The sequence below is a fragment of the Streptomyces violaceoruber genome (assembly GCF_033406955.1).
GTDB lineage: Bacteria > Actinomycetota > Actinomycetes > Streptomycetales > Streptomycetaceae > Streptomyces > Streptomyces violaceoruber.
In genome coordinates this window covers 6,541,896-6,655,125 of the sequence record NZ_CP137734.1, presented here as the reverse complement: position 1 = coordinate 6,655,125, position 113,230 = coordinate 6,541,896, and the positions used below count along the sequence as shown (strand labels likewise).

At 72.0% G+C, this 113,230-nt stretch carries 103 protein-coding genes, 3 rRNA genes and 1 pseudogene (1 of these 107 running past the window's edge); 42 read left to right on the top strand and 65 right to left on the bottom strand.

Translation table 11 applies throughout. The features are described 5' to 3' along the window. Positions 1-553: the end of a serine/threonine-protein kinase gene (locus R2E43_RS29780; RefSeq protein WP_332056716.1), read on the top strand. Its footprint begins 1,100 nt before the window's first position; the window shows 553 of its 1,653 coding nt (coding positions 1,101-1,653); its start codon lies off the left edge, out of view; its stop codon occupies positions 551-553. A gap of 2 nt (positions 554-555) precedes the next feature. On the opposite strand, the gene R2E43_RS29775 is transcribed toward R2E43_RS29780, so the two are convergent. Then, entirely contained in the window at positions 556-1,362 is an 807-nt protein-coding gene (locus tag R2E43_RS29775; protein ID WP_003977101.1) for an SGNH family lipase, read from the bottom strand. A 185-nt stretch (positions 1,363-1,547) separates the two neighbouring features. Here R2E43_RS29775 and R2E43_RS29770 point away from each other — a divergent pair, with 185 nt between their 5' ends. Beyond that, entirely contained in the window at positions 1,548-2,642 is a 1,095-nt protein-coding gene (locus R2E43_RS29770) for a DUF5925 domain-containing protein (RefSeq protein ID WP_003977100.1), read from the top strand. Positions 2,643-2,676: 34 nt separating this feature from the next. Continuing rightward, complete coding sequence (locus R2E43_RS29765; RefSeq protein ID WP_003977099.1) at positions 2,677-3,444, top strand: DUF72 domain-containing protein; 768 nt, start codon at positions 2,677-2,679, stop codon at positions 3,442-3,444. Between the two features lie 80 nt (positions 3,445-3,524). Here R2E43_RS29765 and R2E43_RS29760 read toward each other — a convergent pair whose 3' ends face one another. After that, entirely contained in the window at positions 3,525-3,890 is a 366-nt protein-coding gene (locus tag R2E43_RS29760) for a GntR family transcriptional regulator (protein ID WP_003977098.1), read from the bottom strand. Positions 3,891-3,961: 71 nt separating this feature from the next. Between R2E43_RS29760 and R2E43_RS29755 the strand changes: the two genes are divergently transcribed. After that, positions 3,962-4,888: a GNAT family N-acetyltransferase gene (locus R2E43_RS29755; protein WP_003977097.1), complete on the top strand. Its 927-nt coding sequence runs from the start codon at positions 3,962-3,964 to the stop codon at positions 4,886-4,888. Beyond that, positions 4,869-5,369 (top strand): DUF402 domain-containing protein, encoded by a 501-nt coding sequence (locus R2E43_RS29750; RefSeq protein WP_003977096.1) that lies wholly within the window; start codon positions 4,869-4,871, stop codon positions 5,367-5,369. The genes R2E43_RS29755 and R2E43_RS29750 overlap by 20 nt, the downstream gene beginning before the upstream one ends. A 13-nt stretch (positions 5,370-5,382) precedes the next feature. Here the strand turns inward: R2E43_RS29750 and R2E43_RS29745 are convergent, their stop codons facing one another. Beyond that, the gene (locus R2E43_RS29745) at positions 5,383-6,000 is read right to left on the bottom strand and encodes a class I SAM-dependent methyltransferase (RefSeq protein ID WP_003977095.1); all 618 of its coding nucleotides are present in this window, start codon (positions 5,998-6,000) and stop codon (positions 5,383-5,385) included. A 151-nt stretch (positions 6,001-6,151) separates the two neighbouring features. Here R2E43_RS29745 and R2E43_RS29740 point away from each other — a divergent pair, with 151 nt between their 5' ends. Next, entirely contained in the window at positions 6,152-6,286 is a 135-nt protein-coding gene (locus R2E43_RS29740; protein WP_003977094.1) for a hypothetical protein, read from the top strand. Between the two features lie 24 nt (positions 6,287-6,310). Here the strand turns inward: R2E43_RS29740 and R2E43_RS29735 are convergent, their stop codons facing one another. Next, positions 6,311-6,781, bottom strand: a complete 471-nt coding sequence (locus R2E43_RS29735) for a GNAT family N-acetyltransferase (protein WP_003977093.1) — start codon at positions 6,779-6,781, stop codon at positions 6,311-6,313. 178 nt (positions 6,782-6,959) lie between these two features. On the opposite strand from R2E43_RS29735, the gene cbcC reads away from it, so the two are divergent. Beyond that, positions 6,960-8,012 (top strand): carbohydrate-binding protein CbpC, encoded by a 1,053-nt coding sequence (cbcC, locus tag R2E43_RS29730; RefSeq protein WP_332056715.1) that lies wholly within the window; start codon positions 6,960-6,962, stop codon positions 8,010-8,012. Between the two features lie 106 nt (positions 8,013-8,118). Here cbcC and R2E43_RS29725 read toward each other — a convergent pair whose 3' ends face one another. Together R2E43_RS29725 and R2E43_RS29720 are read right to left on the bottom strand one after the other, a co-directional pair. Continuing rightward, positions 8,119-8,991 (bottom strand): esterase/lipase family protein, encoded by an 873-nt coding sequence (locus tag R2E43_RS29725; protein ID WP_332056714.1) that lies wholly within the window; start codon positions 8,989-8,991, stop codon positions 8,119-8,121. A gap of 179 nt (positions 8,992-9,170) precedes the next feature. Next, positions 9,171-9,617, bottom strand: coding sequence for a MarR family winged helix-turn-helix transcriptional regulator (locus R2E43_RS29720; protein ID WP_003977090.1), 447 nt, complete (start codon positions 9,615-9,617; stop codon positions 9,171-9,173). Between the two features lie 110 nt (positions 9,618-9,727). Here R2E43_RS29720 and R2E43_RS29715 point away from each other — a divergent pair, with 110 nt between their 5' ends. Continuing rightward, positions 9,728-10,102, top strand: coding sequence for a cupin domain-containing protein (locus R2E43_RS29715; RefSeq protein WP_003977089.1), 375 nt, complete (start codon positions 9,728-9,730; stop codon positions 10,100-10,102). A gap of 12 nt (positions 10,103-10,114) precedes the next feature. Here the strand turns inward: R2E43_RS29715 and R2E43_RS29710 are convergent, their stop codons facing one another. Both R2E43_RS29710 and R2E43_RS29705 read right to left on the bottom strand, forming a co-directional pair. Next, positions 10,115-11,083: a DNA polymerase Y family protein gene (locus R2E43_RS29710; RefSeq protein ID WP_003977088.1), complete on the bottom strand. Its 969-nt coding sequence runs from the start codon at positions 11,081-11,083 to the stop codon at positions 10,115-10,117. After that, entirely contained in the window at positions 11,080-14,637 is a 3,558-nt protein-coding gene (locus R2E43_RS29705; RefSeq protein ID WP_332056713.1) for a DNA polymerase III subunit alpha, read from the bottom strand. Before R2E43_RS29705 ends, R2E43_RS29710 begins: the two co-directional genes overlap by 4 nt. A 173-nt stretch (positions 14,638-14,810) precedes the next feature. Between R2E43_RS29705 and R2E43_RS29700 the strand changes: the two genes are divergently transcribed. Next, positions 14,811-15,875 carry a DUF3533 domain-containing protein gene (locus R2E43_RS29700; protein ID WP_003977086.1) on the top strand — a complete coding sequence of 355 codons (1,065 nt, stop codon included), beginning with the start codon at positions 14,811-14,813 and terminating at the stop codon, positions 15,873-15,875. 114 nt (positions 15,876-15,989) lie between these two features. Here R2E43_RS29700 and R2E43_RS29695 read toward each other — a convergent pair whose 3' ends face one another. After that, on the bottom strand, positions 15,990-17,072 hold the full coding sequence (locus R2E43_RS29695) for a S1 family peptidase (protein ID WP_011027949.1): 1,083 nt from the start codon (positions 17,070-17,072) through the stop codon (positions 15,990-15,992). Positions 17,073-17,341: 269 nt separating this feature from the next. On the opposite strand from R2E43_RS29695, the gene R2E43_RS29690 reads away from it, so the two are divergent. Genes R2E43_RS29690 through R2E43_RS29675 form a run of 4 tightly spaced genes read left to right on the top strand, consistent with a single transcriptional unit; the run spans position 17,342 to position 20,803 of the window. Continuing rightward, positions 17,342-18,262 carry an ATP-binding cassette domain-containing protein gene (locus R2E43_RS29690; protein WP_193485863.1) on the top strand — a complete coding sequence of 307 codons (921 nt, stop codon included), beginning with the start codon at positions 17,342-17,344 and terminating at the stop codon, positions 18,260-18,262. Further along, the gene (locus R2E43_RS29685) at positions 18,259-18,978 is read left to right on the top strand and encodes an ABC transporter permease (RefSeq protein ID WP_003977083.1); all 720 of its coding nucleotides are present in this window, start codon (positions 18,259-18,261) and stop codon (positions 18,976-18,978) included. Before R2E43_RS29690 ends, R2E43_RS29685 begins: the two co-directional genes overlap by 4 nt. Further along, positions 18,975-20,141 (top strand): sensor histidine kinase, encoded by a 1,167-nt coding sequence (locus R2E43_RS29680; protein ID WP_030868126.1) that lies wholly within the window; start codon positions 18,975-18,977, stop codon positions 20,139-20,141. The genes R2E43_RS29685 and R2E43_RS29680 overlap by 4 nt, the downstream gene beginning before the upstream one ends. Continuing rightward, positions 20,138-20,803, top strand: a complete 666-nt coding sequence (locus R2E43_RS29675; protein ID WP_003977081.1) for a response regulator — start codon at positions 20,138-20,140, stop codon at positions 20,801-20,803. Before R2E43_RS29680 ends, R2E43_RS29675 begins: the two co-directional genes overlap by 4 nt. A gap of 66 nt (positions 20,804-20,869) precedes the next feature. On the opposite strand, the gene R2E43_RS29670 is transcribed toward R2E43_RS29675, so the two are convergent. From R2E43_RS29670 to R2E43_RS29660, 3 genes are all read right to left on the bottom strand, one after another. Further along, positions 20,870-21,772, bottom strand: a complete 903-nt coding sequence (locus tag R2E43_RS29670) for a S1 family peptidase (protein WP_003977080.1) — start codon at positions 21,770-21,772, stop codon at positions 20,870-20,872. Positions 21,773-21,979: 207 nt separating this feature from the next. Continuing rightward, the gene (locus tag R2E43_RS29665; protein WP_136209092.1) at positions 21,980-22,822 is read right to left on the bottom strand and encodes a DUF1684 domain-containing protein; all 843 of its coding nucleotides are present in this window, start codon (positions 22,820-22,822) and stop codon (positions 21,980-21,982) included. Positions 22,823-22,876: 54 nt separating this feature from the next. Then, the gene (locus R2E43_RS29660; RefSeq protein WP_011027954.1) at positions 22,877-24,073 is read right to left on the bottom strand and encodes a DUF5685 family protein; all 1,197 of its coding nucleotides are present in this window, start codon (positions 24,071-24,073) and stop codon (positions 22,877-22,879) included. A 289-nt stretch (positions 24,074-24,362) separates the two neighbouring features. Here R2E43_RS29660 and R2E43_RS29655 point away from each other — a divergent pair, with 289 nt between their 5' ends. After that, positions 24,363-24,803, top strand: a complete 441-nt coding sequence (locus R2E43_RS29655) for a cell division protein SepF (RefSeq protein ID WP_003977077.1) — start codon at positions 24,363-24,365, stop codon at positions 24,801-24,803. 48 nt (positions 24,804-24,851) lie between these two features. Here R2E43_RS29655 and R2E43_RS29650 read toward each other — a convergent pair whose 3' ends face one another. Together R2E43_RS29650 and R2E43_RS29645 are read right to left on the bottom strand one after the other, a co-directional pair. Next, positions 24,852-26,045 (bottom strand): acyl-CoA dehydrogenase family protein, encoded by a 1,194-nt coding sequence (locus tag R2E43_RS29650; protein ID WP_003977076.1) that lies wholly within the window; start codon positions 26,043-26,045, stop codon positions 24,852-24,854. A gap of 357 nt (positions 26,046-26,402) precedes the next feature. Next, positions 26,403-28,007: an MFS transporter gene (locus R2E43_RS29645; RefSeq protein ID WP_003977074.1), complete on the bottom strand. Its 1,605-nt coding sequence runs from the start codon at positions 28,005-28,007 to the stop codon at positions 26,403-26,405. A gap of 261 nt (positions 28,008-28,268) precedes the next feature. On the opposite strand from R2E43_RS29645, the gene R2E43_RS29640 reads away from it, so the two are divergent. After that, the gene (locus R2E43_RS29640; protein ID WP_003977073.1) at positions 28,269-29,459 is read left to right on the top strand and encodes a mannosyltransferase family protein; all 1,191 of its coding nucleotides are present in this window, start codon (positions 28,269-28,271) and stop codon (positions 29,457-29,459) included. Between the two features lie 251 nt (positions 29,460-29,710). Then, a complete protein-coding gene (locus R2E43_RS29635; protein ID WP_011027956.1) occupies positions 29,711-30,733 on the top strand; it encodes a phosphatase PAP2 family protein in 1,023 nt (340 codons plus the stop codon). 112 nt (positions 30,734-30,845) lie between these two features. On the opposite strand, the gene R2E43_RS29630 is transcribed toward R2E43_RS29635, so the two are convergent. Both R2E43_RS29630 and R2E43_RS29625 read right to left on the bottom strand, forming a co-directional pair. Continuing rightward, a complete protein-coding gene (locus R2E43_RS29630; protein ID WP_003977071.1) occupies positions 30,846-31,061 on the bottom strand; it encodes an I78 family peptidase inhibitor in 216 nt (71 codons plus the stop codon). 343 nt (positions 31,062-31,404) lie between these two features. After that, positions 31,405-32,253, bottom strand: coding sequence for a hypothetical protein (locus tag R2E43_RS29625; RefSeq protein WP_011027957.1), 849 nt, complete (start codon positions 32,251-32,253; stop codon positions 31,405-31,407). A gap of 409 nt (positions 32,254-32,662) precedes the next feature. Between R2E43_RS29625 and R2E43_RS29620 the strand changes: the two genes are divergently transcribed. Together R2E43_RS29620 and R2E43_RS29615 are read left to right on the top strand one after the other, a co-directional pair. After that, positions 32,663-33,460: a hypothetical protein gene (locus R2E43_RS29620; RefSeq protein WP_003977068.1), complete on the top strand. Its 798-nt coding sequence runs from the start codon at positions 32,663-32,665 to the stop codon at positions 33,458-33,460. Between the two features lie 73 nt (positions 33,461-33,533). After that, a complete protein-coding gene (locus R2E43_RS29615) occupies positions 33,534-33,827 on the top strand; it encodes a hypothetical protein (protein WP_003977067.1) in 294 nt (97 codons plus the stop codon). 76 nt (positions 33,828-33,903) lie between these two features. Here the strand turns inward: R2E43_RS29615 and der are convergent, their stop codons facing one another. The 5 genes from der to aroH all read right to left on the bottom strand — a co-directional run bounded on the left by der (position 33,904) and on the right by aroH (position 38,543). Beyond that, entirely contained in the window at positions 33,904-35,382 is a 1,479-nt protein-coding gene (gene der, locus R2E43_RS29610) for a ribosome biogenesis GTPase Der (RefSeq protein WP_003977066.1), read from the bottom strand. Positions 35,383-35,456: 74 nt separating this feature from the next. Further along, positions 35,457-36,119 (bottom strand): lysophospholipid acyltransferase family protein, encoded by a 663-nt coding sequence (locus R2E43_RS29605; protein WP_003977065.1) that lies wholly within the window; start codon positions 36,117-36,119, stop codon positions 35,457-35,459. Then, on the bottom strand, positions 36,116-36,811 hold the full coding sequence (cmk, locus tag R2E43_RS29600) for a (d)CMP kinase (RefSeq protein WP_011027958.1): 696 nt from the start codon (positions 36,809-36,811) through the stop codon (positions 36,116-36,118). The genes R2E43_RS29605 and cmk overlap by 4 nt, the downstream gene beginning before the upstream one ends. A 287-nt stretch (positions 36,812-37,098) precedes the next feature. Then, positions 37,099-38,184 carry a prephenate dehydrogenase gene (locus R2E43_RS29595; RefSeq protein WP_003977063.1) on the bottom strand — a complete coding sequence of 362 codons (1,086 nt, stop codon included), beginning with the start codon at positions 38,182-38,184 and terminating at the stop codon, positions 37,099-37,101. After that, complete coding sequence (aroH, locus tag R2E43_RS29590; RefSeq protein ID WP_003977062.1) at positions 38,181-38,543, bottom strand: chorismate mutase; 363 nt, start codon at positions 38,541-38,543, stop codon at positions 38,181-38,183. The genes R2E43_RS29595 and aroH overlap by 4 nt, the downstream gene beginning before the upstream one ends. 161 nt (positions 38,544-38,704) lie before the next feature. On the opposite strand from aroH, the gene R2E43_RS29585 reads away from it, so the two are divergent. Then, complete coding sequence (locus tag R2E43_RS29585) at positions 38,705-39,100, top strand: Rieske (2Fe-2S) protein (RefSeq protein ID WP_011027960.1); 396 nt, start codon at positions 38,705-38,707, stop codon at positions 39,098-39,100. Between the two features lie 22 nt (positions 39,101-39,122). Then, positions 39,123-39,884, top strand: a complete 762-nt coding sequence (locus tag R2E43_RS29580) for a nucleotidyltransferase domain-containing protein (RefSeq protein WP_003977060.1) — start codon at positions 39,123-39,125, stop codon at positions 39,882-39,884. On the opposite strand, the gene R2E43_RS29575 is transcribed toward R2E43_RS29580, so the two are convergent. The 12 genes from R2E43_RS29575 to R2E43_RS29520 all read right to left on the bottom strand — a co-directional run bounded on the left by R2E43_RS29575 (position 39,810) and on the right by R2E43_RS29520 (position 53,423). Next, positions 39,810-40,562 carry a nucleotidyltransferase domain-containing protein gene (locus R2E43_RS29575; RefSeq protein ID WP_003977059.1) on the bottom strand — a complete coding sequence of 251 codons (753 nt, stop codon included), beginning with the start codon at positions 40,560-40,562 and terminating at the stop codon, positions 39,810-39,812. The genes R2E43_RS29580 and R2E43_RS29575 overlap by 75 nt on opposite strands. A gap of 4 nt (positions 40,563-40,566) precedes the next feature. Continuing rightward, the gene (locus R2E43_RS29570; protein WP_093455838.1) at positions 40,567-41,586 is read right to left on the bottom strand and encodes an ADP-ribosylglycohydrolase family protein; all 1,020 of its coding nucleotides are present in this window, start codon (positions 41,584-41,586) and stop codon (positions 40,567-40,569) included. Continuing rightward, positions 41,583-42,302, bottom strand: coding sequence for an NUDIX hydrolase (locus R2E43_RS29565; protein ID WP_011027962.1), 720 nt, complete (start codon positions 42,300-42,302; stop codon positions 41,583-41,585). Before R2E43_RS29565 ends, R2E43_RS29570 begins: the two co-directional genes overlap by 4 nt. Positions 42,303-42,396: 94 nt before the next feature. After that, the gene (locus R2E43_RS29560; RefSeq protein ID WP_011027963.1) at positions 42,397-43,512 is read right to left on the bottom strand and encodes a pseudouridine synthase; all 1,116 of its coding nucleotides are present in this window, start codon (positions 43,510-43,512) and stop codon (positions 42,397-42,399) included. Then, positions 43,512-44,201 (bottom strand): SMC-Scp complex subunit ScpB, encoded by a 690-nt coding sequence (gene scpB / locus R2E43_RS29555; protein ID WP_136208919.1) that lies wholly within the window; start codon positions 44,199-44,201, stop codon positions 43,512-43,514. The genes R2E43_RS29560 and scpB overlap by 1 nt, the downstream gene beginning before the upstream one ends. Further along, positions 44,198-45,505, bottom strand: coding sequence for a segregation and condensation protein A (locus tag R2E43_RS29550; RefSeq protein ID WP_168715433.1), 1,308 nt, complete (start codon positions 45,503-45,505; stop codon positions 44,198-44,200). The genes scpB and R2E43_RS29550 overlap by 4 nt, the downstream gene beginning before the upstream one ends. 18 nt (positions 45,506-45,523) lie before the next feature. Then, positions 45,524-46,093 carry a hypothetical protein gene (locus R2E43_RS29545; protein ID WP_162495132.1) on the bottom strand — a complete coding sequence of 190 codons (570 nt, stop codon included), beginning with the start codon at positions 46,091-46,093 and terminating at the stop codon, positions 45,524-45,526. Continuing rightward, complete coding sequence (locus R2E43_RS29540; RefSeq protein WP_161270009.1) at positions 46,078-47,208, bottom strand: ParA family protein; 1,131 nt, start codon at positions 47,206-47,208, stop codon at positions 46,078-46,080. Before R2E43_RS29540 ends, R2E43_RS29545 begins: the two co-directional genes overlap by 16 nt. 387 nt (positions 47,209-47,595) lie before the next feature. After that, the gene (ald, locus tag R2E43_RS29535; protein ID WP_030868159.1) at positions 47,596-48,720 is read right to left on the bottom strand and encodes an alanine dehydrogenase; all 1,125 of its coding nucleotides are present in this window, start codon (positions 48,718-48,720) and stop codon (positions 47,596-47,598) included. Positions 48,721-48,853: 133 nt separating this feature from the next. Further along, positions 48,854-50,881: a tetratricopeptide repeat protein gene (locus R2E43_RS29530; protein ID WP_030868162.1), complete on the bottom strand. Its 2,028-nt coding sequence runs from the start codon at positions 50,879-50,881 to the stop codon at positions 48,854-48,856. A 169-nt stretch (positions 50,882-51,050) separates the two neighbouring features. Then, positions 51,051-51,686 carry an NUDIX domain-containing protein gene (locus R2E43_RS29525; protein ID WP_003977050.1) on the bottom strand — a complete coding sequence of 212 codons (636 nt, stop codon included), beginning with the start codon at positions 51,684-51,686 and terminating at the stop codon, positions 51,051-51,053. Positions 51,687-51,773: 87 nt separating this feature from the next. Then, positions 51,774-53,423, bottom strand: coding sequence for a CTP synthase (locus R2E43_RS29520; protein WP_030868164.1), 1,650 nt, complete (start codon positions 53,421-53,423; stop codon positions 51,774-51,776). 585 nt (positions 53,424-54,008) lie between these two features. On the opposite strand from R2E43_RS29520, the gene R2E43_RS29515 reads away from it, so the two are divergent. Together R2E43_RS29515 and R2E43_RS29510 are read left to right on the top strand one after the other, a co-directional pair. Next, positions 54,009-55,811, top strand: coding sequence for a glycoside hydrolase family 15 protein (locus R2E43_RS29515; RefSeq protein ID WP_016325899.1), 1,803 nt, complete (start codon positions 54,009-54,011; stop codon positions 55,809-55,811). Positions 55,812-56,382: 571 nt separating this feature from the next. Then, complete coding sequence (locus R2E43_RS29510) at positions 56,383-58,029, top strand: PucR family transcriptional regulator (RefSeq protein WP_210984739.1); 1,647 nt, start codon at positions 56,383-56,385, stop codon at positions 58,027-58,029. A 22-nt stretch (positions 58,030-58,051) separates the two neighbouring features. Here R2E43_RS29510 and R2E43_RS29505 read toward each other — a convergent pair whose 3' ends face one another. From R2E43_RS29505 to R2E43_RS29485, 5 genes are all read right to left on the bottom strand, one after another. Next, positions 58,052-59,200: a glycosyltransferase family 4 protein gene (locus R2E43_RS29505; protein WP_037666770.1), complete on the bottom strand. Its 1,149-nt coding sequence runs from the start codon at positions 59,198-59,200 to the stop codon at positions 58,052-58,054. A 355-nt stretch (positions 59,201-59,555) separates the two neighbouring features. Then, the gene (gene recN / locus R2E43_RS29500; protein WP_016325905.1) at positions 59,556-61,298 is read right to left on the bottom strand and encodes a DNA repair protein RecN; all 1,743 of its coding nucleotides are present in this window, start codon (positions 61,296-61,298) and stop codon (positions 59,556-59,558) included. 140 nt (positions 61,299-61,438) lie between these two features. Further along, positions 61,439-62,344 carry an NAD kinase gene (locus R2E43_RS29495; protein ID WP_011027973.1) on the bottom strand — a complete coding sequence of 302 codons (906 nt, stop codon included), beginning with the start codon at positions 62,342-62,344 and terminating at the stop codon, positions 61,439-61,441. Further along, the gene (locus R2E43_RS29490; RefSeq protein WP_003977040.1) at positions 62,341-63,156 is read right to left on the bottom strand and encodes a hemolysin; all 816 of its coding nucleotides are present in this window, start codon (positions 63,154-63,156) and stop codon (positions 62,341-62,343) included. Before R2E43_RS29490 ends, R2E43_RS29495 begins: the two co-directional genes overlap by 4 nt. A gap of 7 nt (positions 63,157-63,163) precedes the next feature. Then, the gene (locus R2E43_RS29485) at positions 63,164-63,511 is read right to left on the bottom strand and encodes a hypothetical protein (RefSeq protein ID WP_003977039.1); all 348 of its coding nucleotides are present in this window, start codon (positions 63,509-63,511) and stop codon (positions 63,164-63,166) included. Between the two features lie 42 nt (positions 63,512-63,553). Between R2E43_RS29485 and R2E43_RS29480 the strand changes: the two genes are divergently transcribed. After that, a complete protein-coding gene (locus tag R2E43_RS29480; protein ID WP_003977038.1) occupies positions 63,554-63,901 on the top strand; it encodes a hypothetical protein in 348 nt (115 codons plus the stop codon). Here R2E43_RS29480 and R2E43_RS29475 read toward each other — a convergent pair. The 4 genes from R2E43_RS29475 to R2E43_RS29460 form a co-directional block, all read right to left on the bottom strand. Then, the gene (locus R2E43_RS29475) at positions 63,885-64,778 is read right to left on the bottom strand and encodes an ABC transporter ATP-binding protein (protein ID WP_332056712.1); all 894 of its coding nucleotides are present in this window, start codon (positions 64,776-64,778) and stop codon (positions 63,885-63,887) included. The two genes, R2E43_RS29480 and R2E43_RS29475, sit on opposite strands and share 17 nt — an antisense overlap. Next, positions 64,775-65,812, bottom strand: a complete 1,038-nt coding sequence (locus R2E43_RS29470) for a FecCD family ABC transporter permease (protein WP_030868181.1) — start codon at positions 65,810-65,812, stop codon at positions 64,775-64,777. The genes R2E43_RS29475 and R2E43_RS29470 overlap by 4 nt, the downstream gene beginning before the upstream one ends. An 86-nt stretch (positions 65,813-65,898) precedes the next feature. After that, positions 65,899-66,945: a FecCD family ABC transporter permease gene (locus tag R2E43_RS29465; RefSeq protein ID WP_332056711.1), complete on the bottom strand. Its 1,047-nt coding sequence runs from the start codon at positions 66,943-66,945 to the stop codon at positions 65,899-65,901. 144 nt (positions 66,946-67,089) lie between these two features. Then, a complete protein-coding gene (locus tag R2E43_RS29460) occupies positions 67,090-68,121 on the bottom strand; it encodes an HAD hydrolase-like protein (RefSeq protein ID WP_136208922.1) in 1,032 nt (343 codons plus the stop codon). A 72-nt stretch (positions 68,122-68,193) separates the two neighbouring features. On the opposite strand from R2E43_RS29460, the gene R2E43_RS29455 reads away from it, so the two are divergent. Continuing rightward, a complete protein-coding gene (locus R2E43_RS29455; RefSeq protein ID WP_193485876.1) occupies positions 68,194-69,486 on the top strand; it encodes a DUF1015 domain-containing protein in 1,293 nt (430 codons plus the stop codon). Between the two features lie 91 nt (positions 69,487-69,577). Here R2E43_RS29455 and R2E43_RS29450 read toward each other — a convergent pair whose 3' ends face one another. From R2E43_RS29450 to R2E43_RS29425, 6 genes are all read right to left on the bottom strand, one after another. Next, positions 69,578-70,315, bottom strand: a complete 738-nt coding sequence (locus R2E43_RS29450; RefSeq protein WP_003977032.1) for a tetratricopeptide repeat protein — start codon at positions 70,313-70,315, stop codon at positions 69,578-69,580. Continuing rightward, a complete protein-coding gene (locus tag R2E43_RS29445) occupies positions 70,207-71,514 on the bottom strand; it encodes a hypothetical protein (protein ID WP_106518681.1) in 1,308 nt (435 codons plus the stop codon). The genes R2E43_RS29450 and R2E43_RS29445 overlap by 109 nt, the downstream gene beginning before the upstream one ends. A gap of 95 nt (positions 71,515-71,609) precedes the next feature. After that, positions 71,610-71,726: ribosomal RNA gene (rrf, locus tag R2E43_RS29440) — 5S ribosomal RNA — on the bottom strand. A gap of 104 nt (positions 71,727-71,830) precedes the next feature. Next, positions 71,831-74,952, bottom strand: a 23S ribosomal RNA gene (locus R2E43_RS29435). A 280-nt stretch (positions 74,953-75,232) separates the two neighbouring features. After that, positions 75,233-76,759: ribosomal RNA gene (locus R2E43_RS29430) — 16S ribosomal RNA — on the bottom strand. The 16S, 23S and 5S rRNA genes sit together here, the layout of an rRNA operon. 527 nt (positions 76,760-77,286) lie before the next feature. Further along, positions 77,287-77,928 (bottom strand): DNA-3-methyladenine glycosylase, encoded by a 642-nt coding sequence (locus tag R2E43_RS29425; protein WP_003977030.1) that lies wholly within the window; start codon positions 77,926-77,928, stop codon positions 77,287-77,289. A 146-nt stretch (positions 77,929-78,074) separates the two neighbouring features. On the opposite strand from R2E43_RS29425, the gene R2E43_RS29420 reads away from it, so the two are divergent. The 3 genes from R2E43_RS29420 (at position 78,075) to R2E43_RS29410 (ending at position 80,111) form a co-directional block, all read left to right on the top strand. Next, on the top strand, positions 78,075-78,857 hold the full coding sequence (locus R2E43_RS29420) for a sporulation protein (protein WP_003977029.1): 783 nt from the start codon (positions 78,075-78,077) through the stop codon (positions 78,855-78,857). A gap of 51 nt (positions 78,858-78,908) precedes the next feature. Continuing rightward, positions 78,909-79,448 (top strand): YbhB/YbcL family Raf kinase inhibitor-like protein, encoded by a 540-nt coding sequence (locus tag R2E43_RS29415; protein WP_030872990.1) that lies wholly within the window; start codon positions 78,909-78,911, stop codon positions 79,446-79,448. 156 nt (positions 79,449-79,604) lie between these two features. Further along, entirely contained in the window at positions 79,605-80,111 is a 507-nt protein-coding gene (locus R2E43_RS29410) for an HNH endonuclease (protein ID WP_003977027.1), read from the top strand. 141 nt (positions 80,112-80,252) lie between these two features. Here R2E43_RS29410 and R2E43_RS29405 read toward each other — a convergent pair whose 3' ends face one another. From R2E43_RS29405 to R2E43_RS29395, 3 genes and pseudogenes are all read right to left on the bottom strand, one after another. After that, entirely contained in the window at positions 80,253-81,212 is a 960-nt protein-coding gene (locus tag R2E43_RS29405; RefSeq protein ID WP_011027982.1) for an SPFH domain-containing protein, read from the bottom strand. Between the two features lie 177 nt (positions 81,213-81,389). After that, entirely contained in the window at positions 81,390-81,821 is a 432-nt protein-coding gene (locus tag R2E43_RS29400) for an NfeD family protein (RefSeq protein ID WP_003977025.1), read from the bottom strand. Positions 81,822-82,142: 321 nt separating this feature from the next. After that, positions 82,143-82,673, bottom strand: a pseudogene (locus R2E43_RS29395) (ABC transporter ATP-binding protein); the annotation flags it as partial. A gap of 153 nt (positions 82,674-82,826) precedes the next feature. Here R2E43_RS29395 and R2E43_RS29390 point away from each other — a divergent pair. Then, positions 82,827-83,606, top strand: coding sequence for a hypothetical protein (locus tag R2E43_RS29390; protein ID WP_011027983.1), 780 nt, complete (start codon positions 82,827-82,829; stop codon positions 83,604-83,606). 145 nt (positions 83,607-83,751) lie between these two features. On the opposite strand, the gene chpE is transcribed toward R2E43_RS29390, so the two are convergent. The 3 genes from chpE to R2E43_RS29375 form a co-directional block, all read right to left on the bottom strand. Further along, positions 83,752-84,000, bottom strand: coding sequence for a chaplin ChpE (chpE, locus tag R2E43_RS29385; protein ID WP_003977022.1), 249 nt, complete (start codon positions 83,998-84,000; stop codon positions 83,752-83,754). Positions 84,001-84,169: 169 nt separating this feature from the next. Beyond that, positions 84,170-84,811 carry a response regulator gene (locus R2E43_RS29380; protein WP_003977021.1) on the bottom strand — a complete coding sequence of 214 codons (642 nt, stop codon included), beginning with the start codon at positions 84,809-84,811 and terminating at the stop codon, positions 84,170-84,172. After that, the gene (locus R2E43_RS29375) at positions 84,804-85,982 is read right to left on the bottom strand and encodes a GAF domain-containing sensor histidine kinase (RefSeq protein WP_011027985.1); all 1,179 of its coding nucleotides are present in this window, start codon (positions 85,980-85,982) and stop codon (positions 84,804-84,806) included. Before R2E43_RS29375 ends, R2E43_RS29380 begins: the two co-directional genes overlap by 8 nt. Positions 85,983-86,199: 217 nt before the next feature. Here R2E43_RS29375 and R2E43_RS29370 point away from each other — a divergent pair, with 217 nt between their 5' ends. From R2E43_RS29370 to R2E43_RS29360, 3 genes are all read left to right on the top strand, one after another. Further along, positions 86,200-86,895, top strand: coding sequence for an SDR family NAD(P)-dependent oxidoreductase (locus R2E43_RS29370; RefSeq protein ID WP_003977019.1), 696 nt, complete (start codon positions 86,200-86,202; stop codon positions 86,893-86,895). Next, on the top strand, positions 86,895-87,971 hold the full coding sequence (locus tag R2E43_RS29365; protein ID WP_011027987.1) for an S-adenosylmethionine:tRNA ribosyltransferase-isomerase: 1,077 nt from the start codon (positions 86,895-86,897) through the stop codon (positions 87,969-87,971). The genes R2E43_RS29370 and R2E43_RS29365 overlap by 1 nt, the downstream gene beginning before the upstream one ends. Before the next feature lie 353 nt (positions 87,972-88,324). Beyond that, positions 88,325-89,059 (top strand): transglycosylase SLT domain-containing protein, encoded by a 735-nt coding sequence (locus tag R2E43_RS29360; protein ID WP_003977017.1) that lies wholly within the window; start codon positions 88,325-88,327, stop codon positions 89,057-89,059. A 126-nt stretch (positions 89,060-89,185) separates the two neighbouring features. Here R2E43_RS29360 and R2E43_RS29355 read toward each other — a convergent pair whose 3' ends face one another. Then, positions 89,186-91,792, bottom strand: a complete 2,607-nt coding sequence (locus R2E43_RS29355) for an ABC transporter ATP-binding protein/permease (protein WP_332056710.1) — start codon at positions 91,790-91,792, stop codon at positions 89,186-89,188. Positions 91,793-92,032: 240 nt separating this feature from the next. Here R2E43_RS29355 and R2E43_RS29350 point away from each other — a divergent pair, with 240 nt between their 5' ends. Further along, positions 92,033-94,027: a streptophobe family protein gene (locus R2E43_RS29350; RefSeq protein ID WP_332056709.1), complete on the top strand. Its 1,995-nt coding sequence runs from the start codon at positions 92,033-92,035 to the stop codon at positions 94,025-94,027. A 111-nt stretch (positions 94,028-94,138) separates the two neighbouring features. Beyond that, the gene (gene serB / locus R2E43_RS29345; protein WP_003977014.1) at positions 94,139-95,371 is read left to right on the top strand and encodes a phosphoserine phosphatase SerB; all 1,233 of its coding nucleotides are present in this window, start codon (positions 94,139-94,141) and stop codon (positions 95,369-95,371) included. Between the two features lie 71 nt (positions 95,372-95,442). On the opposite strand, the gene R2E43_RS29340 is transcribed toward serB, so the two are convergent. The 4 genes from R2E43_RS29340 to R2E43_RS29325 form a co-directional block, all read right to left on the bottom strand. Beyond that, entirely contained in the window at positions 95,443-95,961 is a 519-nt protein-coding gene (locus R2E43_RS29340) for a SixA phosphatase family protein (protein ID WP_003977013.1), read from the bottom strand. A gap of 92 nt (positions 95,962-96,053) precedes the next feature. Then, positions 96,054-96,260 (bottom strand): hypothetical protein, encoded by a 207-nt coding sequence (locus R2E43_RS29335; protein ID WP_003977012.1) that lies wholly within the window; start codon positions 96,258-96,260, stop codon positions 96,054-96,056. 182 nt (positions 96,261-96,442) lie between these two features. Continuing rightward, complete coding sequence (locus tag R2E43_RS29330; protein WP_011027990.1) at positions 96,443-96,559, bottom strand: SGM_5486 family transporter-associated protein; 117 nt, start codon at positions 96,557-96,559, stop codon at positions 96,443-96,445. 84 nt (positions 96,560-96,643) lie between these two features. Further along, on the bottom strand, positions 96,644-97,909 hold the full coding sequence (locus R2E43_RS29325) for a CynX/NimT family MFS transporter (protein WP_003977011.1): 1,266 nt from the start codon (positions 97,907-97,909) through the stop codon (positions 96,644-96,646). A gap of 175 nt (positions 97,910-98,084) precedes the next feature. Here R2E43_RS29325 and R2E43_RS29320 point away from each other — a divergent pair, with 175 nt between their 5' ends. After that, positions 98,085-98,777 carry a FadR/GntR family transcriptional regulator gene (locus tag R2E43_RS29320; RefSeq protein WP_003977010.1) on the top strand — a complete coding sequence of 231 codons (693 nt, stop codon included), beginning with the start codon at positions 98,085-98,087 and terminating at the stop codon, positions 98,775-98,777. 88 nt (positions 98,778-98,865) lie between these two features. Here R2E43_RS29320 and fabI read toward each other — a convergent pair whose 3' ends face one another. Beyond that, complete coding sequence (gene fabI / locus R2E43_RS29315; protein ID WP_003977009.1) at positions 98,866-99,633, bottom strand: enoyl-ACP reductase FabI; 768 nt, start codon at positions 99,631-99,633, stop codon at positions 98,866-98,868. Between the two features lie 5 nt (positions 99,634-99,638). Further along, the gene (gene fabG / locus R2E43_RS29310; RefSeq protein WP_003977008.1) at positions 99,639-100,343 is read right to left on the bottom strand and encodes a 3-oxoacyl-[acyl-carrier-protein] reductase; all 705 of its coding nucleotides are present in this window, start codon (positions 100,341-100,343) and stop codon (positions 99,639-99,641) included. A gap of 277 nt (positions 100,344-100,620) precedes the next feature. On the opposite strand from fabG, the gene R2E43_RS29305 reads away from it, so the two are divergent. From R2E43_RS29305 to tyrS, 3 genes are read left to right on the top strand one after another with little or no spacing between them, the layout of a single operon-like run. After that, on the top strand, positions 100,621-102,177 hold the full coding sequence (locus R2E43_RS29305; protein ID WP_030872983.1) for a TldD/PmbA family protein: 1,557 nt from the start codon (positions 100,621-100,623) through the stop codon (positions 102,175-102,177). Next, positions 102,174-103,568 (top strand): metallopeptidase TldD-related protein, encoded by a 1,395-nt coding sequence (locus R2E43_RS29300; RefSeq protein ID WP_332056708.1) that lies wholly within the window; start codon positions 102,174-102,176, stop codon positions 103,566-103,568. The genes R2E43_RS29305 and R2E43_RS29300 overlap by 4 nt, the downstream gene beginning before the upstream one ends. Before the next feature lie 45 nt (positions 103,569-103,613). Further along, positions 103,614-104,882 (top strand): tyrosine--tRNA ligase, encoded by a 1,269-nt coding sequence (gene tyrS / locus R2E43_RS29295; RefSeq protein WP_011027993.1) that lies wholly within the window; start codon positions 103,614-103,616, stop codon positions 104,880-104,882. Positions 104,883-104,972: 90 nt separating this feature from the next. On the opposite strand, the gene R2E43_RS29290 is transcribed toward tyrS, so the two are convergent. Beyond that, a complete protein-coding gene (locus R2E43_RS29290) occupies positions 104,973-105,254 on the bottom strand; it encodes a GlsB/YeaQ/YmgE family stress response membrane protein (RefSeq protein ID WP_003977004.1) in 282 nt (93 codons plus the stop codon). A gap of 262 nt (positions 105,255-105,516) precedes the next feature. On the opposite strand from R2E43_RS29290, the gene R2E43_RS29285 reads away from it, so the two are divergent. Together R2E43_RS29285 and R2E43_RS29280 are read left to right on the top strand one after the other, a co-directional pair. Further along, entirely contained in the window at positions 105,517-105,915 is a 399-nt protein-coding gene (locus R2E43_RS29285) for a DUF3099 domain-containing protein (RefSeq protein WP_016325914.1), read from the top strand. 223 nt (positions 105,916-106,138) lie between these two features. Then, positions 106,139-106,369: a hypothetical protein gene (locus tag R2E43_RS29280; RefSeq protein WP_003977002.1), complete on the top strand. Its 231-nt coding sequence runs from the start codon at positions 106,139-106,141 to the stop codon at positions 106,367-106,369. A gap of 11 nt (positions 106,370-106,380) precedes the next feature. Here the strand turns inward: R2E43_RS29280 and moaA are convergent, their stop codons facing one another. From moaA to R2E43_RS29265, 3 genes are all read right to left on the bottom strand, one after another. Continuing rightward, the gene (gene moaA / locus R2E43_RS29275; protein ID WP_217284073.1) at positions 106,381-107,370 is read right to left on the bottom strand and encodes a GTP 3',8-cyclase MoaA; all 990 of its coding nucleotides are present in this window, start codon (positions 107,368-107,370) and stop codon (positions 106,381-106,383) included. 167 nt (positions 107,371-107,537) lie between these two features. Further along, a complete protein-coding gene (locus R2E43_RS29270) occupies positions 107,538-109,172 on the bottom strand; it encodes a solute symporter family protein (RefSeq protein ID WP_093455853.1) in 1,635 nt (544 codons plus the stop codon). Next, positions 109,169-109,543: a DUF485 domain-containing protein gene (locus R2E43_RS29265; RefSeq protein WP_003976999.1), complete on the bottom strand. Its 375-nt coding sequence runs from the start codon at positions 109,541-109,543 to the stop codon at positions 109,169-109,171. Before R2E43_RS29265 ends, R2E43_RS29270 begins: the two co-directional genes overlap by 4 nt. Positions 109,544-109,897: 354 nt before the next feature. Here R2E43_RS29265 and R2E43_RS29260 point away from each other — a divergent pair, with 354 nt between their 5' ends. From R2E43_RS29260 to R2E43_RS29250, 3 genes are all read left to right on the top strand, one after another. After that, the gene (locus tag R2E43_RS29260; protein ID WP_030872977.1) at positions 109,898-111,436 is read left to right on the top strand and encodes a S8 family serine peptidase; all 1,539 of its coding nucleotides are present in this window, start codon (positions 109,898-109,900) and stop codon (positions 111,434-111,436) included. Positions 111,437-111,526: 90 nt separating this feature from the next. Continuing rightward, positions 111,527-112,090, top strand: coding sequence for a hypothetical protein (locus R2E43_RS29255; protein ID WP_332056707.1), 564 nt, complete (start codon positions 111,527-111,529; stop codon positions 112,088-112,090). A gap of 50 nt (positions 112,091-112,140) precedes the next feature. Beyond that, positions 112,141-113,148: a CopD family protein gene (locus R2E43_RS29250; RefSeq protein WP_030872972.1), complete on the top strand. Its 1,008-nt coding sequence runs from the start codon at positions 112,141-112,143 to the stop codon at positions 113,146-113,148. The last annotated feature ends 82 nt before the right edge of the window (positions 113,149-113,230 follow it).

The following is a 113,230-nucleotide window of genomic DNA, read 5'->3' as shown; positions in this document are numbered from 1 at the left end:
GACGGAGGGTTCGGGCGGGAGTCCGGGCCCGGGGGCCACGTCCGCGGCGGCGAGCGGCGGCGCCGGGGAGCCGAGTCCCCCGGCGTCCTCCGGGACCGACGGCGGGCAGAGCGGCCCCGCAGCGCAGTCGGTGGAGGTGACCGTGGTGGGCTCGCGCACCCACTACTCGGGGGCCTGTCCGCCGCCGCACGACCGGGCACCCGCGTTCACGGCGACGTTCACGGTCGGGCGGCTGCCCGCGGAGGTCGGCTACCGGTGGGTGACCGCGGACGGGTCGGTCTCCGACCCGGGGTGGCGGACGCTGTCCTTCCCGTCGGGCGGCGAGCGCTCGCGCCAGGACGGCGTGGTGGTGACGACGCACGACGACACCGGCGCGTTCGAGAGTGCCGTGCGCGTGGAGGTGCGGAGTCCGGTGCGGGCCACGTCCGACGCGGTGGCGTTCTCGGTGACTTGCGGGACCGGGACGGAGACGGAGACGGGGACGGGGACCCCGTCGGGCGGGGCCTCCCACTCCTCGTCTCCCTCCGCTCCTTCTTCTTCTCCTTCCGCCTGAGGTCAGGCGGCGCCGTTGAGGACCGGCAGGTAGCCACCGGACTGGCCGGCCGCGGTGGGGTGGTACGACTCGCCGATGTTCAGCCAGTTGACGCTGTGCAGCCAGGGGCTGCCGGAGCACAGCTCGTGGCCGGTGAAGGTGGTGCGTACGTCGCCGAAGGTGAAGCCGTGGGCGGCGGCGCGCTGGGCGAGGACGGTGTTGAGGTGGTCGGAGGCCTTGTTGATCGCCGTCCGCTTGGTCTCGGACAGGCCGATGCAGGTGGTACCGAGCTTGTAGAAGCGCGGGTAGCCGATGACGACGACGTGGGCGTTCGGCGCCTTGTCGCTGATCGCCGAGTAGACGCCGTCGAGCTTGCCGGGCAGCGTCGAGTCGACGTACGCCTCGGCGGTGGCGATCCGCGACAGGCAGGAGCTCTCGGACTGGAGCACACAGGTCGTCATGGTGTCGGCGAAACCGGCGTCGTTGCCGCCGATGCTGATCGAGACGAGGCCGGTGCCGGAGCTGAGCGGGCCGAGCTGTCCGGAGAGAACATCACCCGTACGGGCGCCGGAACAGGCGGTGAAGTCGAACGTGGAGGGCGAGTGGGCGGCCGCCCACAGGTAGGGATGGGCCTTCGTGCTGCGCTTGCAGTCGCCGCTCGAGCTGATGTAGCTGCCCGCTCCGACCCCGGAGGAGTAGGAGTCACCGAGGGCCACATAGCCGTCGGCGGCGGCGGGTTGGGCCGCCTGAGCGGTCGCTGCCCCGGTGAGGGCGGCGCCGGCGGCGAGGACGAGCGAACTCAGGAAGCCGACAAGTCGGAAACGTCTCATGGAACCTCCCTTAGCAGGATTGCTGCCACAACCGTGGTAGCAGCTACGCGCGTTGACTGGAAGTGTCCATGCCAAGAAATGGCTGACACTCGTTCAAGTCCGGACGGAAGACGGCGAGAAAGCCCCTGTCGCGCGTGCCCGGGAAAGCGGGTGCACGCGGCGGCCGGGTGCCCGATCATGGCGACATGTCCGTGAACCCGCACGAAGCCCTGCCGATCCGGCTCAACGTGGACGACAGCGACTCCCCGTCCGACGTCGTCGACGCGCTGTTCCTCGGCCGTTTCGCCACGGGTGAGCAGCCGTACTCGCACGCGGCGAACATCGACCGCGTACGGTCCGGCGCCACGCTGCTGCCGCCCGGCGCGCGCGTGCTGCGGATCGCCCGCGACGACGACCGCAGCGCGACGCTGGCGGAGGGCGACGGCTGGACGCTGCTGATCTCGCGCTGGAGCCGGGGCGCCGACGTCACGGTGACGGCGACCAGCGCCGACCTCGCCGAGAAGGTGCTCGGCGAGGCGACGGACGGAGCGGCGGACGAGCCCGAACCGCAGCCGGAGAACGTGACGATGGGCTTCTGGTACGTCTCCCCTCGGCGCGGCCCGCACCGCACCACCCGCCAGATCGCCGCGGGCACCTGGGACGAGGTCCGGGCCAACTACACGGCGCCGGTCGCCGACGCGATGGACGGCCTGATGAAGACGACGCCCGAGGACATCGCGGGCCGGCTGCTGCTCCTGCACGGGCCGCCGGGCACCGGCAAGACCTCCGCGCTGCGCACGCTGGCCCGCTCCTGGCGGGACTGGTGCCAGGTGGACTGCGTCCTCGACCCGGAGCGGCTCTTCTCCGACGTCGGCTACCTGATGGACATCGCCATCGGCGAGGAGGACGCGGCGGGCAAGGGCCGCTGGCGGCTGCTGCTGCTGGAGGACTGCGACGAACTGATCCGCGGCGAGGCCAAGCACACGGCGGGCCAGGCGCTCTCCCGCCTGCTGAACCTCACCGACGGACTCCTCGGCCAGGGCCGCAACGTCCTGGTCGGCGTCACCACCAACGAGGACCTGGAGCGCCTGCACCCCGCTGTCGTCCGCCCCGGCCGCTGCCTGGCCCGCATCGAGGTCGGCCCGCTGTCCCGGCGGGAGGCGGTGGACTGGCTCGGCACGGAAGAAGGGGTCGGCCGCGAGGGCGCCACCCTGGCGGAGCTGTACGCCCTGCGCCGGGGCACCTCACCGACCGCGCTGCCGGAGCCGCGGGCGGGCGCGGAGGCCGGGCTGTACCTGTAGCCCGGCCGCCGCAGGGCGGTGCTTTGATGGGGGTATGACCCTGTTCGTCGGCACGTCTGGCTGGCAGTACCGGGACTGGCGGGAGAGCTTCTACCCGCCCGGTCTGCCGGTCCGGCGCTGGCTGGAGCACTATGCGGCCGCCTTCGCGACGGTCGAGATCAACAACGCCTTCTACCGCCTGCCCGCCCGGGAGACCTTCACCGCCTGGCGGGACCGCGTCCCACCGGACTTCACGGTCGCGGTCAAGGCCAGCCGCTACCTGACGCACATCAAACGCCTGCGCGACCCGGCCGAGCCGGTCGACCGCCTGATGACCCACGCGGCCGGTCTGGGCGACCGTCTCGGCCCGGTCCTGCTGCAACTGCCCCCGACCCTGCGCGCCGACCCGGACCTCCTGGACGCCTGCCTGGCCTGCTTCCCGCCGGGCACCCGGGTCGCGGTGGAACCCCGGCACGAGTCCTGGTGGACGGCCGAGACCCGCGAGGTCCTCGTCGCCCGGCGCGCGGCCCTGTGCTGGGCGGATGTCCGCGCCCGCCCGGTCACCCCGTTGTGGCGCACCACCGACTGGGGCTACGTCCGCTTCCACGAGGGCCGGGCCGCGGCCTGGCCGCACTACGGCCGCCGCTCCCTGGCCACGTGGATCGACCGCATCACGGCGGCCTGGCCGCATACGAGCGACGTCTACACCTACTTCAACAACGACCCGAACACGGCGGCGGTGCAGGACGCCGCGACGTTCGCACAGTCGGCTCGCACGTCGGCGCTGACGGTCACACGTACGCCCTCAGGGGCGCGGGGCTGATCCATGTGCGGCTCCGCCGCGTGGGCGCGACAAGCCACACCGGATCTGCGGCCGGGCCGCGGCCCCGATCCCGACGGCGCTCACCCGTAGGCCGCCCGCAACGCATCCCGAACCGCCCCCGACGCGTCCTCCTCCGACACCCCCAGCCGCCGAGCCCGCTCGGCATACCCCTGGGCCGCGGCGGCCACCTCCCGCTGAGCCGCAGAGCCCGCGGCGGCGACGAACGTTCCGTTGCGCCCCCGGGTCTCGATCACCCCGTCCGCCTCCAGCGCCCGGTACGCCTTGGCGACCGTGTTCGCGGCGAGCCCGAGGGATTCGGCCAGTCCGCGCACCGTGGGCAGCCGGTACCCGACCGGCAGCGCCCCGGAGCGCGCCTGTTCGGAGATCTGCGCCCGCACCTGCTCGTAGGGCGGCGCGCCGTCGTCGACATGGATCTTCAAGGTCACCCGGCGATTGTCCCGTATCCCCGTGAAAATAAGAGGCATCCGACCGCCCGGCCGCCGTAGCGTGCGCCCCCATGACCGTTCTCGTACGCGATCTGCGTTCCGACGACCCGGCCGATGTCGCGGCCTTCGCCCAGGTCCGCCATCTCGCCGTGCCGTTCATCCTGTGGACGCCCGAGGCGGTCGTGCACCGGCTCGTCCACACCCACCCGGACGCCCGGAGCCGGTCCCTGGTCGCGGAGGAGGACGGGGAGGTGATCGGCACCGCCCAGCTCGGGCTGGCGCACGACAGCCCGGAGCCCGGTCAGGCCTACCTGAACGTCTACGTCCATCCCGAGCGGTTCCGGCGCGGGGCCGGTGGCCTGCTGGTGCGTACGGCCGAGGAGCACCTGACCGGCGAGGGCGCCAGGAAGCTGTACTCCTGGGTGCTGGACGGGCCCGCCCACCTGGCCTTCGCCGAGCGGCACGGCTACGAGCGCCGGCGCGCCTCGCACTTCCTCCGGCTGGACCTGGCGAACGCCGCGCTCCCGCCCCTGGGGGCCCTTCCCCCGGGTGTCGAGCTGCGCACGGCCGCCGACTACGCGGACGACCCCCGGCCCGTGTTCGAGCTGGACGCGGCGACGGTCGCGGACGAACCGAGCGACGTCGCGGTCGAGTTCACGGACTACGAGGCCTGGCTCGCGGAGACCTGGCGGCATCCGTTGCTCGACCGCGAACTGACCACGGTGGTGGTCGTCGACGGCCGCCCGGCCGCGTTCAGCGTCGCCCACACCGACGGCACCCGGTACGCGACCGCGATGACCGGCACGGTCCGTGCCCGGCGCGGCCGGGGCCTGGCCAAGCTCGCCAAGACCGCCTCCCTGCGCCGGGCCCGCGCGGCCGGGTACACGGAGGCGCTCACCGGCAACGACACCGACAACGGCCCGATGCTCGCCGTCAACAAGTGGCTCGGGTACGAGATCTGCGCGACGGAGGTGCGCCATGTCCGTGAACTCGGCTGAACCGCCCATCGAGGTGGACGTGATCCTGGTCAAGGCGGGCCGGACCAAGATCCGTTACCCGGCCGGGCTGCTGCACGACGACGGCACCCGCCTCGCCGTGCGTGCCCCCTGGGCCGGGGACGCCGTGCGCGACTTCGGCTTCGTGCGCTTCGAGGCCGGGGACGTCTTCACCGAGTACTACTGGCGCGACCGGTGGTACTCGGTGAAGGAGGTCCGGACCGCGGCCGGTGTGCTGAAGGGCTGGTACTGCGACATCACCCGCCCCGCCGTCCGCACCGGCACGGAACTGGTCGTCGAGGACCTCGACCTGGACCTGTGGCGCTCCGCCGACGGCGCGGACGTACGGCGTCTGGACGAGGACGAGTTCGCCGAGAGCGGACTGGCGGACCGGGACCCGGAGGCCGCTGCCGCCGCGGTGGCCGCACTGGAGGAACTGGAGCGGCTGGCCCGCGGGGACGGCTTCACCGGCCTGCTGGAGTAGCCCGCCGCGCGGCTCACCCGTACGTCGCCACCACCGCGTACCGCTCGTCCGCCACCTCCCTGCCCCACAGCGACGGGTCGTCCGACAGCCGCTCCACCCGGGCCTGCCCGGTGAGCGGGCCGAGCAGGGCGGTGACCCGGTCGGCCGGTATGCCGACCGGGGAGACGCTCCCCCACACGCCCTCGACCAGGACCAGGCGCCCTCCGGGGCGCAGCAGCTGCCGCCAGTGCCGCAGGGCCCGGCCGGGATCGGGCAGCGTCCACAGGACGTGCCGGACCAGCACGGCGTCGAAGCGCTGCTCCCCCACGGGCGGTGCCGCGGCGTCACCGGTCAGGAACACCGCGTCACGGCCGGCGAGCTTGGTCCTGGCCAGCTCCACCATGGCCGGGGAGAGGTCGACGCCGGTGACCCGGTGCCCCTGCTCGGCCGCGAGGAGTGAGAGGCTGCCGGTGCCGCAGCCCAGGTCGAGCACGTCGCCGGGGGGCGCGGGCAGCCAGGAGGCCAGCCTGGCCGCCCAGGCCCGGCGCACCTCCGCGTCCCGCAGGCCGTGGTCCGGCTCGTCGTCGAAGGAGGCGGCCAGCGCGTCCCAGTCGGCACCCGGTGCGGTCGCTTCGTCACTGTTCCCACTCATGCGCCCAGGGTGGCAGCCGCCACTGACAACGGGGCCGGGGCGCGGGAACGTGACAACCGCCACTGACAGTTGTGCATCGATGAGTGAGTCTCGGGGAAAGGGTCTACCTCCGTGAGAACGCGGAACCCGGTGGATCCGTAAGGAGGCAGCCATGCGCCGTCTGACCGTGCAGAAGCCCCTGAAGAAGACCGACGCCCGCCGAGTCCGCGAGGAGATCGACGAGCGCCCCTCCGGGCGCCCGGAGGTCCGCAAGGACATCGCGCGCACCTGGTGGCCGGAGAGCTGACCGGCGGTCCGGGCATGAGACGCCTCAGAGCAGCAGCCGCTTGCGGTAGTGGACGCGGTCGTAGGGCCCGTCCACGCGGCGTTCCACGACCTCGTACCCGTACCTCGGGTAGATCTCCTGGTTCTCCCGCATCATCGCGTTCGTGTAGAGCCTGACCTCGGGGAGGCCCAGCGCCCGCGCGTGCGCGTCCACGAACCGCAGCAGTCGCCGGCCCACACCCCTGCCGTGCGCGTCGGGGTGGACGGCGACGCTGTCGAGGAACAGGTGGTCGGCGTGCGCCTCGACGACGACGAGTCCGACAGGTCCCGCCCGGCCCGTGCCGGGCTCGTCCGTGACGAACACCTTCCCCGCCGCCACGTCCGCCGCGTGGTCCGCCTCCATGGGCTGCGGCACCACCCCGATGCGCTCGACGTAGGGGAGGTACGCGGCGTCGGTCACGGCCTGCACCGCCGGCACGTCCGCGGCGGTCGCGGGCCGGATCCGTTCTCGTTCCATGCCGCGAACGGTAGCTACCTCAGCCCAGCCTGAGCACTCCCTTAACGCGACCATAAGGATCTCCGTCACCCGCCTCCAGCAGGCGATTCCGCGGTTTCCTCGGGCTAGCTTGCCGATCAGCCCCACGGGTTCCGGCCCGAGCCGCCGCATCCCCAGTGACCGTTTCGAGGAGTTCCCCATGCCCGCACCGTCCGCGTCCCGCAGGGCCGCAGCCGTCGCCGTCGCCGGTCTCGCCCCGCTCGCCCTGACCACGTTGGCCGCCGCCCCCGCCTCGGCGCACGGTTCGATGGGCGACCCGGTCAGCCGGGTGTCGCAGTGCCACGCCGAGGGGCCCGAGAACCCGAAGTCGGCCGCGTGCAGGGCGGCGGTCGCGGCGGGCGGCACGCAGGCGCTCTACGACTGGAACGGCATCCGCATCGGCAACGCCGCCGGCAAGCACCAGGAGCTGATCCCGGACGGCAGGCTGTGCAGCGCCAACGACCCGGCGTTCAAGGGTCTGGACCTGGCCCGCGCCGACTGGCCCGCGACCGGCGTGAGCAGCGGCTCGTACACCTTCAAGTACCGCGTGACGGCCCCGCACAAGGGCACGTTCAAGGTCTACCTCACCAAGCCGGGCTACGACCCGTCCAAGCCGCTCGGCTGGGGCGACCTGGACCTGTCCGCCCCGGTGGCGACCTCCACCGACCCGGTCGCCTCGGGCGGCTTCTACACCTTCTCCGGCACGCTGCCGGAGCGGTCCGGCAAGCACCTGCTGTACGCGGTGTGGCAGCGCTCGGACAGCCCGGAGGCGTTCTACTCCTGCTCGGACGTCACCTTCGGCGGCGACGGCGGCAGCGGCAGCGGTGCGGCCACCGGCGACGACACCGCGTCCGGCGACGCGGAGGCGGGCGCCGCCCCGGCTCCGGAGGCCTCCGCGCCCTCCGAGGAGCAGCTCGCGGCCGCGGCGGAGAAGTCGACGATCGAGCACCACGGTCACGGCGACCAGGACGCGGCGACCACCACGGACCCGACGGACCCGGCCGCGGCTCCGGAGGAGGCGCCCGGTACCGCCGCCGAGCCCCACCAGGTCAAGGCCGCCGGCGGGGGCACGGAGAACCTCGCCGAGACCGGCGGGGACAGCACCACGCCCTACATCGCCGTCGGCGGCGCCGCGGCCCTGGCCCTCGGCGCGGCCGTCCTGTTCGCGTCGGTCCGGCGGCGCGCGACGACCGGTGGCCGGCACGGCCACTGACGCGGAGGCGGGGGGACGACGGGGGAACGGGGAACGCGGGGCCCGTCCGGCGGCTCAGGCCGGGCGGGCCCCGCGTGACGTGCGCCGGGCGGGGGGAGAGCGCCCGTCAGCCGAAGACCGAGGCGCAGGTGGTGGGCGTGGCGTGCGCCGGGTCCAGGGCGTTGGTCACCTCGTGGAAGGCGATCCGGTCGAACAGGCCGATCGCCAGGTGCTCGGAGAGGTCGAGCGGGCACAGGTCCTGCAGCAGGACGTTGCGTACGCCGGGGCCGTCGAGGAACTGGCCGCGGTACGGCGTGACCACCTCGTCGTACTTCGTGGCGAGGACGGTGTAGCGCACGCCGGGCACGGTGTCGCCGTCCGCGTTGAGCCGGGTGAGGACGTCGGAGCCGACGACCTGGTCGGCGAGGGCGGGGGTGTGCTCGTTGAGCAGGTCCTCGGCGCCGGGGAAGTACGGCAGCAGGCGGGTGAGGCCGGACAGCGTGGTGCCGTGGTTGCTGGGCGCTATGCCGACCAGGGCGTTCACCTCGGCGGCTCCGCCGAGGAACTTGAGGTAGTAGCGGGGCATCATGCCGCCCTGCGAGTGGCCGACGAGGTCGGTCTCGGTGGCGCCGGTCGCGGCGAGCACCTTGTCGACGTGGGCGGCCAGTTGTTCCGCCGACTTCTCGACCGGGCCGAGTCCGTGGAAGAGCGGGACGCCGGGCAGTTGGCCGTAGTCGAGGGAGAAGACGCAGTAACCGCGGTTCTTCAGGTAGGGCGCGAGGCCGAGCCAGTTGTCGACGGAGTTCCCGAAGGTGCCGTGAACCAGCACGACGGGGCGGGGGTGGGCGGCGGTGGGCTTGCAGGTGTAGTCGTTCCAGCCGGAGCCGGGGCGGGCGTCCGCGGTGGGGGCGGCGGTGGCGGCGGTGGCGGGGACCAGGGCGACGGCGGCGGCCAGCAGCAGCGCGGCCAGCGGTCTGAGCACTCGGCTCCAGGGCAGCATCGGGTGATCTCCTCGCGGATCTGGGGAGTTGCGACGGCAGGGGTGCCCTGTGATCCGGATCACGGGATGCTGTTCACTCGTCAAGTTACGGGCGAGTAGTGCACGTGTGAAGTTACGCGGCAGTAAAAACTTCCAGTGGTAACCGACGTCATCCGCGCCGCAGGTGACGGGGGGTCAGGTCACCAGGCGGGCCGCAGCGGCCCGTTCGGCGCCACGCGCAGCAGGCCGTCGAGCAGCGCCCGCACCCCGTCCTCACCGAGCACGTCGGCCCACGCGCCCACGGCCTCCGCGGCCGCCGCCTCGGCCGCCCGCGTGCAGGCCCACCCCGCCTCCGTCAGCACGACGAGCCGGGCGCGCGCGTCGACGGGATGCGGCCGGCGCTCGGCGTACCCCTTGCGGACCAGCTCGTCGACGAGCTGACTGGCGGCCTGCTTGGTCACTCCGAGGTGCACGGCCAGGTCGGTGACCGTCGCACCGTCCGGGGCGAGCCGGGCGAAGGCGAACCCGTGCGCGGGCCGCACACCCTCGAAGCCGCGGGCCACGACCCCTTCGTTGATGCGCTGCGTGAGTCCGCCGGCCGCGGCGAGCAGGGCGGCGGTCAGGGCCATGGCGTCGGAGTTCTGCACGGGGGCATTGAAACACTCTTGACACTTTGGTCAAGCAGCTTGACCATAAGAGCCACAGTATTGGTCAAGCTGCTTGACCATGTCGGCCATACGTCCAGAGGAGCCCCGTCATGCCCGTCGTCCGCTCGTCCGAAGGCGTCACCCACGAGATCCACGGCGCCCGCTTCGTCTCGTACGCCAGTCCCCGTGTCGGCAGCAGGGAGCTGTGCGCCTGGCGGGGCGAGATCCCGGCGGGGACGAAGGCACCCGCGCACACCGTCGACCGGGAGGAGGTCTTCCACCTGCTCACCGGCGAGCTGCTGATCACCCTCGACGGCCGCACCGAACGCGTCACCGCGGGTGACACCGTGATCATCGGCTCCGGGGCGACCCTCGCCGTCGAGAACCCCACCGACCGGACCGCGACCTCCTGGGTCACCACCTCCGTGGGCCTGACGGCGGAGCTGGCCGACGGCACCCGCATCACTCCCCCGTGGGCCAACTGACCCGCGGGGGCCTCACGCCGCCAGCGACCCCGGCATCACCGCCCTCGGCCCGAACTTCGCCCGCGCGCGGTCCGCGACCTCCTCGATCCGGCGGACCTTCTCGTCCACGGGGTCGAAGGTGAGCTGGTGGGAGGCGTGTTCGGCGGACGTGAGGCTCTCCGCGCGCAGGGCGATCGAACGGACCCGGGCGCGCTGGAGGCCGAGCGCCTCGTACAGGTCGTAGGCGGTCCGGGTCAGGGCCGCCGAGTGCGCGGTCGGCTCCTTCAGGGTGCGGCTGCGAGTGGTGGCCGACCGGTCGGCGTAGCGGACGGTGAGGGTGAGGGTGCGGCAGACCTTGTCCACGGCGCGCAGCCGGGCGCCCAGGTCTCCGGCGGCCGAGAGCAGGGCGCGGCGGTGGCGGTCGGGGTCGAGTTCGTCGCGGTCGAAGGGGCGGTCGGCGGCCAGGGATCGGGAGACGCCGTTGGGGACGACCCGGCCGCGGTCGACGCCCTGGGCCTTCTCGTGCAGCTCGCGGCCGGTCCTCGCGCCGACCAGGCGCTGGAGGGTGGACAGCGGCGCGGCGGCGACCCGGCCGAGGGTGTCGAGGCCGTACTCGCACAGCGTGCGGGCGGTCGCGGTGCCGACGCCGGGCAGCGCGGCGACCGGCTTGCCGTCGAGGAACGCGCGCTCCTCGCCGCCGGGCACCGCGCGGGTCAGTCCCGGCCGGGCGTCGCGCAGGGCCATGCGGGCCAGCATCGGGCCGGGTCCGGCGCCGATCACGCAGTCCACGCCGTGCAGCGCGAGGGCGCGGACCCGGATCACCGAGGCCAGCGCCACGGCGTCGCGCCCGAAGTACCGTTCGGCGCCGCGCAGGTCGGCCAGCGCGCCGTCGGGTGGCAGCGCCTCGACGACCGGCGTGAACTCCTCGAGGAGCCCGAGCAGTTCGGGCAGGGCCGCCTCGCGCGTCGGCGGCAGCTGGAAACGTACGCAGAGGATCGTCATCCCGCACTCCCCGGACTCTGGTGCCACAACTTCCTTCCGACCGCGGGCCCTTCGCCCGCGGGGCGCAGATCGGCCCAGGGATGCATCTCGTACCCGGTGGACATGCGGATCTTCCGCTGCTCCATCGGGTCCTGGGCCGCGGACCCGGCCGGCGCGGGCCGCCCGTCCGAACCGGCGAGGCGGCGGCGCGCCGGGCCGCCCCCGGGGGCGTCGCCTTCCTGGCTTCCGCCCGCTGCGGCCAGCCGGGCGGCGACGCCCTCCAGCCCCTCCTCCCGGCGGATCTCCAGCAGGTCGGCGAGGTTCCAGGCGGCGGATCCGACCACGCTGAGGCTGCGCGGGCCGCGCCGCTGCACCACCCCGCGCACCAGCAGCAGCCAGGAGTGGAAGACGGTGTGCGCGCAGGCGTCGTGCGAGTCGTCGAAGAAGGCGAGGTCGACCAGTCCCGAGCCGTCGTCGAGGGTGGAGAAGATGACGCGGCGGCCGGAGCGGACCGGCGGGGTCTGGGTGGCCGCCTTGGCGCCCGCGACCAGCACCGTCTCCCCGTGCCGGGCCTCGCGCAGCCGCTTGGCCGACACCACGCCCAGCTCGCGCAGGAAGGTGCGGTGGTCGTCCATCAGGTTGCGCGAGGCGTCCATGGACAGCACACCGAGTTCGGCGCTGAGCTTCTCCTCGGAGGTGAGGTCGGGCAGCCCTGCGGAGGCGGTCTTGCGGCCGCCGGTGAGGGGGAGCTGGTCGCCGCGTCCGCCCCGGGCGCCGCGGTGCAGTTCGGTCAGGTGCAGTTGCAGGTCCCGGCGGTTGGCCCCGAACGCGTCCAGCGCGCCGACCTGGGCGAGCCGTCCGGCCAGCGGCCTGCTGGGGCGGGCCCGTTCCCAGAAGTCGAGCAGGGAGGCGTAGGGCTGCCCCGTGGCGATCCGCTCCGCCTCGGCCTCGCTGATGCCGTGCACGTCCGAGAGGGCGAGCCGGAGTCCCCACGTGGCGGGCTTCCGTGACCCTGATTCAGACACCAGTTCGATCCTGTGTGCGACCCCCGACTCGTTCACGTCCAACGGCAGGATCGGCACCCCGCGCCGCCGCGCGTCCGCCAGCAGCAGCCGCTTGGGGTACATGCCGGGGTCGTGGGTGAGCAGGCCCGCGTAGAAGGCGGCCGGGTGGTGGGCCTTCAGCCACGCCGACTGGTACGTCGGCACCGCGAAGGCGACGGCGTGCGCCTTGCAGAAGCCGTAGCTGCCGAAGGCCTCGACGATCTCCCAGGTGCGCTGAATCGTTTCCGCGTCGTATCCGTTCGCCGTCGCGTGCTGGGCGAACCACACCTTGATCCGCCCCTGCGACTCCGGGTCGGAGAGGCCGCGCCGCACCCGGTCCGCCTCGCCGCGTCCGCAGCCGGTCATGATGGCGACGATGTCGATGATCTGCTCGTGGAAGACGACGACCCCGTACGTCCCCGCCAGCGGCTCCGCCAGGTCCTCGTGCGGGTGGCGCACCGGCGCCCGGCCGTGCCGGGCCTCGATGAACGGCCGCACCATGTCGGCGGCGACCGGTCCCGGTCGGAAGAGCGAGATGTCGACCACGAGGTCGTGGAAGGTGGCCGGCTGGAGCCGCCCCACCAGGTCCCGCTGGCCGGGTGACTCGATCTGGAAGCAGCCCAGCGTCTCGGCGGACCGGATCATCCGGTACGTCGCCGGGTCGCCCTCGGGTACGGCGTCCAGGTCGACCTCGGTGCCGGTGGCCCGCTTCACCTCGGCGACCGCGTGCGCCATCGCCGACTGCATCCGCACCCCGAGGACGTCCAGCTTGAGCAGCCCGAGGTCCTCCACGTCGTCCTTGTCGAACTGCGCCATCGGCAAGCCCTCGCCGCTGGTCGGCACGACCGGCGTACGGGAGAGCAGGGAGGCGTCGGACAGCAGGACGCCGCAGGGGTGCATGGCGACACCGCGCGGGAGGGCGTCGAGGCCCTCGACCAGCTCCCAGAGCCTGCCGTACCGCCCTCCTCCGTCCCGCCGGGACTCCCCCGCCAGTTCCTTGAGTTCGGGCAGTTCCTCCAGGGCCGCGCGGGCGTCGCGGGCACGGATGTGCGGGAAGGACTTGGCGACGCGGTCGATCTCGGCCGGGTCCATGGACAGGGCGGCGCCCACGTCGCGGATGGCGTGGCGCACCCGGTACGTCTCCGGCATGGCAACCGTGGCGACCCGCTCGGTGCCGAACCGGCCGATGATCGCGCGGTAGACCTCGAGCCGGCGCGCGGACTCCACGTCGATGTCGATGTCGGGCAGCACGACCCGCTCCTTGGACAGGAACCGCTCCATCAGCAGCCCGTGCTCGACCGGGTCGGCGTGCGCGATGCCGAGCAGGTGGTTGACGAGCGAGCCCGCGCCGGAGCCGCGCGCGGCGACCCGGATGCCCATGTGCCGTACGTCGTCCACGACCTGGGCGACGGTGAGGAAGTACGAGGCGAAGCCGTGGTGGGCGATGATGTCCAGCTCGTGGTGCATCCGCTCCCAGTACTCCCGGTGGTCCCGGCGCCGGTCGTAGCCGCGCCGCACCATGCCCGCCGCCGCCCGGGAGGCGAGCGCCCGCTGGGCGGTGCGGCGCCCGGCGCCGACGAGGTGCGGTTCGGGGAAGTGGACGGCGCCCATGCCGAGGTCGTCCTCGGGGTCGACCAGGCACTCGGCGGCCGTGGCCCGGGTCTGCTCCAGCAGGCGGTGGGCGGTGTCGCGCCGGAAACCCGCGGACTCGACGATCCGCTCGGCGGCGTGCCGCATGGCACCGGCGTCCTTGAGCCAGGCCTCGCCGGAGTCCAGTTCCTTGGTGGCGTTGATCGGGACGAGGCGGCGGGCGGCGTCCAGGACGTCGGCGACCTCGCCCTGGCCGGGGTCGGCGTAGCGGACGGCGTTGGAGAGCACCGGCCGGACGCCCTGCTCGGCGGCGAAGCCGACGGTGCGGGCGGCCAGCCGCAGGGAGCCGGGGCCGATGCCCGTGCGGCCGTGCCAGACGGCCTCCAGGCGCAGGGCGTCGCCGTAGACCTCACGCCAGGGGGCGAGAAGCCGCGCGGCGCGGTCGGGACGCCCGGCGGCGAGGGCGCGGCCGACGTCGGAGTCGGGGCCGAGCAGGACGGTCAGGCCGTCGGCGTGGTTGTCGGGCCAGGACAGCAGCGGGCTGCCCTCGGCCGTGTGGGCGGCGGAGACCAGGCGGCACAGGTCGGCCCAGCCGCGGGCGCCGTCCCGGGCGAGGAAGGTCACCCGGGGGGCCGACTCGTCGACGAAGGCGCCGCCGCGCACGGGGGCACGGCGCCGGTCCCGGCGTACGGAGGTCTCCGTGCGGTCGGCGGCCGCGGACTCGGGGGCGGCGACCGCCAGCTCCGCGCCGAACAGGGGGCGGACGCCCGCCTTCGCGCAGGCCTTGGCGAAGCGGACCGTCCCCGCGAGGGTGTCGCGGTCGGTGAGGGCGAGGGCGTCCATGCCCCGCTCGAAGGCGCGCTCGGCCAGCCGCTCCGGGTGGGAGGCGCCGTAGCGGGCGGAGAACCCGGAGACGGTGTGCAGATGCGTGAAACCCGGCATCACGCACCTCCCGACTCATGAACCGACGCATGACCACGTATGCCCGAACGCCATTATCGAACGTCTGTTCCCAGCTACCTCACCCACCATACCCCCATCGTCGAATGTGTGTGCGGCATCCGTTCGGCCCCGTCCCACCTGCGCAAACGCCCCCCGACCCGGACTGTGGGGACATGTCACACACACCGGGCCCCGGCACGCGAAGCGGCTCCTTCCTCGGTGAGGTGAGGGACGCCGTCACCCCGCGGGCCACCCTGCTGGTGCTCGGCGTGATCGCGCTCCAGCTGCTGTTCATCGCCTCCTACGTGGGGGCACTGCACGACCCGCGCCCCAAGGACGTGCCCTTCGGGGTGGTCGCGCCCGGGGCGGCCGCCGGGCAGACGGTGGACCGGCTGGAAGGGCTGCCCGGCTCCCCGCTGGACCCGCGCACGGTGGCCGACGAGGCGGCCGCCCGGCGGCAGATCATGAACCGGGAGATCGACGGCGCCCTGGTCCTGGACCCCGGCGGCAGGCAGGACACCCTGCTGGTCGCCTCCGGCGGCGGCACCGTCCTCGCCACCACCCTCGAGGGCATCGTCGGCAAGGCGGAGCAGACCGAGCGGCGCACGGTGCGGGTGGTCGACGTGGCCCCGGCCTCCCGCCACGACTTCGACGGGCTGTCGTCCTTCTACCTGATCGTGGGCTGGTGCGTCGGCGGCTACCTGTGCGCCTCGATCCTGGCGATCAGCACCGGCGCCCGGCCGGCCAACCCGCGCCGGGCGGCGATCCGGCTGATCGTGATGGCGCTGGTCGCGATCGTCGGCGGGCTCGGCGGCGCGGTGATCATCGGGCCGATCCTGGGCGCGCTGCCCGGCGGCGTGCTGGACCTGTGGGGGCTCGGCGCGCTGATCACCTTCGCGGTGGGCGCCGCCACGCTGGCCCTCCAGGGCGTCTTCGGAATCGTCGGCATCGGTCTCGCGATCCTGCTGGTGGTGATCGCGGGCAACCCGAGCGCGGGCGGCGCCTTCCCGCTGCCGCTGCTCCCGCCGTTCTGGAAGGCGATCGGTCCGGCGCTGCCACCGGGCGCCGGCACCTGGGCGGCCCGCTCGATCGCCTACTTCAAGGGGAACGACGTGACCGCCTCCCTGCTGGTGCTGTGGGCGTGGGCGGTGGCGGGGACGGTGATCACGATGCTGGCGGCCGTGCTGCCGCGCCGCGGGCGGCAGGAGACGGAGCTGCCGCCCGCGCCGGCCGGCTGACCGTTCGCCGCGCCGGCCGCCTGACCGTCGTACGGACGCGGGAGCCCCGGCCGGGCACGCGGAAGTCCCGCCCCTCGCGCGCGGGACGGGACTTCACGGGTGTGCGGGCGCTGCTCAGCCGATCTGCGTACCGGTGGCCGACAGGGCCTCCGTCACCGGCTGGAAGAAGGTCTCGCCGCCCGAGGTGCAGTCGCCGCTGCCGCCGGAGGTGAGGCCGATGGCCTGGTCGCCCGAGAAGAGCGAGCCGCCGCTGTCGCCGGGCTCGGCGCAGACGTCGGTCTGGATCAGGCCGTTGACGATGTCGCCGTTGCCGTAGTTCACGGTGGCGTCCAGGCCGGTCACCGTCCCGTCGTGCACCTGGGTGGTGGAACCGCTGCGGGTCACCTGCATGCCGACGGTGGCCTCGGCGGCGCCCGAGATGGCCTGCGAGGAGCCGTTGTAGAGGTTCACCTCGCTCGGGTGGTCCACGTCGGCGGTGTACTTGACCAGCCCGTAGTCGTTGTCCGGGAAGCTGGACGCCGCGTTCTCGCCGATGACGTTCCCGGAGGAGTCCGACCAGGTCGAGATGGACTCGGTGCAGTGGCCGGCGGTGATGAAGTACGGCTCGCCGCCCTTGGTCACGTTGAAGCCGAGCGAGCAGCGCCCGCCGCCTCCGGTGATGGCGTCGCCGCCCGCGACGAAGGGCTTGTACTCACCCTTGGTCCGCTTGAGCTCGGCCTTGGCGCCCAGTCCGTCGACCACCTTGGTCAGCTTGGCCAGTTCGGCCTCGGAGACCGTGCGGTCGGCGGTGACGACGACCTTGTTGGTGGTCGGGTCGGTCGCCCAGGACGTGCCCGGGATGGTCGCGTCCTTCGTGAGGGCGGTGCGCGCGCTCTTCAGGTCGGCGAGCGAGTTCTCGACGACTCTGGCCTTGGCTCCGGCCTCCTCGACGGTCTGCGCGGCGCTCTGGTCGAGCACGTTGACGACGAGGCTCTTGGCCTGTGCGTCGTAGTACGTGCCCGCCGCGTCGGCGCCGAGGTCGCCGAGCAGCGTCGAGGCGAGCTCTCCGGCCGCCGAGACCGACAGGGTCTCGGGCGCGGCGGTCTTCGGGGCCTCGCTGGCGTTCGCGGTCTGGAAGGTGACTCCGGCCGCGACCAGTGCGGTGATTCCCGCACCTACCACGGCGACCCGCCGCCTGGGTATGCGTCGGTGCTTCAACTCACGTCCTCCTGTGGGGGGTCGGCCCGGAGGTTGTGGGGACCTCGCGGGCCGGAAGGCTGGTTGACGAGCGTTGACTCTTCCGATTCCACAGGCCGCACACAAGGTCGACTCCAGGACGTGCGCACGACAACTCCAGCGCGGTCACACGGCCTTCACCTCTTCCTCTCGGAGAGCGGGGAGGCGGCGGCGGTCTCCCCCTCTGGTGGGAGACCGGGTTTCGCCCCTGGGTGGAGGACGGGGAGATCGGCACACCGGAGGCTTCGGGCATGACTTCTTCACGAGGTGCCGGGGACCCGGCGGCCATCAGGGTCGAAGGGCTGACCAAGCGCTACGGCCGCGCAACGGCGGTCGACGACCTGTCGTTCACAGTCGGAACCGGGAGGGTGACGGGGTTCTTCGGCCCGAACGGGGCGGGGAAGACCACCGCTCTCAAAGCGGTCGTCGGACTGGCGCGGCCGACAGCGGGCCGGGCGTTCGTACGGGCCACGCCGGTCGCCGCCCTCAAACCCGACGCCCGGCTGCTCGGCGTGCACATCGAACCCTGCGGGGCCCATCCCGGCCGCACCGGCAGGGCGCACCTGCGCTCGCTGGCCGCACTGGCCGGACTGCCCCGCCGCCGGGTCGGGGAGGTGCTGGAACTCGTCGGCCTGGAGGAGGCGGCCCGGGGCCGGGTCGGGAAGTACTCGATGGGCATGCGGCAGCGGCTCGGGCTCGCCGCGGCGCTCCTGGGCGATCCGGAGATCCTGGTGCTGGACGAGCCGGTGAACGGCCTGGACCCGCAAGGCATCCGCTGGTTGCGTACGCTGCTGCGGGAGCGGGCCGCGAAGGGGGGCACGGTCCTGCTGTCCAGCCACATGCTGGGCGAGGCGGCCCAGACCGTCGACGACGTGGTCGTGATCAACCGGGGACGGCTGGTCCACGAAGGTGCGATCCGGGACCTCGAACGGTCCGGGGAAAGCGTGGTCGCGGTGCGCACCGCCGAGGCCGAGCGCCTGTCGGAGCTGGTGACCGCGGCCGGCGGCCGCACGAAGACCGACGACGGAGGCCGGTTGCTGGTCGAAGGGCTCGACGTCACGGAGGTGGCACGGCTGGCCCACCGCGACGGCGTCCTTGTGGAGGAGATCACCGAGCGGACCGCGTCGCTGGAGGACGCGTTCTTCGGCCTCACGGGAGGGGCGGACCGATGAGCCGTCTGCTGCGCGGCGAACTGATCAAGACCGTGACCACCCGGACCGTCCTGGGCTTCGCGGTGGGCACGGTCGCGTTCGCCGCTCTCAACGCCCTGGTGGTCGCGGCGTGGTCGGGCACGCTGGACGAGGTGGCCGAGAAGGAGGAGGCCCTGTCGGCGATGCCGGTCCTGCTCATGCTCTGGGGGCTGGTCGGCGCGGCCGGTGAGTACCGGCACCGGACGGCCGCACCGGCGGCACTGGTGGGCCGCCGTGGCCGCGGGGTCGTGCTGTCGGCGAGAATTGCCGCTTACGCGCTGACCGGGCTCCTGCTCGGCGCGCTGACGACCACGGTGTCGGTCGGGCTCGCGCTGCCGCTGCTGAGTGACCAGCCGGGGCCCGATCTCACCTCCGCAGACGTCGGTGCCGTCGTGGCGGGCAACCTGGTGGCGTTCGTCCTGTCCACGATCCTGGGCGCCGCCCTCGGCGCCCTGATCCGTAGCCCGGTCCTGGGAGTGGTCGTCCTGCTGGTCGTGAACTTCGCCGTGGTCCCGCTGCTTTCCGGTGTCTGGGAAGCGGGCGTCAACCTCACGCCGTTCGGCGCGGCCGGGATCCTGAGCCGGATGACGCACCACACGACCCTGTCGGTGGTCTCGGCCGGATGGGTGCTGGCCGCGTGGACGGTCGCGGTCACGCTGGTCGCGGTCGTGGTCGAGCGACGGCGCGATCTGGCGTGAACGACCTCTTCGGGCGGGCCCGGGCGGCGTACGACCTGTTGGTCGCGCGCCGCTCGGCGCTGTTCGACCTCGTGCTGGCGGTGATCACGACCGGAGTGGAGATCGGGCAGCTCTTCGACGGCGGCACCCCGGTCGTCGTGATCCCGGCCGCCGTGATCCCGGTCGGCGTGATCCCGGTCGTGGTGACGGTGCTGACCGGCTCCGCCCTGCTCCTCCGCCGGCGCGCCCCCCTGACCGTGCTCGTCACGGCCTGTGCGGGCGCCGCGGTGCTCGTGCCGCTGGGCTACTCGCCGGGCGGGGCGCCCGTCGTGGTCGCCCTCGCCTCGCTCGCCGACCTGCGTGACCGGAGGGTGTCGGTGGCGGCGCTCGTCCCGACGGCGCTGTTCCTGCTGCTGGCGAGCATCTCCTCGCTGCCCGTCCCGGTCGGCGCGTGGGCCCTCGGCTCGTACCTCCAGACCCGGCGGCGCTACACCCGGGCGCTGGAAGACCGGGCGGCCACCCTGGAGCGCGAACGCGCGCAGCTCGACCAGCTCGCGGCGCAGCGGGAACGCACCGCCATCGCCCGCGAACTCCACGACATCGTCGCCCACTCGGTCACCGTCATGCTGATCGGTGTGCGCGGCGCCCGGGACGTCCTGCCGACCGACCCCGGGGTCGCGGCCGAGACCCTGGAACGGGTCGAGGTCAACGCGGAGCAGAGCCTGGCCGAACTCCGCCGGATCCTCGGCCTGCTGCGCACGCCGGACAACGGCGCGCAGTGGCGGCCGCAGCCCTCGCTCGGCCAGCTCCCCGAGCTGGTTTCCGGCTACCGGACAGCCGGGATGCCCGTACAACTGGAGTTCACCGGCGAGGCCCGGCCGCTGGCCGGCGGCCTCGAACTGTCGGCCTACCGAATCGTCGAGGAGGCACTGACCAACGTGCTCAAACACACCGACCCCACCCGGGTCACGGTGACGCTCCACTACGGCCGGACGCGGTTGGACGTCACGGTCGAGGACGACGGCGGCGGAGGCGGTCCGGCTCCGTCGGGCGCCGGGCACGGCATCCTCGGGATGCGGGAACGCGCGGCGGTGACGGGCGGCAGCCTGGACGCCCGCCGTACGGCCGACGGGTTCGTGGTGACCGCCCGCCTGCCCGTCGAGGACGCCGGGGACGCGGCATGACCATCCGCCTGCTGATCGTCGACGACCAGGAACTGATCCGTACCGGCTTCCGGCTGTTCCTTCAGACCCAGAACGATCTGGAGGTCGTCGGGGAGGCCGACGACGGTCACGGGGCACTCGCCCAAGCCGCCGCCCTGCGCCCCGACGTGGTCCTGATGGACATCCGCATGCCCCGCATGGACGGTGTCGAGGCAACCTCCCGGCTGACCGCCTCCGACTCCCCGCCCCGGGTGCTGATCCTCACCACCTACGACCTGGACGAGTACGTCTTCGGCGCACTGCGGGCGGGCGCGTCGGGTTTCCTGCTGAAGGACGCCTCGCGCGACCGCCTGCTGGAGGCGATCCGCGTCGTCCACGCCGGTGAGGCCCTGCTGTCGCCGTCGATCACCCGCAGGCTGATCGAGGACTACGCCACCCGCGCCGCACCGGTCCGGCCGCGGGAGGCGGTGCTGGCCGGTCTGACCCCCCGGGAACGGGAGATCCTCCTCCTGGTGGCCAGGGGCCTGTCGAACCCGGAGATCGCCGCGCGCCTGGTCGTGACCGAGGCGACGGTGAAGAGCCACGTCGGCAGCATGTTCGCCAAGCTCCACCTGCGGGACCGCGCCCAGGCCGTGGTGTTCGCCTACGAGAACGCGATCGTCCTCCCCGGCGGCACGGGCTGAGCCCCCGCACACCGTGGCCGCGGTGTGCGGGGGCTCGTCGCGCTGCCGGCTGCGCTCGACGGCCGACTAGTAGACGCTGACGCCGTAGGCGCTCAGGGCCTCCGTCACCGGCTGGAAGAACGTCGTACCGCCGGAGGAGCAGTTGCCGCTGCCGCCGGAGGTCAGACCGTACGCGGTGCCGTTGCTGCCGTAGAGCGAGCCGCCGGAGTCGCCGGGCTCGGCGCAGACCGTGGTCTGGATCAGCCCGCCGACGACGTCGCCGCCGCCGTAGTTGACGGTGGCGTTCAGGGCGGTGACCCGGCCGCTGTGGGTGCCGGTGGTGGAGCCGTCACGGATGACGGTGGTACCCACGCTCGGGGTGGCGGCGCGGGTGATGTCCACGCCGTTGGCGGTGCCGGGCCGGGAGACGGACCCGGTGTACTGCACGATGCCGTAGTCGTTGCCCGGGAAGCTGGAGCCCGCCGTCTGTCCGATGACGGTGCCTCCGGAGCTGGCCCGCCAGGCGCCGGCGCCGTCGGTGCAGTGACCGGCGGTCAGGAAGTACTCGGCGCCGCTGCTGGTGCGGACGTTGAAGCCGAGGGAGCAGCGCCAGCTGCTCGCGTAGATGGCGTCACCGCCCTGGATGAGCTTGTTGAACTTGCCGGGAGTGCGCTTGATCGTGAGCGCGTCGGCCTTGTCGCCGGCCTGCTCCTTGATCTTCGCGATCTCGGCCTGGGAGACGGTGCTGTCCACGGTGAGCAGCACCCGGCCGGACTTGCTGTCGACGGCCCAGGCGGTGCCGGGGACGTCGGCCTGGAGTACCGCGTTGCCGGCGCTGCTCAGCTCGGCGGCACTGAAGGTGGCCGGGGCGGGTGCCGCGTTCGCGCTGGGGATCGCGACGGCGGCGGCGGCCACGAGGCCGGTGGAAACGGCGATCAGCCGAGTCCGTCTCGTGATGCCGCTGCGGGGGGTGGTGCGCTTGATCCTCACTTTTCGTTCCTCCACAGGGGAAGTCGGGGGCCCCTCTCGTGGGGGTGGGGGCCCGTGAGGCGCAGCCAGGGACGGACCTCCGGGTTCCGAATACGTCGTGCCCCTGACAAGCGCTGAGGTTGGAGTATTCGGCCGAACGTCCGGTCGGCGCAAGAGCGCCTTTCGGCCGTCAAGCTTTGAACGACCTTTACCAACCCCCCGACGGCGTCAGCGCAGTTCGCGCTCCCCCGCCTCGACGCGGGCCCCCAGGGTGTTCCCCGGCGGCGGGAAGGGACAGACGAAGTGGTCGGCGAACGCGCACGGCGGCAGCAGCGCACGGTTCAGGTCGACGGTCGTACGCCCCTCGGCGTCCGGCGCGGCCGGGCGCAGGAACCGGAAGCGGTAACTGGTGCTTCCGCTGGTGGCGTCGGCGAAGACGGCCCACAGGGAGCCGTCGTCCTCGACGCCCACCTGGAGGGTGTGCGCCCGTCCGTCCAGCTCGAAGGCCAGCTCCCCGCCGAGCGCCAGCCCGCGCTCCCGGCCGTCCGCGTTCGGCACCCGCACGCTGCGCCGCCCCGTGTCGTACGGGGTGAAGCGGCCCGGCACCGACCAGCGCGGGTCGTACGGCGTGGCGGCGATGCCGCGGAACGCCCGCCGCGCGGGGGCGGCCGGGTCGAAGTCACGGACGCCCCACAGCCCCTCGCGGACCAGCACGACCAGCCGTCGCTCGCCGCGGGCCACCCGGGCCGCGCCCACCGGTCCCCGGTCGGCCGTGAGCCGTGCCTCGCCGTCCAGGAGCCGCCCGTCCACGGTGAGCCCGTCCGCGCGGCCGGCCGTCAGCAGCACCGCGTCGCCGTCCGTCGTCCACCGGCCGGGGATGTCCGGAAGTTGCCCGTCCGGATGATCCTCCAGCCAGTGCGTGCCGGTCAGCGCGAGCGGCCCGTAGGGCGCCGAGACCGTGGCGACCCGCTGCTCGTGCCACCGCCTCCACGCGTCGGACGCGTCGGACGCGTCGCCGGGTGCTCGGTCGGATGCCTTGTCCGGTGTGTCGCCGGGTGAGCCCTTCGTCATGGCTCAAGCCTTCCACACCGGGTCGGACAGACCGAGACGCAGACCAACGGCGTCTCAGCAGCTGCACCCGCAGTCGCAGCCGTCGCAGCCGCAGCCGCACCCGTCGTCGCCGCAGCAGTTGCTGCAGCAGTCGCAGCAGTCGCAGCAGTTGCCGCAGTCGCACTGGGAGCAGAGCCCTTCCCTGCGCTGGCCGCTCCAGGGGTCGTTGAAGGTGCCGCAGCACATCTGGCACGTGCAGGCCAGCCCCAGCCACACGGCACAGCCGGCGAGCAGCCCGCGCCGGTCGCGGCGCGGCGGCTCCGGGGGCGTCGGCCCACCGGGGCCGCCGGGAGCGCCCGGGGTGCCGGGCGCGCCGGGAGGGGCGTACGGATGGCTGCCATGGGCGCACGAGACGGTGCCGAACGCGCGGTCCACGGAACTGCCCAGCTCGTGCACGAGCAGCCGGTGCACCAGCCGCCCGTCGGTGAACTCGGCCTCCCGCAGGGCCAGCCGCACCCCGTGCACCGCGTCGTCGGCGAGCCGCCGGGCCTCGGCCAGCGGCGTCCCGGTGGCGGTGAGCGGGTTCCAGGCGCCGGAGGCGGCGTCGGCCTCCCGGTCCTCCACGGCGTCCAGGAGGTGGGCGAGCCGGCCGAAGAGCCGCCCGGCCTCGGCGAGCGGCACGGCGTTGTGCGGCCGCCCGGCGAGGTGCGCGGTGTGCGCGAAGGCGGCGGCGGTCGCGGTCTCGGTCGGCTCGGTGACGGTGAGCAGCGGCGTCCCGGGCCCCGCGAGCGCCTCGATGCCGCCCTGCCGGTCCACGGCGTCGACCAGTACGGCGGTGTCGAAGCCGACGGCGCCGCCGCCGCGCGCCCCGGCCGCGTCCCAGCCGCCGGCGATCCGGCGGGCGGCGAGCGCCACCGGACGGCGGGCCAGCAGGCCGTCCCCGTCGGCGACGTGGTCGCGCACCTTGGCCGAGGCCAGCACCAGGGAGACGGCCGCCGCGAGCCGGGCGCCCTCGCCGTGCGCGACGGACGCGGTGCGCATCCCGCGCAGCGGGCAGGGCCCGGCGGTGCGCCGCCCGGCGCCCGCACCGCCCCGCCCGGCCTGAGCCTCCGTCAACACCGATATGAGCAGCCCGTCATAGTTCGTCACGATCCGCGCGAACTGTCCGTGGTCCTTGCGCAGTGCGAGGCACAACCCGCACAAATGAGCCATCCACTGGCTCGTGAGGCTCTCTCCGAGCCGGTGCCTGCACGGCCTGACGATTCCGAACACGACGCTCCCCCGTGGTTGGTACGACGCTGAGCTGCGGCATCGTACCGACCGCCGCCATCACCCGTACGCACCCGTCCTCACCCGTGTGCCGTGAAGAATCATATTTCACTCACAGTCAGCAGCCGTTTGGGAAACGGCCCTTGGGACACAAGGACTCTCGACGTATCCGCTGTGCACCAGTACCGTCACAAACCCCCCGCGCGGCGTCTATCCACTTGGCGCGACGTCCGCATCATGGATGACCATAGGGATGCGGAAGCACGAAAGACCGCTGTGAGAGGAGGCGTCCATGGGATCGGTACGCAAGGCGAGTGCGTGGCTCGGCCTCGTCGACGACAACAACGATGACGAGCGTTACTACGACGACGACTACTCCGAGGGCCCCGAGTCCGGGGACGCCTGGGTCACGGACCCGCGGGTCAAGGTGGCTTCGGACGTGGCCGAGGAGAAGGGCCGCCGCATCGCGACGGTCACCCCGGACAGCTTCCGGGACGCACGGGCCATCGGTGAGCTGTTCCGGGACGGGGTCCCGGTCATCGTGAACCTGACGGCCATGGAGGGCACCGACGCCAAGCGCGTGGTCGACTTCGCGGCCGGGCTCATCTTCGGCCTGCGCGGTTCGATCGAGCGGGTGTCCACCCGGGTGTTCCTGCTGAGCCCGGCCGACACCCAGGTCATCAGCGGCGAGTCCGCCGCGCACCGTTCCGACGGATTCTTCAACCAGAGCTGAGGCGGGGCCGCACACCACGGCCCCGCACCCCCGCTCGCCGGCCGCCTCCTACCGGAAGGCGTCGAGCCCGGTGAGCGCCTTGCCCAGCACCAGCTGGTGCATCTCGACGGTGCCCTCGTAGGTGAGCACCGATTCCAGGTTCGTCGCGTGCCGCATCACGGGGTATTCGAGGGAGATCCCGTTGGCGCCGAGGATCGTGCGGGCCGTACGGCAGATGTCGATGGCCTCGCGTACGTTGTTGAGCTTGCCGAAGCTGACCTGCTCGGGACGCAGGCGGCCGGCGTCCATGCGCCGCCCCAGGTGGTGGGCGAGCAGAATCCCCTTGTGCAGTTCGACCGCCATGTCGGCGAGCTTGGCCTGGGTCAGCTGGAAGCCTCCGATGGCCCGCCCGAACTGCTCCCGCGACTTCGCGTACTCCACGGCCGCCTCGAAAGAGCTGCGTGCCGCGCCCATCGAACCCCAGACGATGCCGTAACGGGCGTGTGAGAGACAGCTGAGCGGGCCGCGCAGCCCGGTCGCCTCCGGCAGCACGGCGTCGGCGGGCAGCCGTACGTCGTCGAGCACCAGCTCGCTGGTGACGCTGGCCCGCAGGGACCACTTGTGCTTGATCTCGGGCGCGGAGAAGCCGGGACTGTCGGTCGGCACGACGAAGCCGCGGATCCCCTCCTCGGTCTGCGCCCAGACGACGGCGACACCGGCCACCGAGCCGTTGGTGATCCACATCTTGCGTCCGTTGAGCACCCAGTCGCCACCCGTGTCCCGCTTGGCGTTGGTGCGCATGTTGGCCGGGTCGGACCCGTGGTCGGGCTCGGTCAGCCCGAAGCACCCGATGACCTCACCGCCGGCCATGCGCGGCAGCCACTCCTGCCGCTGCCCCTCACTCCCGAAGCGGTGGATGGCGTACATGGCGAGGGAGCCCTGCACGGAGACCAGGGAGCGGATGCCGGAGTCGGCCGCCTCCAGCTCCAGGCAGGCGAGCCCGTACTGGACGGCGGACGCACCGGCGCAGCCGTACCCCTCGAGCGACATGCCGAGCGCGCCGATACCCCCGAGCTCCCGCGCGAGCTCCCGGATGCCGGGCAGCTCGCCGCTCTCGTACCAGTCCGCGATGTGCGGCAGCACGCGGTCCGCGGCCCAGCTCCGCACGGTGTCCCGGACGGCGAGGTCCTCCGGCTCGAGCAGGTCGTCGATGCCGAGGGGGTCGGCGGGGTCGAACGCGGGCAACTTCGGGGACGCGGCCATGGGACACCCTTCGGGACTCTTAAAACTAGCGCCGCTAGTCACGGCTGTCGCTGCCGACGCTACGATGCGGCGCTGCGCACGTCCACCATGCCCGCCTCCCACCCGTGCAGCAGCCGCTCACCGCCGGGAACGAGTCGGACGTCGCCCGCGGGGGTGACCCGCCGTCGGCGGCTTGCGGTGGGGGATGACGAGACGTGGTGAGAAGCGGACGACACGGGGCCTACCCACGATGCCGCAGCTCTGGAACCGGACCCCATGACGGCCCCGGCGGCCACGGGCGCTCCTCGGCCACCCACGGGAGACGTCCGCCCCGCACCCGACGGCGAACGCGTGGTGCGTCGATGGGAGACGGTGAGGTCACACCGAGACACGGGACGGAGAATCCACCGCCCCCCGGGGCGCGGGCACGGAAACCTCCTCGCACTGCATCGCCCGCGGCAACCGCAACGCCATCACCGCCCCCAGCAGCAACAACCCCGCACTCACCACCAACGTCACATGCAGCCCGTGCACGAACGCGTCCCCCGCGGCCCGCCGCAACGCCACCCCCGCAGGCCCCCCGAGCTGCGCGGCGACCTCGTACGCCTCCCCCAGCGAATGCCCCGCCGCCGCCGACGCCGGCGCCGGCACCCCCGGCACGCCCCCGGTCAGCCCGGGCGCGTACGCCGCGTTCATCACGCTGCCCAGCAGGGCGATGCCGATCCCGGCGCCCAGTTGGTAAGAGGTCTCCCCGATCGCCGCCGCGCCCCCCGACTGCTCCTGCGGCGCCTCACTCAGCATCGACTCGTACGCCCCGAACAGCGTCGTCTCCAGACCGAAGCCGAGCAGCACGAACCCGGTCAGCAGCAGCGCGCAGTTGTCGGCCCGGCCCATCGCCGTGAGCAGCACCACCGCGAAGGCGGTCAGGCAGAACCCCGCGCACACCATCCGCCGCGGCCCGAAACGCCGCAGCAGCCGCGCACCCGCGAGCCCCGCCGCCATCGCCGCGAAGGTCAGCGGCAGCAGCCGCAGCCCGGTCTCCAGCGGGGAGAGACCGAGCACCAGCTGCAAGTACTGCGCGGCGATCAGCTCGAGCCCCACCAGCGCCAGCATGGCCAGCACGATGCACCCCACCGACGTACTGAACGCCGGCCGCCGGAACATCGCGAGGTCGACCAGCGGATACGTACGCCGCCGCTGCCGCCGTACGAATCCCGCCAGCAGCGCCGCGCCCAGCACCAGCGGCAGCACGGTGAGCAGGCTCGCCGCCGGCTCCCCGCCGCCCAGCCGCTTCACGCCGAGGACGGCCCCGAACAGGCCGCCCGCCGCCATCAGCGCGCCGACCACGTCCCAGGGCCCGCGGCCGTCACCCTTCGACTCGGGCAGCAGCAGCCGCCCCACCGGCAGGCTGACCAGCATCAGCGGGATGTTGACGAGGAAGACCGAACCCCACCAGAAGTGCTCGAGGAGGAAGCCGCCGAGCAGCGGACCGACCGCCGCGCCGACCGCGGCCACGGCGCTCCAGATGCCGATGGCCAGCGCCCGCTCCCGCCGGTCGGGGAAGACCCGCCGCAGGATCGACAGCGTCGCGGGCATGATCATGGCGCCGCCGACGCCGAGCAGCGCGCGGGCCGCGATCAGCACCTGGGCGGTGTCGGCGAGGGCCGCGAGCGCGGAGGCGACGCCGAACAGGGCGTAGCCGAGCAGCAGGACCCGTCTGCGGCCCACCCGGTCGCCCAGCGTGCCGAAGAGGATCAGCAGCGAGGCGCAGACGAGCGGATAGACGTCGACGATCCAGAGCAGCTCGATGGCGCCGGGCCGGAGGTCCTCGGTGACGGCGGGGACCGCCACGTGCAGCACGGTCGCGTCCACGGCGACGAGCAGCAGGCTGACGCAGAGGACGACGAGGACCACCCAGCGGTTGGCACCGGCCCCGGCCGCCCGACGGCGCGGCGCGGCGGCAGCCGTGGTCGTCCCGGACATGTACGTACCTCCAAGATGTTCCCTCGCGTCCGGCGGGCCGCGGGGTGGGGACTCCCCTGCGGCTCGGCCGGAGAGGAGCGGGGGGAGCTCCGGGCCGTGCAACGGAACGCGAGTGACTCGCCAGAGTACGCGAGACCGGGCATCGCACACGTGTCGGGGCTCACACATCCCGTGTCACCCGTGTGGCATGCACCACTGCGGCCACCGTGCCACCCGCCCCGGCGGGACTCCCGTCCCCGCGGCCGACGGATAATCGGGCCCGTGACCGATCTTGAAACGCGCGGCGCGGCCCGCCGGGGCGCCCCGGGTCCGTCCGGTGCCCTGCGCCGGGCCGCCCCGGCGCTCCTCGGCTACGCGGCCGTGCGCGCGCTGGGCCTGCTCGCCCTGGCCCTGTGGAGTGCCGCGCGCGACAAGAGCGCGTACACGCTGCTGACGGCCCGCTGGGACTCCCTCTGGTACACCAGGGTCGCCGAGCTGGGGTACGGCTACGAGGTGCGGCTGCCGAGCGGCGACGTGCACTCCAACCTGGCGTTCTTCCCGCTGCTGCCCTGGCTGGAGCGGCTCGGCGCGGCGGTGACGCCCCTGTCGTACGCCGACACGGGGTTCGTCGTCTCCCTGCTCGCCTCGCTCGCCGCGGCCTGGGGGATCTTCGCGGTGGCGGAGCACGTCCACGACCGCCGGGTCGGCGTGTGCGCGGTGCTGCTGTGGGCCGTGCTGCCGGTCGGCGTCGTGCAGTCGATGGCCTACAGCGAGTCCCTGTTCACGGCGCTGGCCGCCTGGTCGCTGTACGCGGTGCTGACCGGACGCTGGGTGACGGCCGGGGCGCTGGCCGCGCTGGCGGGCCTCACCCGCCCGGTGGGGCTCGCCGTGACGGCGGCGGTGTGGGCGGCCGCGGTCATCGCGTTCGCGCGAAGCCGGAGCGAGGGCGGCGCGGGCGACGCGGGCGGCACTCCGGGCGCGCGGCGCGTGCTCGGCATGCTGCTCGCACCCCTGGGCGCGGCCGGTTACGTCCTGTGGGTCGGCCACCGCACCGGCAAGGGCCCGCTCGGCTATCTCGACGTACAGGCCGGCTGGCGCAACGGTTTCGACGGCGGCGCGGCCTTCGCCCGCTTCGTCGCCGCCCAGTTCACGTCGTTCCCGGGGGCCCTGGCGGGCGTCGGACTGATCGTCGGGGTCGCGCTCCTGGTCTGGCTGTACGTGGTGTGCGTACGGCAGCGCCAGCCGCTCCCGCTGCTGGTGTACGCGGGGCTCGTCACCGTGCTCGCCCTGTGCGCGTCGAGCTACTTCGGCTCGAAGCCCCGGCTGCTGCTGCCCGCGTTCCCGCTGTTGTTCCCGCCGGCCGTGGGCCTGGCCCGGTTGCGCACCGCCAGGTCGGCGCCGGTGGTGTGCGGTGTCGCGGTGGCGGCGGCGGTGTACGGGGCGTTCTGGCTGAACGGCTCCGGCCCGCCCTGACCGGCCCGCCCCGGCCCGCGGGGTACGCCCGGTGACCTCCGGGACAATTCCGCACCAGCATTCGGTAAACGAATTCACAAGCACGATAAACCGCCGACCGGACAGATCAAAAGAATTGAAGTCCACGGCCGGACGGGATTGCGGATTACCCGGAAATAGGGCGCCGCCTGAGAGGAATCCCACATCACATCGTCATCACAAACCCGTTGATTCGGCCGGGATCACTCCTCACTCGCTGTAACGTCGATTGGGTGCGTACCGAACGGAAGCCCACCCGTCTGGACCGGGTGTTCGCGAGACTGGACCGGGAGCCGGAACGACCGGCGCTCCTGGACGTGCCGGAGATGTCCCGGCACAGGATCGCGCTGTTCGCCGGGACCCTCGCGTTCTACATCGCGATCGTGTGGGCCGTAGTGATCACCTCGTGGCTGGTCCGGCTCGACTGGCAGGTCATGTTCTTCCGGCCCTACCAGCAGTGGCCGGAGATCCACGCGTTCGTCGACTACTACGTGGTACTCGGCCAGCGCGGCCCCACCGCGGTGATGGTCGCGGCCTGGCTCGGCTGGCGCTCCTGGCGGCAGCACACCCTGCGTCCATTGCTGGCGCTGGGCGTCTCACTGCTCCTGCTGAACGTCACGGTCGGCGCCGCCAAGTACGGCATGGGGCGACTGGGACCGCACTACGCGACCACGATCGGCGCCAACGAGATGTGGCTCGGCGGCGATATATTTCCGAGCGGTCACACCGCGAACGCCGTCGTCACCTGGGGCATCCTCGCCTACCTGGCCTCCACGCACCGGACCCGGCGCTGGCTGTCCGCGATCTCCGCGGTCACCTCGCTCGGGGTGGGCATGTCCACCGTCTACCTCGGCACGCACTGGCTCAGCGACGTGCTCCTGGGCTGGGTGGCGGGGCTGCTGATCCTGCTGGCGCTGCCCTGGTTCGAGCCGCTGATCACCCGTGCGGAGGCGTGGATCCTCGGTCTGCGCGACCGCTGGTACACCCGTCGCGACCGCCGGAGCACCACGAGGCCGCCGCTCGGCCCGCCCGTACCCGTCAGCCCGCCCGGCTCCGGCAGCCGGCCCCAGGCACCGGCCCGCGAGCCGGTCGCCGCGCCCCGCACCGCCCGGGCCCCGGCGCACCTGGCGCCGGGCCCGCACACGGCCCGCTCGGACCGTACGCCGGTGACCCCGGCCGGCAGCCGCAGGCCGCCGCACAGCGACCGGCACGCCCGCAACACGGCGCCCACCGCACGGCCCCTGTCGGGCGGCTGACCGGCCCCGGGGCCGCCCTGGGCCCCAGGGGGTGTCGTTCGGGTCCTGCCGGGGGGCGCGGTCGGCAACAAGGCGCCGTCGCCCGGAGTCGGCCTGATCCAAACGGCGGCCCCTAGCCCTTCCAGGCCCGGGACACCCGGCCGTCCTTCACCTCGAAGTTGAGACGCCCCACCCGGTACTCCATGGTGATGACCGTGCCCGGCGCCAACGACCGCACCGTCGACCAGCCCCGCTCCCGCGCCAGCCGTTCGGCCGCGTCGGAATCGAGGCCGACGTAGGTGTCCGGACTGTCCTGGGGCTCGGCGGGGGGTGTCGGAATCGGTGCCATGCCGCCACGCTATGCCCTGCCCCCGGAGCGGGGAAGCCCAGGCCGGTAACACGGGCCCCGGACGCACCGACGGTCACATTTTCGTCACAAGATCACGAGGCGCGTTTTACTGGAACCCGTTCACCCGGACGGACGTTTTTACCTGCGTTCCACAAGCAGCCGAGACCTATTTCTGCGTCCCCCGGCAGCCGGTCGGACAAATCGCGGCGGACGCCGACGCAAAAGACTTCGGGCACCCTTGCCCGGGCCACGCATTCCGTACCCGAACATTCCCGAGCACCCACGCACACCCTTGCGGAACGGCCCGCGGATCACTTACACGAATCGAACATCGGACACCCGGTCAGGCGTCGGCGTCCAGCGGGCTGACGGTGAGCGACAGGTCGTTGTCCCGGGTGTAGTACGGGCCGGCCTCCACGGGCCCCTGGGGCGTCCGCACGCGTGCGCGGGGAAAGGTGAAGACCGGGTTCTTGTCCGCGACGTCGTCCAGCAGCCGCGCGAGGCGCACCACCGGACCGGCGTCTCCGGCAGGGCGCAGCCACAGGTCCCAGACGCCGGGCACCAGGCCCTCGTAGGGCACGGTGAAGGTGAACTCCGTCCGCTCGGCCGTGACGTGCACCCGGCGTACGCCGCCGCCGTCCTCGCCGCCCGCTCCGTCGCCGGGCCGGGCCCGCAGCTCGGCGTCCGCCCCGGGCACGAACTGGGTGCCGTACACCCGCCCGCGTACGGTCAGGCCGCCGCTCGCGAGGCGCAGTTCCACCGCCTCCGCGTGCGGGGCGCGCAGCCAGCTGCGGACCGTGAGGTTGCCCTGCCGGGTGGCGTACGGGATGCGGACGGCGACGTGGCCCAGCAGCCCGCTGGGGGTGCGCTCGGCGAGGGAGCGCAGGTCGGTGACGCCGGGCACCAGGCGTCGCGGCTCGCCGCCGGAGAGGAGGGCGTAGGCGTCCCAGCGGCCCTCGGGCAGGGACACGCTGCTGGGCAGCGCGGCGCGCAGCCGGCCCTCCGCCGCCGGGGCCAGCGGCAGGCTGACCGTCTCTCCCTCGCCGTCGGGGGCGTCGGCGGCGCGGCGGCGCAGGACGAGCAGGGCCGCCCCGGCGTTTCCGCGCGCGGCGACGTCGAAGGTCAGACCGCCCGCGGAGTCGCCGATGCAGTCGGCGCGCAGCGGGGCGGCCGGCGATGGCGGCGGCGGCATGCGGTGCGGTTCCTCCCCTGGGCTTCTCGTCGTCCGGTTAGACCCGGAACCCTGCCTTCTGGTTGTCCGTGTCCGATTGCGATGTGGTCACGACGGGCGGGAGCGCCCGGCAGCACTCCTTTTCGGTCACCCAGTTCATTCGCTGATTTCCTGATTTGTCGACTCGCGAGCGGGACCGCCCGACCCGTTCCGGCGGCCCAATCCCGTTCTGCCGCACCCCACTTGGGCGTGCGCCGACGCGCGCGGCCCTGGGGCGATCGCGAGCGCCGCACGGTTCGATTCCGTCGGCCTTGGGGCGTGACTCCCGCCACTGATCCCCCGTTGTCCTTGCATGAGCCGGGGACCCGCCCGGACCACGGCCCGGGAGCCACCCGGTCCGGCCACGCACCGCATCCCGAGGGAGCCACCCGTGCCGCGCATGCTCGACGTCAGCGACGACGTACGCGCCGAGATCGGCGACGAAGAAGCCGACCGCCTGCTGGCCGGGGAGTCCGCCCCGGGCAGCTACGACTGCACGTCCTGCCGCACCCCGGGCGACTGCGAGCAGGAGCGCACCAGCACCGTCCTCTTCATCGGGGACGAGACCGCCGTGCTCGCGTTCGCCCACGCGGGCTGCCTGCCCTCGCAGGTCGTCAAGGTCACCGAGGAGCAGCTCCAGGGGGCGGTGCGGTCCATCAGCGCCGACCAGGCCCGCTCCGAGTCCGCTCCCGCGGCCCCCGAGAAGGCCGCGCCCGAGCAGGCCGTGCTCGGTGTGACCAGCGGGCTGATCCTGATCGCCGGGGAGCTGCACCCGGCCCTCGTGGTGGAGCCGACCGCTCCCATCGCGCGGCCCGGCACCTCCGGCGCCGGTGACGACTTCCTGCCGCTGCTGATCGAGCAGGGCTTCATGCCGGTCACCGAGCTGGCGTCCACGCCGGCCGTGCTGCACGGCTGGTCGGTCCTGCTCGCGATGGGCCAGCTGCACGCGGTGCTCCAGCCCGGGACGAACGGCGGCCGGCCGGTTGCCTGGTGGCAGGCGCACCAGCCGCTCCAGGTCACCGAGGGCTGGCGTACGGCGGCCAACAAGCACCAGCAGGTGCTGATGTTCGCCGCCCCCGTCGGGTCGATCGGCCGGCAGCCGCGCGAGGACCTGCTGCGGGACGCGCTGGACAAGGCGGCGGCGAACGGACAGCTGGTCGCGGCGGCGCTGCCGCTGGCGGGAACCTGAGCCCGTCCGGTCGGCGGCCGGACGGCCGTCACCCAGGCCGCATCCCTTCCCGCGCGGGGTCGTTTGGACATACGTGTACGCATACGACGCCTTCCACCGCCACGGCGGCCCCTCGGCCACGCCGATCTACGACGCGCTCTACGCCGAGTACGTCAGGTCCTTCCGATCGCTGCCGGGCGATCGCAGCGGTGAGGAGGAGCTGGGATTCACGGCCTTCAGGAGCATCCCGCGCGGCAGAGGCGGCTACAGCGCCTACAGCGCGGGGGCCCAGAGCGCCCGCGTCGGCCAGCAGTCGGTGTGGCAGCGCGTCGGCGGCACGCACCACGTCCCGGCGGCGCTGCCACCGGCCCCGCGGTCCGGTACCTGACCGCCGGACGAGCGACGGGTGAGGGGCGCCCCCGGCCGGGGGCGCCCCTCACCCGTCGCTCGCCTGTTCCCGCTTCCTACTTCTTCTTCGCGCCGCGCTTCTCGCGCACCCGCACCGAGATGTGGATCGGCGTCCCCTCGAAGCCGAACTCCTCGCGCAGCCGGCGTTCGATGAAGCGCCGGTAGCCCGCCTCGATGAAGCCGGAGGCGAAGAGCACGAACCGCGGGGGCTTGGTGCCCGCCTGGGTGCCGAAGAGGATCCGCGGCTGCTTGCCGCCCCGCACCGGGTGCGGGTGGGCGGCGGCCAGCTCGCCGAGGAAGGCGTTGAGCCGGCCCGTCGGGACGCGGGTCTCCCAGCCGGCCAGGGCGGTCTCGATCGCGGGGACCAGCTTCTCCATGTGCCGGCCGGTCTGCGCCGAGACGTTGACCCGCGGCGCCCACGCCACCTGGCCCAGCTCCGTCTCGATCTCCCGCTCCAGGTAGTAGCGGCGCTCCTCGTCGAGGGTGTCCCACTTGTTGTAGGCGACGACGATCGCGCGGCCCGCCTCGACGGCCATGGTGACGATCCGCTGGTCCTGGACCGAGATCGACTCGGAGGCATCGACGAGGATCACGGCGACCTCCGCCTTCTCGACGGCGGCGGCGGTGCGCAGCGAGGCGTAGTAGTCGGCGCCCTGCTGGAGGTGGACGCGCTTGCGGATGCCCGCCGTGTCGACGAACTTCCAGGTGACGCCGCCCAGCTCGATCAGCTCGTCGACCGGGTCGCGGGTGGTGCCGGCCAGTTCGTTGACGACGACGCGGTCCTCGCCCGCGACCTTGTTCAGCAGTGAGGACTTGCCGACGTTGGGGCGGCCGATCAGGGCGATGCGGCGCGGGCCGCCGACGGCGGTGCCGAAGGTCTGCGCCGGGGCCTCCGGCAGGGCCTCCAGGACCCGGTCCAGCATGTCGCCGGTGCCGCGGCCGTGCAGCGCGGAGACCGGCTGCGGCTCGCCGAGGCCCAGCGACCACAGGTAGGAGGCGTCGGCCTCGCCGCTCGGGCCGTCGACCTTGTTGGCGCACAGCACGACGGGCTTGCCGGCCTTGCGCAGCAGCCGGACGACCGCCTCGTCGGTGTCGGTGGCACCCACCTTGGCGTCCACGACGAAGACGACCGCGTCGGCGGCCTCGATGGCGTACTCGGCCTGGGCGGCCACGGAGGCGTCGATGCCGAGGACGTCCTGCTCCCAGCCGCCGGTGTCGACGACCTTGAAGCGGCGCCCGGCCCACTCGGCCTCGTAGGTGACGCGGTCGCGGGTGACGCCCGGCTTGTCCTCGACGACGGCCTCGCGGCGGCCGATGATGCGGTTCACGAGGGTCGACTTGCCGACATTGGGGCGGCCGACGACGGCGAGGACGGGCAGCGGGCCGTGCCCGGCCTCCTCGATCGCGCCCTCGACGTCCTCGATGTCGAAGCCCTCTTCGGCGGCCAGCTCCATGAACTGCGCGTACTCGGCGTCGCCGAGCGCCCCGTGGTCGTGCTCCGCGCCCGAGCCCTCGGGGTGGATGTGGTCGTTCATGAAGTCCGTACCTCGTTCATCGTGGTGATCGGTGGAACACCCCTTTACCGGGTGATCCACTACTCAAGTGTCACTCAGCGCCCGGTGAGGCGCCTGGCGTTTTCCAGGTGCGCGGTGAGCTGCTTCTGGATGCGTTCGGTGGCCTCGTCCAGGGCCTTGCGGGTGCGCCGCCCACTGCCGTCGCCCGCGTCGAAGGGGTCGCCGAAGACGACGTCCACGCGGGAGCGCAGCGGGGGCAGCGCCTTTATCAACCGTCCGGGACGGTCCGTGCTTCCCAGCACCGCCACCGGGACGATCGGCGCGCCGCTGCGCACCGCGAAGTAGGCCAGCCCGGCGCGCAGCGAGGCGAAGTCGCCCTCGCCCCGGGTGCCCTCCGGGAAGATGCCCAGGACGCCGCCGTCGGCCAGCACGCCGAGCGCCTGCCCTATGGCCGCGCGGTCGGCGGAGTGGCGGTCCACCTTCAGCTGGCCGATGCCGGTCAGGAAGCGTCCGAGCGGGCCGACGAACGCCTCCTTCTTGATCAGGAAGTGCGTCGGCCGGGGCGCGACGCCCATGACCATCGGGCCGTCGATGTTGTGCGCGTGGTTGACGGCGTAGATCACCGGACCGGTGGCGGGCACCCGCCAGGCGCCGAGCACGCGCGGCTTCCACAGCCCGTACATCAGGCCGACGCCGATGCGCCGGCCGACCTCGGCGCCCTTCTCGGAGGGGGCGGGCGCGGCGGAGGATGCGGTCACTTCCCGGCCCGCTTCTCCTCGACGAGGGTGACGACGCACTCGATGACCTGCGGCAGGCTGAGGGCGGTGGTGTCCACCTCGACCGCGTCGCCGGCCTTGGCCAGCGGGGAGGTCTTGCGGCTGGAGTCGGCGGCGTCCCGCTTGATCAGGGCCTCGCGGGTGGCGTGGACGTCGGCGCCCTTCAGCTCGCCGCTGCGGCGGGCGGCGCGGGCCTCCGCCGAGGCGGTGAGGAAGATCTTGAGGTCGGCGTCCGGCAGCACGGTGGTGCCGATGTCGCGGCCCTCGACGACGATGCCGAGCGGCGCGGCGGCGGCGATGGTGCGCTGCAGCTCGGTGATCCGGGCGCGGACCTCCGGTACGGCGCTGACCGCGCTGACCTTGGAGGTGACCTCCTGGGTGCGGATCGGTCCGGCCACGTCCACGCCGTCGACCGTGATGGTCGGGCCGGCCGGGTCGGTGCCGGAGACGATCTCGGGCTTGCCGGCCGCGGCGGCGACGGCGTGCGGGTCGTCGGTGTCGATGCCGTTGGTGACCATCCACCACGTGATCGCCCGGTACTGCGCACCGGTGTCCAGGTAGCTGAGGCCGAGCTGTGCGGCCACGGCCTTCGACGTGCTCGACTTGCCCGTGCCGGAGGGGCCGTCGATGGCGACAATCACGGCCGGGGCGGTCGGGGCGGCGCCGTTTTCCACGAGGGGACACCTTCCTGGTGCGGTGCGGTGGGTGGTGTGCGGGACGCGAGCGCGTCCCGCACAGGGCCTGTCCGATGATTCCCGTCGTCCGCCCGGAGGGCGGGCCCGGCGGCGTCTGGTGCGTGCGATCGCAAGGCGCCGGAGCGCCCTCGTGGCGGAGCCACGCGGGCGCTTCGGCAACGCGGCGAGCGTGCGTGCCAGGCGTCGCCGGGCAGGCGGGAATCATCAGACAGGCCCTAGGTTACCGGGCCGGGCAGACCCCTCCGACAGCCGTCCGCAGGCCCCGGTCACTGCCGGATCGCCCAGCCCCGTTCCTTCAGGGCCGCCGTGAGGACGGCGGCGGCCTTCGGCTCCACCATGAGCTGCACCAGACCCGCCTGCTGCCCGGTCGCGTGCTCGATCCGTACGTCCTCCACGTTGACCCCGGCCCGTCCCGCGTCCGCGAAGATGCGGGCCAGCTGACCGGGCTGGTCGTCGATGAGGACGGCCACCGTCTCGTAGGACCGCGGGGCCGACCCGTGCTTGCCGGGGACGCGGACCTGTCCGGCGTTGCCGCGCCGCAGCACCTCGGCGATGCCGGTGCCGCCCTCGCGGCGCTTGTCCTCGTCGGTGGACTGCAGGGCACGCAGGGCCCGTACCGTCTCCTCCAGGTCGGCGGCGACGTCGGTGAGCAGGTCGGCGACCGGCCCGGGGTTGGCGGAGAGGATGTCGATCCACATCCGGGGGTCGGAGGCGGCGATCCGGGTCACGTCGCGGATGCCCTGCCCGCACAGCCGTACGGCGGCCTCCTCGGCGTGCTCCAGGCGCGCGGCGACCATGCTGGAGACCAGGTGGGGCATGTGGGAGACGAGGGCCACGGCGCGGTCGTGGGCGTCGGCGTCCATCACGACGGGCACCGCGCGGCAGTGCGAGACCAGCTCCAGGGCGAGGTTCAGCACCTCGGTGTCGGTGTCCCGGGTGGGGGTCAGCACCCAGGGACGGCCCTCGAAGAGGTCGGCGGTGGCGGCCAGCGGGCCGGACTTCTCCCGTCCTGACATGGGGTGGGTGCCGATGTACGCCGAGAGGTCGAGCCCGCGCGCCTCCAGCTCCCGCCGGGGGCCGCCCTTGACGCTGGCCACGTCGATGTAGCCGCGGGCGAGGCCGCGGGCCATGGCGTCGGCGAGCACGTCGGCCACCAGGGCGGGCGGTGCGGCGACGACGGCGAGGTCGACCGGCCCGCCCGGGGCCTCGTCGGTGCCGGCGCCGAGCGCTGCGGCGGTGCGGGCCTGCTCGGGGTCGTGGTCCGCGAGGTGGACGGTGACACCGCGTTCGGTGAGGGCGAGGGCGGCGGAGGTGCCGATGAGGCCGGTGCCGATGACGAGTGCGGTTCTCACTGGGCGATGTCCTTGCGCAGGGCCGCGGCGGCGCCGAGGTAGACGTGGGCGATCCCGGTGCGGGGCCGCTCGGACTCGATGTGGGCGAGGACCCGGACGACGCGGGGCATGGCACCCTCGACGTCCAGCTCCTGGGCGCAGATCAGCGGCACGTCGGTGATGCCGAGGCCGCGGGCCGCGGCGGCCGGGAAGTCGCTGTGCAGGTCGGGGGTGGCGGTGAACCACAGGCTGATCAGGTCGTCGGCCGTGAGGCCGTTGCGCTCCATGAGGGCGGTCAGCAGGGCCGCGACCTGCTCGCCCATGTGCCCCGCCTCGTCCCGCTCCAGTTGGACGGCGCCCCGGACCGCTCGTACCGCCACGGCGATGCTCCTTGCTGATGTGGCCGACGTTGCTGATGTTGCCGACGTGTGTACCGGTTCTTGGTCCGTCCAGCCTAGTCAGCCCGCCGCGTACCGGCCCGCGGCGCCCGTCTCCTGAAACGCTGGCGGCGGCCCCGACCTCCCTCCCCCGGAGTTGCGACATGACCCAGACCCCGGCCCGCCGCACGGTCCTCCTCTGCACGGGCGCGGGCGCGGCCGCGCTCTGCGTGGGCTGCGGCGGGGGCGGCGACTCCTCGGGCGCCTCGCCGGGGCAGGAGCTGGTGCGGACGGGCGACGTCCCGGTCGCCGGCGGCAAGATCCTCACCGACGAGAAGATCGTGGTGACCCAGCCGCGGCAGGGCGAGTTCAAGGCGTTCTCGGCGGTCTGCACCCACCAGGGCTGCATCGTGTCGGACGTGCGGGACGGCACCATCGACTGCGCCTGCCACGGCAGCAGGTTCGCCGTCGCCGACGGCTCGGTGGTGCGGGGTCCGGCGACGGAGCCGCTGCCCGGGAAGCGGATCACGGTGGAGGGAAATTCGGTCCGCCTGGCGTGAGCGGCCCGCGTACGCTCCCGCCATGCGCCCCGAAGCCCCCGGCAGCCACGAGTTGCTGGTCCGCGACCACACGGTCTACGCCTGTGTCATGGGTTCGCGCGCCTTCGGTCTGGCGACGGAGGACAGCGACACGGACCGCCGGGGCGTCTTCCTCGCACCGACCGCCCTGTTCTGGCGCTTCGACAAGCCGCCGACGCACGTGGAGGGCCCCGGGGAGGAGCAGTTCAGCTGGGAGCTGGAGCGCTTCTGCGAGCTGGCCCTGCGCGCGAACCCGAACATCCTGGAGTGCCTGCACTCCCCGCTCGTGGAGTCGGTGGACGACACGGGCCGCGAACTGCTCGCCCTGCGCGAGGCGTTCCTCTCCCGCCGGGTTCACGAGACCTTCACCCGTTACGCGCACGGCCAGCGCCGCAAGCTCGACGCCGACGTGCGCACCCACGGCGCCCCGCGCTGGAAGCACGCGATGCACCTGCTGCGGCTGCTGATCAGCGCCCGCGACCTGCTGCGCACCGGCGTCCTGACGATCGACGTCGGCGCGGCGCGGGAGTCCCTGCTCGCCGTGAGGCGCGGCGAGGTGCCGTGGCCCGAGGTGGAGGCGCGGATGACACGTCTGGCGCGGGAGGGCGAGGAGGCCGCCGCGCGCAGCCCGCTGCCCGGGGAGCCGGACCGGCGCCGCGTGGAGGACTTCCTGGTCCGCACCCGCCGCGCCTCAGCGCTCCAGCCGGGTCCGTACGACGAAGTCGTGCAGGGCGTCGTACGCGGTCGGGGCGTCGGGGAGCACTGACGCGGCCTGCGCCTCGTCCAGCACGGTGTGCAGCCGCTCCACGTCGGCCCGCACGCGCGCGTGGTCGACACCGGCGTCCCCGTGCTCCCGCTCGGCCTTGGCGGCGACCAGCTCGGGCAGGTACACCGGGGCGGCATCGACCTCCTCGACCAGGGTCGGCAGATGGGGCTGCACCTCGCCGGTGCGCATCAGGTGAACGCCGGTGAGCAGCACCCGGAAGGTGTACAGCAGCGGCTTCAGCTCGCCGGTCCTCTCGAACAGGCGCCACTGGGTCTGCGCGAATCCCCGGTAGTGGTGGGCGTGGTGGGCGGTGAGGACTCCCGGGGCGTGTCCGGCCAGTTCCCGGTGCGCCTCGGTGGTGTGCACGACCAGCGGCGACAGCAGCTGCTCCAGCACGTAGCCGTTGCGGCGCAGCATCAGGCGTACGAACTTGCGCAGGTCGTGCGTGACCAGGTCCATCTCGACGCCGTCCCGGTCCCACATCCGCGACCTGGTCTCCTCCGGCTCGCGCAGCCCGACCAGGTCGGCGGCGGGCAGCAGGTGCGCGCCGCGCAGGTCCACGTCGGAGTCGCGCGAGGGGAAGCCGTAGAGGTGGGCGCCGGAGACGGTGGCGAACAGCACCGGGAAGGGCTGCTCGGCCACCACCGGGGCCAGGTCGATGTCCAGGGCGTCGATCATGGGCTCAAGCGTCCCAGAGCGCTCCGAGGGCCAGCAGGTCGCCCCGGTACTCGATGCGGTCCGACCAGTCGGCCGGCCAGGCGTCGGCTCCCAGGTGTGCGCCCGCGAAGGCGCCCGCGAGGCAGGCGATGGAGTCGGAGTCGCCGGAGGTGCACGCGCCGCGCCGCAGGGCGGTGAGCGGCTCGTCGACGAAGAGCAGGAAGCAGAGCAGCCCGGCCGCCATGGCCTCCTCGGCGATCCAGCCCTCGCCCACGGCCAGGCACGGGTCGGTCTCCGGCGAGACGGTGCGCACCGCCTCCTGGAGCCGGTCGAGGATCGCCAGGCACTCGTCCCAGCCGCGCGCGATGAAGTGCTCGGGCGTCGGGTCCTGGGCGCGGCTCCACAGGTCGCCGAGCCAGCGCTCGTGGTAGCGGGTGCGGTTGTCGTAGGCGTACGAGCGCAGCAGCCCGACCAGGCCGGTCGGCTCGGCGCCCTCGGCGAGCAGCCGTACGGCGTGCGCGGTGAGGTCGGAGGCGGCGAGCGCGGTGGGGTGGCCGTGGGTGAGCGCGGACTGCAACTGGGCGGCGCCCGCGCGCTGTTCGTCGCTCAGGCCGGGGACGAGGCCGACCGGTGCGACGCGCATGTTGGCGCCGCAGCCCTTGGAGTGGATCTGGCTGGCGTCCTGCCAGGGACGGTCCGGGGCCTTGAGCAGGTTGCAGGCCTTGAGGCAGGTGTTGCCCGGCGCGCGGTTGTTCTCCGGCGACTGGTACCAGTCGACGAACTCCTCGCGCACCGGCCGTTCCATGCGCTTCGGTCCGAGCAGCCCCCGGTCCATGGCCGTCCGCAGCCCCTTGCCCAGCGCCAGCGTCATCTGGGTGTCGTCGGTGACGATCGCGGGCCTGGGCAGTGCCATCTCCCGCCAGGGCCCGCACTTGGCGAGGATCGCCGGGACGTCGTTGAACTCGGTGGGGAAGCCGAGCGCGTCGCCGAGGGCGAGGCCGGTGAGCGCTCCGGTGGCGGGGCGCTTGGTGCCGGTGGTGGTCATGCGGGGCGTCCTTCCCGAGGGGTGCGCAGCAGCGGCGGGTGCAGGGTGGTGGCCGGTCCCGCGCGGTACACGGCGGCGGGTTTGCCGCGGCCTCCGGTCAGGCGGGCGGCACCGGGGACGGGCTCGACGAAGCCGGGGGTGGCGAGGACCTTGCGGCGGAAGTTGGGCCGGTCCAGGGCCGTGCCCCACACCGTCTCGTAGACCTGCTGCAACTCGCCGAGGGTGAACTCGGCCGGGCAGAAGGCGGTGGCCAGGCAGGTGTACTCCAGCTTGGCGCCGACCCGGTCCCGGGCGTCGGCCAGGATCCGGTCGTGGTCGAAGGCGAGGCCCTGGGCCTTGTCGTACGGCACCCAGCGGGCCTCGGCCGCGTCGCCGCCGCCGTGCGGTTCGGGAGGGTCCGGGAGCAGCGCGGCGAAGGCCACGGACACGACCCGCATGCGGGGGTCGCGGCCGGGTTCGCTGTAGGTCCGCAGCTGCTCCAGGTGCAGCCCGGTCACGTCCGCCAGGCCGGTCTCCTCGGCCAGCTCGCGCCGGGCCGCCTCCTCCGCCGACTCCGCGGGCAGCAGGAAGCCCCCGGGCAGTGCCCAGCGGCCCGCGTACGGCTCCTGCCCCCGCTCGACGAGCAGCGCGTGCAGCGCGCCCGCGCGGAGCGTGAGGACGGCGAGGTCGACGGTGACGGCGAAGGGTTCGAAAGCGTGCTTGTCGTAGCCGTGCACGACCGGCCACCCCCTTTAATAGTCACTGCGACTATAAAAGGAGGTGGCCGGTCGGCACAAGCCTCGTCGGGGCAGGGGTTGCCCAGAGGCCGGTCTAGAGGTCGACCTCCTGCATCAGCATTCCGACCTCCGTGTTGGACAGGCGGCGCAGCCAGCCCGACTTCTGGTCGCCCAGGGTGATCGGGCCGAAGGCGGTGCGCACCAGGTTGTCGACGGGGAAGCCCGCCTCCGCCAGCATCCGGCGGACGATGTGCTTGCGGCCCTCGTGCAGCGTGACCTCGACCAGGTAGTTCTTGCCGGTCTGCTCGACGACCCGGAAGTGGTCCGCGCGCGCGTACCCGTCCTCCAGCTGGATGCCGTCCTTGAGGCGCTTGCCGAGGTCGCGCGGGATCGGGCCCACGATGTGCGCGAGGTAGGTCTTCTTGACGCCGTACCGGGGGTGGGTCAGGCGGTGGGCCAGCTCACCGTGGTTGGTGAGCAGGATGACGCCCTCGGTCTCGGTGTCGAGCCGGCCCACGTGGAAGAGGCGGGTCTCACGGTTGGTGACGTAGTCGCCGAGGCACTGGCGGCCCTCCGGGTCCTCCATGGTGGAGACGACACCGGCCGGCTTGTTGAGCGAGAAGAACTGGTACGACTGCGTGGCGACGGTCAGGCCGTCGACCTTGACCTCGTCCTTCTCCGGGTCGACGCGGCGGCCCTGCTCCAAAACGATCTCGCCGTTGATCTCGACCCTGGCCTGCTCGATCAGCTCCTCGCAGGCGCGCCGGGAGCCGTAGCCCGCGCGCGCGAGGACCTTCTGCAGCCGCTCGCCCTCCTGCTCGGCGCCGGGGAAGGTCTTGGGCAGCTTGACGTCCTTCTTGCCCGCGTAGCGCTCCCGGTTGCGCTCCTCGGCCCGCGTCTCGTACTCGCGGGACGTGGCGGGCGCGCTGCGGCCGCGCTGCTGGGGCCGCTTCGGGCCGCCCTTGGCGCCGCCGCGGGCCGAGGGGCCGCGGCCCGACTTGGGGCCGTCCTGGGTGGCGCCGGGGCCCACGTCGTAGCGCCGCTCCTCCGGGCGCGGCTTCTTGGGACGGCCGCCCTGCTTGTCGTCGCGGTTGTTGCCGGCGCCGCGGTGGTTGCCGCGGCCCCCGCTGCTCCCGCCGCGGCCGCCGCTGTTGCCACCACGGCTCCCGCCGTTGTTTCCGCTGCTGTTCCTGCCGCTGCTGCTTCGCATCAAAATTCCGTCTTGTCGTCTGCGTCCCCGGCATCCGGGGCGTCCGGATCGAACGACGGGACCCCTTCCAGTGTGTCGGCCTCGATCGCCTCCGCCTCCGGGAGGAAGGGCGCGAGTTCGGGGAGCTCGTCCAGGCCGCGCAGGCCCATCCGCTCCAGGAAGTAGTTCGTCGTCACGTACAGGATCGCACCTGTTTCGGGTTCCGTGCCCGCCTCCTCGACCAGACCCCGCTGGAGGAGGGTGCGCATCACGCCGTCGCAGTTCACTCCGCGCACCGCGGAGACGCGGCCGCGGCTGACCGGCTGGCGGTAGGCGACCACGGCCAGGGTCTCCAGGGCGGCCTGGGTGAGCCGGGCGTGCTGGCCGTCCAGGACGAAGCCCTCGACGGCCGCGGCGTACTCGGGGCGGCTGTAGAAGCGCCAGCCGCCCGCGATCAGACGCAGCTCGAAGCCGCGGCCCTGGACGGCGTACTCGTCGGCCAGCTCGCGCAGGGCGTCCGCGATCCGCCGCCGGGGCCGCTGCAGTATCTTCGCCAGCCGCTCCTCGGTCGCGGGCTCGTCGACGACCATGAGGACGGCCTCCAGGGCGGGCTTGAGGTCGAGGGCCGCGACCCCGTCCGGCCCGCCCTCGGCCTCCGTGGCCTCCGTGGCCTCCTCGGCCTCCTCGGCCTCCGTGATCCGCTCACTCACGCCTTCCGCTCCTCCTTCGGCACCTCGGGCGGCCGGTCGAACTCGTCGGTCACCGACGGCTGCGCCTCCCCGTCGCCGCCCGTCCAGCGGACCAGGAGGTCGCCGAGCGCGGTTTCCTGGTCCAGCTCGACGGCCTTCTCCCGGTACAGCTCCAGCAGGGCCAGGAAGCGGGCGACGACGGTCAGCGTGTCCTCGGTGTCCTGGACCAGTACGCGGAAGCTGGCCTCGCCCAGCTCCTTCAGTCGGGCGACGACGATCCCGGCCTGCTCCTGCACGCTGACCAGGGGCGCGTGGATGTGCTCGACGTACACCTGCGGCCTGGGCTTCGGCTGCATCGCCTTCACGGCGAGCTTGGCGAAGCCCTCGGGGCCGATGCTGATGACGACCTCGGGCAGCAGCTCGGCGTGGTGGGGCTCCAGGCCGACGGTACGGGGGTGGCGGCGGGCCTCGGCCTCAAGCCGGTCGTTGAAGATCTCCGCGATCTGCTTGTACGCGCGGTACTGGAGCAGGCGGGCGAAGAGCAGGTCGCGAGCCTCCAGCAGGGCCAGGTCGGCCTCGTCCTCGACCTCGGCGGCGGGCAGCAGCCGGGCCGCCTTGAGGTCGAGCAGCGTGGCCGCGACCACCAGGAACTCGGTGGTCTGGTCGAGGTCCCAGTCCGGCCCCATCGCCCGGATGTGCGCCATGAACTCGTCGGTCACCTTCGACAGCGCGACCTCGGTGACGTCCAGCTTGTGCTTGGAGATCAACTGGAGGAGCAGGTCGAACGGCCCCTCGAAGTTGGCGAGCCGCACCTTGAAGACACCGTCGTCCGGGTCGTCGGAGGTCTCCTCCGAGGTCCGGGGAGCCTGTTCCGGCGCAGGGGGCGGATCCAGGGCGGGAACGGCGCCGGGCGGGCCGTCCGCCCCTGCCCGCCGGTCGGCAGGCGCGGCGGTCTGCCGGCCGGGTGCGAGCGGGACGCGCCCGGTCGCCGCCGCCGTCTCCGGCGCCCTTCCCGCGTCCGTCGGCTCCACCTCCGCGCGCACGGCGGGGCCCGCGGGGTCCGGCTCCGTTCCGGGGGCGTACTCCTCCGTGTCCGGCGCCGCCGTCTCCCGGACCCGCGCCGGGTCTCCGGGGTCGGCGGGCGCCGGTCCGGTCCGGAGTTCCTCTTCGGTGGCCGCCGCTCCCATGGTCCCGGGCACGCCGTCACCGGAAGGCGTCTCGTCGGGGAGCGGCGCGGCCGCCGGCGCCTCCGGTCCCCTGCCCAGCGCACGCCGGCGGCCGGGGCGCGGGCCGCGGGCGGGGCGGGGGGCGTCGTTCGAGGTCATGGCCCCCGCAGGCTACCGCTACCGCCCGCGCAGCCGTCGTACGAGGATGCTGGCGTCCCCGCGGGTCTCCAGGTCGGCCAGGACCACGGCGACCGCCTCGCGGACGATGCGGCCGCGGTCGACGGCCAGGCCGTGCTCGCCCCGGAGCACCAGGCGGGCGTGCTCCAGGTCCATCAGCTCCTCGGCGGAGACGTACACGGTGATCTTCTCGTCGTGGCGCTCACGGCCGCTGGGACGGCGCGAGGGCGATCGTCCCCGCTTGCGCGGCCGGTCGGCGGCAGAACCTTCCTGCGCGCCCGCACCCGGCCCGGAGCCCCGCGCGGAGCGCTCCGTGCCCCGGGTGCGCGACTCGCCCGCCGAGCCCGGTTCCGCGTCCGCCGCGGCGTGCTCCGCGCCCTCTCCGTCCCCGCCCTGCGCGGGCACCGACTGCGGTGCGTCCTCGGCGGCGGCCTGGTCGCTCTCCCCCGCCGGGGCCGGCACCCGGGCCTCGCCGCCCGCCGGTCGCCGCGGGGTGGACGCCTGGAGCGCCGTTCCCCCTGTCGTACGGAAGAGTTCGTCGGCCCCCGGCAGACTCACTCGGCGTGACACCGGGCGAGCACCTCCCTGGCGAGCTGGCGGTAGGCGGCGGCACCGACGGAGTTGGACGCGTACGTGGTGATCGGCTCGCCGGCGACCGTGGTCTCCGGGAAGCGGACCGTGCGCCCGATGACCGTGTGGTAGACGTGGTCGTCGAACGCCTCGACGACCCGCGCGAGCACCTCACGGCTGTGCACGGTGCGCGAGTCGTACATCGTGGCGAGGATGCCGTCGAGCTCCAGGTCGGGGTTGAGCCGCTCCTGGACCTTCTCGATCGTCTCGGTCAGCAGCGCCACACCGCGCAGCGCGAAGAACTCACACTCCAGCGGCACGATCACCTTGTGCGCGGCGGTCAGCGCGTTGACCGTGAGCAGGCCGAGCGAGGGCTGGCAGTCGATCACGATGTAGTCGTAGTCGTCCATCAGCGGCTTCAGGGCCCGCTGGAGGGTGGACTCGCGCGCGACCTCGCTCACCAGCTGCACCTCGGCCGCCGACAGGTCGATGTTGCTGGGCAGCAGGTCCATGTTGGGGACCGCGGTCTTCAGCAGCACCTCGTCGGCCGCCATGCCCCGCTCCATGAGCAGGTTGTAGACGGTGAGGTCGAGCTCCATCGGGTTGACGCCGAGTCCGACCGACAGCGCGCCCTGCGGGTCGAAGTCGACGAGCAGCACCCGGCGCCCGTACTCGGCGAGCGCGGCACCCAGGTTGATGGTCGACGTGGTCTTGCCCACGCCGCCCTTCTGGTTGCACATCGCGATGATCTTGGCGGGGCCGTGATCGGTGAGCGGGCCCGGGATCGGGAAGTACGGCAGCGGGCGTCCGGTCGGGCCGATGCGCTCACGGCGCTGTCGGGCCGCGTCGGGCGCGAGCGTGGCGGCGTACTCGGGATCCGGCTCGTACTCCGCGTCCGGGTCGTAGAAATGCCCCTCGGGCAGTTCGTCGTAGTCGGCGAAGTGGTTGCGGGGCGCGCCACTTCCGTCGCCGGCCATGGCGTTCACGTGTTGGCCATCCATACTCATGTGTGCTGTCCGAGTTGCCTGCGGACTGTGGTGGTCGGCTGCGGAGGTGCGTACAGCTACGGAGCCGACAGCCTCGAGACGCCCGGGACCGTGGGTCCGCGTCGGCATTCCTGGTTGACCACCCCCGGGAGTAAATGTCGACTCATTCACAAGTCGTCTTACCTCCTTGGTGACCAGGGAACTTCTAGACAGGTCAGCGTGGCACCATGCCGACGTTCGGCGACTCTATGGCGTGTCGGCCGTCCGCAGCAACACAATCCGCCGGACCCGGCCCGATGTGTCGGCAATGAAACATCCCTCTGTCAAGGGCGTACGGCCGTCGCACAGCAGGTTTCACCGGTGCGCGAATCGGTTGAAGCGTTACGTTCGAGGCGAGTTGACCGAGAATCGCAAAGTGACCATACACACACCCGGCCGGACCTTGTCGGGCAAGGTCCGGCCGGGTGTGTGGCGTTGACGGTGTCTGTTGACGTATCGCCTTTACCGCTTGACGACTTAGGCGAGCAGCGAGGCGAGCTCCACGTGCTCCAGACCGTGTGCCTCGGCGACCTCCCGGTAAACGACCTTGCCGTCATGGGTGTTGAGACCCTTGGCCAGCGCGGGGTCGCGGCGCAGCGCCTCGGCCCAGCCGCGGTCGGCCAGCTCCACGATGTACGGCAGCGTGGCGTTGGTCAGCGCGTAGGTGGAGGTGTTGGGCACCGCGCCGGGCATGTTGGCGACGCAGTAGAAGACCGAGTTGTGGACCGGGAAGGTCGGCTCGGCGTGGGTGGTCGGGTGGGAGTCCTCGAAGCAGCCGCCCTGGTCGATCGCGATGTCGACAAGGACACTTCCGGGCTTCATTCGGGACACCAGCTCGTTGGTGACCAGCTTCGGCGCCTTGGCGCCCGGGATGAGCACGGCGCCGATCACGAGGTCGGCCTCCAGGCATGCCTTCTCCAGCTCGAAGGCGTTGGAGACGACGGTCTGGATCTTCGTGCCGAAGATCTTGTCGGCTTCCCTGAGCTTGGTGATGTCCTTGTCGAGCAGGGTGACGTGGAAGCCCAGGCCGATGGCGATCTGCGCCGCGTTCCAGCCGGAGACACCGCCGCCGATGACGACGGCGCGGCCCGCGAGCACACCGGGGACACCGCCGGGCAGCACACCGCGACCGCCGTTGGCGGCCATCAGGTGGTAGGCGCCGACCTGGGGGGCGAGGCGGCCCGCGACCTCGGACATCGGGGCCAGCAGCGGCAGCGCGCGGCTGGGCAGCTCGACCGTCTCGTAGGCGATGGCGGTGGTGCGGGACTCGATGAGCGCGTCCGTGCACTCCTTGGAGGCGGCCAGGTGCAGGTAGGTGAAGAGCGTCTGGTCCTTGCGCAGGCGGTGGTACTCCTCCGCGATCGGCTCCTTGACCTTCAGGAGCAGGTCCGCGGTGGCCCAGACCTCGTCGGCGGTGTCGAGGATCCGCGCACCGGCCGTGACGTACTCCTCGTCGGGGATCGAGGAGCCGACGCCGGCGTTGCGCTCGACGACGACCTGGTGACCGTGGCGCACCAGCTCGTGCACGCCGGCGGGGGTGATGGCCACCCGGAACTCGTTGTTCTTGACCTCGCGGGGGATGCCGACCTTCACGTGGATCACGGTCCTTGGCTCAGAGGATGGGCTATTACAAGGCATACCCGCTCAAGCGCGGGCACACCGGGAGAGACCGCAGGAGAACGTGCGGCAGAGCCAGTTTAATGAAGGTGTTCTGTCTGTCTAGCCTTTCAAAGCACTAATCTTCAGACACTGTGCTGCGGATTTCGCAGGCGTCCGCAGGATCTTCCCTCAACATCCGTTCGGCCGCGCTCCGCTCCAGGCCCGCCGCGGTGGGGTCGCCGAGCCGGTCGAGCGTGTCGGCGAGCCGCAGGTGCAGCGCGGCCTGGAGCCGTACGTCCTCGGCCCGGCGGGCCCAGTCGACGGCCTCCCGGCAGGTGCGCAGCGACTCCTCGGGCCGCCCGGCGTACTCCTGGACGCGGGCCAGCTCGGCCAGCGCCCGCGCGTGCGCGGCCACGTCGCCGGCCTTGCGGTGTCCGGAGACGGCCGCGCGCCAGGCCCGTACCGCCTCGCCGTAGCGTCCGGCGTAGGTGTGGGCGGTGGCGAGACGGCCGTAGACCCGGGCGGCGTCGGCGCGCTCGTCCCGGGCGAGGCGCTCGGCGAGGGCCCGGCCGAACCAGTCGGCGGCCCGGTCGTAGTCCCCCAGCTCCAGATGGGCGCCGCCGACGGATTCCAGCGCGCGGCCGGTCGCGTACGGGTCCTTCGCCTCCCGTCCGGCGTCCAGCGCGGCCCGGTAGCGCACCAGTGCCTCGGCGGTACGGCCGGTGCGGGCGTCCAGGTCGGCCAGGTTCAGCAGGGCCGCCGCCCTCTCCCGGGGCAGTTCGCGGCGCTCGGCCACGTCGAGGACGAGCCGGTGGATCCCGTACAGGTCGGGGGCCGCGGCCCGGGTGCCGAAGTGGGCGACCATGGCCCGCACCAGCTGGGACATGAGCCTGCGGGCGAGGGTGTCCAGCTCGCCGTCGGCGACCGCGAGGCGGGCCGCCGCCAGCAGGGCGGGGCGCCGGGCGCGCAGCCAGTCGGCGGCGGCCCTCGGGTGCGGGAAGCGCAGGTCGCGGGGCGTGGCGAGGAGCTTTTCCCGGGCCTGCGGGCTGTCGGTCTCGGTGACCGCCCGGCAGGACTGGAGCAGCCGCACCGTCCGCTCCAGCATGCGGGCGCGGGCCAGCTGCAGCTCGGCGGGCCGGTCGTGCTTGCGGGCCAGGGCGCCGAGCCGGCCGTGCAGGCATCCGGGGACCTCGTACTCGGGCAGCGCCGAGTCGACGGCGCGCAGCAGGCCGTGGGCGACGAAGTCGTCCAGGGTGGTGCGGGCGCCGCTCACCGAGCAGCCGGCGAGCGCGGAGGCGGTGTGCGGGTCGACCAGGCCCGCCGGGGCGAGGGAGAGCAGCCTGAGCATGCGGGCGGCGGTGCCGGGCAGGGAGGCGTAGACGAGGCCGAAGACACGGCCGAGCGCGCCCGTCTCGTCGCTCTCCGCGTGCACGTGCTTGGCGAGGTCCGCGACGGCCGCCTGGGGCCGGGCCGCGAGCCAGCCGCCGGCCAGGGTCAGCGCGGCGGGCTGGGCCTGGCACAGCTCGACCAGCTGTTCGGCGGCCCGGGGGTCGACGGTGATGCGGACCGAGCCGGTGTGGCGGGAGAGCAGTTCCACGGCCGACTTGGTGTCCAGGCCGCCCAGCGTGCACGGGCGGACGTCCGCGATGCCGGTCAGCGGGCCCTCGGCCACGGCGACGGCCAGGCAGTCCGGGGTGTCCGGCAGCAGCGCGTCGACCTGCTCGGCGTCGGCGACCGCGTCGAGCAGGAGCAGCGCCCTGCGGTCGGCGAGCGCGGTGCGCAGAGCCTCGGTGAGGTCGTCCTCGTCGGCCCCGGGCGGCGCGGTGCGCTCCAGTGCGGTGAGCAGTTCCCGGGCGAGGCGTTCGACGGGGACGCGGGTGCCGTCCGGCTCGCTCAGCCGGGCCCGCAGCACGCCGTCGGGGTAGTCGTGCGCGACCCGCGCGGCCAGCTCCTCGGCGAGCGCGGTGCGGCCCGAGCCGGGACGGCCTGCGATGAGCAGCACGCGCGCGCGAGGGGCCTTGCGGCCGGAGAGGGTGTCGAGGCCGGCGCGCTCGATGTCGGCGCGCAGCTCCTTCAGCTCCCGGGTGCGGCCCAGGAACCCGCTCTCCGCGTCAGGGTCCTGGGACAGTCGTACGCCGTCCGTGTCCACCGCCTGATCCGTCACGGGCCACACTCCCGATCCCACCGCACGCCGGTGCCCGCCGGAAGCCCGGTTCGGGCGTTTGAGAGCCTAGTTCACGCTCTGCGACGTTCCCGGTGGAGCGCGGCGGGCACATCCCCCGATCGGATCAGCCGATGGTCACACCGGCCCGGTGAGAGTTGCCAGGACGTCCTCAGGCCTCGAACGGGCGGGCCGGCCACGGCGCCAGGGCCGGACGGAGCGCGTCGAGCCCGTCGCCCCGCTCCGCCGCGACCAGCGCGAGCACGCCCACGACCAGGCAGTTGTTGTGCAGCTCTCCCGCGAGCACCCCCCGGACCAGGTCGGCGACGGGCACTCGCGCCAGCTCCATGTCGGCCTCTTCGTCCTCGACCTCGAAGCGCTCCCCGGCGGCCTCGGACAGGTCCCGGGCGAGGAAGATCCGTACGGCCTCGTCGCAGCCGCCGGGGGTGGTGTAGACGTCGGTCAGCACCCGCCAGTCCTCGGCCTTGACGTGCGCCTCCTCGTACAGCTCGCGCTGGGCGGCGTGCAGCGGGTTCTCGCCGGGGACGTCGAGCAGGCCGGCCGGGATCTCCCACAGCTTCTCGCGCACCGGGTGCCGGTACTGCCGGATGACCAGCACCCGGCCCTCCCCGTCCAGGGCGAGGACGGCCACCGAGCCGGGGTGGACCTGGTAGTCGCGGGTCACCACGGAGCCGTCGGGCATGACCACGTCGTCCGTGCGGACCGAGGTCTTCTTGCCCCGGAAGGGGGTCTGGCTGCCCCGGATCTCCCACTCCTCGGGAGTGTCCTTGATCGTGCTGCCCGTCATTGCCTGACCTGCCCTTCCAGACGTACGCGAAAGCCGGGGCCCGCGCCGTTCGAGTGCGCGCGCCCCGGCCACCGTACAACTGGTGTGTTACTTCGACGTCTTCCGCTCGACCGCGGCCTTGACCAGCCCGGCGAAGAGCGGGTGCGGGCGGGTCGGGCGCGAGCGCAGCTCCGGGTGCGCCTGCGTGGCGACCAGGTAGGGGTGGACGTCGCGCGGGTACTCGACGTACTCGACGAGCTTGCCGTCCGGGGAGGTGCCCGAGAAGACGATGCCGGCCTTCTTCTCCAGCTCCGCGCGGTAGGCGTTGTTCACCTCGTAGCGGTGGCGGTGCCGCTCCTCGACGTACTCCTTGCCGTCGTAGACCTCGCGCACGATGGAGCCCTCGGCCAGCTTCGCCGGGTACATACCGAGCCGCATGGTGCCGCCCATGTCGCCCTCGCCGGCCACGATGTCCAGCTGCTCGGCCATGGTGGAGACGACCGGGTGGGCGGTGGCGGGGTCGAACTCGGTGGAGTTGGCGTCCGCGACACCGGCCAGGTTGCGCGCGGCCTCGACGACGATGCACTGCAGGCCGAGGCAGAGGCCGAGCAGCGGGATCCCGTTCTCACGGGCGTACTGAATCGCGCCCACCTTGCCGGTCACACCGCGCTCGCCGAAGCCGCCCGGGATGCAGATCGCGTCGACGTCGCCGAGCTGGGCCCTGGCGCCGGCCGGGGTCTTGCAGTCGTCGGACGTGACCCACTTGATCTTCACCCGCGCCTTGTTGGCGAAGCCGCCCGCGCGCAGCGCCTCGGTGACCGAGAGGTAGGCGTCGGGCAGGTCGATGTACTTGCCGACCAGGGCCATGACGATCTCGTGCTCGGGGTTGTGGACCCGGTCGAGCAGGTCGTCCCAGGTGGTCCAGTCCACGTCGCGGAACGGCAGATCCATCCTGCGGACGACGTAGGCGTCCAGGCCCTCGGTGTGGATGACCTTCGGAATGTCGTAGATGGAGCGGGCGTCGGGGCAGGCCACCACGGCCGCCTCGTCGACGTCGCACATCAGGGAGATCTTGCGCTTGATCGCGGTCGGGACCTCGCGGTCGCAGCGCAGGACGATCGCGTCCGGCTGGATGCCGATGTTGCGCAGGGCGGCGACGCTGTGCTGGGTGGGCTTGGTCTTCAGCTCGCCCGAGGGGCCGATGTAGGGCAGGAGCGAGATGTGCACGACGAACACGTTGTCGCGGCCGACCTCGTGCCGGACCTGGCGGACGGTCTCCAGGAACGGCAGCGACTCGATGTCGCCGACGGTGCCGCCGACCTCGGTGATCACGACGTCGACCTCGTCCGTCGCCATGCGGCGGATGCGGTGCTTGATCTCGTTGGTGATGTGCGGGATGACCTGGACGGTGTCGCCCAGGTACTCGCCGCGCCGCTCCTTGGCGATCACCGTGGAGTACACCTGGCCGGTGGTGACGTTGGCCGAGCCGTCGAGGTCGCGGTCGAGGAAGCGCTCGTAGTGGCCGATGTCCAGGTCGGTCTCGGCGCCGTCGTTGGTGACGAAGACCTCACCGTGCTGGAAGGGGTTCATCGTGCCGGGGTCGACGTTCAGGTACGGGTCGAGCTTCTGCATCACGACGCGCAGGCCCCTGGCCTTGAGCAGCATGCCGAGGCTGGAGGCGGTGAGCCCCTTGCCGAGCGAGGAGGCGACACCCCCGGTGACGAAGATGTGCTTGGTCGTCGAGGATTTGGGCGGCATGGCCAAGAGGGGGCTCCCGTGGTCGCGGTCTGGGGTGCGGTGCGCTCGTCCTCCGCCCCGGTCGTCCCGGGTGTCGTCGGCGGCGCCGTCGCTGCGGTTCCGGGGTTTTTCTCCCACCGGTCCACGGGCTACCAGCGTATCAGCGCCTCGGGGCGATGGCTTCCGGCCACCCTCCGCGCACGCCCGGACACGCAGGTGGGACGGTCACCGTTTCCTCACGCGGTGGTCACCCGTTCGGCGGACCCGGGTTGCCCGGAGCGGCACACAGATCATCTACGTGCGTCGTATCCTGCTCGGACGTTCGCTGCCGAGCCCGCCCGGCGACACGGCACCACCCCTCGCCCGTCAGCGCCGGAACAACGAGAGCTCGTCAGTTCGTTGAGCAACAATTGTCGTTCGGGGCACCGCGTTTGGCTGCACGGCCGGACGGCTGCTTTGCTTCATCGCTCAACGAGGCATGGCACACAGGACAGACATCCTCGACACACTTTCCCTGACACACACCCCTGACCCCACCCTTGACCGCTGACCGCACTAGCGACCGCCCCCATGCGGGGTGACGTGGCCGTTCGACTGGAGTTGCACGTGGCCGGGCGCATCGAAGACTACGCACTCATCGGAGACATGCAGACCGCTGCCCTGGTCTGCCGGGACGGCACAGTCGACTGGCTGTGCCTGCCCCGCTTCGACTCGCATGCCATCTTCGCCGGCCTGCTGGGCACCGGGGAACACGGCTTCTGGCGGCTCGGACCCGCCTACGCCCCCGGCGCGGAACCGCCCACGTCGGCCCGGCGGACCTACCGCGGCGACTCGCTGATCCTGGAGTCCGAGTGGGACACCCCGCGCGGCACCGTCCGGGTGACCGATTTCATGCCGCCGCGCGACGGCGCGCCGCAGCTGATCCGGATCGTGGAGGGCGTCTCCGGCCGGGTGCCGATGCGCTCGGAGCTGCGGATGCGGTTCAGCTACGGCCGGGTGGTCCCCTGGGTCCACAAGCACGAGGGCCGCACGGTGGCCGTCGCGGGTCCGGACTCCGTGTGGTTCGACACGGAGGCGGAGACCTATGGCAAGGCGCTGACCACGTACGCGGACTTCACGGTGGCGCCGGGTGACCGGGTGGCGTTCACGATCTCGTGGGAGCCCTCGCACAAGGAGCCGCCGGCGCTGCCGGAGCCGGAGCAGTCGCTGGTGGCCACCGAGGACTTCTGGCGCGACTGGGTCGAGCACTGCACGTACCACGGTCCCTACCGGGAGGCCGTGGTCCGCTCCCTGATCACGCTGAAGGCCCTGACGTACGCCCCCACCGGGGGCATCGTCGCCGCGCCCACCACCTCCCTGCCGGAGGACATCGGCGGCGTCCGCAACTGGGACTACCGCTACACCTGGCTGCGCGACGCCGCGATCACGCTGTCCTCGCTGCTGCGCACCGGCTACCGCGAGGAGGCCCGCGCCTGGCGCGAGTGGCTGCTGCGCGCGGTCGCGGGCGACCCCGAGAACCTGCAGATCATGTACGGCATCGCCGGCGAGCGGGAACTGGGCGAGGCGGAGCTGGACTGGCTGCCGGGCTACGAGGGCTCCGGCCCGGTCCGGGTCGGCAACGGCGCGGCCCACCAGCTCCAGCTGGACGTCTACGGCGAGGTGACCGAGGCCCTGCACCTGGGCCACATGACGGGCCTGGCCCGCAACGACTACGCCTCGGTGCTCCAGCTCAAGCTGATCCGCTACCTGGAGGACCACTGGAACGAGCCGGACGAGGGCATCTGGGAGGTGCGCGGCCCGCGCCGCCACTTCGTGCACTCCAAGGTGATGGCCTGGGTCGCCGTCGACCGCACCATCAAGCTGATCGAGTCCGGCGACGCGGACGGCCCGCTGGAGCGCTGGAAGCAGTTGCGCGACGACATCCACCGGGACGTGTGCGAGAAGGGCTACGACAAGGAACGCAACACGTTCACGCAGTCCTACGGCTCGCAGGCGCTGGACGCCTCCCTGCTGCTGATTCCGCAGATGGGCTTCCTGCCGCCGGACGACAAGCGGGTCATCGGCACCATCGAGGCCATCCAGCGCGAGCTGTCCACCTCGGACGGCTTCATCCTGCGCTACCCGACGGACGGCGAGGCCGAGGGCGTCGACGGTCTGCCGGGCGACGAGGGCGCCTTCCTCGCCTGCTCGTTCTGGATGGCGGACGACCTGGCGATGATCGGCCGGGTCGACGAGGCGCGCAAACTCTTCGAGAAGCTCCTCTCCCTGCGCAACGACCTCGGTCTTCTCGCCGAGGAGTGGGACCCCCGCCTGCAGCGCCAGGTGGGCAACTTCCCGCAGGCCTTCAGTCACGTGCCCCTGATCGACACGGCCCTCAGGCTGACGGCGAGCGGCGCCTACGGCGGCTGACCGGTGGCACCGGGCCCCCGGTGCCGGGGGCCCGGTGCCGCCGGTGGCCGGTGACCGCGATCCGTTCAGGGGGCCGGCGCCGTCAGGGTCCGTTCGCCGCCCGGGTCGCCCGCCGTCGCCGGTACCGGGGCCGGCTCGTCCGGGCCTGTCTCGGCGTAGGCGTCCATCCGGGCCCGTCTCGGCGTAGGCATCCATCCGGGCCCGTACGGTGTCCGGGCCGCCGATCGGGCCCGGCGGTGAGCGCGATCCGCCGCGTGCCCGCTCCGGCGGCCGCGGCGAGCACGAACGCGTCCCAGGGTCGGCCCCTCCCCCAGCCACACCTCGCGGTGTCCCGGCCGGTCCGCCCGTCGCGCCACCCGCAGGGGCCCGTCGAGGGGGCCGGCGTCCTCACGTGCGGCGGCCACGCCGGTGGTGTCCATGTCGGGTGCCCTGGCCACCGGGCGCCCGCCGGTCCGCGGGAGGCGGGGCGGACGACCCGGGTGGATCGCCGGGTGGATGCCCGGGGGGGACGACCCGGAGGGATCTCCCGGGTGGATGTCCCGGGTGGGTCGCGCCGGGTAGCGTCCGGCCCATGGACAGCGGCACGAACAGCGGATTCGACACGCAGGGCGCCGGGATCACCGTGCGCCGGGCCCTGGAGCTGCCCGGGCTGCGCAGCGGTCTGCCGGAGATCCTCGCGGGCGCCGACCGCATGCAGCGCACGGTGCGCTGGGTGCACGCCGGTGAGGTGCCCAACATCGCCTCGCTGCTCAAGGGCGGCGAACTGCTGCTGACCACGGGGTACGGCCTCGGCACCCGGCCCGCCGAGCAGCGGGCGTTCGTGCGCACGCTGGCCGAGCGCGGCATCGCGGCGCTCGTCGTGGAGCTGGGCCCGCGCTTCACCCGGCTGCCCGCGGCGCTGGTCGACACGGCCCGCGCGGCCGGGCTGCCGCTGGTGCAGCTGCACCGCGAGGTGCCGTTCGTGGCGGTCACCGAGGAGATCCACACCGAGATCGTCAACGGCCACTACGCGCTGCTCCAGCGGGCCGAGGAGGTGCACCGCCGCTGCACCGAGGCGCTGCTCGGCGGCGGCGGAGTGCCCCAGGTCCTCGCCATCCTGGCCGACTTCGCCGGCAACCCCGTCTTCCTGGAGACCACCGACGGCCGCCTGCTGTACGCCGCCGGCGCCGGGCCCGAGGGCGCCGACCCCCTTCAGGTCTGGGAGGGGCTGCGGGACCCGCACAAGGACGCGCCGCCCCCGGCGGGCTCGGTCCTCGTGGACGTGCCCGGCGGGGGCCCCGGCACGGGATCGGTCCGGGCCCGCCTCGTCCTGCTGCCGGTACGGTCCTCGCCGGCGCCGGTGCACCGGATGGCGGCGGAGCGGGCGGCGGGCATCCTCGCCGTGGTGCTGATGCAGGCGCGGCAGGAGGAGGAGCTGGCGGCGCGCGGGCGGGGCGACTTCCTCACCGACCTCGCCGAGGGGCGGATCACCGCCGAGGACGCCCCCGCGCAGGCCCGCGTCCTCGGCTTCAAGCCGGGCGCCGGTCCGCTGCTCCCGGTGGTGATGCGGCTCGGCGACGCCCTGTCCCCGGCGGGCGGCGGCTGGGCGGTGCTGGCCCGCGCCGTCGCCGAGGAGCTGGCGTCGGTGGGGGTGCCGGTCCTGCTGGGCGTGCGGCCGGTGGAGGGCCGGGTCCCGCTGCTGCTGGGGCTGCGCTCGGAGTCGGAGCGGGCCGCGGTCGCCGACCGGGTCGCGGTGGCGCTGCGGGCGGGCGCGGAGCGGGCCGGGATGCGGCGTCCCGGGGCGCAGCCCCCCGTCGTGGTCGTCGGGGTGTCCGGCGGCTGGGCGGCGGCCTCGGCGGGCCTCAGGCACGCGGCGGAGACGGCGACCGCGGCGCAGGGCCTGACCGACCGGCCCTGGTACGACGCGCGGCGCCTGGACATCGACCTGCTGCTGTGGCGGCTGCGCGACCATCCGGACCTCGCGGCGTTCGTGGACCGGGCCATCGGCCCGCTGCGGGACCACGACGACCGCTCCAAGCCGCCCCTGCTGCCCACCCTCCAGACGTACTTGGCCCACGCCGGCCGCAAGGCGGAGACGGCCCGGGAACTCCACCTCAACCGGCAGACCCTCTACAACCGGCTCGCCAGGATCGGGGAGTTGCTGGGCACGGACCTCGACGACCCGCAGACCGTACTGGCGTTGAGCCTGGCCCTGCGCGCCCGCCGGCACGTGCCGTAAGGGGCGGGGACGAGGCGGGTGCCTAGAGCAGCGGCGTGGGCTGCGTCAACTCGTCGTAGATGCTCAGCACCTGGGCGACGGTCTCGTCCTCGGTCGGCCACGTGGCCGCCTGCCGCGTGCCCCGCTCACGGAGTTCGTCCTGCCGCGCGGGGTCGGCGAGCAGGCGGACCACGGCGTCGGCGAGGGCCGCCGCGTCGCCCGGCGGGACGAGTTCGGCGGCGTCGCCGACCAGCTCGGGGATGCCGCCGACGGCACCGGCGACGAGGGGCACGCGCGCGTGGAGCGCCTCCTGGGCGAGTACGGAGCGCCCCGGCTCCCGGCGGCTCGGCAGCAGCGCGAGGTCGGCCGCCGCCAGCAGGTCGGGCACGTCGTCGCGGCTGCCGACGAGTACCACCGGCAGCCCCTCGCCCTCGATCCGGCCCTGCAACTCGCCACGCAGCGGTCCCTCCCCGGCGACCACGACCAGCGGCGCCGGGTCGAGGCGGCGCCACACGCGGGCGGCGTCGAGCAGCACGTCGTACCCGCGGTGCCGCTCGAGCGATCCGACCGCCACCAGCAACGGCCGGTCGATGGCGCCGAGTTCGGCCCGGACCTTGGGCCGCAGCGGGTCGGGGTCGTCGGATCCGGCCGGCGGGCCCGGACGGGCGGGGAGTGCGACGGGGCCGAGGCGGGCGTCCCGGGCGCCCGTCCGGCGCGCCCCGTCGACCAGCTCCGAGGTGGCGCCGAGCACGACGGTGGCGGCCTTCATGACCCGCCGCTCCAGCACACGCAGCAGCTGGCCGCGGGCTCCCTCGGCGTGCGCCCGGTCGTGCCAGGTGACGACGAGCGGCGTGCGTACGCGCCGGCCGCCGAGGGCCAGGGCGGCCCGGAAGGAGGCGTGCAGTCCGTGCGCGTGCACCAGGTCGGCCTCGGCGCACACCGTGCGCAGCGCGGCCACCGATACGGGATCGCTGCTGCGCGGCACGTGCACGTGGTCGGCCCCGGCGCCGGTGAAGTCGTAGGTGCACTCCGCATCGGAGGGGGCGCACACCGTCACCTTCACGCCCCGCGCGACGAGCCCCGCGGCCAGTGAGCGCACGTGCGCGCTGCTGCCGGCGTTGCCACCGCCCAGCACCTGCACGGTGCGCAGCGGCGACTGGCCGTGCGGTGAGTGGCTGCTCACAGGGGTCACCTGGCCGGGGCTCCTGGTTCGGCGGGAGACGGTCACGAAGGACGTGGGGACGGTCACGAAGAACGTACAGAAGGATGGTGCGGACGGGGTGCGCCGGGCGGTTTCCCGTGCGCCGCTCCGTCAAGGATGCCAGGCCGCACGGGTGTTCCGGGAACGACGACCGCCACGACCGGACGACCGGCGGGACAACGACACGGAACCACCTCACTCGTACGAGTGAACGTCACGCCGTCGCACCGGCCACCCGGGGCGTGCGTCCGGGAGACCGCCGAAGCACGCCCGCCCGGCCCCCGGAGTCCCTACCGGTCGGCCCGGCCCCCGGAGTCCCTACCGGTCGGCCCGGGCCCCGGAGTCCCTACCGGTCGGCCCGGGCCGTTTCCAGCAGTTCCTCCGCGTGGGCGCGGGCCGTCTCCGAGTCCTCCTGGCCGGCGAGCATCCGGGAGAGTTCCCGGACGCGTTCCTCGCCCTCCAGGACCTTCACGCCGGAGCGGGTCACCGAGCCGTCGTTCGTCTTCTCCACCAGTAGCTGCCGGTCGGCGAACGCGGCCACCTGCGGCAGGTGCGTGACGACCACGACCTGCGCGCTCCTGGCCAGCCGCGCCAGCCGCCGCCCGATCTCCACCGCCGCCTTGCCGCCGACCCCGGCGTCGACCTCGTCGAACAGGTACGTCGGCACGGGATCGGTGCCCGCGAAGACGACCTCCACGGCCAGCATCACGCGCGACAGCTCACCGCCGGACGCGCCCTTGGCGATCGGCCGGGCCGGCGCGCCGGGGTGCGGGGCCAGCAGCAGCTCCACCTCGTCCGCGCCCGACGGCCCGTACGCGACCGTACGCCCACCGATCTCGACACCCTCCGGGTCCTCGGTCTGCCGGATCGCGAAGGACACGCGCGCGTGGGGCATGGCGAGCGACGCCAGCTCGGCGGTCACCGCGGCGGCGAACCGCTCGGCGGCCTCGGTCCGCGCGTCGGTCAGCGCCTGGGCGAGCCCGCCCAGCTCCGCCCGCAGCGCGTCCCGCTCGGCGGTCAGCTCGCCGATCCGCTCGTCGTCGCCGTCCAGCTCGGTCAGCCGCGCGGCGCTCTGCTCGGCCCAGCTCAGCACGGCCGCGATGTCCTCGCCGTACTTCCGCGTCAGCGCGGTGAGCGCGGCCCGGCGCTCCTCGACCGCCGCCAGCCGCAACGGGTCGGCGTCCAGGTCGTCGGCGTACCCGGCGAGTTCCCCGGCCACGTCGCGCAGCAGGATGCCGACCTCGCCGATCCGCTCGGCGAGCGCGGCCAGCGCCGGGTCGTGGGACCGTACGGCGTCCAGGGCCCGCTGCGCGCCCGCGACGAGCGTGGCGCCGTCCACGCCCTCGGGATCCTCCGGGTTGCCCGCCAGGGCGGCGTGGGCGACCGTGGCGGCCGACGCGAGTGCCTCGGCGTGCCCCAGCCGCTCCGCCTCCTCCGCCAGCTCCACGTCCTCACCCGCGCGCGGCTCGACCGCGGCGATCTCGTCGAGGCCGTAGCGCAGCAGATCGGCCTCCTGGGCGCGCTCACGCGCGCGCGTGGTGATCTCCTCCAGCTCACGGACGACGGCCCGCAGCCGACGGTAGGCCTCCGCGTACTTGGCGAGCGGCCCGGCGACCGCGTCGCCCGCGTACCGGTCCAGGGCCTGGCGCTGCCGGTTCAGCTTCAGCAGCCCCTGCTGGTCGGTCTGCCCGTGCACGGCGACCAGCTCGTCGGCCAGCTCGGCGAGCATCCCCACCGGCACCGACCGCCCGCCCAGGTGCGCGCGCGATCTTCCCTCGGCGGACACGGTACGGCTGATCAGCAGCGCCCCGTCGTCCAGCTCGGCCCCGGCCTCCTCGGCCCGGACGGCCACCGCGGCGTCGCCGGGCACGGCGATGCGCCCCTCGACGACCGCGTTCTTCGCCCCGATCCGCACGAGCGCCGCGTCGGCGCGCCCGCCCAGGAGCAACCCCAGGCTGGTGACCACCATGGTCTTGCCGGCACCCGTCTCACCGGTGACAGCGGTGAACCCGGGCGACAGCTCGACCACGGCGTCATCGATGACTCCGAGCGACCGTATCCGCATCTCCTCAAGCACGGACACGACCATACGAGGTCGAGGCCGGAAAGCGCACACAGGCCGCCCCTGTCACGCCGGGCCGGGTTGTGCCGTCGGGGGCCCGGGGAAGGGCGCGACCAGCCACAACGCACCGCAGCCCGCGACGCACCGGAACCACCCCTTCGGGACCGCTAGTGCGGCGCCCCCCGCCACCCGGAGACCGGCAACGCGAACTTCGCCACCAGCCGGTCCGTGAACGACGCGTGATGCAGCCGGGCCAGCCGCACCGGCACCGCCCCCCGCCGCACCTCCACCCGCGCCCCCGGCGGCAGCTCCACCGTCCGCCGCCCGTCACACCACAACACCCCCGGCGGGACGTGCGGCAGCACCTCCACCGCGAGCACCGAGTCCGGCGAGGTCACCAGCGGCTTGGCGAACAGCGCGTGGGCGCTGATCGGCACCATCAGCAGCGCCTCCACCTCGGGCCACACCACGGGGCCCCCGGCCGAGAAGGCGTACGCCGTCGACCCGGTCGGCGTCGACAGCACGATGCCGTCGCAGCCGAACCCGGTCACCGGCCGGCCGTCGATCTCCAGCACGACCTCCAGCAGCTTCTCGGCGCCCGCCTTCTGCACGGCGGCCTCGTTCAGCGCCCAGTCGGTGTGCACGATGTCGCCGTTGCGGTGGACGACGACGTCGACGGTCATCCGCTCCTCGACCTCGTAGGCCCGGTTCACCACCCGGTCGACGACCTTGTCGAGGTCGTCGCGCTCGGCCTCCGCGAGGAAGCCGACCCGGCCGAGGTTGACGCCGAGCATCGGCACGCCCGAGGCGCGGGCGAACTCGGCGCCGCGCAGCAGCGTGCCGTCGCCGCCCAGCACGATCAGCAGCTCGCACCCGTCCAGGCACTGCGGGGTGGCCTCGCCGACCAGCTCCACCTCGCCCGGCAGCGGCAGGTCGCGCGCCTCGGCCTCCAGGACCCGTACGCCGATCCCGGCCCGCAGCAGCCCCTTGACCACCAGCTCCGCGCTGCGGATGGCAGCGGGGCGCCCGGTGTGGGCGAGCAGGAAAACAGTACGCACTCGGTTCTGTGTCAACGCGGCCCCTCCGCCACTGCACGGTCAACGTCGGCCGGGTCCAGTTCACCGGCCCCGGCCCGCAGCCACAGAAAGTACTCGACGTTCCCGGAGGGGCCCGGCAGCGGACTGGCGGTGACCCCCTTCACCCCGAGCCCCAGCTCCCAGGCCTTCCGCGCGACTCCCCGCACGGCCTCGGCCCGCAACTGCGCGCTGCGTACCACTCCCCCGCTGCCCAGCCGCTCCTTCCCCACCTCGAACTGCGGCTTCACCATCATCACCAGGTCGGCGCCCGGCCGGGTGCACCGCACCAGGGCCGGCAGCACCAGTGCGAGCGGGATGAAGGACAGATCCCCCACGACAAGGTCCACGGGCTCCCCATCGATCGCTTCCGGCGTCAACTCCCGTACGTTCGTACGGTCCTTGACGGTGACGCGTTCATCCTGCCGGAGACTCCAGGCGAGTTGTCCGTATCCGACGTCCACGGCGACGACGTGCGCGGCGCCCGCCCGCAGCAGTACGTCGGTGAAGCCGCCGGTGGAGGCGCCGGCGTCCAGGGCCCGCCGCCCCTCGACCACGAGGCCCTGCGGTACGAAGGCGGCCAGGGCCCCGGCGAGCTTGTGGCCGCCGCGCGAGACGTAGTCGGGGTCGTTGTCGTCGGCGGTCACGACGATCGCGGCGGCGGTCTCGACCTGCGTGGCGGGTTTGGTCGCGACGGTCTTGCCGACGGTGACCCGCCCGGCGGCGATCAGCTGGCTCGCGTGCTCGCGCGAGCGCGCCAGCTTGCGGCGCACCAGCTCCGCGTCGAGACGGCGGCGTGCGACTCCTGCCACGTTCGGTTCAGCTCCTGCGGTCGTACGGTGATGGCGGCGGGGGCGCCGGTGGTCCCGGGCGGCCCGGAGGTTCCGGAGGACCCGGGCGGGCGTCGAGCGCGGTGAGCGCGTCGCGCAGCCCCCGGTGTACATCCTCGTACACCTCGACGTGTCCGTCGGTGGCGAGGTGGTCGGCGTCGGCCAGCCGCGCCAGCCGGGCGTCGACCTCGGTGTTCCCCGTGGGGTCGCGCGGGACGTCCAGCGGTGCGGGGGCGGCCGGCTCGTACCCGGGGCCGGTGTCCGCCCCGGGCTCCGCCGCCTCGGCACCGGCCACCGGCTCGCGCTGGGGTTCCGGCTCGGGTACTGCGTCGCTCATGCCCCGACGCTACAGCGTGGCGCTGGGGTACGGTCGGTCCCGATGGCGACGACTGAGGAGTGCCGTGCCGCACTCGACAAGCTCTCGGACACCATGCGGGGCGCCGAAGGGGACGTGCGGTCGGCCACTGAGCTGGACCGCTCGGTGAGCTGCCACATCACCGACCTGGACGTCACCTTCGCCGGACGCATGGCGGACGGCCGCATCGACGTGCGCGAGACCCTGGAGGGGCCGCCGCGCGAGCGGGCCGAGATCAGGCTGGCGATGACCGGCGACGACCTGGTGGCCCTGGTGGCGGGCGAACTGAACTTCGCCCGGGCCTGGGGCTCGGGCCGGGTGAAGCTGGAAGCGGGCCTGCGCGACCTGCTCCGGCTCAGGAAGCTCCTGTAGCGACCGCCTTCGCCTGCTCGGTCACCTGCTTGGTGCGCCCTTTGCGGGCGGCCGGCACCACCAGCGGCGTACCCGTCTCGGGATCGTCGATGACCTGGCAGCGCAGCCCGAAGACCCGCTCGACCAGGTCGGCGGTGACGATGTCCTTCGGCGCGCCCTCGGCGATGACCCGCCCCTCGCGCAGGGCGATGAGGTGGGTGGCGTAGCGGGCGGCGTGGTTGAGGTCGTGCAGCACGGCCACGAGGGTGCGCCCCTGCTCCTCGTGGAGTTCCGCGCACAGGTCGAGGACGTCGATCTGGTGCTGGATGTCCAGGTACGTCGTCGGCTCGTCGAGGAGCAGCAGCGGGGTCTGCTGGGCCAGCGCCATGGCGATCCACACGCGCTGGCGCTGTCCGCCGGAGAGTTCGTCGACGTAGCGGTCGGCCAGCTCCGAGATGCCGGTCCGGGCCATCGACTCCTGGACCACCCGCTCGTCCTCGGTCGACCACTGACGCAGGATTCCCTGGTGCGGGTAGCGGCCGCGGCCGACGAGGTCGCCGACGGTGATGCCGTCGGGCGCGATGGAGGACTGCGGGAGCAGGCCGAGGGTCCGGGCGACCTGCTTGGCGGGCATCGACTGGATGACCGATCCGTCGAGCAGCACCCGGCCCTGGCTCGGCCTGAGCATCCGTGACAGGGCGCGCAGCAGCGTGGACTTGCCGCACGCGTTCGGGCCGACGATCACGGTGAAGGAGTTGTCGGGTATCTCCACCGACAGCTTCTCCGCGATGACCCGCTGGTCGTAGGCGAGGGTGACGTTCTCGGCGGTCAGGCGGTTCACGTTGCTGTTGCTCCTTCGGTTGTTCGGCCCGCTGCGGTGGCCGGTGCCGGCGCTCATATCCGGCCCGCCTTGCGCTCGGTGACCAGCAGCCACAGCAGGTAGACGCCGCCGAGCACGCCGGTGACGACGCCCACGGGCAGTTGCTCGGCGCCGAAGACCCGCTGCGAGATCCAGTCGGCGCCGACCAGCAGAGCGGCGCCCATGCACAGGGACGGCAGCAGATTGGGGCCGGGCGAGCGGGTCAGGCGCCGGGCGAGCTGCGGCGCGGTGAGCGCCACGAAGCTGACCGGTCCGGCGGCGGCGGTGGCCGCGGCGGTGAGCAGCACGGCGGCCACCATCAGCAGCGCCCGCACCCGCTCGACGCGCACCCCGAGGGCGTACGACACGTCGTCGCCCATCTCCATCATCCGCAGCGCCCGTCCGTTGGTGAGCACGAGCGGCACGAGCACGGCGCACAGCGCGAGCAGGGGCCAGACCTGGTCCCAGTCGCGGCCGTTGAGGGACCCGGTCATCCAGACGACGGCACGCGAGGCGTCGACGATGTCGGCGCGGGTGAGCAGGTAGCCGTTGACCGCCGTGACGATCGCGGACACCCCGATACCGACCAGGACCAGCCGGTATCCGTGCACGCCCCGCTTCCAGGCGAGCAGATAGATGGCGAGACCGGTCACCAGGCCGCCGACGAGCGCGCCGACGGTGACCTGGGCCGAGCTGCCGGAGAACAGGACGATCATGATGAGCGCACCGGCCGTCGCCCCCTGCCCGAGGCCCAGGACGTCCGGACTGCCGAGCGGGTTGCGGGAGATGGCCTGGAAGAGCGCACCGCCGACCCCGAGCGCGGCGCCGACCAGCAGTCCGACCAGGACCCGCGGCAGCCGCAGCTCGTTGACGATGAACTCCTGCCCGGCGTTGCCCTGGCCGACCAGGGTCTTCAGCACGTCGACGGCCGGTATGTCGAAGTCACCGGTGCCGATCAGCAGCACGCTCGCGGCGAGCGCGAGGAGCAGCAGCAGCGCGACGACCACCGCGGCCCGTACGTCGAGGCGAAGGGACAGCCCGCCCGGAGTGCGGACGGCCCGAACCCTCTTCACGGTCTCCCCGTACTTCACGGTCTTCCCGTACTTCACGGTCTTCGCGGTCTTCGCGGTCTTCCCGTTCTTCGCGTTCTTCGCGGTCTTCACAGCTGGGCCGTCCTCCGCCGTCGTACGAGAAAGATGAAGACCGGCCCGCCGAGGACGGCGGTGACGATGCCGACCTGGAGCTCCGAGGGCCGTGCGACGATCCGGCCGAGGACGTCCGCGCCCAGCAGCAGCACCGGGGACAGGATCGCCGCGTACGGCAGGATCCAGCGCATGTCGGGTCCGGTGAAGGAGCGGACGATGTGCGGGATCATCAGCCCGACGAAGACGATCGGCCCGCAGGCGGCGGTCGCGGCGCCGCACAGCACGGTCGCGGCGAGCATGGACAGCGCCCGGGTGCGGTTCAGGTTGGCGCCGAGGGCCTTGGCGGTGTCGTCGCCCATCTCCATGGCGTTGAGCGGCCGGGCGAGCGCGAGGGCGAGGACCGTGCCCACCACGAAGAACGGCAGTACCTCGCGGATGGTGCCGGTCGTCGCCGAGGCGAGCGAACCGACCGTCCAGAAGCGCATCCGGCCCAGCGCCGCGTCGTCCATGATCATCACGGCCTGGAGGTAGCCGAAGAGGGCGGCGCTGATCGCGGTGCCGGCCAGTACCAGCCGCACCGGCGTGGCCCCCCGGCTGCCCCCCAGGAACCAGACCAGCGCGCCGACCCCCGCCGCACCGGCGAAGGCGAACCAGACGTACCCGGTCAGCGAGGTGACGCCGAAGAAGGTGATGCCCGTGACCACGGCCGCCGAGGCGCCCGCGTTGATGCCGAGGAGTCCGGGATCGGCCAGCGGGTTGCGGGTGAGCGCCTGGAGCACGGCCCCCGCGAGGCCGAGGGCGGCGCCGACCAGCAGCCCGAGGACGGTACGGGACAGCCGTTCACCGACCACGACGTCGCCGTAGGTGCCCGAGTCGTGGAAGAGGCCGTGCCAGACCTCCGCCAGGGACAGGTCCTTCGCACCGATCGCGATGCTCACCAACACGATAAGCACCAGGGCCGCCACGGAGACGGGCAGCCCCGCTGCGCGCAGGACACGGCGCTTGGAGGGCGGCGCGGGAGCGGTCTCCGCGCGCTGTTCGGGGGGACTGTCGACCAACACGCAGTTAGGTTAGCCTACCCTGCCAATCGATCACGATCCCCGAGCCTTCCCGGGGCCGCGGGCCCCGCCCGGGGACGTCCCGGGCCGCCCGGGCCGGTGAACGGCACGGACGGGCACCAACGGGCGCCTTCCCCGTGCGCCGTCTCACAACCCCAGTCGCGCCAGCGCCTTCCCCGAGTCCAGCCCGCACCCCTGCTCCCCGCCCGCAGTCCAGGCCGCCGCGCACAGGACGCGCAGCCCGTCCAGCGCCGCGCCGTCGCCGTCCAGCTCCAGCCGCTCCCCGCCGGCCGTCGCCGTCCAGCCCCCGCAGCGGAAGCCTCCCTCCGCGTCGCCGGTGACCTCCGGCTGCCCGGTGAGCAGCCCGCGCAGATCGGCGTCGACGTACGTCGGCCGGTGCTGGGGCGCCGCCGCCAGCAGCTGCGCCCCGTCGGTCACACCGGTCAGGACGAGCAGCGAGTCGACCTCCCCGTTGAACGCCCCCTCGATGTCCGTGTCCAGCCGGTCGCCCACCACCAACGGGCGCCGGGCGCCGGTCCGCAGGATCGTCTCGCGGTGCATGGGCGGCAAGGGCTTGCCCGCGACCTGCGGCTCGGCGCCGGTCGCGATCCGCACGACCTCCACCGCCGCGCCGTTGCCCGGGGCGATCCCGCGGGCGCCCGGGATGGTCAGGTCGGTGTTGGAGGCGTACCAGGGCACGCCCCGCTCGATCGCGTAACAGGCCTCGGCGAACCGCCCCCAGGGCAGCTCCGGCCCGCCGAACCCCTGCACCACGGCCGCCGGATCGTCCTCGGCCGACTCCACGGGCTCGAGACCGCGCTCCCGCAGCGCCACGCGCAGCCCTTCACCACCGATCACCAGCACCCGCGCCCCCGAGGGCAGCTGCTCGGCCATCAGCCGGGCCACCGCCTGCGCCGACGTGATGACGTCCTCGGCCCCCGTCGGTATGCCCAGCTCGGTCAGGTGCGCGGCCACCGCGTCGGGGGTCCGGAGCGCGTTGTTGGTGACGTAGGCCAGGCGCATCCCGCCGTCGCGGGCCGCGGCGAGGGAGTCGACGGCGTGAGCGATCGCGTTCCCCCCGGCGTACACCACGCCGTCCAGGTCGAGCAGCGCCGTGTCGTACGCCTCACTCAGGTCCGGCCCACTGCCCGCGGGCCTCGTCCTGACGCTCCGGCTCATTGCGCATCGCTCCTCGTTCGTCGCCTTTCCCCCGATCATCCCCCATGCCACCGACACACGTACGATGCCGGGATGAACTCTGCAGGTCACCCGGAAGCAACGGCGCGCCGGGGCCTGGAACTCACCCCGTTCCGAGGCCTCCGCTACGACCCCGACCGGGTCGGCAGCCTGGCCGCCGTGACCTCTCCTCCCTACGACGTCGTGGTCCGCCCCGACGGCCTGCTGCACCTGGAGTCCGCCGACCCGTACAACATCGTCCGGCTGATCCTGCCCCAGGCCGCCACACCCGAGGCGCGCAACGAGCAGGCCGCCCGCACCCTGCGGCGCTGGACGGCGGAGGGCGTCCTGACCACCGACCCCGAACCGGGTCTGTACGTCTACGAACAACGCGACCGCGAGGGCATGCTGCAGCGCGGCATCATCGGCGCCCTGCGCGTGTCGGACCCGTCCGAGCAGGTGGTCCTGCCGCACGAGGACGTCATGCCGCACGTCGTCGCCGACCGCGCGGCACTCATGCGGGCCACCCGGGCGAACCTCGAGCCCCTCCTCCTGACCTACCGGGGCGACGACGCGACACCGGCCACCACCGCCCTCGTGGAACGCACGGCCGAGCAGCCGCCGCTCCTCTCCACGACCACGGAGGACGGCTTCTGCCACCGCCTGTGGTCGGTCACCGCCCCGGACACCGTGGCCCGCGTCCGGGCCGAGCTGTCCCGGCACCAGGCCCTCATCGCCGACGGCCACCACCGCTGGGCCACCTACCGCACCCTCCGCGCGGAACACCCTTCGCCCAGCCCGTGGGACCACGGCCTGGTCCTCCTGGTCGACACGGCCCGCTACCCGCTCCGCGTCCGCGCCATCCACCGGCTCCTGCACGGCGTCCCGGTGCACGAAGCCGTGGCCGCCCTCGCCGGACACTTCCGCGTCCGCCGCCTCGGCACCTCCCTGGACGAGTCACTGGAGACCCTGGCGAAGGCGGCCGGCTCGGGCAACGCCTTCCTCCTCGCCGGCGACGGCGCCTTCCACCTCGTCGACCTGCCGGATCCCGGCCTGCTGGCCCGCACAATCCCCACCGACCGGCCCGAGGCCTGGCGCACGCTGGACGCCACCGTCCTGCACGCCACGCTCCTCGCGCACGTCTGGCACGTTCCGGACGACTCGGCGTCCCACATCTCCTACATCCACGACACGGCGGCCACCGTGGAGAAGGCCGAGCGCGACGGCGGTACGGCGGTGCTGATGCACCCGGTCCGCGAGGAGGTCGTCCGCGAACTGGCCCGACAGGGCGTCACGATGCCCCGCAAGTCGACCTCCTTCGGCCCGAAACCGGCCTCGGGCCTGGTGCTGCGCCCACTCGACGCCTGAGACGGCCTGCCGACACGCCGAGGGGGCGGGCCCGTGAACCGGTCCCGCCCCCTCGACTCGCCTCAGGCGTCAGGCCATTGCCATCGGCCCATCAATCCTCGTCGCCGTCCTCGGCGGCAGGCCTCTGCCCATCGCTCTCGGACTCACCCTCGTCCAGGGCGTCCATGAACTCCACGCCGTCCAGCTCGGCGAGCCGGTCGGAGGCGTCCGTGCTGCCGTCCCGGTCCGACTCCACGGCCTTCGCGAACCACTCCCGCGCCTCCTGCTCCCGGCCTGCGGCCAGCAGCGCGTCGGCGTAGGCGTACCGCAGCCGCGCGGTCCACGGCTGTACGGAGTTCGAGGCGAGCTCGGGGCTCTGCAGCGTCACGATGGCCGCGTCCAGCTGCCCCATGTCACGCCGGGCGCCGGCCGCCACCAGGCGCATCTCGACCTGACCGGCCTTGTCCAGCTTGTGCACCTCGGGGGCACCGGCCATGTCCAGCGCCTTCTCCGGCCGGCCGAGCCCGCGCTCGCAGTCGGCCATCACCGGCCACAGCTCCACGGAACCGGTCATCCGCCGAGCGGCCCGGAACTCCGCCAGCGCCTCGGCGTACTTCTGGTTGGCGTACGCGGCGAACCCGGCCGCCTCCCGTACGGCGGCGACGCGGGACGCCAGGCGCAGGGCGACCCTGGAGTAGCCGTACGCGGCCTCCGGGTCCTCGTCGAGCAGCCGCGCGACCATCACCAGGTTCCTGGCGACGTCCTCCGCGAGCGTCTTGGGCAGGCTCTGCAGCTCCTGCCGCACGTCCTTGTCGATCTCGTCGCCCGTGACCTCCTCGGGGATCGGCAGCCGCTTGATCGGCTCCCGGTCCCGGTCACGGTCGCGCTCGTCGCGGAAACGGCCACCGCCGCCCTGCCGGTCGTCACGGCCCCGGTAGCCGCCGGGCCGCCCTCCGCGGTCATCTCGACGGGGCCCGCGGCCTCCGCGGTCGTCACGCCCACGGAACCCACCACGGTCACCACCCCGGCCGTCGTCGCGTCGGCCGAATCCGCCGCGCTCACCACGGTTGTCGTCCCGCCGGAAGCCACCACGATCGCCACGGTCGTCACGGCGGTCGTCACGCCGGAAGGCAGGACGGTCGTCACGGCGGTCATCGCGCCGGTCGTCACGCCGGAAGGCAGGACGGTCGTCACGGCGGTCATCGCGCCGGTCGTCACGCCGGAAGGCAGGACGGTCGTCACGGCGCTCGTCACGCCGGTCATCGCGCCGGAAGGCAGGACGGTCATCCCGACGGTCATCGCGCCGGAAGGCAGGACGGTCATCCCGACGGTCGTCACGGCGGTCATCCCTCCGGTACGAGGGACGGTCACCCCGGTCGTCGCGACGGTACGAGGGACGGTCGCCCCGGTCCCCACGCTCACCACGGTCGTCGCGGCGGAAGGACGGACGGTCACCACCCCGGTCATCGCGACGGAAGCCCCGGTCGCCGCCACGGTCCCGGTCGTCCCGACGCCCGTAGCCGGCACCGCGGTTGTCCTCGCGACGACCGTCGCGGCGGTCATCACGGCCGTCATCCCGACGGTCGTCACGACGGAAGCCGCCGCGCTGCCCACCGCGGTCATCGCGCCGATCGTCACGACGGTCATCACGGCGATCGTCCCGACGGAAGGCGGGGCGGTCACCACGCTCTCCGCGGTCGTCGCGACGGTACGCGGGACGGTCGCCCCGGTCCCCACGCTCACCACGGTCGTCGCGGCGGAAGGACGGACGGTCACCACCCCGGTCATCGCGACGGAAACCCCGGTCGCCACCACGATCGCGATCGTCCCGACGCGGCCCACGGTCTCGGTCGTCACGACGGAAGCCACCGCGCTGTCCGCCACGGTCGTCGCCCCGACGGTCGTCTCGGCGGAACCCACCGCGGTCCCCGCGCTGATCCCTGCGGTCGCCACGGTCACCACTGTCCCGTCGGCGCTGGTCGCGCTCCGGTCGGTCGTCGGGAGAGTTGGTGGACATGGGTGACTCCTGTCTTCGGTACCGCAAGTCATTCTCGCGCAGCCGGGTACCCGGTGCGCCCTGGAAAAACGAAAGGACCCCTGGTCCCCAGCTGAACGCTGGGGACCAGGGGTCCTTCCCAAAGATTGTTCGGCGGCGTCCTACTCTCCCACAGGGTCCCCCCTGCAGTACCATCGGCGCTGTAAGGCTTAGCTTCCGGGTTCGAAATGTAACCGGGCGTTTCCCCTACGCTATGACCACCGAAACCCTAATGGTTTCGAGCGAACAAGCACACTCTTTAATTGTGCGTTCTACTCAAATCCGGCAACGGTCGTTGCCTCAGAACTAACACAGTGGACGCGAGCAACTGAGGACAAGCCCTCGGCCTATTAGTACCGGTCACCTCCACACCTCACGGTGCTTCCAGATCCGGCCTATCAACCCAGTCGTCTACTGGGAGCCTTAACCCCTCAAGGGGGTGGGAGTCCTCATCTCGAAGCAGGCTTCCCGCTTAGATGCTTTCAGCGGTTATCCCTCCCGAACGTAGCCAACCAGCCATGCCCTTGGCAGGACAACTGGCACACCAGAGGTTCGTCCGTCCCGGTCCTCTCGTACTAGGGACAGCCCTTCTCAAGACTCCTACGCGCACAGCGGATAGGGACCGAACTGTCTCACGACGTTCTAAACCCAGCTCGCGTACCGCTTTAATGGGCGAACAGCCCAACCCTTGGGACCGACTCCAGCCCCAGGATGCGACGAGCCGACATCGAGGTGCCAAACCATCCCGTCGATATGGACTCTTGGGGAAGATCAGCCTGTTATCCCCGGGGTACCTTTTATCCGTTGAGCGACGGCGCTTCCACAAGCCACCGCCGGATCACTAGTCCCGACTTTCGTCCCTGCTCGACCCGTCGGTCTCACAGTCAAGCTCCCTTGTGCACTTACACTCAACACCTGATTGCCAACCAGGCTGAGGGAACCTTTGGGCGCCTCCGTTACTCTTTAGGAGGCAACCGCCCCAGTTAAACTACCCATCAGACACTGTCCCTGATCCGGATCACGGACCCAGGTTAGACATCCAGCACGACCAGACTGGTATTTCAACGACGACTCCACCCACACTGGCGTGCGAGCTTCAAAGTCTCCCAGCTATCCTACACAAGCCGAACCGAACACCAATATCAAACTGTAGTAAAGGTCCCGGGGTCTTTCCGTCCTGCTGCGCGAAACGAGCATCTTTACTCGTAGTGCAATTTCACCGGGCCTATGGTTGAGACAGTCGAGAAGTCGTTACGCCATTCGTGCAGGTCGGAACTTACCCGACAAGGAATTTCGCTACCTTAGGATGGTTATAGTTACCACCGCCGTTTACTGGCGCTTAAGTTCTCAGCTTCGCCACACCGAAATGTGACTAACCGGTCCCCTTAACGTTCCAGCACCGGGCAGGCGTCAGTCCGTATACATCGCCTTACGGCTTCGCACGGACCTGTGTTTTTAGTAAACAGTCGCTTCTCGCTGGTCTCTGCGGCCACCCCCAGCTCAGAGTGCAAAACTCGTCACCAGGTGTGGCCCCCCTTCTCCCGAAGTTACGGGGGCATTTTGCCGAGTTCCTTAACCATAGTTCACCCGAACGCCTCGGTATTCTCTACCTGACCACCTGAGTCGGTTTAGGGTACGGGCCGCCATGAAACTCGCTAGAGGCTTTTCTCGACAGCATAGGATCATCCACTTCACCACAATCGGCTCGGCATCAGGTCTCAGCCACAAGGTGTGCGGATTTACCTACACACCGGCCTACACCCTTACCCCGGGACAACCACCGCCCGGGATGGACTACCTTCCTGCGTCACCCCATCACTCACCTACTAACCGCTTGGTTCGGCGGCTCCACCACTCCCCTCAACTCCGAAGAGATCAGGGCGGCTTCACGGCCTTAGCATCACGATGCTCGATGTTTGACGCTTCACAGCGGGTACCGGAATATCAACCGGTTATCCATCGACTACGCCTGTCGGCCTCGCCTTAGGTCCCGACTTACCCTGGGCAGATCAGCTTGACCCAGGAACCCTTAGTCAATCGGCGCAAACGTTTCTCACGTTTGTATCGCTACTCATGCCTGCATTCTCACTCGTGAACCGTCCACAACTCGCTTCCGCGGCTGCTTCACCCGGCACACGACGCTCCCCTACCCATCACAGCCGGCGTTGGCCGTATTGCTGCAATGACACGACTTCGGCGGTACGCTTGAGCCCCGCTACATTGTCGGCGCGGAATCACTAGACCAGTGAGCTATTACGCACTCTTTCAAGGGTGGCTGCTTCTAAGCCAACCTCCTGGTTGTCTGTGCGACTCCACATCCTTTCCCACTTAGCGTACGCTTAGGGGCCTTAGTCGATGCTCTGGGCTGTTTCCCTCTCGACCATGGAGCTTATCCCCCACAGTCTCACTGCCGCGCTCTCACTTACCGGCATTCGGAGTTTGGCTAAGGTCAGTAACCCGGTAGGGCCCATCGCCTATCCAGTGCTCTACCTCCGGCAAGAAACACACGACGCTGCACCTAAATGCATTTCGGGGAGAACCAGCTATCACGGAGTTTGATTGGCCTTTCACCCCTAACCACAGGTCATCCCCCAGGTTTTCAACCCTGGTGGGTTCGGTCCTCCACGACCTCTTACAGCCGCTTCAACCTGCCCATGGCTAGATCACTCCGCTTCGGGTCTTGAGCGTGCTACTAAAAACGCCCTATTCGGACTCGCTTTCGCTACGGCTTCCCCACCCGGGTTAACCTCGCAACACACCGCAAACTCGCAGGCTCATTCTTCAAAAGGCACGCAGTCACGAGGATGGAGCAAGCTCCATCCCGACGCTCCCACGGCTTGTAGGCACACGGTTTCAGGTACTATTTCACTCCGCTCCCGCGGTACTTTTCACCATTCCCTCACGGTACTATCCGCTATCGGTCACCAGGGAATATTTAGGCTTAGCGGGTGGTCCCGCCAGATTCACACGGGATTTCTCGGGCCCCGTGCTACTTGGGTGTCTCTCAAACGAGCCGTTGACGTTTCGACTACGGGGGTCTTACCCTCTACGCCGGACCTTTCGCATGTCCTTCGCCTACATCAACGGTTTCTGACTCGTCTCACGGCCGGCAGACCGTAAAAGAGAGATCCCACAACCCCGCACACGCAACCCCTGCCGGGTCTCACACGTATACGGTTTGGCCTCATCCGGTTTCGCTCGCCACTACTCCCGGAATCACGGTTGTTTTCTCTTCCTGCGGGTACTGAGATGTTTCACTTCCCCGCGTTCCCTCCACACTGCCTATGTGTTCAGCAGCGGGTGACAGCCCATGACGACTGCCGGGTTTCCCCATTCGGACACCCCCGGATCAAAGCCTGGTTGACGACTCCCCGGGGCCTATCGTGGCCTCCCACGTCCTTCATCGGTTCCTGGTGCCAAGGCATCCACCGTGCGCCCTTAAAAACTTGGCCACAGATGCTCGCGTCCACTGTGCAGTTCTCAAACAACGACCAACCACCCGTCACAACCCACTCACGCGGATTTTTACCGGGGCCGGCAACTGAAGGCGACCTCACGGCCGTACCCTCAGATACCCAACAGCGTGCCCGACACCCTTGCCTTCCCTTACTCGTGTTCCACGCCGAAGCAGTACTGACGAGAAGATCAGGATCAAGTGTGCCGAGTAGTCAACGTTCCACCCATGAGCAACCGTGCAGGACATTTGCCTGCAGTCGGCTATGTGCTCCTTAGAAAGGAGGTGATCCAGCCGCACCTTCCGGTACGGCTACCTTGTTACGACTTCGTCCCAATCGCCAGTCCCACCTTCGACAGCTCCCTCCCACAAGGGGTTGGGCCACCGGCTTCGGGTGTTACCGACTTTCGTGACGTGACGGGCGGTGTGTACAAGGCCCGGGAACGTATTCACCGCAGCAATGCTGATCTGCGATTACTAGCGACTCCGACTTCATGGGGTCGAGTTGCAGACCCCAATCCGAACTGAGACCGGCTTTTTGAGATTCGCTCCACCTTGCGGTATCGCAGCTCATTGTACCGGCCATTGTAGCACGTGTGCAGCCCAAGACATAAGGGGCATGATGACTTGACGTCGTCCCCACCTTCCTCCGAGTTGACCCCGGCGGTCTCCCGTGAGTCCCCAACACCCCGAAGGGCTTGCTGGCAACACGGGACAAGGGTTGCGCTCGTTGCGGGACTTAACCCAACATCTCACGACACGAGCTGACGACAGCCATGCACCACCTGTACACCGACCACAAGGGGGGCACCATCTCTGATGCTTTCCGGTGTATGTCAAGCCTTGGTAAGGTTCTTCGCGTTGCGTCGAATTAAGCCACATGCTCCGCCGCTTGTGCGGGCCCCCGTCAATTCCTTTGAGTTTTAGCCTTGCGGCCGTACTCCCCAGGCGGGGCACTTAATGCGTTAGCTGCGGCACGGACAACGTGGAATGTTGCCCACACCTAGTGCCCACCGTTTACGGCGTGGACTACCAGGGTATCTAATCCTGTTCGCTCCCCACGCTTTCGCTCCTCAGCGTCAGTATCGGCCCAGAGATCCGCCTTCGCCACCGGTGTTCCTCCTGATATCTGCGCATTTCACCGCTACACCAGGAATTCCGATCTCCCCTACCGAACTCTAGCCTGCCCGTATCGACTGCAGACCCGGGGTTAAGCCCCGGGCTTTCACAACCGACGTGACAAGCCGCCTACGAGCTCTTTACGCCCAATAATTCCGGACAACGCTTGCGCCCTACGTATTACCGCGGCTGCTGGCACGTAGTTAGCCGGCGCTTCTTCTGCAGGTACCGTCACTTTCGCTTCTTCCCTGCTGAAAGAGGTTTACAACCCGAAGGCCGTCATCCCTCACGCGGCGTCGCTGCATCAGGCTTTCGCCCATTGTGCAATATTCCCCACTGCTGCCTCCCGTAGGAGTCTGGGCCGTGTCTCAGTCCCAGTGTGGCCGGTCGCCCTCTCAGGCCGGCTACCCGTCGTCGCCTTGGTGAGCCATTACCTCACCAACAAGCTGATAGGCCGCGGGCTCATCCTTCACCGCCGGAGCTTTCGAACCTCGCAGATGCCTGCGAGGGTCAGTATCCGGTATTAGACCCCGTTTCCAGGGCTTGTCCCAGAGTGAAGGGCAGATTGCCCACGTGTTACTCACCCGTTCGCCACTAATCCCCACCGAAGTGGTTCATCGTTCGACTTGCATGTGTTAAGCACGCCGCCAGCGTTCGTCCTGAGCCAGGATCAAACTCTCCGTGAATGTTTACCCGTAATCGGGTGACACCACGAGAGCGGAACAGTCGGAGGAATAATCCGACCGTTCACAGCGTCCTCGCTGTTGTGTTACTTCAAAGGAACCTCAACCCGAACGGATATCCGATCAGGTCGGGGTATCAACATATCTGGCGTTGACTTTTGGCACGCTGTTGAGTTCTCAAGGAACGGACGCTTCCTTTGTACTCACCCTCTCGGGCTTTCCTCCGGGCGCTTCCCTTCGGTCTTGCGTTTCCGACTCTATCAGATCCTTTTCGATCCGATTCCCTGTCGGCGGGATTTGTCGACGCCTTCGCGCTTTCGCTCGTCGGCCTTTCGACATTCACTACGTTAGCCGATTCCTCCGTGGACTCATAATCGAGTCCCGCGAGTTTGAATTCAGGCATGCGGACATGCCGAATTCGCTCCCGCTGAGGGAAGTCGTAGGTAGTGGGTTGGCCGCTTCCGGCTGCAGGCGATTGCCGTACCCGGGTCAAGCGGCTCGGGCTACGTTACGCGTTCCCCAAAGGGGAGTCAACTTCGGCGCTTCCTCGGGACATGCGCCCGATACGGGCTGACCGTCGGGTCGTCGGCGACCCAGTAGCGCCAGGGGTGCACGCCGCCTTCGCCGGCCACGCCGGTGCGGGGTCCGTTCCGTACCTGGTCACCGGGTACGGGGGTACCCGTGAGGATGCGCAGCGGCGTCTCCTGGGACGTGCACGCGTCCGTGCCGTTCAACGCGCGGTCCACGCCCAGGGCGGTGGCGAGGCGGGCCGGGCCTTTGGCCAGTTCCTTGTCATTGCGGGCGGAGAGCCGACGGGTCCGGGCCAGCTCGGCCCCGTCGATGATCTCGCCCGCCCGGAGCAGAACCGCGCTCGACCTGCCCTCCGGGCCGCACACGAGGTTCATGCAGAACCACATGCCGTAGGTGAAGTAGACGTACACGTGTCCGGGGGGACCGAACATCACCTCGTTGCGAGGGGTGCGACCGCGGTAGGCGTGGGAGCCGGGGTCGTTCTGACCGTCGTAGGCCTCCACCTCCGTCAGACGGAGGGTGATCGGACCGTCCGGGCCGGTGCGCACCAGGATGCGGCCCAGGAGGTCGGGGGCCACCTCGAGGACGGGGCGGTCGAAGAATTCCCTGGGCAGGGGCGTACGGTCGGGGCTCGCGATCATGCCGTCCGAGCGTAACGCAGCCGGGACCGTGCGCGGGGTGGTCGGGAAGCGTCCGCCTTGCCAGGGTGTGGGGCGCGGAACCGGCCACGGTCGGATCGCGTTTGTATGGGTCGAGGATCCACACGTAAGCCTGGAGAGGGAGAGACATGGCGTTCAAGAAGCTGCTCGCGAGTCTGGGGGCCGGCGGGGCTTCGGTCGAGACCGTGCTGAGCGAGAGCAACGTCGTTCCGGGGGGTGTCGTCCAGGGCGAGGTGCGGATCCAGGGCGGGTCCGTCGACCAGGAGATCGAGGGCCTGTCGGTCGGGCTCCAGGCCAAGGTCGAGGTGGAGAGCGGCGACCAGGAGTACAAGCAGGACGTCGAGTTCACCAAGGTGCGGCTCGGTGGCGCCTTCCAGCTGAAGGCCGGAGTGGTGCACGCGGTGCCGTTCGGGCTGGAGATCCCGTGGGAGACGCCGATCACCATGATCGACGGGCAGGCGCTGCGCGGGATGAACATCGGCGTCACCACGGAGCTGGAGATCGCACGCGCCGTGGACTCCGGTGACCTGGACGCCATCAACGTGCATCCGCTGCCGGCGCAGAAGGCGATCCTGGACGCGTTCATCGGTCTGGGCTTCCGCTTCAAGAGCGCGGACATGGAGCGGGGCCACATCCGGGGTACGCGGCAGCAGCTGCCCTTCTACCAGGAGATCGAGTTCTTCCCGCCGCAGCAGTACCGCGGGCTGAACCAGGTCGAGCTGAGCTTCGTGGCCGACGCGCAGGCGATGGACGTCGTGCTGGAGATGGACAAGAAGCCCGGACTGTTCAGCGAGGGCAGCGACACGTTCCGTTCCTTCAAGGTCGGGCTGAACGACTACCAGGGCACCGACTGGACGGCGTACCTCAACCAGTGGCTCTCCGAGGTCGGCAGCAAGCGCAACTGGTTCTAGAAGGATCTAGGCTCGGTCATCTCTGCACCAGACCATTCAGGAGGTACCGAGGTGACCGAGCTGAAGCGGCGTCCGCTCCCCCATGACTTCCACCCGCCCGTGCCGTCGTTCACCGTCACGAGTGAGGACGTCCCGGAGGGCGGCACGCTCAAGGACGACCAGGTCCACGCGGCCGGCAACACCTCCCCGCACCTGCGGTGGGAGGGTTTCCCCGCCGAGACCAAGAGCTTCGCCGTGACGTGCTACGACCCGGACGCCCCGACGGGCAGCGGGTTCTGGCACTGGGTGGTGTTCGACATCCCGGCCTCGGTGACCGAGCTGCCGGTGGGGGCGGGCAGCGGCGCCTTCGAGGGGCTGCCGCCGGGTGCCGTGCAGGCGCGCAACGACTACGGGAGCAAGGGCTTCGGCGGGGCCGCGCCGCCGCCCGGGGACGGCCCGCACCGGTACGTGTTCACGGTGTACGCCGTGGACCAGGAGAAGCTCGGCCCGGACGCGGACGGCACTCCCGCCTTCGTCGGCTTCAATCTGCGGTTCCACACGATCGCGCGCGCCCATCTGATCAGTGAGTACGAGGTGCCCGCCGACAGCTGACCCAGCCGAGCGTTCATGGAACGTTTGCCCGCCCCTGGTCTTGGAATGGATCAGGGGCGGGCATCTTTATATTGCGTTGTCCATCTCGGCGTGCCCGGCCAGAGTTGATCCCAGCCCGCCAGGGGGTGGGCCGGTGCGCACGGGAGGTGGGCTGGTATGCGGGACACGCTGGTGCTGAACGCGAGCTTCGAGCCGTTGTCGACGGTGACGTTGAACCGAGCCGTCGTTCTGGTGCTCCAGGACAAGGCCGTCGTCGAGCAGGCCCACCCCTCGCTGCGTATGCGCGGAGCCGCGCTCGACATACCCGCGCCGCGGGTGATCAGGCTGTGCCAATACGTACGGGTGCCGTTCCGAAGACGGGCTCCGTGGTCGAGGCGGGGGGTGCTGGTCCGGGACCGGCACCGGTGCGCGTACTGCGGGCGGCGGGCGACGACCGTCGACCACGTGGTGCCGCGGTCGCACGGCGGGCAGGACACCTGGCTGAACACGGTGGCCTCGTGTGCGGAGGACAACCACCGCAAGGCGAACCGGACTCCGGAGCAGGCGGGGATGCCGCTGTTGCGGAAGCCGTTCGAGCCTACGCCCGCGGATGCGATGCTGCTGGCGCTGGCCCGGGACGACTTCGCCGCGCTGCCGGAGTGGTTGGTGCTGGACGCGGCGTGACGGCTGCGCCGTCGGGGCTGGGACTTTGACGCCGAGTGCGGGTTGTGTGTGGCTGGTCGCGCCCACGCGGCGGAGCCGCACGTCGATACGGTCCCGCGCCCCTTCGGGGCACGGGTCGCGCCCGGCGTCGACGAGTGCTGGTCAGTCGATCGACGGCTTCTCGCGGCGTTCCTGGGCGGGGAGGCTCGCGCCGCCGTTGCCGCCTCCGGTGCCCGAACCGCCGCCCAGGCCGCCGAAGTTGCCCATGGCGCCGGAGAGGCCCTTGAGGGCGTCGCCGATTTCGCTGGGGACGATCCAGAGCTTGTTGGCGTCGCCCTCGGCGATCTTCGGGAGCATCTGGAGGTACTGGTAGGAGAGCAGCTTCTGGTCCGGGTCGCCGGCGTGGATGGCTTCGAAGACCGTGCGGACGGCCTGGGCCTCGCCCTCGGCGCGCAGGGCGGCGGCCTTGGCCTCACCTTCGGCGCGCAGGATCTGGGACTGCTTCTCGCCCTCGGCGCGCAGGATCTCGGACTGCCGGACACCTTCGGCCTGGAGGATCGCGGCGCGCTTGTCACGGTCGGCGCGCATCTGCTTCTCCATCGAGTCCTGGATGGAGGTGGGCGGTTCGATGGCCTTGAGCTCGACGCGGTTGACGCGGATGCCCCACTTGCCGGTGGCCTCGTCGAGGACGCCGCGCAGGGCCGCGTTGATCTCCTCGCGGGAGGTCAGGGTCCGTTCCAGGTCCATGCCGCCGATGATGTTGCGCAGAGTGGTGACGGTCAGCTGCTCGATCGCCTGGATGTAGCTGGCGACCTCGTAGGTCGCGGCGCGGGCGTCGGTCACCTGGTAGTAGATGACGGTGTCGATGTTGACGACCAGGTTGTCCTGGGTGATGACCGGCTGCGGCGGGAAGGGCACGACCTGTTCGCGCAGGTCGATGCGGTTGCGGATGGTGTCGATGAACGGGACCACGATGTTGAGGCCCGCGTTGAGTGTCCGCGTGTAGCGGCCGAAGCGCTCGACGATGGCGGCGCTGGCCTGCGGGATGACCTGGATGGTTTTGATCAGGGCGATGAAGACCAACACCACCAGGATGATCAGGACGATGATGACCGGTTCCATCGTGGGTGTCCGTCCCCTTCTCCGCCTCGGCGCTCCGGCAGATCCTATTGACCAGATCCTTTGACCTGGCTGACCCTGACTACTGCTGATCTTACGGCTGTTGAGGATCTTGCTGGTCGAGTCTGACAGACCGTCGCGCGGCGCGGAGGCCGTTCGGCCCACTTGTGCACGGCGGGGTCACATGATGACCGCCGTGGCCCCGTCGATCTCCACGACGTCCACTTCCTCGCCCGGCTCGAAGGCACGCCCGGTGTCCAGGGCGCGTGCCGACCAGATCTCCCCGGCGAGTTTGATCCGGCCGCCGGCACCGTCGACCCGTTCCAGGACGACGGCCTGTCTGCCCTTCAGGGCGTCCACTCCCGTGGCCAGTTGGGGCTGTTGGGAGCGGTGTCGGGCGGCGATGGGCCGTACGACGGCGATGAGGGCGACCGAGACGATGACGAAGACGAGCACCTGGACGACCAGGTCCGCGCCCAGTCCGGAGGCGACGGCTGCGGCGACCGCGCCGACGGCGAACATCCCGAACTCCGGCATCGCGGTCACGACGAGCGGGATTCCGAGCGCTGCCGCGGCGACGAGCCACCACACCCATGCGTCGATGTCGTTCACGCTGTCATGGTAGGTCCGTTGGGACCACCGGGGACAGGGCGCACGGGGGGCGGGTCAGGACAGCGGAAGTCCCTTCGCGGTCCACCGGTCCCCGGCCTGCTCGACGATGAGCGGGAGTCCGAAGCACAGGGACAGGTTGCGGGAGGTCAGTTCGAGTTCCAGCGGTCCGGCGGCCAGGACCTGGCCCTGACGGATCATCAGGACGTGGGTGAAGCCCGGGGCGATCTCCTCGACGTGGTGGGTCACCATGATCATGGAGGGCGCGATGGGGTCGCGGGCGAGCCGGCCGAGGCGGCGGACGAGGTCCTCGCGGCCACCGAGGTCGAGGCCGGCGGCCGGCTCGTCGAGGAGCAGCAGCTCGGGGTCGGTCATCAGGGCGCGGGCGATCAGGGTGCGCTTGCGCTCGCCCTCGGAGAGGGTGCCGAACCTGCGGTCCAGGTACTCGGTCATGCCGAGGCGGTCGAGGAAGGCGCGGGCGCGCTGCTCGTCGATGTCCTCGTACTCCTCCTGCCAGCCGGCGGTCATGCCGTACGCGGCGGTGAGCACGGTCTGCAGGACGGTCTGGCGCTTGGGCAGCTTGTCGGCCATGGCGATACCGGCGACGCCGATGCGCGGGCGCAGTTCGAAGACGTCGGTGCCGGGCCTGCCGAGGGTCTCGCCGAGGATGGTGGCGGTGCCGCTGCTCGGGTAGAGGTAGCTGGACGCGACGTTGAGGAGGGTGGTCTTGCCGGCGCCGTTGGGACCGAGGATGACCCAGCGCTCGCCCTCCTTGACCGACCAGGAGACCTGGTCCACCAGAGCCCGGCCCTCGCGGACCACGGTTACGTCCTGAAGCTCCAGAACATCGCTCATGAGCGCGTTGTCTCCCCTTGCATTGTGGCCGGTCTCGGCTGTCGCGTACACCTGTGACTCGGGCCGCGGCGCCGGTGGGCGCAGGCCCCTCCAGGAAATCTACGCCACCGGTCGGCGTAACCGTTCCATCGGTCCGGTCCTTAGGGTGGGGGCATGCTCTCGGAACCACGCGCAGGGCGCCTTGCCGCCTGGGGAAATGCCCTTATTGCCCACATGGTCTCGCCGGACGACGCCGCGGTCGCGATCGTGGGCGAGGACGCGGTGCACCGGGTGGAGGGGCTGCCGGGTGAAGCCGCGCCGGTCGGTCTCACGCTGGCGTTGGGGCGGCTGCGGGCGCTCGGCGCGGTCGGGCTGCGGATCGCGCTGCCCGCGCCGGGACATCCGCTGGGGCTGAGCGGGCCGCCGGAGTTCAACGCGCGGGCGCTGGAGGCCGAGGAGGCGGTGATCTGCGAGGGGGCCGCGCTGGGGCTGGTGCCGGAGGTGTACGAGGCGGGGCCCGAGGGGGACGTGCACGTCGAGGTCGTCTGGCACTGCCTGCCGGTGCGGGAGGCGCCGCCGGCGGACGTGCCCTCGCTCGGGGAGGCGGAGCGGGAGCTGGCGGAGGCGCTGCGGGACGCGACGGAGGTGCTGACGCGGCTGGATGTCGCCGGGTCGGGGCCGGTGGCGGAGGCGGCGGTCGCGGCGTACCGGGCGCGGGCGGAGCGGGGGCGCGAGGTACTGGCGCCGGGGTATCCGCCGCGGGCGGTGCGGGTGCTGGAGCTGGCGCAGCGGGTGGGGGTGCTGGTGTCGCTGGCGTCGGAGAACGGGCACGGAGGTGCGGTGAGCGCGTCCGAGATGGTGGCGCGGGGGGAGGCGCTCAGGCCGGTGGAGCGGGTGGCTCGGCGGGCACAGGTCGCGGCGTACAACTCCGTCGTGGTGGAGCGGGGGCGGTGACCGTGCCGTCTCTCGGCGGGTGCCGGCGTAGGCGCGGGGTGGGCGGTGGCGCGGCTCGGCGCTGACGAGGTGCCGCAGCGCCCGCCCGTGCCGCCCCAGCGGCACGACTGCCCGCTGCTGAGGCGGCATTGGGGGGCGGCCTGCGTCAGTGGTTGACGCCCAGGTTGCCGAAGGCCGGGTTCAGGACGCCGATGACGTTGACGCTGTTGCCGACGGCGTTGACCGGGATGTGGATCGGCGCCTGGACCAGGTTGCCCGAGGCGACGCCCGGGGAACCGACGGCCTTGCCGTGGGCGTGGGCGCCGCCGTCGGTGGCGGAGGCCATGCCCGCGCCGGCGGCGATCAGGCCACCGGCCACCATCGTCACGGCCGCTGCCTTCTTCAGGTTCTTCACTTACAACCCCTCCTTGCGATCGCCGCGGCAGTCGCCGCGGCACGCACTGGAGAACGGCCGGACCCCTCGAAGGATGCGCCATATGGGGGACATTCCCACGACGGTATGAATCTCCGACCGGAGGGGAACCCTCCGCCACCCCGCCACGTACAGGGTCAGTCGGTCGCGGTCAGCCGGCCACGCCGTGGCGCACGGCCCACAGGGCGGCCTGGGTGCGGTCCGCGAGGTCGAGTTTCATCAGGATGTTCGAGACGTGGGTCTTCACCGTCTTCTCGGAGAGGACGAGGGCACGCGCGATCTCCCGGTTGGAGCGGCCGTCCGCTATCAGGCCCAGCACCTCGCGCTCCCGCTCCGTGAGGGAGCCCGCCCTGCCCGGCCCGGAGCTGCTCTCCTCCTGGCTCAGGAGGGCGCCCGCGACCTCGGGCTGGAGCAGGATGTGCCCGGCGTGGACGGAGCGGATGGCCCCGGCCAGCGCGTCGGGGTCGACGTCCTTGTACACGTATCCGGCCGCGCCCGCCCGCAGGGCCGGGACCACGGTGCGCTGCTCGGTGAAGCTAGTGACGACCAGCACGCGCGCGTGGTTGTCCAGCTCGCGGAGCCTGCGCAGCGCGTCGACGCCGTCCATGCCCGGCATCTTGACGTCCATGAGGATCACGTCGGGCTTCAGCTCCTGGGCGCGGTCGACGCCCTCGGCGCCGTCCGCGGCCTCGCCGACCACCTCGATGTCGTCCTGTACCTCCAGGAAGGTGCGCAGTCCCCGGCGGACCACCTGGTGGTCGTCGACGAGCAGCACCTTGATCACGTCAGCCACCGGGAACCTCCATCTCGATCGTGGTGCCCTCGCCGGGCGCGGACCGCACGGTGAGCCGGCCGCCGGTGCCGTTCGCCCGGTCACGCATCGAGACCAGGCCGAGGTGGCGTCCGGCGCGGCGTACCGTGCGCGGGTCGAAGCCGCCGCCGTTGTCGGCGATCCGCAGGACGGTCGCGGTGCCCCGCCGGTGCAGGGTCACCGTGACGCGTTCCGCCCCGGAGTGGCGCAGGGCGTTGTGCAGTGCCTCCTGGGCCACGCGCAGCATGGCCTCCTCCTGGGCGGCCGGCAGGGCTTTGACACCGTGGCCGGTGAAGGTGACGCGGGCGGCGTGGGCCCGGTCGAGGACCTGGATCTGGGTGCGCAGGGTGGCGACCAGGCCGTCCTCCTCCAGGGCGGCGGGGCGCAGCTCGACGACGGCGGCGCGCAGCTCGTCGGCGGCCTCGGCGGCCAGGGTGGCGACCTGGTGCAGCTCGTCCTTGGCGCGCGCGGGGTCGCGGTCGACCAGGGCGGTGGCGGCCTGGGCGGTCAGGCGCAGGGAGAAGAGCTTCTGGCTGACCGCGTCGTGCAGTTCGTGGGCGAGGCGGGAGCGCTCCTCGGCGATGGTCAGCTCGCGGCTGCGCTCGTACAGGCGCGCGTTGGTGAGGGCGATGGCGGCGTGCTGGGCGAGGATGCCGAGCAGTTCCTCGTCGTCCGCGGTGAAGCCGCAGCCGCCCGCCGGCTTGGGGCACGGGGGGTGTGGGGGGTCTCCCCCCGCAGGGCGCAGCTTGTTGGCGAGGAACAGGGCCCCGAGCACCTCGTCGCCGTCCCGGATCGGCAGGCCCAGGAAGTCGACCAGGTCGGGGTGGGCGGAGGGCCAGCCGCCGAAGCGGGGGTCCTTGCGTACGTCGGCGAGGCGCTCGGGGGTGGCCTCGTGGAGCATCGCGGCGAGGATGCCGTGCTGGCGCGGCAGCGGGCCGATGGCCTTCCACTGCTCGTCGCTGACGCCGTCGACCACGAACTGGGCGAAGCCGCCGTGGTCGTCGGGGACACCGAGGGCGGCGTACTGGGCGTCGAGCAGCTCGCGGGCCGAGGCGACGATCGTCTTGAGGACGTCGCGCACCTCGAGGTGCCTGCTCATGGCCAGCAGCGCGGAGCTCACCGCGGTGAGGCCGGACCGGGGGCCGTGGCTCATGTCCTCACGGTACCCGCGGCGGATGGGGGCGGGATCGGCCCGGTGACGGGTGGCGCCTAGGGCGGTGGGACTAGGTCCGGGGTCCCGTCCGGCCGGCCTAGGGCGAAGGGCCCTCGGAGGTCGGGGCCCGTGCCCGAGGCGGGGGCGGCGGCCGGTTCCTACGTTGAGGATCACGCCGGCCGGACGGACGGCGGGGACGACGAAGGGGACGTGTGTCATGCCGGTTGCGATCATCACGGGGGCGTCCAAGGGGCTGGGCCGGGCACTCGCCGAGGCCCTGGCGGCACGGGGGTGGGACCTGGTGCTGGACGCGAGGAGTCCCGAGGTCCTCAACGAGGCGGCGAGGGGGCTGGAGGTGTACGGCACGCGCGTGGCGGCGTTGCCCGGCGACGTCACCGACTCCTGGCACCGGACGGGGCTGGTGACGGAGGCCCGGCGGCTGGGCGGCGTGGATCTGCTGGTCAGCAACGCCAGCGCGCTGGGCGCCGAGCCGCTGGTGCGGCTGGCGGAGCTGCCCCTGGAGGGCCTGCGGCGGGCTCTGGAGGTGAACGTGGTGGCCGCGCTGGGCCTGGTCCGTGAGGCGCTGCCGCTGCTGCGGGCGGCTCCCGCGGGCGCGGTGCTGACCATCAGCTCCGACGCGGCGGCCGAGGCGTACGAGACGTGGGGCGGCTACGGGGCGTCCAAGGCGGCCCTGGACCAGCTGGCGGCGGTGCTGGGGGCCGAGGAGCCGGGCCTGCGGGTCTGGGCGGTCGATCCGGGGGACATGGCCACGGACCTGTACGCGGCGGCCGTGCCGGACGACGAGGATCCGCGGCCTGACCCGGCGAGTGTCGTGCCGGGGCTGCTGCGGCTGCTGGACGAGCGTCCGGCGAGCGGGCGCTACGGGGCTCCGGCGCTGCTGGAGGCGCGGTGATGTCGCCCCTGGCGGTGCGGGTCCCGGAGGAGCTGTCGGCCCGGGTGCCGGCCGAGCAGCGGGGGCCGGGGCTCGACCGGGACGACGTACGGCTGCTGGTGTCGCGGGGCACCGAGGTGTCGCACCACGGGTTCGCTGAGCTGCCGGGGCTGCTGCGGGCCGGTGATCTGCTGGTGGTGAACACCTCGCCCACGCTGGCGGCCGCCGTGGACGGCCGGGTCGGGCACGCGCGCGTGGTGGTGCACTTCTCCACGCGCGGGGACGACGACCGGTGGGCGGTGGAGCTGCGGGAACCGGACGGGAGGGGCGCCACGCGCGCGCGTGCGGAGGCAGAGGGGGTGGAGGGACGCGGCTGCGGGGGCCTGGCGGGGACGAAGGTGCGGCTGCCGGGTGGTGCTCGGCTGGTGCTGGAGGAGCCGCTGAGTGCGCGCGGGGAGCGGTTGTGGTGGGCGCGGGTGTCGGGGGCGGAGGTGCCCGCGCTGCTGCGGGAGCACGGGCGGCCCATTCGCTACTCCTATACGGAGCGGGACCAGCCGCTGTCCGTCTACCAGACGGTGTTCGCGCTGCCGTACGCGGACGGGACGGGCAGCGCGGAGATGCCGAGCGCGGCGCGGCCCTTCACGGCGCGGCTGGTGGCGGAGCTGGTGAGCCGTGGGGTGCAGTTCGCGCCGGTGACGCTGCACACGGGGGTGGCCTCGGCCGAGTCGCACGAGCCGCCCTACCCGGAGCGGTTCGCCGTGCCCGAGGCGTCGGCGCGGCTGATCAACGCCGTGCGCGCCGGCGACGGGCGGGTGGTGGCGGTGGGGACGACGGCCGTACGGGCGGTGGAGTCGGCGGCCGGGGCCGACGGGGTCGTACGGGCGCGGGCCGGGTGGACCGATCTGGTGGTGACGCCGGAGCGCGGGGTGCGGGTGGTGGACGGTCTGCTGACGGGGTTGCACGAGCCCGAGGCCTCGCATCTGCTGATGCTGGAGGCGGTGGCGGGGCAGGCGGCGATCGACCGCGGGTACGAGGCGGCGGTGCGGCGGCGCTACCTGTGGCACGAGTTCGGGGACGTCCATCTCCTCCTGCCGTAGGGGGGCGGCGCACACCCACTCACGCATCGCATTGCTTCAGCAACCAACAGTAAGAAAGGTGGGGGGACGATGTGAGCCCGCGCATAGGGCGCACGTCACGTACGAAGGGGAGTAGGAGAACGACTCGTCCGTTTTGAGCGGGGCAGATGGTCCAATCTGCCCCGCTTTGCCGTTCCCTGATCCACTACCCGGCTTCGTACGTCACACCTTTGCCTCCGGATTTTGCGGCCGCTAAGAATTGCTCTCGTCGCTCAGCGCCGTGGGTTCTCCCCCGCGGCGTTTGTGCCGGAAGCACCCACTGTCCCCACCGGACGAGAGCGACCTCCGCGCTATTCGAAGAGGTCTATCCCGCCATGCTCAAGAACATCCTTCCCCGTGGTCGCAGTCGTTCCCTGAACCGCACCCAGAAGGCCGCGATCGCCGGCGTCGGCGCGCTCGGCGCCGCAGCCGTCGCCCTCACCGCCGTCCCGGCCAGCGGCCAGACGACGACCACGAGCGAGGCCGCTCCCACGGCCAAGGTGGCGTACAGCACCAAGCAGATCCAGGACGTGCACGCCGGTGTCACCGGCCAGCTCGCCGGCGCCAGCCAGAAGGTCGCCGCCATCGAGGCCAAGAAGGAGGCGGCTGCCAAGAAGGCGACCGCCAAGAAGGCGACCGCCGAGAAGAAGGCCGCCGCCGAGAAGGCCGCCGCCAAGCGTGCGGCCAAGGAGACCACCAGCCGCTCCGCCCAGCGCACCGAGGTCAAGAAGGCCGCGCCGAAGTCCTACCCGAACAACCTCGACGGCTGGATCCGCGAGGCCCGGTCCATCATGAAGAAGCACGGCATCCCCGGAACCTACGAGGGCATCCACCGCAACATCATGCGGGAGTCCTCCGGCAACCCGAAGGCCATCAACGACTGGGACATCAACGCCATCAACGGCATCCCGTCGAAGGGCCTGCTCCAGGTCATCCCGCCGACGTTCGCGGCCTACCACGTCCCCGGCACCTCGAAGAACATCTACGACCCGGTCGCCAACATCGTCGCCGCGTGCAACTACGCCGCGGACAAGTACGGCACCATGGACAACGTCGACAGCGCGTACTGAGGTCGGCGCGGACCTCTTCACGACGTCGCCGACGCCGCACCGTAACGCCGAAGGGCGGCACCCTCCTGACGGGGTGCCGCCCTTCGGGGCGTGCGGGCCGGGCCTTCGGGCCCGCCGGACCTCGGTCTACTTGCGCATGACCTCGGGCTCGTGCCGGCGCAGGAAGCGGGCGACGAAGAAGCCGCAGATCACACCGAGGACGATCAGCGCGGCCATGTCCATCCCCCAGGCGCCCACGGTGTGCTCCCACAGCGGGTCGGCCTCGGCGCCCTTCTCGGGCGGGCTGATCCTGTTGAAGTCCAGCGTGGCACCGGCCGCGCCGACCGCCCAGCGCGAGGGCATCAGGTACGAGAACTGGTTGACGCCGACCGCGTCGTTCAGGGCGAAGAGGCAGCCGGTGAAGACGACCTGGATGATCGCGAACATCACCAGCAGCGGCATGGTCTTCTCGGCGGTCTTCACCAGCGAGGAGATGACCAGGCCGAACATCATCGAGGCGAAGCCGAGGGCCATGATCGGCAGGGACAGCTCGACGAGTGTCGCGCCGCCCAGGATCAGTCCCTCGTCCGGGATCTCGCGGCTGGCGAAGCCGATCACGCCGACCAGCAGGCCCTGGAACACCGTGATCAGGCCGAGCACGAAGACCTTGGACATCAGGTACGCGGACCGGGACAGGCCGGTCGCGCGTTCCCGCTCGTAGATCACCCGTTCCTTGATCAGCTCACGGACCGAGTTCGCGGCACCGGCGAAGCAGGCGCCGACCGCGAGGATCAGCAGGACCGTGGTGGCGGTGCCGTTCGGGATGATCCGGCCGGTCTGCGGGTTCGCCGGGTTGGGCAGCAGGCCCTTGTCCGCGTCGATGAGCAGGCTCACCGCGCCCAGCACGGCCGGCAGGATCACCATCAGGGCCAGGAAGCCCTTGTCAGAGGCGATCACCGACGTGTAGCGCCGCACCAGCGTGACGAACTGCGACATCCAGCCCTGCGGCTTCGGCGGCCGCATCGCCTGCATCGGCGGCACCTGTACGGACTGCGGCGCGACGGCGTCGAGGTCCGCGGCGTACATCTGGTAGTGCTGCGAGCCCTTCCAGCGGCCCGCCCAGTCGTAGTCGCGGTAGTTCTCGAAGGCGGAGAAGACGTCGGCCCAGGTGTCGTAGCCGAAGAAGTTCAGCGCTTCCTCGGGCGGGCCGAAGTAGGCCACGGAACCGCCCGGCGCCATCACGAGGAGCTTGTCGCAGGTCGCCAGCTCGGCCACCGAGTGGGTGACGACGAGGACGGTGCGGCCGTCGTCGGCCAGGCCGCGCAGCAACTGCATGACGTCACGGTCCATGCCCGGGTCGAGGCCGGAGGTCGGCTCGTCCAGGAAGATCAGCGACGGCTTGGTGAGCAGCTCCAGGGCGACGGACACGCGCTTGCGCTGACCGCCGGACAGGGACGTGACCTTCTTGTCCTTGTGGATGTCCAGCTTCAGCTCGCGCAGCACCTCGTCGATGCGGGCGTTGCGCTCCGCGCCGGTGGTGTCGGCCGGGAAGCGGAGCTTCGCCGCGTACTTGAGCGCCTTCTTGACGGTCAGCTCCTTGTGCAGGATGTCGTCCTGCGGGACCAGACCGATGCGCTGACGCAGCTCGGCGAACTGCTTGTAGAGGTTCCGGTTGTCGTAGAGGACCTCGCCCTGGTCGGCGGGCCGGTAGCCGGTGAGCGCCTTGAGCAGGGTCGACTTGCCGGAGCCCGACGGACCGATGACCGCGATCAGCGACTTCTCGGGTACGCCGAAGGAGACGTCCTTGAGGATCTGCTTGCCGCCGTCGACCGTGACGGTCAGGTGACGGGCGGAGAAGGAGACCTCACCGGTGTCGACGAACTCCTCGAGCCGGTCGCCGACGATCTGGAACGTCGAGTGGCCGACACCGACCACGTCGGTCGGGCCCAGCAGCTGGGTGCCGCCCTTGGCGATCGGCTGGCCGTTGACGTACGTGCCGTTGTGCGAGCCGAGGTCGCGGATCTCCATGCGCCCGTCGGGCGTCGAGTGGAACTCCGCGTGGTTGCGGGAGACCTGGAGGTCGGAGACGACCAGGTCGTTCTCCAGGGCACGGCCGATGCGCATGACGCGGCCGAGCGAGAACTGGTGGAACGTGGTCGGGCTGCGGTCCCCGTGGACCGGTGGCGCCCCCGCCGCGCCGCCTGGTCCCTGCTGCTGGGGGAAGTGCGGCGCGGCCTGCTGCGGCTGCGGCGCGACCTGCTGGGGTGGCTGTTGCTGCTGCCAGCCTGCCTGCTGGGCCTGGTGCTGCTGCCCGTGCTGCGGTGCCTGCTGCTGGAACGGCTCCTGCGCGGGCGGCGCCTGCTGGGCCCAGCCCGCGTTCGCGCCCTGCGCGGCGTACGGCTGCTGCTGCGGCTGTTGGGGCTGCTGCTGCGGCTGGGCCCGGGGCGCGCCGGCCGGGGCCTGCGCGCCGGTCAGGCTCACGCGCGGTCCGTCGGTCGCGTTGCCCAGGTTCAGCACCGTGCCGGCGCCGAGCTCCATCTGCTGGACCCGCTGCCCGTGCACGAACGTGCCGTTGGTGCTGCCGTGGTCCTCGACCACCCAACCGCGGCCGTTGAAACTGATCGTGGCATGTCGCCAGGAGACCCTGGCGTCGTCGAAAACAAGCTCCCCCTGCGGATCGCGTCCTAGCGCGTATGACCGGGACGGATCGAGCGTCCAGGTCCGTCCATTGGATTCCAGTACGAGTTCCGGCACTCCATGCCCCACTGAGTTGTCCCCCGATGTGCTCCCGTCGCGGGGAGTCTAGGGATGTCGAACATCGGGGGGAACTATTTCAGGCTCGGGGCCCTGACCGAAAGTCGGGCCTTGTGAAAAGTGCGTAGGCACCCATCGGCCGTTCCCGTTGACGGGGTTGAAACCTGCCCGGAGAGTGGTATTCCACGCGAGGGGGACATGCGCGGCAACCTGACCGCGCAGCGGATCGGGGGGTCTGCCATGAGCGCGTCCACGAGCGTCGGAACCAAGGGGTACGGCACCGGTGTGCCGTGGGGCGACGTACTGCTGTCCGCGGTCGCCTCCGTGAGCTGGGCATTGATCGGCATGGCGGGAACGGCGGCGCTCGGCCTGCATCTGCTGGACGCGGACGCGGCGGGCTCGCTCGGGCCGATGACCGCGGCGGTCGTGGCGCTCGGGGCGGGTGGTTCGGTCACACCGGCCGGTGATGTGTCCGCGTTCGGTCTGAAAGGGGCCGAGGCGCACACGGCCATCGAGATCACGCCACTGGGGGTGGGGCTGGTCGGTGCGCTGTTCCTGTCGTTCTTCTTCCTGCGGTCCCTGCGGGCGGCCGGAGTCGTCGTCCCGCCCGCCGAACTCCTGGCGCGCGCGGGCGCGGTGGTCGCGCTGTTCGTGGCGATGACGGGCGGGCTGGCCTGGGCGGGGCACGACGTCGTCACGATCGACGGCGGTTCGCTCGGGCTCGACGACCTGCCCGGCGGGGGCGGGAGCGGCGGGCTGGAGATACCGGGGCTCGGTGACGTGGGCGACATCGGCGGGCTGCTGCCCGACCGGGTCGGTGACCTCGTGGAGGCCCGGGCCGCCGTCGGGTTCACCGTCGACACCGCGCCCACGCTGCTGGGCGGCCTCGTCTGGTCCGCGGGGGTGCTGCTGATCGCGTTGCTGGCCTCGCGCCGCGCTCCGCTGCCACGCGGGTGCGAGGCCGTGCACCGGGTGGTGCGGCCGGCCGTGTCCGCCCTGGTCACGGTGGCGCTGACGGCGGTGGCGGCCGGACTCGCGGCGGCGGCGTACGCGGCGATCGGCGACGACCACCCGCGGCGGATCGCTGGGGCCGCGCTGCTGGGGGCGCCGAACGGCGTCTGGCTCGGCGTCCCGATCGGCCTGTTCGTGCCGTGGGACGGGCGGGCCACCGGTCAGCCGGCCGGGCTGCTCCCGGCTCCCCTCGACGACCTGCTCGGCTCCGGGGCCGAGAGGCCGGTCACGCTGGAACGGCTGGCGGAGCTGGACGGACGGGTGTGGCTGCTGGGGGTGGCCGCGGCACTGATGATGCTGCTGGCCGGGGTGCTGACGGCGGTGCGGACACCGGTGGCGTCCGGTGCCGCACGTCCCCTCGCCTTCGCCGGGCGCTGTGCGCTGCGGCTGGGCATCGCCACCGCCGTGGCGCTACCGCTGTCGGCCCGGCTCACGGAGGTCTCCGTGGACGCCTCCCTGTCGGTGCTCGGCGTCGACGCCTTCGGCGCGGGCATCGACCTGCACGGACACCTCGGTGCCGCCCTGCTGCTGGGTGCCGTCTGGGGTACGGGTGCGGGGGCCGCCGGGGCGCTGCTGGCGTGCGCGAGCGGGGCGGCGGGGGCCCGGGCGACGGGCTTGGCACTCGGTGCCGGAGCGGTGCGGGAGGGCGTCGGCGCGGGAGGCGGGGCATCCGCGGGCCCGGCCCCGGGGCCGTACCGGCCGGGTACGCCGCACCGGCCGCCCGACCCGGGCGCCAATCCCTACCTGCGGTCGTGGGAGGGGGCGGCGCGGCCGGAGTCCGGCACGGCACCGGGGACGGGCGAACCCGAAGACGCCCGCCCGGCGGGGGCGGCCCCGCGCGACGCCTGGTCCCTGCCGGGGCCCGGGCATACGGCGTCGGGGGCACAGCCGCCCGGCAGCACGGGGCAGGGTCAGGCGGACCCGGCACGGCAGGGAGGCGCGGACCCGGCGCGACAGGGAGACGGCGGTGGGAGCCGTCGGAGCGGTGGCCCCGGGCGGTACGGCGACGGGGCGGGCCGGGATGACGGCGGGAGGGACGGCCGGTCCGACGACGACGTGTACGGCGCCCCCACGGTGGCCGGGCCGCTGGGCCCGCCTCCGGGAACGCCGCGCCGGCCGCCGGGGCCGGGAGAACGGCCGCCGCGCCCCCGGCCCTGGGGCGAGGGCCCTCCTCCCCCACCGCCCCCGCCGCCCGCACCGCCTCGGCGCCCCCGCGACGGGTAGCCACCGTCCGGTCCACTCCGCCACCGCCCCGCCGGAAAGGGGTGCCGTCCCTGTCCGCCAGTCGGACCTGAGGCGCGGGCGGCACGGGGTGCCGGATACGGTTGGAGCACCATGAGCGCTTCGCAGACCTCTGACGTTCCCACTCTCCTCGTCAAGATCTTCGGCAAGGACCGGCCGGGCATCACGGCCGGCCTGTTCGACACTCTCGCCGCGTACTCGGTCGATGTCGTCGACATCGAGCAGGTCGTCACCCGTGGCCGGATCGTGCTGTGCGCGCTCGTGACCGAGCCGCCCCGCGGTCTGGAGGGCGATCTCCGGGCGACCGTCCACAGTTGGGCGGAGTCGCTGAAGCTGCAGGCGGAGATCATCTCCGGCATCGGCGACAACCGGCCGCGCGGTTTCGGCCGCTCCCTGGTCACGGTGCTCGGGCACCCGCTCACCGCCGAGGCGACCGCCGCCATAGCGGCCCGGATCACCGAGTCCGGGAGCAACATCGACCGTATCTTCCGGCTGGCCAAGTACCCGGTGACCGCCGTCGAGTTCGCGGTCTCCGGCGTGGAGACCGAACCGCTGCGCACGGCGCTGGCCACCGAGGCCGCGGCGCTCGGCGTGGACATCGCGGTCGTCGCGGCGGGGCTGCACCGCCGGGCGCAGCGCCTGGTCGTGATGGACGTGGACTCCACGCTGATCCAGGACGAGGTCATCGAGCTGTTCGCCGCGCACGCCGGCTGCGAGGACGAGGTCGCCGAGGTGACGGCGGCCGCGATGCGCGGGGAGCTGGACTTCGAGCAGTCGCTGCACGCGCGCGTTGCCCTGCTGGCGGGGCTGGACGCCTCGGTGGTGGACAAGGTGCGTGCCGAGGTGCGGCTGACGCCGGGTGCCCGCACCCTGATCCGCACGCTGAAGCGGCTCGGCTACCAGGTGGGGGTCGTCTCCGGCGGCTTCACCCAGGTCACCGACGCCTTGCAGGAGCAGCTGGGGCTGGACTTTGCGCAGGCCAACACGCTGGAGATCGTCGACGGCAGGCTGACCGGACGGGTCACCGGGGAGATCGTGGACCGGGCGGGCAAGGCGCGGCTGCTGCGCCGGTTCGCCGCCGCGGCGGGCGTACCGCTGTCGCAGACCGTGGCGATCGGTGACGGTGCCAACGACCTGGACATGCTGAACGCGGCCGGACTCGGGGTCGCCTTCAACGCCAAGCCGGTGGTGCGCGAGGCGGCGCACACCGCGGTGAACGTCCCCTTCCTCGACACGGTGCTCTATCTGCTGGGCATCACCCGCGAGGAGGTCGAGGCCGCGGACACGCTGGCCGACGATCTCGGCGACGGCCCCGGCCGGCCCTGACCCCGGGGCGCCCGGCACGCCGAGGGCCCGGACCGCGAGGGCGCCGGGCCCTGTCACGTGGGGGCGGCGGGTCAGTCGGTCGGCGCCCAGTAGTCGACCAGGGCGGCCCGGCCGGGCTCCACGTCCTTCCAGGAGCCCGTGAAGGTGAGGACGGCGAAGGCGGCGGTCGGGAAGCCCCGGCGGTTGATCCGCTCGCGGACCTCGTCCTCGGCCGAGCCGGCCAGGATCTCGGTCAGCGCCTCCATGCCCGGGTTGTGGCCGATCACCAGCACGTTCCGCAGGTCGTCGGGGGTCTCGTTGAGCACGGCGATCAGCTCGCCGGGCGAGGCATCGTAGATCCGCTCCTCGTAGACGGTCTTCGGCCGGTGCGGGAACTCCTGGACGGCGAGCTTCCAGGTCTCGCGGGTCCGGGCCGAGGTGGAGCACAGGGCCTGGTCGATGGGCACGCCGGTATCCGCGAGCCGGCGCCCGGCCTCCGCGGCGTCCATGCGACCCCGGTCGGCGAGCGGCCGCTCGTGGTCGGTCACCTGTGGCCAGTCGGCTTTCGCATGCCGGAAGAGAACAATCCTGCGGGGTTCTGCGACGCTCATGTCTTCCAGCTTCGCACGAAACAGGCCATGGGGCTCTGGGAGTTGACAGGCGGGCTCACCGCGGGACGCGTGCGGGAGCCCGCGGTCGGCGCTCAGCGCACGGTCAGCTGCTCCAGCCGCTCCAGAAGGTGTGCCGTCGCGGGCTGCTCCGCGGCCGCCCGGGCGTCGGCGGGATTGAGTATCAGCAGGAGCAGCGCGACGAAGGCGAGCACGGGCAGGGCGAGGGCCCACCAGGGCAACCGGGCGTCCACGCCGCCCCGGGTCGCCCGGGGAGGCCGGGTGTGGGTAGGGGCCGACATGAGTGCCTCCGCTGGTCTTCGGGCGTCCCTGGTCCGTGCTCCGCGGCCCGCCTGTGGCGGGCACATCTCGAAGTTACGGAATCCGCGGGGCCCAACCCATCCGGAGGTCCACCCACTTGACCCTGACCCTCACCCCCTAGGGGATGGGGGGTTAACCCCACCATCCGGTCCCGGGGGCGGGCTCACGGCGAGGCGATCGTCGCGATGATGCCGATGATCACGAAGATCGCGAGGAAGGCACCGAAGACGATCAGCATCTTCTTCTGGCCGTGCTGGGGATTCGGGTCGAGGACTGGCATACGGCAAGTCTCGCATCCCCCGCGCGGTCCACTCCCGGCGGGCCGCCCGCGGGGACCGCGGGCCTGGCGCGCCGCGCGGCCGGGTCAGCGGCCCGCCTCGTCCTCCACGGTGCGGTCGCGTCCCGCCAGGACGCCCACCACGATCTGCGGCACCATCAGCGCGCTCATCAGCGCGATCGGCAGCCCCCATCCCCCGCTGTGCTGGTAGAGCACGCCCACCAGGAGCGGACCCGGGATGGAGATCAGGTAGCCGGTGCTCTGCGCGAAGGCGGACAGCTGGGCGACACCGGCCCCGGTCCTGGCCCGCATCCCGACCATGGTCAGCGCCAGCGGGAAGGCGCAGTTGGAGACGCCGAGCAGCAGGGCCCAGGCCCAGGCGCCGCCGACCGGCGCGAAGTACAGACCGGCGTATCCGGCGAGCCCGCACACGCCCAGGACCACCACGATCGGACCCTGGTGGGGCAGGCGGCTCGCCACCCGCGGGATGACGAAGGCGAGCGGCACGCCCATCACCATGATCACGGCGAGCAGCAGCCCGGCGGTGCCGGCCGAGACGCCCGAGTCCCGGAAGATCTGCGCCATCCACCCCATGGTGATGTAGGCGGCCGTGGCCTGGAGGCCGAAGAAGACGGCGAGCGCCCAGGCCGTACGGCTGCGGGTGATCCGCAGCGGGGGCTGTTCCGCGCGCTTCTCGGCGGACCGCCCGTCCTCCGGCCGCGGCGCGTACGGCGCCGTGGAGGCCGGCGCCTTCCGGTTCCGCACGAAGGGGATCCACGGCAGCACGGCCAGCGCGGGCAGGACGGCCCAGACGGCGAGGCCGGGCTGCCAGTGACCGCCCAGCGCGTCGGTCAGGGGCACGGTCGCCGCCGCGGCGACGGAGGTGCCGAAGGCGAGGGCCATCGAGTAGAGGCCGGTCATGGAACCGACGCGGTCGGGGAAGTAGCGCTTGACGATGACCGGCATCAGGACGTTGCTGACCGCGATGCCCATCAGTGCCAGGGCGGTGGCGGCCAGGAAGCCGCCCGTGCCGCCGGCGTACGGGCGGATCAGCAGGCCCGCGGTGATGGCGACCATGCCGGCGCAGACCACCGCGCCGGGTCCGAAGCGGCGGGCCAGCCGGGGAGCGGTGACTCCGAAGACGGCGAAGCAGAGCGGGGGTACGGAGGTGAGCAGTCCGGCGATGCTGCCGCTCATGCCGAGCCCGTCGCGGACCTCCTCCAGGAGGGCGCCCAGGCTCGTGATGGCGGGGCGCAGGTTCACCGCGGCCAGGACGATGCCGAGGATGAGCAGACGGGTCGTCCAGGTCGTCCACGCGCGCGTGGCGGACGCCTCGCCGGGTACCTCGGACACAACGCCCCCGGCACGCCCCTGCGCGCCTGTCCCCGTCTGCGTCTCCGTACGTGTTTCCGTACGTGTCTTGGTACGTGTCTCCGTCCGGGTTTCGTCACTAGCCATGAGACCCATCATAGAATCATGGGATGATTGATTGTCCACTCGCTCGTCCCCTCGTGTGCGCAGGTGAGCCATGCCGCTGAGCCATCCCCGTCGTTCGGCACTGTCCGAGCAGGTCATCGCGGCGCTGCGGCAGCAGATCGCCTCGGGCGAGTGGCCGGTCGGCTCCCGCATCCCCACCGAGCCCGAGCTGGTCGAGCAGCTCGGCGTCGCCCGGAACACGGTCCGTGAGGCGGTCCGCGCGCTGGCCCACAACGGCCTGCTGGACATCCGCCAGGGGTCGGGCACGTACGTCGTGGCGACCAGCGAGCTGGCCGGCGTCATGCAGCGCCGCTTCGCCGACGCCGACCCCCGGGACATCGCCGAGCTGCGGTCCACGCTGGAGTCCGCCGCCGCGCGCCTGGCCGCCGAGCGGCGCACGGAGAAGGACCTCAAGCAGATCGACGGTCTGCTGCTGCGCCGGGAGGAGGCCTGGGAGTCGGGTGACGCGGAAGCGTTCGTGTCGGCCGACGCCACGTTCCACCTGGCGGTCGTGGCCGCCTCGCACAACAACGTGATGACGGCGATGTACGCGGACCTGGGCGAGGTGATGCGGGACTGGCTGCGTGGCGACGTGGGCGAGGGCATGTCCCCGGCCATGCACATGGACCACGCCCGGCTGGTGGACGCGATCCGCGCGGGCGACGCGGCGACGGCGGCCGAGGAGGCGGCGGCCTATCCGTTCGTGTGCCGGCCGGCGCTGTTCACTCCGCCGGCGGACCACTGATCCGCGCCGCTCCGGGCTGCACGCCTGCCGGGACGACGCGAGGGCCCGCACCCCGTACGGGATGCGGGCCCTCGGGCGGGGCGTCCACTCAGGCGCCGATGGCGTGCAGACCGCCGTCGACGTGGATGATCTCGCCCGTGGTCTTCGGGAACCAGTCGCTCAGCAGCGCGACGATGCCGCGGCCGGCCGGCTCCGGGTCCTTCAGGTCCCACTCCAGCGGGGAACGGCTGTCCCACACGGCGGCGAGGTCGCTGAACCCGGGGATGGACTTGGCGGCCATGGACCCGATCGGGCCCGCCGAGACCAGGTTGCAGCGGATGTTCTGCTTGCCCAGGTCACGGGCCATGTAGCGGCTGGTGGCCTCCAGCGCGGCCTTGGCCGGGCCCATCCAGTCGTACTGCGGCCAGGCGTACTGCGCGTCGAAGGTGAGGCCGACGACCGAACCGCCGTTCTGCATCAGCGGCATGCAGGCCATGGTCAGCGACTTCAGGGAGTACGCCGAGACGTGCATGGCCGTGGCGACCGACTCGAACGGCGTGTTCAGGAAGTTGCCGCCGAGCGCGTCCTGCGGGGCGAACCCGATGGAGTGCACGACGCCGTCGAGACCGCCCAGCTCCTCGCCGACGACGTCGGCGAGCCGGGCGAGGTGCTCGTCGTTGGTGACGTCCAGCTCGATGACCTTGGTGGGCTTGGGCAGCTTCTTGGCGATGCGCTCGGTCAGCGTGGGCCGCGGGAACGCGGTCAGGATGATCTCGGCGCCCTGCTCCTGGGCCAGCTTCGCGGCGTGGAAGGCGATGGAGGACTCCATCAGCACACCGGTGATCAGGACGCGCTTGCCCTCGAGAATTCCGCTCATGGTGATCAGTGACCCATTCCCAGTCCGCCGTCAACGGGAATGACGGCTCCAGTGATGTACGAGGCGTCGTCCGAGGCGAGGAACCGCACCGTCGCGGCGATCTCCTCGGGCCGCGCGTACCGCCCCAGCGGCACCTGCGACACGATGTTCGCCCGCTGCTCGTCGGTGAGCACCTTGGTCATGTCGGTGTCGACGAAGCCCGGCGCGACGACGTTGAAGGTGATGTTGCGCGACCCCAGTTCACGGGCGAGGGAGCGCGCGAAGCCGACCAGACCGGCCTTGGAGGCGGCGTAGTTCGCCTGCCCCGCGGAGCCGAGCAGTCCGACCACCGACGAGATGAGGACGACGCGGCCCTTCTTGGCGCGCAGCATGGCGCGGTTGGCACGCTTGACCACGCGGAAGGTGCCGGTGAGGTTGGTTTCGACGACGGAGGTGAAGTCCTCCTCCGACATGCGCATCAGGAGCTGGTCCTTGGTGACGCCGGCGTTGGCGATCAGGACCTCGACGGGACCGTGCGTCTCCTCGATCTCCTTGTAGGCCTGCTCCACCTGCTCGGTGTCGGTGATGTCGCACTTGACGGCCAGGAAGCCCTCCGGGGGCTCACCCGAGCGGTACGTGATCGCGACCTTGTCGCCGGCGTCGGCGAAAGCGCGGGCGATGGCGAGGCCGATGCCCCGGTTTCCTCCGGTGACGAGAACCGAGCGGCTCATCGGATCACCCTTTCGATAGCGGTCTGGCGCACCCGCCCGGTCACCCGTACGGCGGACGGCGACAGCAGGCGGCTTCCTCGAAAATCTATCGGTCCCCCGACTCGCTCAGAGACTCGGGCACCCACAGTGGCTTACGGGGCTGTCTGTCGGGTCCCTACAGAACCGGTGCCGGGCGCGGTGGGAAAGGTGTGGTCGGCGGACGGCCGACGCGACATGATGCGGCGCAGCCCCCGGTGTCGCGGCAGACGACCGGTCACGCCGACAGAAAGAGACGCAGGTGCCTCACAGCATCGACCAAGCCTTCACGGCACTCCCCCTACGCGCCCTCGCCGACGCCGCCCTCGCCCGGGCGCGTGCGCTCGGCGCGGAGCACGCCGACTTCCGTCTCGAGCGGGTGCGCAACGCGTCCTGGCGGCTCAGGGACGCCAGGCCCGCCGGGTCCTCGGACACCACCGACCTCGGGTACGCGGTGCGGGTGGTGCACGGCGGCACGTGGGGCTTCGCGTCCGGCGTGGACCTGACCCTGGACGCCGCCGCCAAGGTCGCCTCGCAGGCGGTGGCGATGGCGAAGCTGTCGGCGCAGGTGATCAAGGCGGCCGGGTCGGACGTGGGGGCACCTCCCGCGCCTTTCGGGCAGTGGGGGAGGGTCGAGCTGGCCGCCGAGCCCGTGCACGCCGACAAGTCCTGGATCTCGGCGTACGAGATCGATCCCTTCTCCGTGCCGGACGCGGACAAGGCCGCGCTGCTGGCCGACTGGAGCGCGCGGCTGCTGGCGGCCGACGGGGTCGACCACGTGGACGCCTCGCTGCTCACCGTGCACGAGAACAAGTTCTACGCCGACACCGCCGGGACCGTGACGACGCAGCAGCGCGTGCGGCTGCACCCGGTGCTCACCGCCGTGTCGGTGGACGACTCCAGCGGCGAGTTCGACTCCATGCGGACGCTGGCGCCGCCCGCCGGGCGCGGCTGGGAGTATCTGACCGGCACCGGCTGGGACTGGGATTCCGAGCTGGCCGAAATTCCGGAGCTGCTCGCCGAGAAGATGCGGGCGCCGAGCGTCGAGGCGGGCCTGTACGACCTGGTCGTCGACCCGTCGAACCTGTGGCTGACGATCCACGAGTCCATCGGCCACGCCACCGAGCTGGACCGCGCCCTCGGCTACGAGGCCGCCTACGCCGGCACCTCCTTCGCCACCTTCGACCAGCTCGGCAAGTTGCGCTACGGCTCGGAGCTGATGAACGTCACCGGCGACCGCACCGCCGAGCACGGACTGGCGACCGTCGGGTACGACGACGAGGGCGTCGAGGGCCAGTCCTGGGACCTGGTGAAGGACGGCACGCTGGTGGGCTACCAGCTCGACCGGCGGATCGCGCGGCTCACCGGCTTCGAGCGGTCCAACGGGTGCGCCTACGCCGACTCCCCCGCGCACGTGCCGGTGCAGCGCATGGCCAACGTGTCGCTGCTGCCGGATCCGGGCGGGCTGTCGACCGAGGACCTGATCGGGGGCGTCGACCGCGGGATCTACGTCGTCGGGGACCGGTCCTGGTCCATCGACATGCAGCGCTACAACTTCCAGTTCACCGGTCAGCGGTTCTTCCGGATCGAGAACGGGCGGCTCGCCGGTCAGCTGCGGGACGTGGCGTACCAGGCGACGACCACCGACTTCTGGGGGTCCATGGCGGCCGTCGGCGGCCCGCAGACGTACGTCCTGGGCGGCGCCTTCAACTGCGGCAAGGCCCAGCCCGGGCAGGTCGCGGCCGTCTCGCACGGCTGCCCGTCCGCCCTCTTCAAGGGAGTCAACATTCTGAACACCACGCAGGAGGCCGGTCGATGAGCGTCCGCAGCAGCAAGCCGCACGAGGTCGTCGAGCGGGCGCTGGAGCTGTCCCGGGCGGACGGGTGCGTCGTCATCGCCGACGAGGAGTCCACCGCCAACCTGCGCTGGGCGGGCAACACGCTCACCACCAACGGCGTCACGCGCGGGCGCACGCTGACAGTCGTCGCCACCGTGGACGGGCGGGAGGGCACGGCGTCCGGGGTGGTGTCGCGCTCGGCGGTGACCCTGGACGAGCTGGAGCCCCTGGTGCGGGCCGCCGAGGCCGCCGCGCGGAACGCCGGTCCGGCCGAGGACGCGCAGCCGCTGGTCACGGGCGGGGCGGCGGCGCCGGACTTCACCGACGCGCCCGCCGAGACCTCGTCCGCGGTGTTCGCCAACTTCGCGCCGGCGCTCGGGGAGGCGTTCGCCCGCGCGCGTGCGGGCGACCGGGAGCTGTACGGGTTCGCGAACCACGAGATGACGTCGACGTACGTGGGCACCTCGACGGGGCTCCGGCTGCGGCACGACCAGCCGAACGGGACGCTGGAGCTGAACGCCAAGTCGCCGGACCGTACCCGGTCGGCGTGGGCCGGGCGGGCCACGCGGGACTTCAAGGACGTCGACCCGGCGGCCCTCGACGCCGAGCTGGCCGTACGGCTGGGCTGGGCGGAGCGCCGGGTGGAGCTGCCCGCGGGACGGTACGAGACGCTGCTGCCGCCCACCGCGGTCGCGGACCTGCTGATCTACCAGTACTGGTCGGCGTCCGGACGGGACGCGGTCGAGGGGCGCACGGTGTTCTCCAAGCCCGGCGGCACCCGGGTCGGCGAGCGGCTGGGCACACTGCCGCTGACGCTGCGCAGTGATCCGCACGAGCCGGGGCTGGAGAGCGCGCCGTTCGTGGTCGCGCACTCCTCGGGGGGCGACCAGTCGGTGTTCGACAACGGGCTGCCGGTGGCGGCGACCGACTGGATCCGGGACGGCGAGCTGCACCGGCTGACGACCACCCGGCACAGCGCCGGACTGACCGGGCTGCCGGTGGCGCCCGCGATCGGCAACCTGGTCCTGGACGGCGGCGACCCGGGCCGGTCCCTGGACGAGATGGTCGCGGGCACGGAGCGCGGGCTGCTGCTGACCTGCCTCTGGTATATCCGCGAGGTCGACCCGGCGACACTGCTGCTGACCGGGCTGACCCGGGACGGCGTCTACCTCGTCGAGCACGGCGAGGTCGTCGGCGAGGTGAACAACTTCCGGTTCAACGAGTCACCCGTGGGCCTGCTGGGGCGGGCCTCGGAGGCGGGGCGGACGGAGAAGACGCTGCCCAGGGAGTGGGGTGACTGGTTCACCAGGACCGCGATGCCGGCGCTGCGGGTGCCCGATTTCAATATGAGCTCTGTCAGCCAGGGCGTATAACCTCGTACCTGATTTCGCGAGACCACTCAAGGAGACACGAGAACCGTGACGGACATCGTCGACGAGCTGAAGTGGCGCGGGCTGTTCGCCCAGTCCACCGACGAGGACGCTTTGCGCAAGGCGCTCGCGGACGGTCCCGTCACGTTCTATTGCGGTTTCGACCCGACCGCGCCGTCCCTGCACGTGGGGCACCTGGTGCAGGTGCTCACCGTGCGCCGGCTCCAGCAGGCCGGACACCGGCCGCTGGCGCTGGTCGGCGGCGCGACGGGCCAGATCGGCGACCCGCGCCCGACCGCGGAGCGCACGCTGAACTCGCCGGAGACCGTCGCGGGCTGGGTCGAGCGGCTGCGCGGCCAGATCGAGCCGTTCCTGTCCTTCGAGGGCGAGAACGCCGCGGTGATGGTCAACAACCTCGACTGGACCGAGGGCCTGTCGGCGATCGAGTTCCTGCGGGACATCGGCAAGCACTTCCGGGTCAACAAGATGCTGACCAAGGACTCCGTCGCCCGGCGGCTGGAGTCCTCCGAGGGGATCAGCTACACGGAGTTCAGCTACCAGCTGCTCCAGGCGATGGACTTCCTCCAGCTCTACCGGAGGTACGGCTGCACGATGCAGCAGGGCGGCAGCGACCAGTGGGGCAACCTCACGGCCGGCCTCGACCTGCTGCACCGCCTGGAGCCGGACGCGTCCGTGCACGCCTACGCGACGCCGCTGATGACCAAGGCGGACGGCACCAAGTTCGGCAAGACCGAGGGCGGCGCCGTCTGGCTCGACCCGGAGATGACGACGCCGTACGCGTTCTACCAGTTCTGGCTGAACGTGGACGACCGGGACATCTCGACGTACATGCGCATCCTGTCCTTCCGCTCCCGTGCGGAGCTGGAGGAGCTGGAGCGGCAGACCGAGGAGCGTCCGCAGGCCCGGGCGGCGCAGCGTGCGCTCGCCGAGGAGCTGACGACGCTGGTGCACGGCGCCGGGCAGACGGCCGCCGTGATCGCCGCGTCCAAGGCTCTCTTCGGCCAGGGCGAGCTGGCGGAGCTGGACGAGGCGACGCTGGCCGCGGCCCTCTCCGAGCTGCCGCACGTCCGGGTCGCCGAGCCGGCCCCGGTCGTCGACCTGTTCGCCGAGGTGGGTCTGGTGGCCAGCAAGTCCGCCGCGCGCCGCACGGTGAAGGAGGGCGGCGCCTACGTGAACAACGCCAAGGTCACCGGCGAGGACGCCGTCCCCGCCAAGGAGGACCTGCTGCACGGGCGCTGGCTGGTGCTGCGCCGCGGCAAGAAGAACCTGGCCGCGGTGGAGATCACCGGCGCCTGAGCGGACGCACCCGCAAGGGGCGTGCTCCGGCGCCGGTGATCGGCTGCCGGCGCACGCCCCTTCGCCGTACGGGGTGGGTCCGGGGCTGGCTCAGGCCCGTTCGCGTCGCCTGTTGCCGCGTACCGACGCGTAGGCCGCGTCGCCGAGGCCGACCACGATGATCGCCGCCACCAGCTGGAACAGATGCCGCCACCAGTCGATCCCGGCCGTCGCCTCGACGCCGGCCGCGCGGGCGATCGCGTTGCCGATGATCGCGCCGATCATGCCGCAGATGGTGGTCAGCCACAGCGGCATGTGCTGCTTGCCCGGAATGATCGCCTTGGCGATCAAGCCGAGCACGAATCCCACGATGATCGCCCACAACCAGCCCATGGCTGCCTCCTCGTCCGGCTCTACGCGAGCAATGCCACCAGTGTTCGGGCGTACGGCGTTCGGCGCATGCCGCGTACGGCCGAACGGGGTACCGGCGCCCGGCCGGAAGGCGCACGCGGTACGGCCGGACCCGGGGTGCCCCGGTCTCGTGAACGGCGCAGGCGCGGCGTAACGTGGTGAGTTGTCCGGGACCGGAGTCCCCGAGCGGTCGCGGACGAGAGCGGGGCGGGGAGAGTCCGATGCGGGCGGATGGTGGAAGCAGATGCGGAAGCAGAGTGCCGGCGGCAGCGCCGAGGTGTTCCGGATCACCGGGGCCCGGACGGGCCTCCAGGAGGACGTGCGCGGGCGGCAGCGGCGGTACATCATCTCGATGTCGATCCGTACGGCCTCGGTGATCCTCGCGGTCTGCCTGTGGAACGTGGAACGGCACGTCGCGATCGTGGCCCTGGTCCTCGGTGCCGCCCTGCCGTACATCGCGGTCGTGATCGCCAACGCCGGGCGCGAGAACGCGCCATCCCTGCCCTCGACGTTCGTGACGGCGCCGACCCCGCCGATGATCATGCCGCCGCGGGCCGGGAACGGCGCGGCGGAATCCGTCCCGGAGGGCGCGACCGCCGATCCGGGGGCGGGTGCGGCCGGTGAGCCGCACGGCCGGCCGTGACCGCCGCGCCCCCTGCGCGGCGGCGTCGATTCCGCGCCAGGCCGAAGAAATGCTCAGATGAATCGCGTTGTTCCGGTGCCGGGCCATGGGTGAGCCGTGACATACTTCGTACGCGCTCCGCATCCCCCGTCGGAGCGACGGACCGACGCCGGGCAGCTCCCCCCGTGGCTGCTCGGCGTCGCCTTGTGTGCGGGCCCTGTGCGTGGATCTGTGAGACGAAACCGTGAGTGACGAAACCACCCCGATCTGCTCCGCCAAGGGCTGCCGCACCCCCGCCGTGTGGGTGCTGGCGTGGAACAACCCGAAGGTCCACACTCCGGAGCGCCGCAAGACGTGGATCGCGTGCGACGAGCACCGCGAGCACCTGTCCCAGTTCCTCGGGGTGCGGAACTTCCTGAAGGACGTGGTCCCGCTCACCGAGTGGGAAGCCCCGGAGGGCTCCGGCAGGTCGTAAGAAACCTGGTCCTAGCCCCCGATCGCGGACATCGGGCGGTCGGGCTGGACGAAGGTCGGGTCGTCGAGGCCCGCGCCCGCCTTCTTGCCCCACATGGCCAGGCGCCAGATACGGGCGATCTCCTCGTCGGGGGCGTCGGAGCGCAGGGCCGCGCGCAGGTCGGTCTCCTCGGTGGCGAACAGGCAGGTGCGCACCTGGCCGTCGGCGGTCAGGCGGGTGCGGTCGCAGGCCGAGCAGAACGGGCGGGTGACGGAGGCGATGACGCCGACGCGGTGCGGGCCGCCGTCCACCAGCCAGCGTTCGGCGGGGGCCGAGCCGCGCTCCTCGGAGCCTTCGGCGGTCAGCTCGAAACGGGTCCGCAGGGAGGTCAGGATGTCGCCGGCGGTGACCATGCCCTCGCGCTTCCAGCCGTGCTGGGCGTCCAGAGGCATCTGCTCGATGAAGCGCAGTTCGTAGTCGTGCTCGACGGCCCAGGCGAGCAGGTCGGGGGCCTCGTCGTCGTTGAGCCCCGGCATCAGGACGCTGTTGACCTTGACCGGGGTCAGCCCGGCCTCGCGGGCGGCCGCCAGGCCCTCCAGGACGTCCTTGTGGCGGTCCCGGCGGGTGAGGGTCTTGAAGACGTCCGGGCGCAGGGTGTCCAGCGAGACGTTGACCCGGTCCAGGCCCGCCGCCTTCAGGGCCGTGGCCGTGCGCCTGAGGCCGATGCCGTTGGTCGTGAGCGACATCTGGGGGCGGGGCTCCAGGGCCGCCACGCGCTCGACGATGCCGACCAGGCCGGGGCGCAGCAGCGGCTCGCCGCCGGTGAAGCGGACCTCCTCGATACCGAGGGAGGTGACCGCGATGCCGATGAGGCGGACGATCTCGTCGTCCGTGAGCAGATCGGGCTTGGCGAGCCACTGAAGGCCCTCTTCGGGCATGCAGTAGGTGCAGCGCAGGTTGCAACGGTCGGTGAGCGAGACCCTCAGGTCGGTGGCCACTCGGCCGTAGGTGTCGATGAGCACGTGGGCCCCCTCCCTCGACGCGGATCGGCGGAGCACTCTCTCCTCCGACACCGTCGAGCCTACGTGACCGCTCGGACATCGACATCGGCCCGAACCCACGACGCGCGGCGCGGCCGCGTCGTAGGGATCTACGAGCGGCCGCGCCGACACCGGTCGGGCGTCGGGCGTCAGTGCGCTCCGGTGCCGGTCAGGGACCGGACCTCCAGCTCCGCGTACTTCGCCTTGTCCGGCTCCTCCTTCGACAGGACCGTGCCGAGCCAGCCCATCAGGAAGCCGAACGGAATCGAGATGATGCCCGGGTTCTTCAGCGGGAACCAGGCGAAGTCGACGTCCGGGAACATCGCCTTCGGGTCGCCGGAGACGACGGGCGAGAACAGCACCAGGCCGACGGCGACGATCAGGCCGCCGTAGATCGACCACAGGGCGCCCTGGGTGGTGAACCGCTTCCAGAAGAGGCTGTAGAGGATGGTCGGCAGGTTGGCGGACGCGGCGACCGCGAAGGCCAGGGCGACCAGACCGGCCACGTTCAGGTCCCGGGCGAGGGCGCCGAGCGCGATGGAGACGATGCCGATGAAGACGGTCGCCCAGCGGGCCGCCCGCATCTCCTCCTTCTCGGTGGCCTGGCCCTTGCGGATGACGTTGGCGTAGATGTCGTGCGCGAAGGACGAGGACGAGGCGAGGGTGAGGCCCGCGACGACGGCGAGGATGGTCGCGAAGGCCACCGCCGAGATCGTGGCGAGCAGGATCGCGCCCCAGGTCGAGTCGACGCCGCCGACGTGCAGCGCGAGCAGGGGCGCCGCCGTGTTGCCGGACGGGTTGGACGCGATGATCTCGTCCTTGCCGACGAGCGCCGCGGCGCCGAAGCCGAGGGCGATGGTCATCAGGTAGAAGGCGCCGATGATGCCGATGGCCCAGTTCACGGACTTACGGGCGGCCTTGGCGTTGGGCACCGTGTAGAAGCGGATCAGGATGTGCGGCAGGCCGGCGGTGCCGAGCACCAGGGCGATGCCCAGGGAGATGAAGTCCAGCTTGCTGGTGCCGCTCGCGCCGTACTGGAGGCCGGGCTCCAGGAACGCGGAGCCCGCGCCGCTGTTCTCGGCGGCCTTGCCGAGCAGGTCGGAGATGTTGAAGTCGAACTTCAGCAGCACCAGGAAGGTGATCAGGATGGTGCCGCCGATCAGCAGCACGGCCTTGACCATCTGGACCCAGGTGGTGCCCTTCATGCCGCCGATGGTGACGTACACGATCATCAGGACGCCGACGAGGGCGACGATGAGGATCTTGCCCGCGTCGGAGGTGATGCCGAGCAGCAGCGAGACCAGGATGCCCGCGCCCGCCATCTGGGCCAGCAGGTAGAAGATCGAGACGACGATCGTGGAGGTGCCGGCGGCGGTGCGCACCGGGCGCTGGCGCATGCGGTAGGCGAGGACGTCGCCCATCGTGTAGCGGCCGGAGTTCCTGAGCGGCTCGGCGACCAGGAGCAGGGCGACCAGCCAGGCGACCAGGAAGCCGATGGAGTAGAGGAAGCCGTCGTAGCCGAAGAGGGCGATGGCGCCGGCGATGCCGAGGAAGGACGCGGCCGACATGTAGTCGCCGGAGACGGCGAGGCCGTTCTGGAAGGCACTGAACTGGCGGCCGCCCGCGTAGAAGTCGGCGGCGTCCTTGGTCTGGCGGCCCGCCCAGACGGTGATGCCGAGCGTCGCGAGGACGAAGACCGCGAAGAGCGTGATGATGAGCGGCCGGTGCTCGCTGGCCTCGTTGGCGGCCAGCTCGGCGGCGAAAACGGACTGTGCGGGGCTCATGCGCCGCCCTCCATCCGGGTCTTGATGGCCTCGGCCTTGGGGTCGAGCTTCGCGGCGGCGTGCCGCGAGTACCACCAGGCGATGAGGAACGTGGTGACGAACTGGGCGATGCCGAAGACGAACGCGACGTTGATGTTGCCGAACAGCTTGGTGCCCATGAAGCCGCCGGCGTAGTTCGACAGCAGCACGTAGAGCAGGTACCAGGCGACGAAGGCGACGGTCAGCGGGAACGCGAAGGAACGGAAGGAGCGGCGCAGTTCGGCGAACTCGGCGCTCTGCTGCACTTCGGAGAACTCCTCGGCGGAGGGGAGGCGGTGCTCCTCTTGCGAGGGGGGCTCCTCTTTGGAGGGGGGCGGTGCGTCGGTGGCCACGGAGTCTCCTCGTACGACGGACATGACGGCTTGGACCTCGGTGTTCTCGCAGGGGGCTGATCGTGCTCGGGCTCCCTGTCCAACGACACGGCGCCCCGCGGGGCCCGGTTCAACACCCGTGGCACTTTCCGAAGTCGTCCTCGGCGGGTCATTGCTGGCCAGGGACTTCGGGGGATAGCTTCACCCTGCACCACTACGTCATGTACCTGCCCGGCCCGTTTCACCCGTGCCCGGGCAGGTGCTGTTTGCCGGATGATGTGGAGACCCCATGGATCATCTGCGCTTCCCGCGCGACCCGCGCTCCAGACGCGGGCTCGTTTCCCGAGCTTTCCCGACGGACTGGAGACATCACGCATGACCGCTCCCCTCTCGCGTCACCGCCGTGCCCTCGCGATTCCGGCGGGCCTGGCCGTGGCCGCGTCGCTCGCGTTCCTGCCGGGCACCCCGGCCGCCGCGACCCCCGCGGCCGAGGCCGCGCCCTCGACGGCGGCGGACGCGACCTCGCTCAGCTACGTCGTCAACGTCGCCTCCGGGCACCGTCCTTCGGCCACCGTGCGGCGGGCGATAGCCAAGGCGGGCGGCACGATCGTCACGTCGTACGACCGGATCGGCGTGATCGTCGTCCACTCCGCCAACCCCGACTTCGCCAAGACCGTGCGCAAGGTGCGCGGCGTGCAGTCGGCCGGTGCCACCCGCACCGCGCCACTGCCCTCGGCCGCCACCACCGACACGGGCGCGCCGCAGGTGCTCGGCGGCGAGGACCTGGCCGCCGCCAAGGCCGCCTCCGCGAAGGCCGAGGGCCAGGACCCGCTGGAGTCGCTCCAGTGGGACCTGCCCGCCATCAAGGCGGACAAGGCGCACGAGAAGTCGCTGGGCAGCAAGAAGGTGACCGTCGCCGTCATCGACACCGGCGTCGACGACACCCACCCGGACATCGCCCCGAACTTCGACCGGCAGGCGTCCGTCAACTGTGTGGCGGGCAAGCCGGACACCGCCGACGGGGCCTGGCGGCCGAGCGCGGCGGAGAGCCCGCACGGCACCCACGTGGCCGGGGAGATAGCCGCCGCCAAGAACGGCGTCGGCATGACCGGCGTGGCACCCGGGGTGAAGGTGGCCGGCATCAAGGTCTCCAACCCCGACGGCTTCTTCTACACCGAGGCCGTGGTCTGCGGCTTCATGTGGGCGGCCGAGCACGGCGTCGACGTGACCAACAACAGCTATTACACCGACCCGTGGTACTTCAACTGCAAGGACGACCCCGACCAGAAGGCGCTCGTCGAGGCCGTCTCGCGGGCCTCCCGGTACGCGGAGAAGAAGGGCGCGGTCAACGTCGCCGCGGCCGGCAACGAGAACTACGACCTCACCTCCGACGAGATCACCGACCCGTCCTCGCCCAACGACACCACGCCCGGCGACCGGACCGTCGACCCGTCGAAGTGCCTGGACATCCCGACCCAGCTGCCGGGTGTCGTGACGGTCGCGGCGACCGGTGCGAAGGGCCTCAAGTCGTCCTTCTCCAACCACGGGCTGGGCGTCATCGACATCGCCGCGCCCGGCGGCGACTCGACGGCCTACCAGACCCCGGAGCCGCCCGCCACGAGCGGCCTGATCCTGGGCACGCTGCCCGGCGGCAAGTGGGGCTACATGGCCGGTACGTCCATGGCCTCCCCGCACGTCGCGGGCGTCGCCGCCCTCATCAAGTCGACGCACCCGCACGCCTCCCCCGCCATGGTGAAGGCGCTGCTGTACGCCGAGGCCGACGCCACGGCGTGCACCAAGCCGTACGACATCGACGGCGACGGCAAGGTCGACGCGGTGTGCGAGGGCCCGAAGAACCGCAACGGCTTCTACGGCTGGGGCATGGCCGACGCGCTGGACGCGGTGACCTGGTAGCCGGTACGCGTACCCGTGCGTGAGGCGGGGGCGGCGGTCCGGTTCCCGTCCGGTCCGCCGCCCCCGTCGTCGTACGACAGTATCTTCGCCATGGACACTTACGAGGATCCCACCACCTGGGGGCCCGAACCGGTGCGCCCCCGCTGGTCGCTGGCCCTGAAGTTCGTCGCGACCCTCCTGTTCTTCCCGCTGCTGTGCGCGTTCTGGCTGGCAGTGGCGGCGGTGCTCTTCGTGGTGGGTCTGTTCGCCGACGGGATCGCCGCGGTCAGTGAGGGCTTCGGGCGCGGCTACATGAGGTTCGTGGACGACGTCCTCGGTGGCACAGCCCGGCTGGGCTCCTGGTGTGTGACGTGGCCCGAGCTGCGGCACGAGGGCGACACCGCCCACTACCGGGCGCGGGTCGACAAGGTCGTCGGCAACTGGACCGAGCGGGCCTCCGCCCCGCGCGAGCCGAAGAAGGCGCGGCCGCCCGTGGAGTGCGAGATACCCCGGCGCGTCTACCGCGGCGTCGGCGGACGGTACGTCGCCGAAGTCGCCCTCGCCCAGGGGTGGGAGCTGCGCCCCACGGACGTGCGCAAGGAGGTGCGGCTGTGGTGGTCGGCCGCTTCCCACCCGCAGGACGCGTCCGTGGCCGACACGGCACGGGAGGCGTGAGCGCGGCGGCGGAACTTGCCCGGATCTGGTGACTTGGTGAAGATCCTGGGGTGACCCCGATACGCCCCCCGTCCCGGACCACCGACACCGGACGCCACTCACGGCCCTCCGGCACCGGCCGGACGGTCGTCGTACTCGTGCTGGTGGCCCTGGGCGCGCTGATACCCGTGCTCGGCCCCTCCCCCGCGCTGCACGGCACCGGGGAGGCCGAGGCGCCCGGCACCGGTGGCATCGCCCTGCTGCGCGCGGTGCTCTTCGCCGCGCTGAGCGTTCCGCTCGGCGAGCTCTTCGCGAACCGGCTGGCCCGGTCGCTGCCCGGCGCTCCCCCGGACCGGCCCCGCAGCTGGTCGCCGTACGCGGCTGCCGTCGGTCTCGCAGCCGCGCTGGGGCTGGCCTCGGTGGTGGCCACGGGCAACCTGGTGCCGGACTCCGTCGCCGACATCGACGTCGGCGGTCTCTACACGTCCCGTGACGGCAGGCTCGCACTGCTGGAGGTCAACGGATTCCTCGCGGCCGGGCTGTGCGCGACCTCGCGGCGGCCCGGACTCCAGGTGTGGCCGCTGGCCGCGGTGATCGTCGCGGACGCGCTCCGCGCGCATCCCACGACCGAGTACAGCCCGCTGCTCGGCTCCGGGCTGACCCTCGTCCATCTGACGTGCGCCTCCCTGTGGGTGGGCGGTCTGCTGTACGTGCTGCGGACCCTGCGGCACTGGGGGGCGACGGAGGCGGGGCCGGCCCTGCTGGGGCTCTACGCGCGCGTGGCGGCCGTTCTGCTGGCGGCCCTGACGGCCACCGGGGTGTGCAGTTCGCTGCGCCGGATGCCGGCGGGCACGATCCTGGACCAGCTGACGGACACCGCCTACGGGCGGGTCCTGCTGGCCAAGGTGCTCCTCGTGGCCGCCGTCGCCGCCCTCGCGCTGTGGGCCCGGATCCGGCTGAGCCGCGCGGCCGACCCGCTGACCGCCTGCTCCCCCGCGCGCGCGGAGGTCGTCGCGCTGGGCGTGGTGGTGGCGGTGTCGGGGCTCCTGACGGCCCTTCCGGTGCCGATCCGTTGGTGAGTCCGTTGGTGAGGGCATCATGAGGCCATTGGTGAGGGCGTCGGCGAGGGCGCCGACGGGGTGTCGCAACACTCCCCGGACG

Excerpts from the sequence above, each read along its gene's own strand:
- R2E43_RS29775 (WP_003977101.1), bottom strand. The coding sequence starts at position 1,362 with ATGAGACGTTTCCGACTTGTCGGCTTCCTGAGTTCGCTCGTCCTCGCC.
- R2E43_RS29770 (WP_003977100.1), top strand. The coding sequence starts at position 1,548 with ATGTCCGTGAACCCGCACGAAGCCCTGCCGATCCGGCTCAACGTGGAC.
- R2E43_RS29765 (WP_003977099.1), top strand. The coding sequence starts at position 2,677 with ATGACCCTGTTCGTCGGCACGTCTGGCTGGCAGTACCGGGACTGGCGG.
- R2E43_RS29755 (WP_003977097.1), top strand. The coding sequence starts at position 3,962 with ATGACCGTTCTCGTACGCGATCTGCGTTCCGACGACCCGGCCGATGTC.
- R2E43_RS29750 (WP_003977096.1), top strand. The coding sequence starts at position 4,869 with ATGTCCGTGAACTCGGCTGAACCGCCCATCGAGGTGGACGTGATCCTG.
- R2E43_RS29745 (WP_003977095.1), bottom strand. The coding sequence starts at position 6,000 with ATGAGTGGGAACAGTGACGAAGCGACCGCACCGGGTGCCGACTGGGAC.
- R2E43_RS29740 (WP_003977094.1), top strand. The coding sequence starts at position 6,152 with ATGCGCCGTCTGACCGTGCAGAAGCCCCTGAAGAAGACCGACGCCCGC.
- R2E43_RS29735 (WP_003977093.1), bottom strand. The coding sequence starts at position 6,781 with ATGGAACGAGAACGGATCCGGCCCGCGACCGCCGCGGACGTGCCGGCG.
- cbcC (WP_332056715.1), top strand. The coding sequence starts at position 6,960 with ATGCCCGCACCGTCCGCGTCCCGCAGGGCCGCAGCCGTCGCCGTCGCC.
- R2E43_RS29725 (WP_332056714.1), bottom strand. The coding sequence starts at position 8,991 with ATGCTGCCCTGGAGCCGAGTGCTCAGACCGCTGGCCGCGCTGCTGCTG.
- R2E43_RS29715 (WP_003977089.1), top strand. The coding sequence starts at position 9,728 with ATGCCCGTCGTCCGCTCGTCCGAAGGCGTCACCCACGAGATCCACGGC.
- R2E43_RS29710 (WP_003977088.1), bottom strand. The coding sequence starts at position 11,083 with ATGACGATCCTCTGCGTACGTTTCCAGCTGCCGCCGACGCGCGAGGCG.
- R2E43_RS29705 (WP_332056713.1), bottom strand. The coding sequence starts at position 14,637 with ATGCCGGGTTTCACGCATCTGCACACCGTCTCCGGGTTCTCCGCCCGC.
- R2E43_RS29700 (WP_003977086.1), top strand. The coding sequence starts at position 14,811 with ATGTCACACACACCGGGCCCCGGCACGCGAAGCGGCTCCTTCCTCGGT.
- R2E43_RS29690 (WP_193485863.1), top strand. The coding sequence starts at position 17,342 with ATGACTTCTTCACGAGGTGCCGGGGACCCGGCGGCCATCAGGGTCGAA.
- R2E43_RS29685 (WP_003977083.1), top strand. The coding sequence starts at position 18,259 with ATGAGCCGTCTGCTGCGCGGCGAACTGATCAAGACCGTGACCACCCGG.
- R2E43_RS29675 (WP_003977081.1), top strand. The coding sequence starts at position 20,138 with ATGACCATCCGCCTGCTGATCGTCGACGACCAGGAACTGATCCGTACC.
- R2E43_RS29665 (WP_136209092.1), bottom strand. The coding sequence starts at position 22,822 with ATGACGAAGGGCTCACCCGGCGACACACCGGACAAGGCATCCGACCGA.
- R2E43_RS29655 (WP_003977077.1), top strand. The coding sequence starts at position 24,363 with ATGGGATCGGTACGCAAGGCGAGTGCGTGGCTCGGCCTCGTCGACGAC.
- R2E43_RS29650 (WP_003977076.1), bottom strand. The coding sequence starts at position 26,045 with ATGGCCGCGTCCCCGAAGTTGCCCGCGTTCGACCCCGCCGACCCCCTC.
- R2E43_RS29645 (WP_003977074.1), bottom strand. The coding sequence starts at position 28,007 with ATGTCCGGGACGACCACGGCTGCCGCCGCGCCGCGCCGTCGGGCGGCC.
- R2E43_RS29630 (WP_003977071.1), bottom strand. The coding sequence starts at position 31,061 with ATGGCACCGATTCCGACACCCCCCGCCGAGCCCCAGGACAGTCCGGAC.
- R2E43_RS29625 (WP_011027957.1), bottom strand. The coding sequence starts at position 32,253 with ATGCCGCCGCCGCCATCGCCGGCCGCCCCGCTGCGCGCCGACTGCATC.
- der (WP_003977066.1), bottom strand. The coding sequence starts at position 35,382 with ATGAACGACCACATCCACCCCGAGGGCTCGGGCGCGGAGCACGACCAC.
- R2E43_RS29585 (WP_011027960.1), top strand. The coding sequence starts at position 38,705 with ATGACCCAGACCCCGGCCCGCCGCACGGTCCTCCTCTGCACGGGCGCG.
- R2E43_RS29580 (WP_003977060.1), top strand. The coding sequence starts at position 39,123 with ATGCGCCCCGAAGCCCCCGGCAGCCACGAGTTGCTGGTCCGCGACCAC.
- R2E43_RS29575 (WP_003977059.1), bottom strand. The coding sequence starts at position 40,562 with ATGATCGACGCCCTGGACATCGACCTGGCCCCGGTGGTGGCCGAGCAG.
- R2E43_RS29570 (WP_093455838.1), bottom strand. The coding sequence starts at position 41,586 with ATGACCACCACCGGCACCAAGCGCCCCGCCACCGGAGCGCTCACCGGC.
- R2E43_RS29560 (WP_011027963.1), bottom strand. The coding sequence starts at position 43,512 with ATGCGAAGCAGCAGCGGCAGGAACAGCAGCGGAAACAACGGCGGGAGC.
- R2E43_RS29550 (WP_168715433.1), bottom strand. The coding sequence starts at position 45,505 with ATGACCTCGAACGACGCCCCCCGCCCCGCCCGCGGCCCGCGCCCCGGC.
- R2E43_RS29540 (WP_161270009.1), bottom strand. The coding sequence starts at position 47,208 with ATGCCGACGCGGACCCACGGTCCCGGGCGTCTCGAGGCTGTCGGCTCC.
- R2E43_RS29525 (WP_003977050.1), bottom strand. The coding sequence starts at position 51,686 with ATGACGGGCAGCACGATCAAGGACACTCCCGAGGAGTGGGAGATCCGG.
- R2E43_RS29520 (WP_030868164.1), bottom strand. The coding sequence starts at position 53,423 with ATGCCGCCCAAATCCTCGACGACCAAGCACATCTTCGTCACCGGGGGT.
- R2E43_RS29510 (WP_210984739.1), top strand. The coding sequence starts at position 56,383 with ATGGACAGCGGCACGAACAGCGGATTCGACACGCAGGGCGCCGGGATC.
- recN (WP_016325905.1), bottom strand. The coding sequence starts at position 61,298 with ATGGTCGTGTCCGTGCTTGAGGAGATGCGGATACGGTCGCTCGGAGTC.
- R2E43_RS29485 (WP_003977039.1), bottom strand. The coding sequence starts at position 63,511 with ATGAGCGACGCAGTACCCGAGCCGGAACCCCAGCGCGAGCCGGTGGCC.
- R2E43_RS29480 (WP_003977038.1), top strand. The coding sequence starts at position 63,554 with ATGGCGACGACTGAGGAGTGCCGTGCCGCACTCGACAAGCTCTCGGAC.
- R2E43_RS29475 (WP_332056712.1), bottom strand. The coding sequence starts at position 64,778 with ATGAGCGCCGGCACCGGCCACCGCAGCGGGCCGAACAACCGAAGGAGC.
- R2E43_RS29460 (WP_136208922.1), bottom strand. The coding sequence starts at position 68,121 with ATGAGCCGGAGCGTCAGGACGAGGCCCGCGGGCAGTGGGCCGGACCTG.
- R2E43_RS29455 (WP_193485876.1), top strand. The coding sequence starts at position 68,194 with ATGAACTCTGCAGGTCACCCGGAAGCAACGGCGCGCCGGGGCCTGGAA.
- R2E43_RS29445 (WP_106518681.1), bottom strand. The coding sequence starts at position 71,514 with ATGACTTGCGGTACCGAAGACAGGAGTCACCCATGTCCACCAACTCTC.
- R2E43_RS29425 (WP_003977030.1), bottom strand. The coding sequence starts at position 77,928 with ATGATCGCGAGCCCCGACCGTACGCCCCTGCCCAGGGAATTCTTCGAC.
- R2E43_RS29420 (WP_003977029.1), top strand. The coding sequence starts at position 78,075 with ATGGCGTTCAAGAAGCTGCTCGCGAGTCTGGGGGCCGGCGGGGCTTCG.
- R2E43_RS29410 (WP_003977027.1), top strand. The coding sequence starts at position 79,605 with ATGCGGGACACGCTGGTGCTGAACGCGAGCTTCGAGCCGTTGTCGACG.
- R2E43_RS29405 (WP_011027982.1), bottom strand. The coding sequence starts at position 81,212 with ATGGAACCGGTCATCATCGTCCTGATCATCCTGGTGGTGTTGGTCTTC.
- R2E43_RS29390 (WP_011027983.1), top strand. The coding sequence starts at position 82,827 with ATGCTCTCGGAACCACGCGCAGGGCGCCTTGCCGCCTGGGGAAATGCC.
- R2E43_RS29375 (WP_011027985.1), bottom strand. The coding sequence starts at position 85,982 with ATGAGCCACGGCCCCCGGTCCGGCCTCACCGCGGTGAGCTCCGCGCTG.
- R2E43_RS29370 (WP_003977019.1), top strand. The coding sequence starts at position 86,200 with ATGCCGGTTGCGATCATCACGGGGGCGTCCAAGGGGCTGGGCCGGGCA.
- R2E43_RS29365 (WP_011027987.1), top strand. The coding sequence starts at position 86,895 with ATGTCGCCCCTGGCGGTGCGGGTCCCGGAGGAGCTGTCGGCCCGGGTG.
- R2E43_RS29360 (WP_003977017.1), top strand. The coding sequence starts at position 88,325 with ATGCTCAAGAACATCCTTCCCCGTGGTCGCAGTCGTTCCCTGAACCGC.
- R2E43_RS29350 (WP_332056709.1), top strand. The coding sequence starts at position 92,033 with ATGAGCGCGTCCACGAGCGTCGGAACCAAGGGGTACGGCACCGGTGTG.
- serB (WP_003977014.1), top strand. The coding sequence starts at position 94,139 with ATGAGCGCTTCGCAGACCTCTGACGTTCCCACTCTCCTCGTCAAGATC.
- R2E43_RS29340 (WP_003977013.1), bottom strand. The coding sequence starts at position 95,961 with ATGAGCGTCGCAGAACCCCGCAGGATTGTTCTCTTCCGGCATGCGAAA.
- R2E43_RS29335 (WP_003977012.1), bottom strand. The coding sequence starts at position 96,260 with ATGTCGGCCCCTACCCACACCCGGCCTCCCCGGGCGACCCGGGGCGGC.
- R2E43_RS29330 (WP_011027990.1), bottom strand. The coding sequence starts at position 96,559 with ATGCCAGTCCTCGACCCGAATCCCCAGCACGGCCAGAAGAAGATGCTG.
- R2E43_RS29320 (WP_003977010.1), top strand. The coding sequence starts at position 98,085 with ATGCCGCTGAGCCATCCCCGTCGTTCGGCACTGTCCGAGCAGGTCATC.
- fabI (WP_003977009.1), bottom strand. The coding sequence starts at position 99,633 with ATGAGCGGAATTCTCGAGGGCAAGCGCGTCCTGATCACCGGTGTGCTG.
- fabG (WP_003977008.1), bottom strand. The coding sequence starts at position 100,343 with ATGAGCCGCTCGGTTCTCGTCACCGGAGGAAACCGGGGCATCGGCCTC.
- R2E43_RS29300 (WP_332056708.1), top strand. The coding sequence starts at position 102,174 with ATGAGCGTCCGCAGCAGCAAGCCGCACGAGGTCGTCGAGCGGGCGCTG.
- R2E43_RS29290 (WP_003977004.1), bottom strand. The coding sequence starts at position 105,254 with ATGGGCTGGTTGTGGGCGATCATCGTGGGATTCGTGCTCGGCTTGATC.
- R2E43_RS29285 (WP_016325914.1), top strand. The coding sequence starts at position 105,517 with ATGCGGAAGCAGAGTGCCGGCGGCAGCGCCGAGGTGTTCCGGATCACC.
- R2E43_RS29270 (WP_093455853.1), bottom strand. The coding sequence starts at position 109,172 with ATGAGCCCCGCACAGTCCGTTTTCGCCGCCGAGCTGGCCGCCAACGAG.
- R2E43_RS29260 (WP_030872977.1), top strand. The coding sequence starts at position 109,898 with ATGACCGCTCCCCTCTCGCGTCACCGCCGTGCCCTCGCGATTCCGGCG.
- R2E43_RS29255 (WP_332056707.1), top strand. The coding sequence starts at position 111,527 with ATGGACACTTACGAGGATCCCACCACCTGGGGGCCCGAACCGGTGCGC.